This window comes from Sphingobium sp. Ant17, from assembly GCF_000588875.1.
In the GTDB taxonomy this organism is placed as follows: Bacteria; Pseudomonadota; Alphaproteobacteria; order Sphingomonadales; family Sphingomonadaceae; genus Sphingobium.
The window spans coordinates 1-98,061 of the sequence record NZ_JEMV01000011.1; the positions used below are offsets into that span (position 1 = coordinate 1).

A 98,061-nucleotide genomic window follows, 5' to 3' on the forward strand; every position below is an offset into this window, starting at 1 on the left:
CCCGGTCGCGGCCCCCGGCGCGACGGCACCGGCAGGCAGCGGCGTGGCGACGCCCCAATAGCCACGCACGTCGCGCTTTACCGCGCGAAATAACGGCTTATGGTTAAAGTCAAAGAGTCAGTCGGGGAACATCATGCGTCACGTCCTATTCGCGACATCTGCCATGGCGTGGAGCGCGCCGTTGCTGCTGGCGGTCGCACCGCCCGCATTGGCGCAGACGGTGGAAGGCCGGGTCGACCGGCTGGAAAAGGAAATGCGCGCGGTGCAGCGCAAGGTGTTTCCCGCTGGAACCCCGATCGAGGCGCAGATCACCCGGCCGACGACGCCCAGCATCGCGCCGGGATCACCGTCTTCGACGCCGATCGCTGACCTGACTGCGCGCGTGGGGGCGCTGGAATCGCAACTGGCTTCCATCACGGGGCAGGTCGAGGAAAACAGCTTCAAGCTCAAGCAGTTGGAAGAGGCCTTTACCCGATATAAGGCAGATAATGACGCGCGCATGGCACCGGTCGAAGCGCCGGTGGCTGTCCGTCCGCCCGTTGGCGCGCCGGTAGCCGAGGATCCGGCCCCTGTAGCAGAAAGGCCTGCCGCGCCTCGACCGACCGCGCCTGCGCCAGCGAGCGAGGAACGCAAGATGGCGGTGGCAGCGGTCGAGCGGCCTGACACAGGCGACACGGCGATGGATGCCTACACTTACGGTTTTCGCCTTTGGGACGCCAAATTCTACCCCGAAGCGCAGGGCCAGTTGAAGGCGACGGTGGACAAATATGGCACCGCGTCGGTGGCCAGCCGCGCCGCCAACCTGCTCGGCCGCGCTTATCTGGACGATGGCAAGCCCGCGCTCGCCTCCGTCGCCTTCTACGAAAATTACCAGAAGCGCCCGCGCGGCGACCGTGCGGCCGACAGCCTCGCTTATCTCGGCGAAGCGCTGATCCAGCTGAAAAAGCCGGCCGATGCCTGCAAAGTCTATGCGGAGTTGGAGCAGGTCTATGGCGAGGGGCTGTCGTCCAGCCTGCGCGGCATGATGGCGCAGGGCCGCACCAAAGCGAAGTGCAGCTGAACGAGGCTGGGTTGATCGCCGCGACGCAGGCGATCATCGGAGAGACGCAAGGGGTGCGTTTCGGCGTCGCCGTGTCGGGCGGGCCGGACAGCATGGCTTTATTGGCGCTGGCGGCGCGCGCCTTTGCAGGCCAGGTCGCGGCGGTAACGATGGACCATGGGCTGCGCGCGGCGTCCGCCGATGAGGCGGCGATGGTCGCGGACTGGTGCGCGACACAGGCGATCCCTCACGCCATCGTAACACCCGATGCGCCGGTCAGCGGCAATGTGCAGGGTTGGGCACGGGCGCAGCGCTATGCCGCGATCGAGACGTGGCGGGTGGCGCAGGGGATCGATTGGATCATGACCGCGCACCATGCCGACGATCAATTGGAAACGATGCTGATGCGGCTCAACCGGGGATCGGGGGTTGCGGGACTCGCCGGGGTGCGGGCGCGATCAGGGCGGGTGATCCGGCCGCTGCTGGGCGTGCGCAAGGCGGATTTGCTGGCCTATGCGCGGGCGCAGGCGCTGCCGCATGTCGATGATCCGTCCAATAGCGATTTGCGGTTCGACCGCGCGGCCATGCGGGCGGCGCTGGCAGGGGCGGACTGGCTCGATCCGCAGGCGGCGGCGCGCAGCGCGGCGGCGTTGGCCGAGGCGGAGGTGGCGCTCGACTGGAGCGTGCGCACGCTGGCGGAACGGCATGTCCGGGCGCAGGGCGACGGCTGGGCGCTCGATCGCACCGACCTGCCGCGCGAATATCTGCGACGGTTGCTGCTGGTGATGCTGGAGCGGGCGGGTTCTGACACGCAACGCGGCGATACGATCGACCGGGCGATCGGCGCGGCGCAGGCAGGGAGGCGGGCGAGTTTGGGCGACTGGCTGTTGAGCGGGGGGGCTGTCTGGACCTTGCATCCCGCCCCGCCCCGCCGCGCATTTTAGCCTGTGGGGCGGCCCCTTATCTGATCGGCATTTGACCTGGCCGGGCGCGCTTGCGCTTTTGCGTACGCGCCCTATCTTGGCGGGTGAAAGAGAGTGCAGATGAACGACGAGAAAGACCCGCAGACCAATCCCTGGATCAAGAGCGCCATGATATGGGCGGGTGTGATCGTCGCCCTGCTGTTGTTCGTGTCGATGTTCGAACGGCCGACAGGGGCCGGTGGCAGCGAGATCGCCTATTCGGAATTCCGCGCCAAGGTGCAGGAAGGCCAGGTCAAGGACGTCGCCATCGCGCCGGACAAGATCACCGGAACCCTGGCCAATGGCGACCGGTTCGCGACGCTGCCGGTGGCCGATCCGGCGCTGACCGGCTTGCTCGACCAGAATAATGTCAAATATTCAGGCCAGGCCGAAGCGCAGCCGAGCTTCTGGATGATCCTCGTCTATCAATCCCTGCCGTTCCTGCTGATCCTGGGCATCGCTTTCTTCGTGCTGCGCCAGATGCAGAAGGGCGGCGGCGCGGGCGGCGCGATGGGTTTTGGCAAGTCCAAGGCCAAGCTGCTGACCGAGAAGCATGGCAAGGTCACGTTCCAGGACGTCGCGGGCATCGATGAAGCGCGCGAGGAACTGGAGGAAATCGTCGAGTTCCTCAAAGACCCGACCAAGTTTGCGCGTCTGGGCGGCAAGATCCCCAAGGGCGCTTTGCTGGTCGGTTCGCCCGGCACTGGCAAGACGCTGCTGGCCCGCGCGATCGCGGGCGAGGCGGGCGTGCCTTTCTTCACCATCTCCGGCTCCGACTTTGTCGAAATGTTCGTCGGCGTCGGCGCAAGCCGCGTGCGCGACATGTTCGAACAGGCCAAGAAGAATGCCCCTTGCATCGTCTTCATCGATGAAATCGACGCGGTCGGTCGTCATCGTGGCGCGGGCCTGGGCAATGGCAATGACGAACGCGAGCAGACGCTGAACCAGTTGCTGGTCGAGATGGACGGTTTTGAAGCCAATGAAGGCATCATCATCGTCGCGGCGACCAACCGCCCTGACGTGCTGGACCCCGCGCTGCTGCGGCCGGGCCGCTTCGACCGTCAGGTCGTGGTGCCCCGTCCCGATATCGAGGGTCGCGAGAAGATCCTGGCCGTGCATATGAAGAAGGTGCCGTTGGCGCCGGACGTCGAACCGCGCACCATTGCGCGCGGCACGCCCGGCTTCTCCGGCGCGGACCTCGCCAATCTGGTCAACGAAGCGGCGCTGATGGCGGCGCGGCGGGGCAAGCGGCTGGTCGCCATGTCCGAGTTCGAATCGGCCAAGGACAAGGTGATGATGGGGGCGGAACGCCGCTCCATGGTCATGACCGACGAAGAGAAGAAGATGACCGCCTATCATGAGGCCGGCCATGCGATCATCGCCGTGCATGAACCAGCGTCGGACCCGATCCACAAGGCGACGATCATCCCGCGCGGCCGCGCGCTGGGCATGGTGATGCGTTTGCCCGAACGCGACAGCTACAGCTATCATCGCGACAAGATGCACGCGAACATGGCCGTCGCCATGGGTGGCCGCGTCGCCGAGGAAATCATCTTCGGCTATGACAAGGTGTCGAGCGGCGCGTCGGGTGACATCCAATATGCCACCAAGCTGGCGCGCGACATGGTTACCCAATGGGGCATGTCCGACAAGCTGGGGCCGCTGCAATATGAAGAGCAGCAGGGCGAGACCTTCCTTGGCTATTCGCAGAGCCAGCGCGTCCATATGTCGGACGAGACCGCCAAGCTGATCGACGCGGAAATCCGTGGGTTGGTGGAGCAGGGCTATCATCGCGCGCAGGAATTGCTGACCGGCCATGAGGCGCAACTGCATCTGCTGGCTAATGCGCTGCTGGAATATGAGACGCTGAGCGGTGACGAGATCAAGGCGCTGCTCGAAAAGGGCGAGATCACCCGCGACGACGGCACGACGATCAAGCCTTCGGTCATTCCGGCGGCCGGATCGTCCATCCCCAAGACGCGCAAGCGCAAGGGACCGTTCGGCGATCCGTCTCCTGCCGGCGCGTAAGTGGTGAAGGTTTGAAAGGAGGGCGCTGCCGCGAGGTGGCGCCCTTTTTCGTGTCGATGGGGGAGGCGCATCATGGCGGCGTTCGATGACATCCATGCGCGGTTGCGCGCCGTCATGCTGGACAATGCGCCGGGGCAGGTAGTGGGCAAGGATGAGGCGGGCGATCTGGTCGTGCGCACCGCTACCGTTGATCCCAAGACCGGACAGCCGGGCTGGTTCGGCACGGTGACGATCAAGAGAAGCTATGTCGCCTATCATCTGATGCCGCTTTATACGGATGCGGCCTTGTCGGAGAGTGTGTCGCCAGCGTTGGCTAAGCGGCGGCAGGGGAAGACCTGCTTCAACTTCAAGGTGGTGGATGAAGTGTTGTTTGGCGAACTGGCGTTGCTGACGCGCGGGGCTGCGGGTTTGTAGCGGTGTTTCGCGATACTTGCGGCAAAGGGCATCTAACGCGGTGTAAGGACGTCACCCTATTGAGAGCGTGACACCCCTCCGTCAGCGCTACGCCCTGCCACCTCCCCTGCCAGGGGAGGATGACGAAAGGGGACGTCGCCTAAATCGTCACCCCGGACTTGATCCAGGCCTCCCGCTTTTTGCGCGAAGATAAGCGGGATGCCGGGTCAAGCCCGGCATGACGAAGGAGGAATGGTAATGGACGACCATTTTTTGCCGCTTAGGCCAGTAATACGGGTTCCCGATTGCCGCCGTTAAACGATTTGGCCGTTTGGTAATCGATACGGCACATGCAGAGCAGGATCGCGACTTTCGTGCCACTTTACGAGAAAATCCCAAGCTGCCTTCTCATGTGGGTGCGCCAGCCATCCCAGTTCCTCCCTATTTTTTCGATAGGTTTCGAGTAGCCCGGTTAAAGATTGCGGTATGCGGTCAAGCCGGTCTTTGATGAGCCCGACCCATAGGTCAGCTGGAACCGGTAGGCCATGTTCGACTTGAAAATCGCCCAATACATCGTCGTTCGCTGTGTAGTAGCCAACGAAGCCGCCCTGAAAAATACCACTCTTCGATCCCGGCTTGTGTTGGTTCAACCACTGCCGAAGAGCGGGAATATCGATGCCCACGACGCCTAAAAGTCGAAACCCCCAAGTTCTGCGTTGCGCGTCGGGGGCGAAATAGGACACGATCTCGCCAGATGATCGTTGTATCCAAACTTTATTAGCACCTTTGAACAGGCGCTCTTCGACAAAGCCTTCAGATTGAAACGCTTGCGACAATTCCGCCCGAAAACTGCGAATGTCCATCGCCTTTACCTATTCCACCGATGTTAGCCACGGTTAGCTTTACTATGCCAACAACCTAGAATTTCAAATGGATCGTCCGCAATCCTTGGAAATTCCACCAAGGCAGACTGTCTCCAATTCACCCCTCCCCTTCATCCGTAAACCCCCACCACCCTTCACCCCACCACCCCGCAATAAATCCCGCAAAGGGACTGGCCGTATCGGGGCGGAGTGGTTACATGGGCCGCCACAAATCCCCCTGGGACGATAGCCCGTCCCGCAGCAGAAAGTGGCTTGTTCCATGGAAATCCGCCTCGGCCTCACCTTCGACGACGTGCTGTTGCAGCCCGGCGAATCCGATGTGCTGCCAAGCCAGGCGGACACCAGCACGTTCGTCACCAAGGCGATCAAGCTGAACATCCCGATCCTGTCGTCGGCGATGGATACGGTGACGGAAGCGGACATGGCGATCGTCATGGCGCAGCTGGGCGGCATCGGCGTGCTGCACCGCAACTTGTCGGTCGAGGAGCAGGCGGACGCGGTGCGCGCGGTCAAGCGGTTCGAGAGCGGCATGGTCGTCAACCCCATCACCATCCTGCCCAGCGCCACGCTGGCGGACGCGCAAATGCTGATGAAGCGGCACCGGATCAGCGGCATTCCCGTGGTGGAGGCGAGCGGCAAGCTGGTCGGCATATTGACGCACCGCGACACGCGCTTTGCCGAGAATCCCGCCCAGCCGGTCAGCGAATTGATGACCAAGGATAATCTGGCGACGGTCAAGGTCGGCGTGGGGCAGGAAGAGGCGCAGCGCCTGTTGCACCAACGCCGGATCGAGAAATTGCTGGTGGTGGACGAGGCCTATCATTGCGTCGGCCTGATCACGGTCAAGGATATCGAAAAGGCGGTCACCTATCCGCAGTCGACCAAGGACGGCACCGGCCGCCTGCGCGTCGCGGCGGCGACCACGGTGGGTGAAAAGGGGCTGGAGCGCAGCCGCGCGCTGATAGACGCGGAATGCGACCTGATCGTCATCGACACGGCCCATGGCCACAGCCGCCAAGTGTCGGCGGCGGTCGAAGCGGTCAAGCGCCTGTCCAACAATGTGCAGGTGGTTGCGGGCAATGTCGCCACCGCCGAAGCGACCAAGGCGCTGATCGGCGCGGGCGCGGATTGCGTGAAGGTCGGCATCGGGCCGGGGTCGATCTGCACCACGCGCGTCGTCGCGGGCGTGGGCGTGCCGCAATTGACCGCGGTCATGGATTCCGCCGAGGAAGCCGCCAAGCAGGGCGTGCCGGTGATCGCCGATGGTGGGCTGCGCACCAGCGGCGACCTCGCCAAGGCATTGGCGGCGGGCGCGGGTTGCGTCATGGTGGGGTCGCTGCTGGCGGGCACCGCCGAAGCGCCGGGCGAAACCTTCCTCTATCAGGGCCGCGCTTATAAAAGCTATCGCGGCATGGGCAGCGTCGGCGCGATGGCGCGCGGGTCGGCCGATCGCTATTTCCAGGCGGATATCAAGGACCAGATGAAGCTGGTGCCCGAAGGGATTGAAGGCCAGGTGCCGTTCAAGGGTCCGGCCAAGGATGTCATCCACCAGCTGGTCGGCGGCGTGAAGGCCGCGATGGGCTATACCGGCAGCGCGACGATCAAGGATTTGCAGGCGCGCGCGCGCTTCGTGCAGATTACCAATGCCGGGCTGTCGGAAAGCCATGTCCATGACGTGACGATCACGCGGGAAGCGCCCAATTATCCGACGCGGTAAGCGTTTTAATCCCCCTCCYTTTAAGGGAGGGGTTAGGGGTGGGTGCGCCGCGCAGCGGCGCTTCTGCCCGATCGGCGGGGCGTCAGGCTCGTTGCACTCGCCACCCACCCCCGGCCCTCCCTAAAAGGAGGGGAGAAGGTATTGATGACCCCCTCTGCTCGTATCCAGGCCGCGATCGATTTGCTCGACGCCATCATTGCGTCGGCGCGCGATGGTGGGCCGGCGGCGGATACGTTGATCGCGCGCTATTTCAAGGAGCGGCGCTATGCCGGGTCGCGCGATCGGCGGGCGGTGCGCGACCATGTCTATGACGCGATCCGCCGCGCGGGCGAGCGGCCGGAGACGGGCCGGGAGGCGATGATCGGGCTGGCGGACGAGCAGCCGGAGCTGGCCRCCCTGTTCGACGGATCGACCCATGCGCCGCTGCCGATCGAGCCGGGCGAGGTCGGCGCTGCGGCGGGCAGCGTGCCGGGCTGGCTGGTGCCACTGATCGCTGCGCCGGTCGAGCAGGAGGCGCTGCTGGGCCGCGCGCCGGTCGACCTGCGGGTCAATCGGTTGAAGGCCACGCCGGAGGCGGTCGCGCCCTTATTCCCCGACGCCGCGGCGATTGCGGCGCTGCCCGATGCGCTGCGCCTGCCCGAAGGTTATCCGGTCGAAAAGGACGCGGCGTGGAAGGACGGCCTGGTCGAAGTGCAGGATGCGGGCAGCCAGGCAATCGCGCTGGCGTGCGGCGCGCAGCCCGACATGACCGTGGTGGACCTATGCGCCGGGGCGGGCGGCAAGACGCTGGCGCTGGCTGCAGCCATGGCGGGGCAGGGGACATTGATCGCGGCGGATACCATCCGGTCGCGGCTGGCACGGTTGGGGCCGCGCGCGCAGCGGGCCGGGGCGACCTTCATCGAGACATTGCTGCTGGATCAGAGCCATGAGGCGCATGGGCTGGAAAGCCTGAACGGACAGGTCGATGTCGTGTTGGTCGATGCGCCCTGTTCGGGGACGGGCACCTGGCGGCGCAATCCCGAAGCGCGCTGGCGGCTGACGCCCGCGCGGCTCGATCGGCTGGTCGCGGAACAGGCTCGCATCCTCGATTTCGCCGCGCCCTTGCTGGCACCGGGCGGGGCGCTTATCTATGCCACTTGCGCATTGACCGACCAAGAGGGGAAAGCCCAGGTGGACGCGTTCCTGCGCCGACATGCCGGGTGGACGCCGGAAGCGATCGATCTGCCGCTCGGCCGGGCACATGGCGCGGGCTGGTTGCTGACGCCGGGGTATGACGGCACCGACGGCTTTTTCTTTGCCCGGCTGCGGCGGACGGTCGCGTAAATCAGCCCATGGACAAGCGCCCGCAAAATCGCGAGACTTGGCCAAAATCTGTGCCTGAATCAGCGCCTGAAACATGGCTGGAGATAGTTATGCGTTTTACCCCCGCCTCGATCGCCCTCGCTCTTGTCCTGACCACGGTGTCGAGCATGGGCCTGAGCCAGCGGCCCGATAGCCAGATCAGCCCGGCCTCGGTCGAATGGCAGAAGGCGGGCGAGACGGCGCGCAAGGCGGGCAATTTGCAGGGCGCAACCGACGCGCTGGAAAGCGCGCTGGCGATCGACCCGCGCAACCGCGCCGCCTATGTCGAACTCGCCGCCGTCGCGCGGGCGCAGGGTTTGCAGGGCAAGGCGATCCGTTTGTATCGCGAAGCCTTGCTGCTTGATCCCACCGATGTCGTCGCGCTGGCGGGACAGGGCGAGGCGATGGTCGAAAAGGGCGCGGTGGCGAGGGCCAAGGAGGTGCTGGCGCAGGCGCAAGGGCTGTGCAAGGCCGATTGCGCCCCCGTCAGCGAGCTTGCCGCCGCGATCCAGAAGGGGCCGCCTGCCGTCGCCATGACGAGCAAGGATGTGGTGCCCGCGCCTAATACCATCCGTCCGTGATGCTGACTCACGTGGGGGATTCCCAAAGCGGCGAAACTATGAATCTATGTCTTCGGGTTGGAGGGCATTGTCATGGGTGCAGCGATTGGATTGCGAGACGACTTTGATGCAGCGGGCTTGAGGCGACTGGCGCGGACGACAAAGAGCGCGAACCAGGGACGCCGACTGCTAGCTTTGGCGGAAATCTATGATGGCGCGAACCGCAGCGATGCCGCGCGCATCGGCGGAGTGACCCTGCAGATCGTGCGGGATTGGGTGGTGCGGTTCAACGCCCGAGGTCCAGCGGGTCTCCTTGACGGCAAGGCCCCAGGCAAGCCGCCCTTGCTGAATGATACCCAGCGCCAAGCGCTCGCGGAGGTCGTTGAAAGTGGACCGATACCAGCGATCCATGGAGTTGTGCGTTGGCGGCTGATCGACCTGGCGCGGTGGCTTCATGACGAATTTGGGGTKTCTCTGACGGAAACGACCGTAGGGCGAGAGTTGAAAAAGCTGGGCTATGTCAAATTGACGGTACGCCCACGTCACCATGCCCAGAACGAATATGCGATGGAGGCCTTCAAAAAGATCCCATGATGAGAGTTGGATAGCGGTCTGAGGGAGCTCAGAGTCGGTTTGCTACCAACCACTCTGAAAGGATTTGCCATGTCAGCAGACCCCATCTCGCAGCTTGCCGCCATCCGAGTTGATCTTGGCGCAATTTTCGTTTCGCTGGAACTGTCGAAATCGACCTGGCTGGTGACCTCGCTGTCGCCGAGCACCGAGAAGATGTCCCGTCACTCCGTGCCAGGCGGCGATATGCCAGCGCTGCTCGCATGTTTGGATGCCTTGCGCGACAAGGCAGAAGCCCGCGAGGGCCAGCGCTACCCGGTGATCGCTATTCAGGAAGCGGGGCTCGATGGCTTTTGGATTCATCGCGCCCTGGCGTCGGAGGATTGGGTCACCAGCCATGTAGTCGACGCCGCTTCGATTGCGGTCTCGCGCCGGCACCGGCGGGCAAAGACCGACAGGATCGACGGCGAGACGCTGGTTCGTACCCTGATGGCCTGGATGCGCGGTGAGCCGAGGGTGTGCTCGATGGTTCGTGTGCCAACAGTCGAGGAAGAGGACCGTCGGCGGATCGGACGAGAACGCAAGACGCTGGTCAAGGAACGCACGCTTCACACGAACCGGATCAAAGGCCTGCTCTTCAGTGTCGGCATTCGGGGTTATGAGCCGAACCGACGGGATCGGCGTGAACGCCTGGAAGAACTGCGGACGGTCGACGGCAAACCCTTGCCCTTGCATCTCAAGGCGCAGCTCAATCGTGAGCTCGACCGTCTCGAGTTGCTCTGCGAACAGATCAAATGCGTTGAGGCCGAGCGTGACGACATGGCCGAGACTTCGCCACAGGCGATGCTCGCAATGCTCAAGGGCATAGGCCCAGAGTTTGCGAATGTCCTCGCCAGCGAAGGGCTGTTCCGGCATTTCGACAACCGGCTATGGCGCGGCGATCTGGATGAGAAGTTTCCGTCAATCAGGGGTTCTTCCGCATCTTTGGTGCAAGTTGAGGGATTCACACGCGAATCGGGTGAGTGCATAGAGTCGGGATTACGGTCAGCGATGGTATTTGCTCGTGGTCCAGACGTCTTCGGTTTCTCCCGTTCCTGCAGGTTTGACGATTGTCAGTCGCGACGAAACAGCGGACGGGAGGCTCCATTTGGATGTGAGGCCAGTTCAGCGTTCCTCCTCGTGCCCCGGTTGCGGACGGCACTCGAGCAGCGTGCATAGCCATTACCAGCGCCATCTCTCGGATTTGCCCTGGCATGGACGGATTGTGGCGATGCGCCTCACGGCGCGGCGCTTTCGCTGCAGGACGCCTGATTGCAGGGTGCAGATATTCACGGAGCGATTGCCCGGGGTCGCCGCTTCGAGGGCGCAACGCTCCGATCGGCTTGCAGAGAGCCAGCGCGCTATGGCTCTTGTAGCGGGCGGTGAGCCGGGCTCCCGCCTCGCCCATAGGTTGGCGATGCCGGTGAGCGGCGATACATTGCTGCGGATGATCCGGTCGGCGCCTGTGCCGGGTTTCGTTGCCCCTACGATCGTGGGCATCGACGATTGGGCGTGGCGGCGCGGACAGCGCTACGGAACGATCATCTGCGACCTGGAGCGAAATCGCGTTCTTGATCTGCTGCCCGATCGCAACGCGGATAGCGTGGCCGACTGGCTGAAGCGCTGGCCAGGGATCAAGGTTGTCGCGCGTGATCGCGCTGGAGTTTACGCCCAAGGAGCAAGGCGCGGGGCGCCAGGAGCCATCCAAGTGGCCGATCGCTGGCATCTACTCAGTGGCCTGGGTGAGGCACTGCGCCAGGCAGTTGGTCGCCACCGCAGCGCGGTGTCCGCGGCGGCGAAAATCATGGCATCCGCGCAGGGGGCGCAAGCCAACCCTGCACCGACATCCCCCGGTCTCGCCAAATTACGGACCGATCGGAAGGCCGGTCGACGCGAACGCTGGGAGGAAATTTGCCAGCTCGACAAGCTGGGACATCCCACGTCGAGCATCGCCGAACTGGTCGGCGTAACTCAGCGCACGGTCCAGCGCTGGATAGCCGGCGGCGGCGAACCCGAGCATGTGCGTCCCCATATACAGTCCCATCTTCTGGGCCCTTTCGAAGAATGGCTCGAAGCCCGGTGGCGTTCGGGACACCAGGTCGGACAACAGCTTTGGCGGGAACTGAAAGAACTCGGCTACAAGGGGAGCCGGAACACCGTTGCACGATGGGCAGCCAAGCGGCGCACCCGCGACGATGCACAGGCACTAGAACCGCAGAGGCAGCGGTCAGCCTGGAAGGCCCCATCGCGGCGGCGCTGCGCGTGGTACATGGGCCAGGCTCCCGATCAGATCGATGCCGAACATACGCTGTTCCTCGACCACCTATATGCGCAAGCACCGCAACTTCGTGAGGCAATGCGAGAGCCAGAAATGGCAGCACCTGTGATCGGCTGAGCTTCCTGCGGAATATCGCGTCCCCGCTGGAGGACGTTCCATGAGCCTGGAAAACCCGCTTTGCCAAGTCCGGGCCGACAATGCTAACTTCGTCCATAGATGCCTTCTCCTCTACTGTGACGTTCGGAAACATCACAATGGCACATTTGATGCCGTCGGGAGGGGGCATCCACTCCATCACTTCTCAGTGCAACTCAACACACAGTGATGTAAAACTTTGAATAATATTGAAAATATGGAACTTCGATCATATACGTGAGGATATTGGATGTCGGCTTCGGTTGTATCGCCCTCCCGCAACCATCTGAAATTGCGATACCCCACAGGGGGTCGCAACCTTCGAAGAACCCGCCCTAGAGGCGGGTTTTTTGCGTTCTGCAGCAATCGCGAGGATGCCCGCCAGATCGCCGCGCACATCGATCTTCAGGTCGCCGCCTTCAGGCACCAATATGATCGCCTCGATGAGCGAACGAATGACCTCAGCCGCCTCGAAGCGCTTGTTCTCGTCGTCATGCTCCAGGGCCTGATAGAGATTATCAAGCTGAGCCCGATAATGGTGCGCCATATTGGGATGGAGCAGGGGAGGGGGCTCCTGGGCCTGGGCGAGGTCGCGCTCCAGTTCTTTCTTGCGCGCTTCCAACCCTACCATCTTGGCGTTGATCTTGTCCGCGGCGCCGCCGCGCAAGATCAGGTTCACCAGCATGTCGAGATCACGGTCAATTTTGGCAATCTCTGCCCGCGCCGCTGTGATAGCAGCGCCAGCGTCGCCTCTCATGCGGTTCATCTCCCTGGTGAACTCGTCGCAAAATTCTGCGAACAGGGCCGGGTCCATCAGATGATGGCGCAACGCATGAAGCACGCGCCCTTCCAGACGGTCGCGCCGGATATTCAGGCGGTTGTCACAGGTACCCTTGTTCCGGGCTGCCGAGCAGCCCAGCATCATCGCTGAAATCATTGAATATCCGCCGCCGCAGCAACCGCATTGCAACAGGCCGGACAAGAGATATTTCTGGCGGCGGCGATCGCGGAAGTTTGCGGAGCCCACTGAGGGATTTAATGGCTCCACCTGGCAGGATTTTTGCCGCTCCTTGGCATGCTGCCAAAGAGCATCATCGATGATGCGCAGTTCGGGCACGTCCTGAATGATCCATTCTGATTCCGGGTTGGGCCGGGCTTGCCGTTTGCCAGTATCGGGATCCTTGATGAAGCGTTGCCGATTCCAGACCAGCTTGCCGACATAAAGCTCATTGTTAAGGATGCCGGTGCCACGCTTGGGATTGCCATTGATGGTGCTAAAGCCCCAGGTGCCGCCGGTTGGTGCCTCGATACCCTCTTTGTTCAGCTCGGTTGCTATCCGTTTGGCTGATTTGCCAGCGACATAGTCGCGAAAGATGCGCTGGATGACGCTTGCCTGTGCGTCATTAATGGAGCGGTCGCCCCGGATCAGTTCGCCATTGGCATCGAGCCGTTTGACGACGTCATAGCCATAGCTGTTACCACCGCCCGATTTGCCTTGCTCAACGCGGCCGCGCAGGCCACGCCGCGTCTTGTCGGCGAGGTCCTTGAGAAACAGGGCGTTCATCGTACCCTTTAGGCCGATATGCAGATGGGTGATCTCGCCTTCGGACAGGGTGACCATCTTCACGTCACCATAGGCCATGCGCTTGAACAGCCCGGCAATATCCTCCTGGTCGCGCGACAGGCGATCCATGGCCTCAGCCAGCACGAAGTTGAAGCGTCCGCGATTGGCGTCTGCGATCAGCGCCTGAATGCCAGGACGCAACAGCGAAGCGCCTGAAATGGCATGATCGGTATATTCCTCGACAATCTGCCAGCCCTGCTTTTCGGCATGCAGGCGACAGATGCGCAACTGGTCGGCAATGGAGGCGTCACGCTGATTGTCGGAAGAATAACGGGCGTATAAAGCAACCTTCACGGAATGGAACTCCTCGTCTCAGGAGCGGGTCGTGCGGCGCTCCTCCAGCATCTCCAGATACGCCTTCCGCGCGGCACGACGGGCAAGCAGGCGAACCAGCTTGACCAGTATTATCAGGGCGTAATCGATGGCGTTGTCGGCAAGGAAACCCGGACCGCATTGGAGAAATTCCAGGGTGACTTCAATCTGAAGGTGACTGGAACGATCACACCAGAAGTGTTGGATGCGCTGAAGATCGTGGCGCAGTGACATCATAACGCCGCGTCGATCGGCCATCGGCTTGGCCCTGCAGTGCGTTCCAAACAACTTCAATTCGCGCCGCTCGTTCTCTGAGAGGGTATCAAACCGGACCGGCCGCACTTGGGCACCGAAATTCGGCGGCTGAACGTCTTGGAAGGGTCGATTGACCCTCGACCTTTTCATCAGGACTGGCAATATCGCCTTATGGCGTCCGATCGTAAAACCGTTGAATTCCTTGTTGAGCAGATGGCAGGCGGCGGTACCGTTTCAGCCAAGGCGATGTTTGGCGAATTCGGCATTTATTGCGATGGGAAAATGGTCGCATTGGTCTGCGACGACCACCTATTCTTAAAGCCCACGATTGGAGGGCGGGCATTCGCTGCCGGTGCGGAAGAAGCCCCTCCATATCCCGGTGCAAAGCCCTTTCTCCTGATCGACGCGGAAAAGTGGGATGACCGTGAGTGGCTTGCCGAGATCGTTCGTATCACTTCTCAGGAAGTACCTGCTCCCAAGGTCAGGACCAAGCGCAAATCCGGTTGATGCAACGCCTGGCAGAAGCCCGTGTTCGTTAACCTAATGTCCGCTTTTAGAATGTGGAGGTGGCATAGTTGAATGCCCGAGAAGGGTCGACCCTCGTCAGCCAGCCTTCGCAACATCCATCAGTTAGAGCCAGAGCAGCTCAGAAACTGGCGGTCAGATTGAACGAACCATATTTGGTCCAGCGCCCCGCCGGCGCGTTGGGTGCGTCGCGCAAGAAGCGGCCCTTGGCCAACAGCAGTCCGTCAAATTCGAAGCGCAATCGCGCCGGGATGAGCCAGTAACGCAGCCGTGCTTCCAGTTGGTGGCCGGCAAAATCCCCTGACCGACCCGATGCATCGCGCACCCCGGTCCCTGCAAAACTGTCCTCGCTGGCGGCCAGCCACATCGCCCGATACACCGCAAAGGCGTCGAGGCGCTTGCTGGGCGTGACCTCCAGCCTGATGCCAGGCGTCATGATGTTCGTGCGAGCGATCGCATTGTAAAGACCCGCTGGAGCCAGATCCGCCCGGCGCATGCCGAATAGTGTGTCGAAACGCCCATAGCGTCCGCCACGCCGGTCACCGCTGGCGCGGTCGAGTTCCACAGAGAGGCGGGGCTTCCATACAGCTGCAAAACTATAGCCGATATCGGCATGGATGAAGTTGGCGCTGACCGACTGGCGCGATGCAGCAGACGCAAGCGACGCACTGATGGCGCCGGTCTGGAAAAGGGCTTCGATTTCATAATCGAATTTTCCAACGCGCGGCTCTGCGATGATGCGAACCCCGAACGTATCGAGCGATCGGTCGCGCGTCGGCCGCCCGGGCGCATCGCGTTCGCCAAGATGATAATAGCTGATTTCGCCTGTTGCCGATCCCAGGATATTGCTCTTCGTCATCAGSCTCCCCATAGGACGAGATCGAAACTCTCCCTGTCGAGCTTGACCCTGGCGTCGCGAAGATCCTTTGGATCGTCCGGCAGCCGGACCTGCGGCAGGGTGTAGATCAGCGTCGCCTTGATCCCCTTCGGCATGACCAGATCGGCGCGCCCGCCCGTATAGCCATTGGTGGTGTTGCGATAATCATCGGCCGCGACGAGACGCCGCGATCCCAGGTTCAGCATCATCCGCCCTGCCGTCAGGGTCAGTTTCGACCCCTTGCCGAAGGGTGCCAGGATGTCGGCCGCCACATAGGCCTGGACCGGCTCCAGCGCATTCACCTCCCCAACCGTAACAGGCGTGCCGGCATCGTCACCGAACACGCGACTGTCATAGAGTTCGACCCCCAACCGCACATCGCCCGTCCTATATTCGGCGAGAATGTTTGTGCGGACATTGAGCAGGTCGTCGCTAGCGTTGAAGCCCGTGCGCGCCTGTCTTTCGATCGCTTCGTAGCGGACGCGGATCGCCCCGCTCACGGTGAGACCGTCAGGCGCATCATCGGCCATTGCGACGGACGGCAGGCTGAGCGCGAGGCAGCAAGTCAGGGCAGCAGACAATCGGACAGGCGCAAGCGGCATAAGATATATATATTCCTTTAATCCGAATCAGATGATATATATGTTCTATCATGACGACAAGCGAACCCTCCATCTGGCTGGCCCTGCTGCACCAGCTTCCCGTCAAGCCGCCCTATCTGCGCGTGAAAATCTGGCGTCGCCTGCAGGCGATCGGTGCGGTGCCGCTCAAAAATGCGGTGCATGTCCTGCCTCTCCGCGACGAGCATGAAGCGGCGTTTCGCGGTCTGATGGCCGAGATCATCGAAGGCGGCGGCGAGGCGACCCTCATCGAAGCCCGGATGCTGGGCGGCCAGAGCGACGGTGATATCCGCGCGATGTTCGACGCCGCACGCGACTCCGACTATGACGACATAGCCCAGGCCGCGCGGCGGCTGATCGACACCGGCCCTGCCAGCGGCACCGATATCGCCAAGCTCCAGAAGCGGATGGCGGATGTCGTCCAACTCGACTTTTTCGGCGCGCACGGGCGGCAGCAAGCGCAAGCCGCGTTGGCGGATCTCGACAGGCAACGCTATCAGCATCCCGATGTCAGTCGCGATGAACCGGCCGCCGACCTGCCGCGCGATCTGAGGGGCAGGACATGGGTGACGCGCAGCGGCGTCCATGTCGATCGTATCGCCTGCGCCTGGCTGATCCGCCGCTTCATAGACCCGGATGCGACCTTCCGTTTCGTCGATGGCCGTAGCTACGCGCCGCAAAAGGACGAATTGCGTTTCGACATGGCGGATGCCGAATTCACCCATGAGGGCGAGAATTGCAGCTTCGAAACCCTGGTCGCGCGCGGCGGCCTGACCGATGATCCGGCGCTCATCGCCATAGCGGAGATTATTCACGACCTGGATATTGCCGACGGCAAGTTCGCGCGGCCCGAGACGGCGGGCCTTGGTGCGATGCTGTCGGGCGTCTGCGCCTCCACCGACGACGACCTGCAGCGCATCGCGACGGCCAGCGACGCGCTGAACCAGTTCCACGCCTATTTTTCGAACCGAAAGGCAGACCGATGACCGCAACCGGCTCCATGCTCGCCGATCCATCTGGGCCGAAAGCGAGCGATCATGGCATCCCGCTTGGGGAGGCGACCCGCATCTGGGCGCGCATCGCCGCATTGAGTTTTGGCGGACCGGCCGGCCAGATCGCGGTGATGCACCGCATTTTGGTCGAGGAGAAACGCTGGATCGGCGAGGAGCGGTTTCTCCATGCGCTCAACTATTGCATGTTGCTGCCCGGCCCGGAGGCGCAGCAGTTGGCCATCTATATCGGCTGGCTGCTGCACAAGACGCGCGGTGGGCTGATCGCGGGCGCGCTCTTCGTTCTGCCCGGTTTTCTCGCCATATTGGCCTTGAGCTACCTCTATGTGCTGCTGGGTCAGTTGCCGCTGATCGAGGGCATATTCTTCGGGCTGAAGGCCGCTGTGCTGGCCGTGGTGGTCCAGGCGGTCGTGCGCGTGGGATCACGCGCGCTTAGGAATAATGTCATGCGCGGCATCGCGGTTGCAGCCTTTGTCGCGATCTTCTTTCTCGACGCACCCTTTCCCCTGATCATACTGGCGGCCGGTCTCGGCGGCTATATCGGCGGGCGCAGCGGGCTGCCCCAGTTCAAGGGCGGCGGCGGTCATGGCTCAACAGGTGGTGAGGTCGTCCATGACCGGGACACCGCGCTGGGTGAAGCCTTGCCCGACCATGCGCGACCCGATCTGGGGTGGTCGCTGCGGATATGCGCGATCCTGTCATTCCTCTGGCTGGCGCCCGTTGCCGGGCTGTTCCTGATCCTGGGGCCGGACAATGTGTTCACCCACATCGCCACCTTCTTCAGCCAGATGGCGGTCGTGACCTTTGGCGGCGCCTATGCCGTTCTTGCTTATGTGGCGCAGAAAGCGGTCGGCACGTTCGGCTGGCTGCGCCCCGGCGAAATGCTCGATGGCCTGGGCATGGCGGAAACGACGCCTGGCCCGCTCATCATGGTGACGCAATTCGTGGGATTTCTGGCCGCCTTTCGCGATGCGGGCACGATGGCGCCCCTACTGGCGGCGACGCTGGGCGCGATCCTCACGACCTGGGTGACGTTCGTGCCCTGCTTCCTGTGGATCTTCGCCGGCGCGCCCTTCATCGAGCGGCTGCGGGGCAACAAGGCGCTCTCGGCGGCCCTGACCGCCATCACCGCAGCGGTCGTGGGCGTCATCTTCAACCTCGCCATCTGGTTCGCGATCCACACCTTGTTCGGCCAGACGATGGCAGTCCGTTCGCCGACCGGCAGCTTCGACGTTCCCATTCCCGTTTCCATCAATATAGCAGCGGTCGTGCTGGCGGTCGCCGCCGCCGTCGCCATCTTCAGGTTCAAGCTGGGCGTATTGACGGTTCTCGCCGGCTGCGCGACGCTGGGCGCGATCTACACCCTTACCGTCTGACAGGATCTGTAAAAATGGTTGATGTCTCTCGTCGTACCGCCTTTCAAACCCTGGGAGCAGGCGCTCTGGCCATGGCCGCCACCGATACGGCAAGCGGACAAGTCGCCGCGCCGCCCGCCGCCTTGCCGCCAGCCTTTGCCGGCACGCACCAGCCCAAGCCGCTGCGCTTCGATCCGGCGAAGCTGGACGGGCTGTCGGAGCGCCTCATCCGGTCGCATTGGGAGAATAATTATATCGGGTCGGTAAAAACCCTCAACATGGTCGAAACCCGGCTCGCCGCCGCGCTGGCCGATGTGGACATGCCGCCGGTCCTCTATGGCGGCCTCAAGCGCGAGGAATTGCACCGGACCGGATCGGTCATTCTCCATGAGATATATTTCGATGGACTCGGCGGTAATGGCGAGGCCGCTGGCTCCATTCGCGCGGCGCTCGCCAAAGCCTGGGGATCGTTCGAGACATGGGAGAAGGATTTCCGGCGCACGGGCCTGTCGCTGGCCGGCGGATCGGGCTGGGTGATCCTCGCCTATAATCTCCATACCCGTTCGCTGCACAATCATTGGGCCTGGGACCATATGCATGGTGCGGCCGCCGGCATCCCGATCCTCGCCCTCGACATGTACGAGCATAGTTTCCACATGGATTATGGCACGCAGGCCGCCAAATATATCGACGCCTGGTTCCGCAATCTCGACTGGCAGGCGGCCGACCGGCGCTATGCGCAGGCGATAGCGGTCGGGGCCAGCTGAGGTCGGCAGCGCCTATAGATATTTCGAGATCGTGCGGAATTCTTCGACGGCCGAACCCATGCCTTCCGTCGCCTGGGTGTGGCTGAGGCAATGGTCGAGATGATCGTGGATCAGTGCCTTCTTGGCGCTGACGATAGCCTTTTCGACCGCCTGGAGTTGCTGGGCGATGTCTGCGCAGGGGCGTTGGCTTTCGATCATCTCGACGATGCTGCGCAGATGGCCACCCGCACGGTTCAGCCGCTTTACGATCGCGGGATGGCTGTCATGCCGATGCTCGATGGTCACTCGTGAAAATTCCTCAGTGTCACAGCCTTTACCTATCCCCCTGGGGAGGATATTGCAACGATCTGTATATCCCCCCTGGAGGATATGGATTCGCTGGAGTCGCCCTTGCTTTCCGTGCTCGCCAATCGCACCTATCGCCATCTTTTCTGTGCGCAGGTCATCGCATTGGTGGGCACGGGCCTTGCGACCGTGGCGCTCGGTCTGCTGGCCTATGACATAGCCGGCGGCAATGCCGGGGCGGTGTTGGGGACGGCGCTCGCGATCAAGATGATCGCCTATATCGCGTAGCGCCCATTGTCGGCGCTTTTGCCGATCGCCTGCCGCGCCGCGCCTTTCTGGTGGCGATGGATATCGTGCGCGCCGCGGTTGCCCTCTGCTTGCCATTCGTCGATCAGACGTGGCAGATCTATATTCTGATATTCGTCCTGCAATCGGCATCGGCGGCTTTCACCCCGACCTTCCAGGCGACCATTCCCGATGTCCTGCCCGAGGAACGCGACTATACCCGCGCGCTCTCCCTATCGCGGCTCGCCTACGACATGGAAAGCCTGACCAGCCCGATCCTTGCCGCTGCGCTGCTTTCGGTCATCAATTTCCACTGGCTGTTCTCGGGAACGGCGATCGGCTTCCTTGGATCGGCGATGCTTGTCGCCACGACCGTCCTGCCCAGGGTGGCAAGCGCCGGGCCAGGACAGCGCGATATCTACGCCAGGACCACGTGCGGCACACGCATCTATCTCAAGACCCCGCGTTTGCGCGGGTTGCTTGCCCTCACGCTGGCATCGGCGGCGGCCAGTTCCATGGTGATCGTCAACACGATCGTCATCGTGCGTGACAGGCTGGGCCTTGCCCAGAGCGATGTGGCGCTGACCCTCGCCGCCTATGGCGCAGGGTCTATTCTGGCAGCACTGACATTACCCCGACTGCTCGATCGGATCGCGGATCGCACCATCATGCTGAGCGCAGGGACGGCGATGGCGTCGCTGCTCGCATTGCTGGCCGTCGCGACTTTCCGGTACGGCGCTGCGCCGGGCTTCTGGTGGGTCATCCTGGGCGGATGGTTCCTGCTTGGGATCGCCTATGCGATGAGCATCACCCCATCGGGTCGATTGCTCAAGCGATCGGCAACGGCCAGCGACCGCCCTGCATTGTTCGCCGCGCAATTTACCCTGAGCCATTGCTGCTGGCTTTTATGCTATCCATTGGTCGGGCAGCTTGGCGCCAATGTGGGCCAGGGTGTCGCTTTTCTCATGATGGCGGTGATCGCCAGTGTCGGAACGGGATTAGCCGTTTTCCTGTGGCCTGCCGGCGATCCGGACATTGTGGCGCACGATCACCCCGAGCTTGAACGCGATCATCCCCATGTCCGAGAGGCGCATGGCGATGATCGCCACCATATATTCATTATCGACGACCTGCACCAGCATTGGCCCCGCCAATGAAGGGAAAATATCGTCTGACCGCCGCAGCATCTTGTGAACTGCCTGCGCTGCCTATACTCCTTGCCGCATGACGGTCGCGCCAATCCGGCAGCGTGCTTATGCAACGCCCCACAACCCAAGGCGCAGCTTTGCGCTTCTGGGCGTGCTGGCGCTGCTTGGCATGATCATATTGTCGACCTGGCACGATGCCTTGCCGCATGTTCATGCCTCAGCGCAGACGGTGAGCGTCGGTATCGACCATCATGACCATGACGACGTGGATGACCACGCCTCTTCGGATCAGGACGATTTCTCCGACCTTGTCCATGTCGCCGCCCATGTGGTGGCTCAAACCGTTGCCGTGCCTGCGGCGCCTGTCGTCGCGCAGGCCATGATTTCGTCTGCGATGTCCTGGGGCGTGGTCCCGGTCGATGACATCGGGTCGGTCAGGCCGCAATCCTTGCTTCGCCCCCCACGAATCTAATTGCGAGCGCGTTTCGTCGCGCCCGTTTTTACGCATTCGTTCAGGGGAATATTTGATGAAAGCCTTTAGAGGCCGGCTGCCGCATTGCGCGGTATCCGGCGTGGTCGTGGCGACGTGCCTTCTGGCGGTTGCCGGGACGGCGTGCGCGCAAGTCGCGCCGCCCTATGCAACGCTATTGCGGCAGAGCGCTGACGCGCCGCGCCTTGCGCTCAGCGAAGCTGAAATCCGGCGCGCCGAAGGCTTGTCGGAGCAAGCGCGGGCGCGGCCCAATCCCAGCGTCAGTTTGATGACCGAGAATGTCACAGGGTCCTCGCCCTATCGTGGCTTTGATCGGGCCGAAACGACGCTGCAATATAATCACACGCTGGAACTGGGGGGCAAACGTGGCGCCCGGATCGAGCTGGCGAGGCGGGTGTGACCGCGTCGAAGGCGCGCGATCAGGACGCCCGCGCTGCCTATGCCTATGATCTGGCCCTGGCCTACGCGGCGGCCGAAGCCGCAGACAGCCGAAACGCACTGGCCCAGGACGAGGTCGAAGAGGGCGAGGCCGATCTGGGCGCCGCAAGGGCGCTCGTCGATGCCGGCAAGGAAGCCAGGCTTCGGGCGCTCCAGGCAGAAACCTCACTCAACGAAGCCAAGGCCGCGCTGCACCTTGCGAACGCCAATCGCATCGCGGCCTTTGCCCGCCTGTCCGCCCTGACGGGGTCGCAAACCCCTTTTGCGAGCCTGGCCCAATCCGTGCTGGACTTGGGGGCAAAGACACCTGCCGTCGGACCGGTCGATCCTCTTGCCAGCCCTTATTATCTGGCCGCGCAGGCGGAGCGCGAAGCCGCCAATCGACGGCTGAAAGCCGAGCAGCGGCGGGCCGTGCCGGACGTCACCGCCAGTATCGGCGTTCGTCGCCTCGAATATGATAATGCCACGGCGCTGCTGGGCAGCCTGTCCTTGCCGCTCCCGATCTTCGATCGCAATCGCGGCAACATAGCGGCCTCCCGCGCGGAAGCCGACGCCGCGCAGGCGCGGCTTGCCATGGCGCAGAATGATGCGCGGGCGGAAGCGCAGGCGTCGGCTGCCCAATTCCATGCCGCCATGGCGCGCGTGACCGCCGCGCTGGGCGCGCAGGCGACCGCCGACGAGACCTATCGACTGGCCCGCATCGCCTATGAAGCCGGCAAGTCGTCGATCATCGAACTGCTCGCCGCGCGCCATGGTCTTGCGATCACGCGCGGCGGCGTCCTCGACGCGCGCCTAGCCGCTTTCGAAGCGCGCGCGCGCCTTGCCCGTCTGACGGGCAGCACCATTTCCGGAGATCCGATCCAATGACGCCTGACAACAGACTTTATGCCGGCGCCGCGGTCGGTCTTATCCTTGCCGCTCTTGCAGGCTTCGGGCTGGCGCGCATGACCGCGCCCGACGCGCCGGTCGTGCAGACCCAGGCGGCAGCGCCTGAGGCTTCAGCCGATACCGTCGATATCGATGCGGCAGGGATCAGGATGTCGGCCATCACTATCGCGCCCGCAGCGGGTACGGCGCTGTCAGGCATCATAATGTCCAGCGCGAGGGTAGAGGCGACCCCCGATGCGGAAGCCGTGCTGACCGCAAGGGCGCCCGGCACCATCACCCGCATCTTCAAGCGGATCGGCGATAGCGTCCAGGCGGGGGAGACGATTGCCCTGGTCGAAAGCCGGGACGCATCGACCATCGCGGCGGACAGGGGAACCGCCTCCGCCCGGGTGACGCTGGCGTCCCGTCAACTCGCCCGCGAACGAACCCTGCTCAACCAGGGCGTTTCACCGCGTGCGGACTTCGAAACCGCCCAGGCCAATCTTGCCGTTGCCCAAGCCGAGGCGCGCCAGGCAGAGGCCGCAGCGCGTGCGGCGCGCGTTACCGGCGACGGGCGATCCGTCGCCGTGGTCAGCGCCGTGTCCGGCACGATCACATCGGCCCCTGCAAGCCTTGGGGCCTATGTGCAGGCAGAGACGGAATTGTTCAGGGTCGCCGATCCGCGGCGCATCCAGATCGAAGCAAGCGTCCCGCCCAGCGATGCTGGCCGGGTGAAGGCCGGCGATCGGGTTGAATTGGCGACCAATGATGGCCGCACGCTTGAAGGCCGGGTCCGGTCGGCCACCGGGGTCGTCGACGCCCAGACGCGGCAAGCCACCATCATCATCACGCCCGGCAGTGGCGCAAGCATGGTCGCGCCGGGTCAACTGGTGCAGGCGCGCATCTTCGCCACGGGCGACGTCGGCGTCGCTGGCGGCGGGGTCACCGTGCCGCAGGACGCGGTGCAGACGATCGGCGACCATGATGTCGTCTTCGTCCGCACCCGATCCGGGTTCAAGGCGCAGCCGGTCCAGATCGGCAGTCGCAGCGGCGGCATGGTGTCGATCGCCGCGGGCCTCAAGGCGGGGACGCCGATCGCCACAACCAATGCCTTCCTCCTCAAAGCCGAACTTGAGAAGGAAACGGCAGAATGATCGGGCGCATTCTCAGCCTGTCCGTCAGGATGCGATGGCTGGTGGCGTTTCTCACGCTACTGGTCGTGGCCTTTGGCGGATGGCAGATCACTAAGCTGCCGATCGATGCCGTGCCAGACGTCACCAATCGACAGGTGCAGATCAGTACATTCGTGCCCTCGCTGGGGCCGGTCGACGTCGAGAAACAGGTCACTTTCCCCGTCGAAACGGCATTGGCCGGCATTCCCGGCCTTGAAATGACGCGGTCCTTCTCGCGGAACGGCTTCAGCCAAGTCACGGCTGTATTCACCGACAGCACCGACGTCTATTTTGCCCGTCAGCAGGTCACAGAGCGCCTGGCCCAGGCCAAGGACAGCCTGCCCGACGGCGTCCAACCCAACCTCGCGCCGCTCAGCACCGGCCTTGGCGAGATCTTTTTCTACTCGGTCGCCTTCCGCCATCCCGACGGCAAAGGCGTAAAGGCCATAGATGGAAAACCAGGCTGGCAGTCGGACGGCAGCTATCTGACGCCCGAGGGCGAGCGGCTGACGACCGAACTGGCCAAGGCCGCCTATCTGCGCACGGTGCAGGATTGGATCATTCGCCCGCAAATGCGCAATGTTCTGGGCGTTGCCGGCGTCGATTCCAACGGCGGTTATGTGAAACAATATCTGGTCGAGCCCAAGCTGAACGCGCTTGCCACCTATGGTCTGTCGATTACCGAACTGGCAGACGCCTTGGAGCGGGCGAATGTGTCGGCTGGCTCCAACTATGTGCGCCGCGCCGGGGAAAGTTTCCTCGTCCGCGCCGACGCGCGGCTGAAGTCGATCGAGGATATTCAGGACGCGGTCGTGGCCACCCGGGCAGGTGTTCCGGTGCGGGTGCGCGATGTAGGCGACGTCGTGATCGGCGGCGCCGTGCGCACCGGGTCGGCAGTCGCATGGGTTCCGAAGCGGTCATTTCCACCATCTTGATGCTGGTCGCGAAAACAGCCGGGTCGTGGCTACCCGCGTCGCCGACAAATTGGTCGATATCAACAAATCGCTGCCGCCAGATGTTTTTGCCGAGGCGGTCTACAACCGGTCCAAGCTGGTCAACGCCACCATTGCCACCGTCGAAAAGAATCTGATCGAAGGCGCGCTTCTGGTCATCGTCATACTGTTTCTGCTGCTCGGCAATATCCGCGCGGCGCTGATCACGGCTGCAGTGATCCCGATCACCATGTTGATGACGGCATCCGGCATGAACGCCCTTGGCGTATCGGGTAATCTGATGAGCCTGGGCGCGCTCGACTTCGGACTTATCGTCGATGGCGCGGTCATCATCGTGGAAAATGCGCTGCGTCGTCTGGCCGAGCGACAGGAACATGAAGGTCGTCTGCTGACGCTGGACGAGCGGATGAGCGAAACGATCGATGCGGCCAAGGAAATGGTCCGGCCTACCGTCTTTGGCCAGCTCATCATCTTTCTCGTCTTCGTGCCGTTGCTGACCTTCCAGGGGGTGGAGGGCAAGACCTTCGCGCCCATGGCGACAACCTTGATGCTGGCGCTTGCATCGGCGTTCGTCCTGTCGATCACCTTCGTGCCGGCGATGATCGCGATCGTCGTCAGCGGCAAGGTCAGTGAAACCGAAGTCAAGCCGATCCGCTGGTTTAAGGAGAAATATGCGCCGCTCCTCGACAAGGCAGTGGCGCGGCCGGTGCCGTTCGTCGCGGCCGGTGCGGGCATCTTCTTCGCTGCCGTTCTGGCGTTCGGCCTGCTGGGAGAGGAGTTCATGCCCCAGCTCGACGAGAAGGACATCACGGTCACCAACTTCCGGGTGCCATCCGCCTCGATCGACCAATCGACGCAAATGCAGCTTCAGATCGAGAATGCGCTCAAGACGCTGCCCGAGGTGGAACTGGTATTTTCCAAGAACGGCAATGCCGACCTTGGCACCGACCCGATGCCGCCAAACTCGTCGGACACCTATGTCATTCCCAAGCCGGAAAGCGAATGGCCGGCCGAGGTGACGTCGAAGGAAGATATCCTGCGACGTATCGAAGAGCGCATGAAGCCGCTCATCGGCAATCGGACGGAGATCCAGCAACCCATCCAGATGCGTTTCAACGAACTGATCGCCGGCGTGCGCGCCGACGTCGCGGTCAAACTTTATGGTGACGATCTGGAGGCGATGAGCGAGCAGGCTCGTCGCATCGCTGGCGTACTGCGCGGGATTCCGGGCGCAGGCGATGTCAGCGCCGAACAGACCGACGGCGCGCCGACGTTCGATGTCAAGATCGATCGGCAGGCTGCAGCACGTTACGGCCTCTCGGTGGAGGAAGTGGCCAACACTGTCTCTGCCGCGCTGGGTGGCCGGGAAGCGGGGCTGTTGTTCGAGGGCGATCGCCGCTTCGCGGTGGTGGTGCGCTTGCCCGATGCGCAGCGGGACGATGTCGAAACGCTGGGATCGATCCCGGTCATGCTGCCTGCGGCCGATGGTCAGGTGGCAGGCTCCATTCCGCTAAGGGAGGTGGCCCGGTTCAGCTATACGCAGGGGTTGAACCAGATCAGCCGCGAAAATGGCAAACGGATGGTGGTCGTTCAGGTCAACGTCCGTGGTCGCGACCTTGGCGGCTTCGTCGAGGAAGCCCAAAAGGCGATCGGCCAGATGCAACTCCCGTCAGGCATGTATACCGAATGGGGCGGGACGTTCGAAAGCCTGCAGTCGGCGCGTTTGCGGTTGATGCTGGTCGTGCCGATCTGCTTCCTCGCCATCTATGCGTTGCTTTATATGGCGCTGGGCGGCTTCATTCCGGCGGCGATCGTGTTCAGCGCGGTGCCGATGGCGCTGGCGGGCGGGGTGTTCGCACTTCTGCTGCGCGGCATCCCCTTCTCCATCACGGCAGCGGTCGGCTTCATCGCGCTGTCCGGCGTCGCGGTGCTGAATGGTCTGGTCATGATGAGCGCCATCGGCAAGCATCGCGAAGATGGCGCAAGCGAGGATGACGCCATTATCGGGGGGGCAATGGAGCGTGTCCGGCCGGTCCTGATGACGGCGTTGGTCGCCAGTCTTGGCTTCGTGCCGATGGCGCTCGCCACCGGCACGGGGGCGGAGGTTCAGCGGCCCTTGGCGACAGTGGTCATCGGCGGACTTATCACCTCGACCGCGCTCACATTGCTTGTGCTTCCCGCAATAACGGCGCTCGCGGCAAGGTGGCGAAGTTCTCGGAAAAAGGCCCGTTCGCAGCCGCTTGAGCCGTGAAAATGATCTGGAATCGGACGCTTGTAACGCCCGATTCCATGTCTTTTACAAAGCCTGTGAGCGAACGCCGAAAACATTCGATTTGATACGGAATATGCGAGGAATTCGGAGGATTATTCCGCGAAATGGCATTCAAACCACATCCTACGCCTCTCAATGTCGATACGAATTTGGGGAGCCAAGACAATGGCTGCACGCGAGATGGAAACGCAACGTGACCAGCGGCGCAATGGCCCCGGATTGCAAGCCGCGGGACTGTTGATCGCTGCGCTCATGATCAGCGGTTGTGGCGGGATACAGGAGAAAGCTGCTCCCGTCGTTGGATCGACAACGCATGCTCAGAGCGTCTTTGCGGCATGCTGGAAAACGGCTGGTGAAGGCCATGTGCGCGAGCGACGAGGCCCGCAGCATAGCCTTCGCTATTATTACGGCCTGCACCGGGACGCAGTCAGGGGGCAATGTCGTGCCTATGCAGACCGAACAAATGCGAGACTATGGGAGAAGATCAATAAGAAATATCCGGGGCTTTCTACTTCCCAGGCATTTGAAAAATCGTGCGGAAACGCCCTAAAAGTCGCGCATCATTACCAATATGACCTAACGCATTTCAGTGATCACTTGGCCTTGTGCCGCATGATGGCTGAAGAATTGGAAAATTGAATAGGTTGGAGACTCGTATGAGACTGGTTCGAACATTATCCGTCGCACTGGGTGTAAGCACGTTGCTGGCGGCAACCGCGCCGGTCGGTGCGCACGGCATCTGGTTCGCGCAGCGGGCGCGCCAACTGGCGCTGGTCTATGGCGTTGGCGCCGACGATCTGGACGCCGTCAAGCGCTTGCCATTGGTCAAGACGGTCACCGGCTATGACAGCGATTGGGCACCCGTCACCACCTCTCTTCGCGCCGCCGGTGCAATCCCGGTCGTCGACAGCGACGAACCGGTCGCGGCCGTCGCGGCCACCATGGATTATGGCTATTGGAGCAAGACCCCGGACGGAGAGTGGCATAACAAGGGCCGCGACGAAGTCCCCAACGCGACGCTTGCCGAGCATAATTTCAAATATGCGGTCCATCTGACGCAAGTGCCGACCAAGCCGGTGCCGCTGTTCGAGGGCCACACGCTTCAGGTCGTGCCCGCCGACCTTGCCATTCCCCAGAAAATGGGCGAGCCGATGAAGGTGCGCGTCTATTACAAGGGCAAGCCTGTCGCCGGTGCCACCGTGATGCAGGATTATGTCAACGATCCCGACGAAGTCGCCCCGGCCAAGACCGGCGCTGATGGCACCGCCACGATCAAGCTGCGCAACCAGGGCATCAACGTGCTGATGGCGATCTATGTTGGCCAGGCGACCGACAAGAAGGTCGATCATGAGGAATATCGCGCCTCGCTGTCCTTCGTCCTCCCTCACCTGCCCGAATAAGCCTTTCGGCCAATCCATTGGAGACATGCATTATGAAGATCGATCTTTTCCGCACGGGGCTTGCTGCCCTGGCACTTGCCGCGCTGCCCGCTTCCGCCTTCGCGCATGGCAGCATGAAGCCGCAACATGGCGGCCTCGTACATATGTCGGGTGAAACCCTGATCGAACTGGTGACCGGCCCCAAGGGTGTCGACGTCTATCTGAGCGAAGAAGATGAGCCGGTGCCTGCCGCCGGTTACACCGCCAAGCTCACCCAGACGGCAGGGAGCGCCAAGACCGAAGCGGCGCTCAAGCCTGCCGGGGGCAACAAGCTGACTGCTGCCGGCTTCAAGGCGGCCAAGGGCGCGAAACTCGTTGTGGCCCTGATCGACAAGAGCGGCGCGAAAATCTTCGCGACGTTCCAGACCAAGTAAAGGCGCCGACATGCACAGCGCGATCCGGTTTCCGCTCCAACCCCAGATATTGCGGCGGATCGTGCTGCTGCTTTTGGGCTTGGCCATGGCGTTCATGAGCGCGACGCTCTGGGCGCATGGCGTCAACGAGAATGACAAGGCCTTCATCGAAGGTGCGTCAGGCGTCAACATCATCCCCTATATGTATCTGGGGGCCAAGCACATGGTCACCGGCTACGACCATCTGCTGTTCCTGGCCGGGGTCATCTTCTTCCTCTATCGGTTGAAGGACGTCGGCGCCTATGTGACGCTGTTCGCGATCGGCCACAGCACCACGCTGCTGTTGGGCGTGATCTTCGACATTCGCGCCAACCCTTACATCATCGACGCGATCATCGGCCTGTCGGTCGTCTACAAGGCGATCGATAATCTGGACGGGTTCAAGACCTGGTTCGGCGTATCGCCCAATCCCAAGGCGGCGGTGCTGATCTTTGGTTTCTTCCATGGCTTTGGCCTGGCCACCAAGATCCAGGAACTGACGCTGGCCAAGGACGGGCTGATCCCCAACCTCATCAGCTTCAACGTGGGCGTTGAGATGGGCCAGTTCATGGCGCTGACCGTGATCCTCCTGCTGATGAACCTGTGGCGCATGTCGTCCAGTTTCAACCGAACGGCCACCGTCGCCAACGCCGCGCTCATGACCGCCGGCTTCGTCCTCATCGGCTTCCAGTTGGCCGGCTATTTTACCCAGGGTGCCTGACATGACCATGCAAACTGCTTCCGCACTTCCGACCTCGATCAAGCCCTCGCCTTCCACGCTTGCCAAGGCGACCGGCGGCGCGGCCATCGCGGCCGTTGCTATTCTCACCTTGTTCGTGCTGCCGGCCGAATATGGCATCGACCCCACCGGCGTCGGCACGGCGCTTGGCCTCAACGGCATGGTCACCGGCGAAGCGGCCGAAACAGCCCCCGCGCCCGCGCCGGAAGCTGCCGGCCCAACCGACATCGCGATTCCGACCAAGGCGACCATCGCCAAGTCGGCCGCATGGCGACAGGACGAGATGACCATCACTCTGGCACCTCATAGCGGGCAAGAGGTGAAGGCGCACATGGTCAAGGGTGACAGCTTCATCTTCCAGTGGAAGTCGACAGGTGGTCCGGTGAAGGCCGAAATGCACGGCGAAAAAACCGGCGTCACCGACGGCTCCTTCACCGACTATTGGAAGGAACTCGAACTTACCGGCGGTCAGGGCGACTTCACTGCGCCCTTCGATGGCACCCATGGCTGGTATTTCCGCAACAAGGGCGAAACGCCGATCACCGTCACCGTCAAGACGGTCGGCTTCTACAAGGATCTCTTCCTGCCCAAGGGTGAGTGAAGAGCCAGGCGAGGGATAATCAGATGAACAGCATTGCGGGCCAGGCGCCCCTTACAGCCCTAAACCCCGGCATGACATCGCCTGTCGCCGCTGCAAAGGCGCGCACGCGTTTGATCGCCATCGACGCGCTGCGTGGTTTGGTGATGCTGTTCATGCTGGTCGATCATGTCCGCGAAACATGGTTCCTGCATTTGCAGGTCACAGATCCCGTTGACGCGAATATAACCGATCCGGGACTCTTCTTCACGCGCCTGCTCTCCACCTTCTGCGCGCCGACTTTCGTCGCGCTGACCGGCCTTTCGGCATGGCTCTACGGCCAGTCGCATAGTCGGGCTCAGGTGTCTGAGTTCCTGCTGAAGCGCGGGCTTTTTCTGATCTTCCTGGAATTCACGATTGTCTGCTACGCTTGGCCAACACAGGCCAACACATTCCCGCCCCCCACCATCTGGTTCCAGGTGATCTATACGATCGGCATCAGCATGATCGCGCTGGCGGCGCTGCTCCATCTGCCGCGCCCTGCGCAGTTCGCTCTGGGTTTGGCGATCGTCTGCCTTCACAATCTGCTCGATCCGATTCGCTTGAGCCCGGATTCTCCCTTCTTCATTCCATGGGCGATGCTCCATCAGCGCGACAAATTCGAGATCGCCGGGATCCTGTTCAAGACGACGTATCCGGCGCTGCCCTGGATCGGCATCATCCTGTTAGGCTATGCCTGCGGTCCGTGGTTCGCGCGGGGCACCGATCCCAAGCCAAGGATCAAGCGGCTGGCTATGCTTGGCCTGGGCCTGCTTGTCGGCTTCCTGCTCATCCGCACGCTCAATTTCTATGGCGACAAGCCCTGGTTCATCGCGGACACGTCGTTGCGAACCGTCATGAGCTTCCTCGCGCTCACCAAATATCCGCCATCGCTGCTCTTCCTGATGCTGACCGTGGGCACCGGATGCCTGTTGCTGGCGCTGTGCGAGAAGTTCGAGGATAGCAAGATGATGCCGACGCTCGCCATGCTGGGCGGCGCGCCGATGTTCTACTACATCCTCCATCTCTACACGCTCAAGCTGCTCTACAATATCGCGATGCTGCTTTACGGCCCGACGAAGGGCGCCGTGTTCGGTGTCGATAATCTGAGGTGGGTATGGATCTGGGTGTTTATATTGATCCCGGTTCTCTATTTTCCAACGAGATGGTTCGCCCGGCTCAAGCAGCGCCGCAAGGATATCTGGTGGCTGAAATATCTTTGATTGCGAGATTGTAGTGAGATGCCGCTGGTTCAATGTCAGCCAGAAAGCAGCTTCGTTGCAGCATGAATCGGAGCAGCTGCCAGTCCGGCTTTGCAGCAGTTTGCGAGCTTACAAATAGAATTGCGGACGGTCTGCTGTTGCGATGAGAAATTTGGTCGCCAAACGGCTGATTCGGGTCGAGGGCAGAGATCACCTGTTAACACGGATCGCACGCGCCGGTGGCCAACCAGCTGTCAGACAATGTTTGGTGATTTGGGCACGTCGGCAACACCGCACCGTTCAGGCAATACCCGCACCACCGGTGACGCCATGACCTCGCCGGTGATATAACTGCCCTCCTGCGACGCCAGCAGCACATAGATGGGCGCGATCTCGACGGGTTGGCCGGGGCGGCCGAACTGGCTCTGCTCGCCGAATTTCGTGACCTTTTCCTGCGGCTGACCCCCAGTGGATTGCATAACCGTCCAGAAGGGGCCGGGCGCCACGACATTGGCGCGGATGCCTTTCTCGATCAGTTGCTTGGCCAGCGCCTTGGTATAGGCCACTATCCCCGCCTTGGTCGTCGCATAGTCGAGGAGGATGGCCGATGGATCATAGGCCTGGATCGACGCGGTCGTGATGACCGAGGCACCGGCAGGCAGATGCGGCACCGCCGCCTGCACGATCCAGTGCAACGCATAGAGGTTGGTCTTCATCGTGCGGTCGAAATCATCTGAGCTCAGCACCTGCACATCGTCCCGGAACTGCTGACGGCCCGCATTGATGACCAATATGTCCAACCCGCCAAGACCGGCGACGGCATCGTCGACCAACTGGCGGCACCAGGCTTCATCCATCACGTCGCCGGGAAGCGCGACGGCTTTGCGCCCCTCCGCTTCGATCAGAGCTATCACGGCCTGCGCATCGCTCTCTTCGCTGGGCAGATAGGCAATGGCGACATCGGCCCCTTCCCGTGCGTAAGCGATAGCCGCTGCCCGACCAATGCCGGAATCGCCACCCGTGACGAGCGCCTTGCGCCCCTTAAGCTTGCCCGACCCCACATAGCTCTCTTCGCCATGGTCCGGTGTCGGGTCCATCTGCGCCGCTATGCCTGGGGCTGGCTGGGGCTGCTTGGGGAAAGGCGGTTTGGGATATTGGTCGCGTGGATCTTGCAGGGTGAGGCGATCGGCCATGATGGCTCCTTGCTGATGAATGGCGAGCGGACATTTCGCCGTCGCTCCGAAGGCTGAAGGTCGAATTACGAGCCACCCCGGCCGCCAGTTCCTGCGTTAGGCTTGGCCATGCCCCGGTTCACCGAATGACGACGTCTTTGGCCGCAACAGACTAAAGATCGGGCAGGATCTGGTCGGCTCTGCCCCAATGGGCCAGATCCTTGGAAGCGGCGCGCTTCAGCATTTCGCCTGCGTCCCCGATATGCCATTGGTCCGGGCCGTCCAGCGTGCGCAGTTCCTCCCAGCTGAGCGGCACCGCGATCGGTGCGAACGGCCGCGACCGTGCGCTATAGGGCATGACGGCGGTCGCGCCGCGCTGGTTGCGCAGATAGTCGATGAAGATCTTGCCCGTCCGCTTCGCCTTGGCGAGCGCAGCCGTAAATCGGTCGGGGTCGGCCTGTGACAGCGCGGTGGCGAAACGATGCGCGAAATCCTTGACCTGCGGCCACTCGGCGCTGGGGGTCAGCGGCGCGATCACATGCACGCCCTTGCCACCGGTCATCATCGGAAAGGTGACGAGCCCCATCTGCACCAGCATATCCTGCAGATGGAAGGCCGCCGACACCACATCCTTGAACGCCAGCCCCTCGTCGGGATCAAGATCGAACACCAGCCGGTCGGGCTTCTCGACATCCTCGATCCGGGCACCCCAGCCGTGAAATTCGATCGTCCCCATCTGAACGCAGGTCAGCAGCCTGCGGGCGTATCGACGAACAGATAGGGTTCTTCATGGCCGTCCTTTTCCAGGATGCCCACCTGTTTGACGTCGTCGCCGAAACTGCCAGCATCATGTTTTTGGAAGAAGCATTTCTTGTCGCGGCCTTGCGGGCAGCGCACGAGGCTGATCGGCCGACTGCCTGCCCAAGGCAGCATGATATCCGCTACCGCTTCATAATAGTCGGCTAGCTCGCCCTTGGTGAGCTTGCCCTCCGGGAAGATTACCCGGTCGCGATTGCTGATCTTAACGCCGTTGGTCGCGGCGGGCTGCGTCGCCTGTTCGACGGGCGCTTCGACCTCCAGCACCACCGCTTCCGGCTTCTTGTCTTCGCGTAATCCGAGATAGCTTGAATGGCGCAGCACGCCTTCGTCGGTAAATTCCGCAAAGGCGACCTCGGCGACCAGTTTCGGTTTGATCCAGTGTGCGTTGCGTACTGCCGCGCGCGGGGCCTCGACCGTCGGCGTCTTCCGGGCTAGCGGTGCCATCAAGGCCAGCAGCCGCTCCATCTCGTCCGCTGAAAAGCCGGTGCCGACTTTCCCGGCGAACCGAAGCGTGCCTTTGTCATGGACGGCCAGCAGCAGCGAACGGAACCCGCGCTGCTTGTCCGAGGGCAACCAGCCCACAATCACGAACTCCTGACGGCGGGTGCATTTGGTCTTGACCCAGCCGCTCGATCGCGATCCGGAATAGCGGGCATCCCCCCGCTTGGAGATGACGCCTTCAAGTCCCGCGCCGCAAAAGCGCTCGAACAACTGCTCGCCGCGCCCGATGATATGGTCGGAATAGCGGATATGGCCCGCGCCATCGCCGAGCAGCGTGGCGAGCATCGCCTTGCGTTCAAGCAAGGGCCGCCCGGTCAAATCCTCGCCATTCAATGCCAGCAAGTCGAAGGCCATATAGTCGATTTTTCCGGGATCGTCCTTGAGCGCCGCCTGCAAACCCTGAAAGCTGGTGCGGCCATCGGCTAGGATCACCACGGCCTCGCCGTCAATCAGGGCGCTTGATGCATCCAGCTTTGTCGCGTCGGCGATCAACCCGGCACAGCGATCGGACCAGTCGAGGCCGGATCGTGTATAGGCGCGGCCATTGCCGCCGCCGATGGCCAGCAACGTGCGATAGCCATCATATTTTAGCTCATGGAGCCAATGACTGCCTGCAGGCACATGGTCGACAAGTGTCGCCAGTTGCACAGGCTGAAAAGGCGGCGGGACATCGCCCTTGGCATTCCCGCGCGCAGTCGCCTTCGCCTTTGCGACTTTGCGCTGGGAAATGGGTTTGCCAGCGGCGATTTCCTCCATCGTGCGGCCACTGTCGATGCTGGTGAGATGGTGACTGACCAGATCGTCCGACCCGCCGGCAAAAGCGTCGCTGACTTTGCGCAATATCCAGTTTTCGCCGCGCTCCTTTCCGCGTGGCTTGAGCCGGAACAAGACCCACTCTCCCTGCATCCGGCGGCCATGCAGGATGAAATGGAGATGCCCTTCGGCCAGTGTCTTGCACGGGTCTTTACCTGCTATCGGTTCCCATGTGCCATTGTCCCACAGCATGACGGTGCCGCCGCCATATTCCCCTTTGGGGATCAGGCCTTCGAACCGTGCATAATCAAGCGGGTGATCCTCGGTTCGCACCGCCAGGCGTTTGTCGTCGGGATTGGCGCTCGGCCCACGGGTGACGGCCCAGCTAACCAGCACGCCGTCCAGTTCCAACCGGAAGTCATAATGCAACCGCGACGCTGCATGTTTCTGGACGACAAAGCCGTTGCCGGCCGTCGGAAACTCCGCACCAGCAGGCTCGGCCGTGCGTGCGAAGTCACGCTTTGCCCGATAGAGGTCGAGACTGTCTTTAGGGCTTTTGTCCTGCGCCTTTGCCATGTTGGTTCGGTCCGTTGCTTTGCCCCTCAATCCGCAAGCGTGCCAACTCGTTCCGGGGGTATCGCAAACGATCACGCCTCCGCATCGATGGCGCGCGCGAAGCGGTAGCTGGTCTGCTCGAACGTCGAAGCCCGAAAGAAATTATGCGCATTTTTGATGTCGATGTCGCTCATCGCTTCGATCCGCGTGCATCCTGCTTCGCGCAGCGCCGTTGTCGCAGCATCCAGCATGGCAGTCGCGATGCCTCGGCGGCGATGCGCCCCATCCACCAGCAACACAGTAATCCGGCCGATCAGGCATGGTGAAGCGTGGGTATCAGCGTCCAGCCGCAACAACCGACGATCCCCTCCAGAACAGCGACGATCGCGCCGCCTCTAGCCTTCCTGACCCGCTCAAGATTATGCGCGACACCGTGTTCATCGATGGTCGTTTGGGCAAGCTGGCGCAGCAGCACCGCCATGCCTGCCGCATCGGTCCGCTTGGCGGCGCGAATGCGGAGCGGGGCCGGTTCGGGCGTGGGCGCAGGCTTGGCCGCTATTTTCTTCGCGGGCGTTGGCGTCTGCCCGATGGAACGCCTCGCGCGCGGTCGGAGGGCGGGCTCGACGTTTTCATGCGTCGCTGTTGTCGCTTTCCTTGTCGGTGCGGCACATACAGGCATGGCGTGAGCCGATGCCTTCCAGCTGCTTGTCGCGCCCTTGCGCAGAAACGCTTCGATATCCTCCAGCGAGGCGGTCAGCCCATCATCGCCAACCCCGAGCAAAGGCTTCCCGCCCGCATCGGTGAGCCCATATTTGCCATAATCACCCGCACCAACCTTGCGCCTGCGGGACTTTACCAGCTTGAAACCACGATGGGCGGCCATTTCACGCAGCGTCTGATCCCTGGTCGCGTCACTCATGATCCAGGGACGTCCCCGTCACGCCCGCTTTTTGGCGGATGTCTTGCCTGCCGACTTCGCGTCGCTCTTGGCCGCTACCTTGCCCGCTGGCTTCTTCGCCGTCGCCTTGGCCTTGCTGGCCGGGCCGATGGATTTCTTGAGTGCCGCCATCAGATCGACGACGTTATTCCCACGTGGATCAGCACCGCCTTCATCGTCGCTGTCGATGTTAAGCGTCTTGCCCTTCTTCTTATGCTCGATAAGCTCCTTCAGCGCATCGACGTAGCGATCGTGAAAATCACTCGCGTGGAACTTACCGGTCTTCTTGTCGATCAAGGTCGTGGCGAGATCGAGCAATTCGTCATCCGGCTCGCCATCGCCGATCTCGTGGAAATAGCGCGCAGCTTTGTTGACTTCATCGGCATACCGCAACGTCTCCATCACCATGCCGCGCCCGCATGCCTTGATGCTGACGACATATTCCCGGCCGCGCATCGCGAGTTGGCCAAGGCCAACCTTCCGGCTGCGCCGCAACGCTTCGCGTAGGACGATGAAGGCTTCCTCCGCCAGGTCGTCGGCGGGCACGACATAATAGGGCTTTTCGAAATAGATCATGTCGATGTCATGCGCATCGACGAACTGGGTCAGCTCCAGCGTCTTCTTGCTCTCCAGCTTGACGCCTTCGATCTCTTTCTCGTCCAGCAGCACATATTCGCCTTTGGCATATTCAAAGCCTTTGACGATGTCGTCCAGGTCGATCGGCCCGATGCCAGGCACGATCTTCTCATATTTAATACGCTTACCCGAAGGCTCATGGATCTGGTTGAAAGCGATCGTAGCACCGCTTCTGGTGGCGGAATAGATCTCGACAGGGATGGAGACGAGCGCGAGCCGGATCTGGCCTTTCCAATAGGGTCGTGCAACCATGATCATCTCCTGTCGGTCTATGGCAACAACCCTTCGCGCATGGTCCCGTTCCGGTTGAACGCGAAGTGCCCGCTATCGGCTTCGGGGATAATGATCTGTAGCCAGCGCTGGCGTCGGTAGCCCAATACCCTTGTCCGTTTCAAGCTGTCGGCGATCTGCTTGATAAACTGGTGACGGCCAAACGTGAGAAATCTTCCTCTAAGCCGGTTCTGAACGGCGCATAGGACCGAGAGCAGACCGACGCTTGGAGCGAACGAGGCCGTCTAGGGGTCCAGAGTTCTCGCGGACAGCCGCTGATCAACCAAACCGACGACCGATGACGCATAGAATTTCGATTGGATCATGACACATAGGATACCATTCAAGGCGACGCGACCCTGCATCGGCGAATGCGCTAATGACCGGGCACCGGCTTTTTAATAAAGCCAGCGGCAGCTTCGGCTTACGTCCCCTACCACACAGTCGTCTAAAGGCCTGTCTTGCGCGTCCAGAATGGGAAAGCAGACTGACCGCACCTGGGTATGGAAAGTCGGCGACTGAGTGGCCGGAATGGGTCGGTTTTCCTAAGTGCCAAACGCCGTGTAGTGAGACAATCCTGCCATCCAGTGCCTTACTGAACGGCATCGCAGAATCACTACGAAGGGCCAGTTCCGGAACGGCGGCTCCCAAGAAGCCTGCGCCGGGTGCTAGCGTCATCGACTTCTCGGTCGGAATAGCACCGCATGATTGAGCTTTGCCTTGCTTCGACCGTGCCTCTCGTTTCATCTGCCTGAATGGGGGTGCGCGTGCCAAACTATTACGAGATTCTAGGGGTCGATCGGAGCGCCGAGCAGGAGGTCATCGACGCCGCCTACCGGGCGATGATGCGGCGATATCATCCTGACACCTTCACCGGACTGAAAGCCGAGGGTGAGCGCCGCGCAAAGCAACTCAACGAAGCTTATGCCACCTTGCGCGATGCTGAGCGTCGCCGCGCCTACGACGAGACGCTCGGGCCGGCAGCCCCAAAGACCGCGCCGGTTCGAGAGGCCTTGGCAAATCCGAACCCGCCCTCGGCTCGGCACCGGGGCTTGCTCATCGGTGGATTGGCGATAGCAGCCGTCATCACGGTTGTCGCTTATGCGAACCGACAGGCGCCACCGGCTCCCATAGCCACCGCCAGCACGCCAACGGCCTTCCCCAAGCCCGCGCCCTCGCCAGTTGCGAAGACAGCGCCGTCGCCGTCGGCATCGTCTACGACGCTCGCAGCCTGCAAAGGCATGACTTGCCGAGTGCTGACGCCGTTTGGCTGGGGCGGGATCGAGGCCGGTGTAACGACGGACAGCGCGCAGGCGGCATCGGGCCTTAAAATCGGCGACGATGGCCATTACACCGAGGCTGGCGACGGGACGTGCCTTGCCTATGAGGTAATCGGAGGACCCAAGAATCTGCAGATGCTGGTCGAAAGCGGGGTGGTGACGACGGTCGAGGCCTATCTCGATCCTCCCGCACCGACCTTCATGACTGACCGTGGAGTGAAGCTCGGCGATTCTGAGGCGGCGGTGCGCCAGGCCTATGCCGGGCTCAAGCAGCTGCCGGACATCTACTCCGAGCCGCCCGATAAAAAGCTCTTCTATTATGAACCGGGCGGAGAACGCGGCATCAAATTCTCGATAAACGGCGGGAAAGTCAGTGGGATCTCAGTTGGTTCGCCCAGCATCGAATATGTCGAGGGCTGTCTCTAGGCGAACACCATGGCACGACGAACATGCATCATCTGTGCCGAGCCCGCCGGATCGCGCGAGCATCTCTTCCCCGCCGCATTGGGTGGCCGCCGCGTTAACAAGCGCATCTACTGCGCGCACCATAATCACGCGCTCGCTGATGGCGCCGGCGTGCTGGCCGAGCAGCTACGGACAATCAACGCGATCCTCATGGTCGAGAGCGATCGTGATCGCAGCGTCCCGCATAAGTGAACGGCGTATGTTGGTCGACATCCGTCGGAAAAGCGGAACGTCTGCTGCTGGAGATAGAAAATCGGGCGCTGAGCGTCCGGCATGGGTCGACACCGGTAGGCTTCCGTATCGGGTTCTGATTAGATCGCGCGGGTCGGCAGCTACAAAAGGCTAATCAAGCAGATCTGGCGACGAGAAATCTCGCAAAACTGCTCTATCACGCCCTCCGATTTTTGTCTGAGCCGATGTCGATGTTGACATTCTCACCGAAAATTTCTTGGCTTCACCTCGATGCCCTCGGTCGGCTTCCCGGGCATGATGCCTGATCCCAGCCGCAGGTCAGGGATGTATATCTCACGCGCTTTTCGACCGAGCAATTTGCTGTCCGGGTCCCGGGGATCAGGTCCGCCGCCACTCTTCGCGCCATCGCCGCGCGCCGGGCGGAAGACGTTGGAAAGATCGCTCCGTTCGCCCACGCTTGCCAGTAATCCAGACAGATTTTCGAGCCGTTGGGCAATGACGTGAATGACCTCGCCTTCTTTCTGGACCTGACCGCGCACGCCGAGCATGGATGCGCCAAGGACAGTGCCGCGATTGGCCTCGAACACTTTGGTCCACACTACAAGATTTGCGATCCCGGTCTCGTCCTCGATGGTGATGAACATGATACCCTTGGCAGAGCCGGGCCGCTGCCGCACCATGATGATCCCTGCAAGATTGACCCAGCGACCATCGCGGATGTCAGAAAGCGCCGCGCACGGGACCATCTTCCTCGCTGCCAAATCCTCCCTGAGAAAGGTTACCGGATGGGCGCGGAGCGATAGCGCGAAGCTGCGATAGTCTTCCACTACCTCCTGGCCTTCCGCCATCGGCGAGAGCGCGACCTCGGGTTCGACCGCTTCGGCGCGGAGCTTCCCCTCGCGCTCGTCTGCTGCGGCAAAAAGGGGCAGGGGGCTGTCGCGCAACCCTTTCACATCCCACAGGCCAGTGCGACGGCTGTGCCGGAGCGAGCCGAAGCCATCAGCATCGCCGATCCGATCGAGCGCACCAGCACCCACGCCGGCTCTGCGCTGGATTTCTTCCACTGAAGCATAGGGCTCTGCGCCGCGGGCCGAGACGATCGCCGCGCCGTCCGGATTGGCAAGATCGCGGACCATACGCAGCCCAAGGCGCACGGCCTTGTACCGCCGGTTCCCCACTTCAAGCGTGCAGTCCCAGCGACTATGGTTCACATCGACCGGGCGGACCTCAACGCCATGTTCGCGTGCGTCGCGGACGATTTGGGCTGGTGCATAAAAGCCCATGGGCTGGGCGTTCAACAACGCCGCACAGAAGACATCTGGATGATGGCATTTAAGCCAGGAGGAGGCATAGACGATGAGCGCGAAGCTTGCGGCATGGCTTTCGGGGAAGCCATAGGAGCCAAAGCCTTCGATCTGCTTGAAGGTCTGTTCGGCAAAAGCCTGCTCATAGCCGCGTTCGACCATGCCGCCGATGAGCTTGTCGCGAAAATGGCTGACCCCGCCGGTCAGCTTGAACGTCGCCATCGCCCGCCGCAAAAGGTCCGCCTCGCTGGCGGTGAACCCGGCACACTCAATGGCGACCCGCATCGCCTGCTCCTGAAAGAGCGGGACGCCGAGCGTCTTTTCAAGGACCCGGCGCAGCTCCGGCCTGGGATAGCTGACCTTTTCCTTGCCTTCGCGGCGCCTTAGATATGGGTGGACCATGTCGCCCTGGATGGGGCCGGGCCGAACGATGGCGACCTCGACGACCAGGTCATAGAATGTCCTTGGCTTGATACGGGGCAGCATCGCCATCTGCGCCCGGCTTTCGATCTGGAAGACGCCAAGCGTGTCAGCCTTGCGGATCATCGCATAGGTTGCCGGGTCTTCGGCCGGTATCGTGGCTAGGTCGAGGTGGATGTCCTTCTCCTCGCGCAGGAGATCGAAGCCGCGTCGCATGCAGCTGAGCATGCCTAATGCCAGCACATCGACCTTCATAAACCCCATAAGGTCGATATCATCCTTGTCCCATTCGATGATCTGGCGATCATCCATGCGGGCAGGTTCGATCGGCACCAACTCGTCGAGCCGGTCGCGGGTCAGCACGAAGCCGCCGGGATGCTGCGAGGAATGGCGCGGCGTATCCATGAGCAGACGCGACAGCTCCAGCGTGAGGGCAAGGCGGCGATCGGTCATATCAAGATTGAGCTCGGCGACATGGCGGTCTTGCACACCCTCGCGGCTCCAGCCCCAGACCTGTCCTGACAGCGCGTCGGTGACATCGGTCGACAGGCAAAGCGCCTTGCCGACCTCACGGATCGCGCCTTTGGTACGGAAGCGGGAGATCACGGCAGTCAACGCACTATGGTTGCGGCCATAGGTCTCGTAGATCCATTGGATCACCTCCTCGCGCCGCTCATGCTCGAAATCGACATCGATATCGGGCGGCTCGCGTCGCTCGGCGCTCACGAACCGTTCGAACAGCAGTTCGGTGCGCACCGGATCGATCGAGGTGATGCCAAGGCAGTAGCAGACCGCCGAGTTCGCGGCCGATCCCCGGCCCTGGCACAAAATGTCTTTCGAGCGCGCAAAATCGACGATCGCGTGGACCGTCAGAAAATAGGGTGCGTAATCGAGCTGGGCGATGAGACGCAGCTCATGCTCCAGCTGGGCCCTTGTCTTGTCGTCGATGCCGTCTGGATAGCGGGCAGGGGCTTTTGCCCAGGTAAGGCGCTCAAGTTCCTGCTGCGGTGTACGCCCGCTTTTACCGATTTCATCGGGATATTGATAGCGCAACTCTTCAAGGGAAAAGCGGCATTGCTCGGCGATAGCGACACTTCGCCGAACTGGCCCTGTGTCCCCAAGATAGCGCACGAACAGCCGGTCCAGCTCGTCGGCGTCCTTAAGGTGCCGGTCTGCGATCTGCTCGCGTCGCTCGCCCAGATCGTCGATCGTGCATTTCTCGCGGATGCAGGTCACCACATCCTGCAGCATCCGGCGCTCGGGCGTGTGGTAGAGGACATCGCCGGTGGCGACGGTCGCGACGCGCGCCTGCTGTGCCATCTGTGTCAGGCGCCGCAACCGCAACGCATCGCCGGGTTGCCGCTGTAGGGTCAGCGCGAGGTAGCTGCGTTCCTGAAAGATCGATGAGACGCTGACGAGGTCCGCCTGCGTTTTTGCGTCATCGCTATTGGGGATAAGGATGGCGATCAGCCCCTCGCTCCATGTCGCGACATCATCCCAATGGAGTTCGCAGCTTCCTTTGCCGGCGCGCGATTTGCCGAGCGTCAATAGCCGGCAAAGGCGACCATAGGCTGCGCGATCGGTGGGATAGATAAGCAGGCCGGTGCCACAGGAAAGATCCAGCCTGCAGCCGTTGATGACGCGCACGCCCGTCGAACGGCCAGCGTCCCAGGCGCGCACCAATCCCGCCAGACTATTGCGATCCACGATGCCGATGGCAGGCATGCCCAGCATGGCAGCTGCGGTCAGCAGTTCCTCAGGCGAGGATGCACCGCGCAGGAAGCTGAAATGGCTCGTCGCCTGCAACTCGACATAGCGCTGATCGGCAAGGCTCATGCGAAGGCGCCATGGATGAACCAGGCCATGGGTCCGGTCGACGACCATTGGCCGTCGCCCAAGCGGAACAGCCAGTAGCGCCCGCCACCTTCGACCTCGACCTGGAAATAGTCGCGCACGAGATAGGGGCTGTCGGCTTCCAGGCCCTTGGCGCGCCACCATTCGCCCTGGAGGCGTTCGGGACCATCGGCCTGAACTACCTTGCGCCGCTTGCCCCGCCAGACGAACTGGGCAGGCGGATGGTCCGGCATCATCGCGATCACCTGGACCGGCTCAGGCGGGTCGATCATGCGGCCCGGGCGCGGCAGGACAGCGTTCCAGCGCCGATCCGCACCCTCGCGCAGCGCCATTGTTCGCTTGACCGTGCGTTCGGGCATGGCGGACGAGCAGGGCGTCGTGCCGTACAGCCGGTCATAGCCGAAACGGTTCGCCAGCGCGTCGATAAGGGCACCAAGGTCCGGGCCGCGATGCGTATCGCCTGCAAGATCAGCCTGTGCGCTGCGGAGTGGTTCGACGATCGGCGCGATCAGGATCATGGTCTCGATCCCAAGGCCTGGATCTATCCGCTCGATCCTGGGAACCAGGAGCTTTGTCAGATGCCGGGCATCCCTTGTAGGAGATGCCATCCCGATCCTGACGGACTGATATTGGCCATCGACCCGTTCGCAATGGAGGTCGAGGCGCCGCGCGCCGGTACCGTCCCGCATCAACGCAGCGCAAATGTCGTCGGTGAGATCGCCGATGACCTTCGCGATGGCGTCGGCCGTACCGATGGGTTCAAGAAGCCCGCGGCGCGCCTGGGGCAGTGACGGCGGGAAGATCGGGGCCATCGCCTCTGGCGCATGGCCAAGGGCCTGGTCGAGGCGGCGGTAGAGTTCATGTCCGTAGCGGCGCGCAATGGGACCGCGCGGCTCGGCAATGAGTTGCTCGATCCGGGTGAAGCCCATCTTGTGCAGATCGCTTGCCACTTTTGCCGGGATGCGCAGGGCGGCAAGGGGTAGGAGGCCGACCGCCTTCTTCTGGTCTCCAGGAACAATGATAACCGGGCGACCGGCAGGGACATGGCGCGCGACCGCATGCGCGCAGCCTGCCGTGTCAGCAACAGCGATCTGTGCTGTAAGGCCCGAGCCGTTCACCCGGCGGAACAGGTCCTTGACCAGCGCTTCCTCGCCGCCGAACAGTTCGCTGCATCCGCTGATGTCGAGCCATAGGCCATCGGGGTAATCGACCGCGACGAAGGGGGCGTAGCGCTGCCCTGCCCACAAGGCGAGCCGCTCAAGCCCTTGCGCGTCGGCCGCTTCGTCTGCATCGAGCACGTCAAGATCGGGCACCAGGGTCCTTGCCTTGGTGACGCTCATGCTGGGCGTGATGCCAAGGCTGCGGCCAAGCACGTCCACCGCCGCGATCAGCTTGCGACCGTGCGATTCTATGGCCGTGACAAGCGGCGGCCGGGATGGCGCTGCGTTCGCCTCAGACGGCGATACGCCACGCTTCCTGCTGATCCGGTCTGTCGACCAGTATGGCAGGTAGAGCGAGACGACCCTGCGCATCGCAGGCCTCCACTATCCAGCTTTTAGGTTCTGCGCCGCGGACGCGCTCGAGCGCGACCGACCAGCGCGGGCGGGCAAGGGCAGGGATGCCCAGATCTGCGCTCGGTGATGCCGTAACACGCCATCGGGTCTGTGCTGCAGAGCCCTCGATCAGTGCGTCCGCCTTGGCGGCGCGACGCAGGATGAACGCAGTCACCCCGGACCCTTCGGCAGCAAGCTGAAGCCGTTTCGACGCGGTCGTCGAGAGCTTTGAGACCTCGCCCACAACGCCGGCGACGCCAGCCACGCGCAGGCAATCTTCCATCGCGATCAGCGCGCCCTTGTCATCGCCAGGCTCGACGATGGTCAGGCGGTCAGGATGAAGGCCTGCAAGGTCGAGGGCAGGGGTGAACAAATCGCGCCAGCGCAGACACCAGAAAACCGGGCCTTCCATGCGCGCCAATATGCCTGCGATGAATATCGTTGCGGCTGCGTCGTCGCAAATGTCGGGAGAGCCCAGAACCTCATGCAATGCGCCGGTTGCAAGACCATTTCCGGGCAGATGATCGTCGATATCGTCAAGGCCGAAAGGATGGACGCCATGACGGCGCCCATCGCCCGTCACATGGGCGATCGACGAACGCAAATCCTCGAGGATGGCATTGCGGGGCATTCCTTGGTCTCATCGGTCTAACAGTGTGTTCCCTTCCTGTTCTCCATGACTCCCCGGACTGTCAAGTTAGTCGAGCGCATGTTTCGGGGTGAACGAGGTCCTGCTTGGGGCATCCGACGGATCCAACGTCATGGATTCCCTGAATCGTTTCGCGACGCGATCGTGAGTTCACAAAATATCGAGCGCGAGAGAAAATCGAGGGGCGATGCCCGAATCGAAATCGCCAAATCATTCGGTCGCTGTTCGCCGTGTTCGCATTCCGAATCGGGGACCATCAAAGAGAAGCAGATGTCTGTTTACCAGCACTCGAAACAGGAGAGATCAGGCTGGTGACGTTCATCCGGCGTTCCGAAGCTAGGAACCAGGCGGGTTCACCCGGCAGTTTCGAAAATCGATATCGTTATCGAGTACCAAAGCGACCATCTCGCCATCTATGATCAGGGCAGCGCCTGTTGCTTCAAACCGTCGCCCAAGCGATGAGTCCCGTGGCCTGAGCGCGACCGTCCGTCTCCCGATCGTTACGAGCGCGCCATCCCGGCTGATCTTGGCAAGGAAGGTTCGACCGCCGTCGCAATATATGGTCAGCTGCTCGCTGTCCGATGCGCAGGCTGCGGTCGGAACAGCGGCGACAAGCAGGGCAGGGAGGAGAAGGCGTCCCATCGAAACAGATGCTCCATGGGAGGGTCCCACGCGAAGCTTAACCTTCCGGCTCCAGCGGCGTTCCGTGCGACAGCGCATCGACGATCATGGCGGCGAGTGTTTCTTCGGCCCGTCCACGGGCGTTGAGGTCCTTTGACGACAGGTCGTGGCGAAGCCATTGCGGCGCGCGCGCGATGACACGCATGATGAGCTCGGAAGTCTCTTGGTCCATTTGGACCCTATGGGTGGTCGCGTACAGACAAGCAATCATCAAGGTGACACCCAAAAGGCGATCGTGATGAAAGCAGGGGACGCATAAAAAAAGCCCCGCCAGAGCAAGGCTCGCGGCGGGACCGAAGTTCAGGGAGGTGCCGCTCCAAAGGGGGGAAGAAGCGACAGAACATGAAATAGCATGTTGCGATGAATGACGGGTGAAGCTGCTGTTCATGAGCGCTGCAGCTCGGCTTTTTCCAGCAAGGCTTGTGGCTGCCACGGCATCGGAACGCAAAGGCCAGGCCACATTCGTCAGCAGACAGCTCTAGCGGAACCGCGCCATTGTCCATCTGTTCGATCTATCGACCGGCTCTGCGAAAATCGCCGATGCATATGACCCGAAAGAAAGAGGAACCGACTATGGCTGAGACGAGGACGTCCGCGATAATGAAGGCGAGAGCCGCTATGAACTCAAGGTCGATGGTAGCACGGCTATTGCGGCCTATGAACGGCGCGATGGCGCATTGATCTTCACGCACACGCAGGTTCCTGAGGCGCTGGAAGGGCAAGGCATTGCCAGTAAGCTGATCGCCGGCGCGTTGGCGGACGTGCGGGAGAAGAGATTGAAGGTCGTGCCGCTATGCGAATTCGTCGCCGGCTATTTTGATCGCCATCCAGAGGAGCAGGATTTGTTGGCGCTCGACGCGCCAGGCTGATCGCAGGGATGTGTGGATCATCCATGGCTTATAACCATTCCCATGCCTCTCCCGCGCCAGCTAGGTCAACGCAACGATGAAGATCGCCACCTATAATGTGAACGGGATTAACGGGCGCCTGCCTGTCCTGCTAAGATGGCTGGGCGAAGCCGAGCCCGACATCGTCTGTCTGCAGGAACTGAAGGCGCCGCAGGGCAAATTTCCCGAAACAGCGATCCGCGACGCAGGCTATGACGCGATATGGCATGGGCAAAGCCAATGGAACGGCGTTGCGATCCTGAGCCGTGTCGGTGATATCCATGAGACGCGCCGCGGCCTGCCCGGCGATCCGGACGATACGCAAAGCCGCTACATCGAAGCGGCGGTTGCCGGGGTCCTGGTTGCTGGTCTTTATCTACCCAACGGCAATCCACGCCCTGGACCCAAGTTCGACTTCAAATTGCGCTGGTTCGAGCGGCTTCATGATCACCTTGCCTTGCTCGTCGATCTCGATGCGCCGGTTGTGGTCGCCGGGGACTTCAACGTCATGCCAACCGATCTGGATGTTTATGCGCCCGAGCGGTGGCGGGACGATGCGCTCTTCGCGCCGGAGGTGAGGGACGCCTATCGCCATCTGCTGGAGCAGGGATGGAGCGACGCTCTGCGCGAATTGCATCCTGATGAGACCATCTACACCTTCTGGAAATATTGGCGCGGGGCGTTCGAGCGCAACGCGGGCCTTCGGATCGACCATATTCTGCTCAACGCAAAGGCACGCAGCAAGCTTGAATGGGCGCAGGTCGATACAGCGCCGCGCGGATGGGAAAAGACGAGCGACCATGCTCCAGTTTGGATTGAGCTGGCCAACAAGCCGGTGCGCAAGGCGCGTCAGTCGAGGGCTGCAAACCAGTCAGCATAGGGCGTATTGCGCGCCATATGGCGATTATAGTCAGGTGCGCCATCAGTCCACCAGACTGAGCCACGCTCGCCAAGTCCGCGTTTGGCAATGTCCGCCGCCGCATGCGCTTCACGCTCGGCCGATACATCGCCGTTTTTACGGGCGTCGCGCACGGCTCTACGCGCCTGCATCAGATCCGATACCAGGGTGGCGCGAACGTCCTCGTCCAACGCGGGATTGGACAGTCGCCACAGGCGACCGCGCACGACGAAATAACGGCCATCGGGCGTCGCCGGGTGGGTGGCGGGCTCCCGGCTCACGCCGGTCGTGCCGCCTCGCGCGCCCATGCAACGATGGCCTGTTGCGGCATAGCGCCCGATTGCCGCGCAATTTCGCGGCCACCCCGAAACAGGATCATCGTGGGAATGGACCGGATGGCATAGCGACCCGCGATCGCTTGATGCGCCTCGGTATCGAGTTTCCCAAGGCGCATATAGGGTTCAAGTTGTCCGGCCGCGGCGCTGAAGGCGGGGGCCATCTGACGACAGGGGCCGCACCAGTTCGCCCAGAAATCGACAAGCAGGGGAATGTCGGACCGCGCGGCATGCGCGTCGAAATTATCTGCGGTCAGTTTGACGGGCTCCCCAGAGAATAGGGGGCGCTTGCATCGGCCGCAGGTTCCTCCCTTGGCCAGCCTTTCGCGGGGCAACCGGTTCGCCGTTGCGCAAGCCGGACATATGACAATCAGGGCATCATTGGGCGCCGTAGCCATTCTGGTCTCCATCATGCGTCGTCTTGGATGGCATAGATGCCATAGATGGGATCGGGCATCCCGAATGTCAGGCCCCGCAAAGGCAAGCAAGGCCTGGGAGGACGATGAAGCCAATAGACTGCCAAAAAGCGATAGCGTCCTGGCTGGACGTTGGCTTGCGCCCTCGTCTATGCCCGCCGTCCAACGACACAGGATATAGCCCATGAACAATACCGACCTCGCTGAGAAGATCGCCGGCGACAACGGCCTTTCCAAGGCGGATGCCCGCAAGCTGGTCGACGCGGTCTTCGCCGCAATCGCTGATGCTGCAGCAGCGGGCGAAGAAATTGCCCTGAACGGCTTTGGCAAGTTCAAGGTCAAGGACGCGCCAGCGCGCGAAGGTCGCAACCCCTCCACGGGCGCCACTATCCAGATCGCAGCTGCCAAGAAGCTCGGCTTCACGCCCGCCAAGGCGATAAAGGATAAACTGAACGGCTGAAATTTCGCGGGAAACGTCCGTCCACGGCGCTTCCCGGCTATCGCCGGTTGACAATATTGTTCGCTTTATGTTCCAATCATCGGATGTCTTTCGAGTCTCCCTAGGAGCGGTCGATGTCCAGATTGCATACGACCCTGGCGAGTGTCGGCGAAGTCGCCATGCATTTCGGTGCGGCGCTGCCGCAAGGGCCTGTCCATTTTGCTCGTGAAACCACCGAGGGCGCCGACGGGCTCGTCGTATTTGAAAGCCGGGGACGTCGGCTGTTACGGTCGATGGGGTGGGGATTCCCGCGCCCCGCGAGATGCGCGAACATGGCGACGATCCTCAGCGGCTGGGGCTGGTTGCCGATCTCACCAATCCCATGTGGGAGCATATGGTCGTGGACCCGCGCTATCGCTGCCTTATCGTCCTGACCCATTTCGCCAATCCGGACGGCGCGCCCGGGCATAAGACGAGGACTTGGTTCTCGGTCAAACATGCTCCCGTCATGGCCTGGGCCGGCTTCTGCCGGAACCTGCCTGATTACGGCCCTGTCTATGCGGGCATGACAATGGTGGCGAACGCCGCGGTCATGCCGACCAACGACAGGATGCCGGTTCTTTTCGATCCCCACGACTATGACGCATGGCTGCACGGCGGCATCAGGGACGTCATCGGATTCCAGCATCGCGCACCCTTTGCTGCTGAGCGCATGGTCGTCGAGCATACAGAAGATCTCTGGCGCAGCGGAAAATTGCCGGCGAAAGCCCAGCCGCAGCTTGCCTTGCTCTGAACGCCGCGCAACACTTGCAGTCGGGCGGCGCGACTAGGCAGGTGCGACGATGTGTAATCTTTATACCGAGCGACTAAGCGCAGCCGAGGTGGCGGCGCATTTCGGCGTCGAGGCGCCCGACATCGCCGCCATGAACGTGCCGGACGAAGTCTATCCCGGCTATCCCGGCATGGTGGTGCGCGAGGCAGAAGGAAAGCGTGTCCTTCAATCCATGGTCTGGGGGTTTCCGCTGGTCCTGCGCGGCATGAAGCCTGGATCCAAGCCAAAGCCTGTCAATAACATTGCCGACCTGCGCAAACCCATGTGGGTCGGCCTCGCGCGAAAGCCCCAATGGCGTTGCCTCATCCCTTTGACGGCCTTTGCAGAAGCGGAGGGCAAGAAGGGGAGCAAGACCCGTACCTGGTTCCATCTGAAGGATCGACCGGTCTTTGCCTGGGCGGGACTTTGGCGGGAAAGCCAGGAATGGGGCGCGGTCTATTCAGGGGTGATGACCGACTGCAACGAAGCGATCCGCCCGGTGCATGATCGCATGCCTGTGCTCTTGCATGAGGATGAATATGACCGCTGGCTCGGCGGATCGTTCGACGAGGCGATCGCTTTCCAGGATCGCTGCTTCCCCGACGATCTCATCGAGATGACGCGCACCAGCGATCCCTGGAACAAGCCGCGGGCAGCAGCATCTGCGCCGTCGCTGCTGTGAGGGCCGATCTTGAACGTTGGGCTGAAGCGCTGGCGGTCGAGCGGGAGCATGGCGCGAACGCCGGCGACTTCATTGCAGAAAGGGTAAGAATGCTGGCGCTGGCGGGCGATCAGGCAGGCGTGGTGCGATGGCTCGACATTGCGACGCGGCTGGACCAGCTTCTCGATGCGAGCGCCATGGCGCATTGAAGGCTTACCGATATCCGAGCCTATTTTGGTTCACCACTTTCTCACAAAGCGTGCGGAAGGTGATCGACCAGCGGGTCTCGTCCATTTCGGCTATGCTATGTTCCCATTGGTACCGCGCTTCGCCTTCAAGATGATAGACCGAGCGCGGCGCAAGCGGAACGGTGATGCGATCGAACCCGTCGGGCTTGCGCCGCCGAAAACGCAAGGGGGCAGACACGCCCAGCGAAATACCAACAACATGGTCGAAGACGGGCGATCGCGGTGCCAGCCGATGCCTGCGCCAGGATCATATCGAATCAGGAGTGCCTGGGCGAGGTTGGCGGAATCAAGGCCAGCAAAGGCTGCGGCCTTGTCGCGCGCCGTCAGTAGCCAATCAGGCATGGGATCCGTCGGTCCAAAGCGTGCGTCGTCAAAATCATAACGCCAGCCAAAGGAACTGGTCAGGCGTTTGCCAAGCCAGCCCTGGAAGCGAAATGGCTCGAGCGTGGTAGCATTGATCCCGGCTATCAGGCTCAATTCCTCGTCGCGAGAGAGAAGGTCGTCACGATAGGAGAGGCCCGGAATTTTCGGGGGCTCGAACAGATCGGGAAACAGGCTGGCCATCCATGCCTAAATTGGGACGCTGCGCTTAGAAGGCAATCGCATAGGTGATTTATGATTTCCCGCCTTCCCATAACTCAATAATCCGATCAAGCAGACGGTCGACGATGGCAAGGCCTTGGGCCGTCATCGAAATCGCGACGCGTCGCCCATCTGGACGAGGAATGTCCCGCGTCACCAACCCTCGCTTTTCCATCTCGGCGATCTTGCGGTGGGCGGTCGATTGCGGAATGTCGGGGGCGGCGGTATACAGAGAGAAGAGATAGACCTCCCGCTTCTCATATTGCGCCAGGTAAAGATCGAGCAGCATGTCCCAGACAGGGCTGGGGCATAGACGATAGCCAATAGCCTCACCAATCGTCCGCCGCATGGCCACCAGCCTGCGGCACATATCGATACGTCTGTCGGGGGGATATATCTGCGCCATGTCATGCCTCCTTTTTTGGATAGTGACCCTTCGCTCCTCTCTTCGGCCCGTGAACGAGCGGGCCATGTTTGAAAGCCCCATTGATCATTGCGGTTCGCCTGAAGTGGTTGCCGCCTTTCTGGCTACGCCTGCGGCGCGGCGGGCCGTGGGGCTAAAGATACCCCGCCTGGCGGAAACTCACATGCCCGGCATGGGCGATGACCAGATGATCATGGACCGCGACATCCAGGCAACGTGCTGCATCGACAATCTTCCTGGTGAAGGCCCGGTCAGCCCGTGAAGGCTGAGGTTGGCCCGATGGATGGTTATGAATGAGAAAAATTGCGGTCGCACCTATCTCGACGCATCGCTTCATGATTTCACGTGGATAGGCGTGGACATGAGAGATGGTGCCGGTCGCCAGCACTTCATCTGCCAATATCTCATTGACGGCGTTGAGGAAAAGCACCCGCAACTGTTCGACCGGCGCGAATGCCATGGTGGCGCGCAGATAGTCCAGCAGTGCCTGTTCGTTCGAGAGTATCGGTTTACCGGCGAGTTTTCCGCGCAGAATATGGTGGATAGACATTTGCAGGCACTCAAATGTCCGCTCGACACATAGCGCGCCATCCAGAAGGCGCATCCGGTCCTGGCGCCGCGCAGAGAGGGTTGCAGCAAAAGAACCGAACCTGTCGACCAGCTGCTGCGCCAGTTCGGGCGCGCGCGCCGGACAGGTGAGCGCGATCAGCTCTTCCAGGGCCTGTCGACACCGCGCCGCTTTATCCGGCTGCGATGTCGAAAGGTCGCGCCGATGAGCATGGTTTGTGCTACCCAACTCCACACCGCCAGCGCATCGACATAGGCACGCGGTACAATCGCCGGCATCAGGATCCGCATCAGATGCACGGCTACCTCTGCGCCTAGCATCGCCGCGACCCAGAGCGGCCAGAACCGTGTGCTTTGTAGAGAAAGCCATATAAACACACTCAATAAGGCAAAATCGACCAGGAGAATGGCGATCTCGATATGATGGAACCGGTCGCCGAACGGGTCGACAAGCCCTACGGACAGACAGGCAGCGCCCAGCAGGGCTGCAGCGCCGATCCTTTCGGGCGTGCCGCCCCGCCATGCGGCATAGAGGGTGCTGACAATGAGCAGGGTCAGGAACGCGATTTGCCGGGTCATGACCCTGATTGAACCCAGGTGGCCGCATTGCGTCAATCCTCTCTTGCGCGTCAGACGACGCGCAGATGGGCAGGCTGATCATGCGAGACAACTTTGAAAAGGTCGCCATAAGCGGTTTGCCCGAGCCCAACATCATCGCTGGCCCGTTTGAGATGGGCGTGGGTTATGACCATCTGCTCGCGCGTCTGCGCAATCAGCATGACAGCAGCGGCAGATGTCGCGATAGCCTCCTGGCCGATCGCAGCTGCAAAACGGGCATCAAGACGAGCCAGGGGTAGCGAGGCGTTGAGTTCGGCAATCCGGGCTGCAGCAATATCGAGCGCAGCTTCGGCGGCAAATAGCCGCTCGGCAACCGATTTGGCGATGGTCTGTCGTTTAACGCGCATAGAATCTCCTTCCCGCAAAAGCGGGTGAACAGGGAAAACATAAAAATGTTGGTTTTAGTGGCGAGCCAGGGCGTCTAGCGCCGAGAGCAGTGAAGCGGCCGATCCAGCCATCACAAGAGCAAGCGTCGCCATGATCGCAAGAGCGATCAACGTCATGTTCGAAGTCAGGTCATTGTCGGGCCTCCCGCTTGTGCGGAACGGCAGAAAATTGCCCATAAGGGGAAAGCGCACCAAACCATGGTAGCCCTCCTGCTGCGTGGCCAATAAATCGGCATCGGCAATATCTGCGTCCACTTGATCGTCAGTGGAATCAGATTGGCCAGACGCAGCCGGGATTGGCAGGACCAAAGATTGGGCGCCTATTTTTGGGCCCCCGGAGAAATCTCCGTGCGGTCCGCTTCATAGGCAGCCACGAGGCGTGCCGCCTGCTGCCGGCCAATGCCGCCGAGCTTGCCGCGCGCTTCATATATATGCTTGTCGACACGGCCGGAACTATTGCCCAGTCGCGAAGCAATTTCCTTGCTGGAATAGCCCTGCGCCACTAGTACTAGGCATTGCCGTTGCCGACCCGTAAGGCTGGCGAGCCTTGTCCTGAATACCGCAATGTCCGGCGGAACGGGTGGTTTGTTCATCATCGCGCACTGTCTCCAGCCTTGCGACGCATCGGGGCAGATCGGTCGCGCCTGATATCTCCTCTGCGGCCCCGCTCACAATGTCATGAAATTGCAACGCAAACGCAACCATTTGGCCGAGCAATTGAGACGAATCGAAGAAATTTGCATAGCCATGTCGCAACTGGCCTGGTGCGGGATGCCGCCATCCAGATCTCCGGGCATGGAGGGGAGGGGATGGACAGGGGATGATCGGGCAGGTTTCGGCCAGAACGTCCCAACGGATATCCACCATGAACGCACTTATCGTCCGCCTCGCGCGCCATATATTCACCTGCCTGCGTTGCCGCAGGGATGAGGCTCTCATGGGCACTATATTTGCCTGGCTCGACGACCAGGAACAAGCGGATCAGGATGAACTTCTGCCTAAACAGCAGTCGCAGGACCGATCCGCATGGTATTACGATCAATCGGCCTTGTCTTCCGACAAAACCGATATGACCGCACGCTGCGCTGAACATATGCCAACCCTGACCCGGCTCTTTCTCTTGCTGCGCGTACCTTATGCCATGCAGATTGACGACATTGCGCGAACCTTCGAGATCCGCCCCCGCCGGGTTCGTCGCCATTTACGGCGAGCCGTGGCGATCCTTGCGCGCGACAGGCATTGACGCAATGACGGTTCCCATCGACCGGCTTGTCATGGAAGCGCGCGCAAAGCTGCTGGTCAACCGTCTGGGCGGCCGCTGGGCCTCGTCTGGCGGCCTGTGCCTTTGCCCGGCCCATGACGATCATCATCCCAGCCTTTCTGTCCGACTGGGCAAGACAGCTCTGCTCTTCAAATGCTTTGCAGGCTGCCATGCCCGCGATGTGCTGCGCGCAATCGCACGGATCGACCATCAGGCGCTGACAGCTTGTCATGAGCCAGGTCATTCGACGCGCGATTTTCAATCCGGTTTCCGCAGCCAGGCGAGGGACATCTGGCATGCGAGCCGACCGATCGCTGACACGCCGGCACAGGACTATCTGCAGTCTCGTTCCATCACCAATCTGGGAGAATGGCTGCGCTTTCATCCGCGAACGCCCTTGCGAACCGACACGGGGCTTGAGTTTCGCCCTGCCATGATTGCTGCTGTGCGCGACAGAGAAGAAATTGTCGCCATCCACCGGACATTCCTTGATCCTCGCTATTCCCGTCTCGCTGCCGACGTACAACCGGCGCGTCGCTTGCTGGGCCGACCCGGCCATGGCGCCGTCATGCTGGCTCCTGCTACCAATATTCTTGGTCTTGCCGAGGGGATCGAGACGGCCCTGTCGGCCATGTCCTTTCTCGAAATTCCGGTCTGGGCCACGCTCGGTAGCGAGCGCTTGCACAGCATTGCCATTCCCGCGTCGGTTAAGCGGCTAATTATCCTGCCCGACAACGATCGTGCGGGCAAAATCGCCGCAATGCGTGCGCTGGCGGCGTATCGCGGCGCCGGCAGGCCAGTCAGGCATATCCGGCCGCCATCAGGCTATAATGACTGGAACGATGTCCAGCAGGCAAGGGAGGGAGGGGGATTGGATGATGTGGCGCAGGAAGACCCGATGGGCGGGTCTTTGGCGCCTGGAGATCCCAGTCGATGAACCAGCTTCCCATTCTCGTTGCCGCGGCGAACCTCAGCAAGTCGCCATCCAATGTCCGAAAGTCGAGCGATGCTGTCGCCGACGCCCAGCTTGAGGCCAATATCGCGGCCAAGGGCATAAGGCAGAATCTGATCGGCGTGCCGGTTGCGCGCAAGAAAGGCCATTATCGTATCGCCGCGGGCGGACGGCGCCTCGATGCGGTGCATCGTCTCATCGAAAAGGGCGTCTTCGGGCCAGACTATCAGGTGCCGGTGCTGGTCCTGCGCGACGCGAAAGATGCGATCGCCACCAGCCTGGAGGAAAATTTCTTCAAGCTCAGCATGAACCCAGCGGACACCTGCCGGGCTTTCCAGGATATTGTCGAAACCGAAGGCAAGACCCCGGCCGAGATCGCCAAACGTTTTGGCCTGACCGAGCGCTTCGTACTGGGACGGCTGCGCCTTGCGGATCTGGCACCCTGCATTTTTGACGCCCTGCGCGACGGCGAGATCAGCCTTGAGATTGCCACGGCTTATGCCAGCAGTCCCGATGCCGTGCGCCAGGCGCAGATATTCGAAACTCTGGGGCAGAGCTATTACCGCAATAATCTAAACGAGATCCGGCGCCAGCTTGCCCAAGGCAGCTATAGTGGCAATGATCCTAAAGCCCTGCTTGTCGGTCCCCACGCCTATGTGGCCGCCGGTGGCCGGATCGACAGCGACCTGTTCACCGACGATGCGAGCGAGATGTGGATCGATGGCGACCTGCTCGATCAACTGGCGACCGACAGGCTGGCGCAGGCGGCGCAAGCGATCCGGGAACGGGAAGGCTTTGGCGATGTCCGCATCGTGTCCGGCACTCATATTGCCTATAGCGCAACCTGGGATCTCAAGCCCATTGAGGGCGAACAGCCACCGCTGACGCCAGAGCAGGAACAGCGGCTTGCTGATATCGAAGTGGAACTGGAAGCGTTCGAGAACCCGGTTGAAACCGACGAGACCGAGGAGGAGGTCGAAGCGCGCTATGATCGGCTGAATGCTGAATATGAGGCAATCCGGCAACGGGCACCGATTCTGACCGAGGAGCAAAAGGCGTCCGCACTGGCCTATGTGGTGATCGGTTCCGACGGTCAGCCGCGCGTCCACGAACAGCTTTATCATGTTCCGGCTGAACAGGCCGACGATGCGCAGGATTCGACCGGTGATGATGATGAAGTCGATGCGGATGCGGATCGCGCGCCAGCACAGGTGGTGCCGGGCCAGCCAAAGATCAGCCAGCGCCTTGCCGATGAGCTCGCTGAAATGAAGGCTGAACTTCTGCGCGTCCATATCGCCAGCGATCCGCGGTTCGCGCTCGATCTCGCCACTTTCTGCATGGCTGACGCGGCAACGCGCACCTATGGCAGCGCGGAACGGGCCACCGACCTGCGCGCCAATGCCCCCGCATCGCCGCTTCATGGCTATGAGAGCGATACGCCTGCCGCCGACCAGTGGCTCAAGCTGGAAAAAGATCTTGATCGATGCTGGATCAATCATGCCGATGTGCGGACACGCTATGACGCCTTTTGCGCTTTGAGCCAGGAGGCACGGGCTGCCTGGTTCAGCTGGGCAATTGCCCGGACGGTCCAGGCGGTGCCTGCCGGGCGGACCGGCAGCGTGTTTCTCGACCATCTGGGGGTCAAGTGCGGGATCGATGTTACGGCCTGGTGGCGACCGACCGCGCGCAACTATTTCGACCGGGTCAGCAAGGCGATGATCCTCCAGGCGTTCGAAACGGTCGGCGGCCTAGAGCTGAGTTCCCGCTACGCGGCGTCGAAGAAGCATGATCTTGCGCTCTCGGCCGAGCGACTGTTCAGCGGCGATCTCATCGTCGAGGCAGAGGTCAAGGAACGCGCGCTGCAATGGTTGCCGGACGCCATGCGCTTTGTGCCGGTTGGTGAAGCTGAAGCCAGTCTCACCGGAGATGGCGATGCCGATTGTGGCGTCGGGCGGGTCAGTGTCGATGGGGATGCTGCGGCGGAAGCGCTGGCTGAGGCACCTGACGAAGATTCTGGAGAGGACCGCGTCGCGCAGGCGGCCTGAGCCTGGGGTATAATGCTGGGGACCATGATGTGTCGTCATGGTCCCTTTTTCTGTCCGCCGTCCTGGGAGGGAAGGGGAGCGGACGAGGCGTGGACCGATCGGGTCCGAGGCCTGGAGATATTTATGACTCTTCCTTTGTTCGCTACGCAGCAGCCTGATCCCGTCGCAACGCGTTCACGCGCGCAACGCCTATTCGATGTCGCGACAATACTCGCCGACAATCTGACGCAATCGCAAATACCGACCCGACATGCCCTACGAAAGCTGATGACAGCCAGCTTTGGCGCGAGCGATGCACAAGGCGCATGGTCGATGCGCCAGGCCTATGACGCGCTTGAAATCGCCCTGATACTGTTCCTGCGGCGGGGGAATAGTGGCATCGCCAGATCCGGAGATCCGACTGCCTGTTACGCCGCTTTGCGCCGTCTTGAAACCAGCCTGCCCACGCACAGCTATCGCAGCGAACAGCAGATCGCGATGCAGCAGTTCAGCACGCCGCTGACCCTCGCATGGCTGGCGGTCCAGGCAGCACGCCTTGGGCCAGAGGATCATATTCTCGAACCATCGGCAGGCACGGGAATGTTGCTCGGATCCATTCCGCCTGGACGCTGCACCTTCACGCTCAATGAACGCGATCCCGACCGCGCGGCGCTGCTCACGCTTGCCATCGGGCAGGCTGTCACCTGCCATGACGCGGAATATATCCATGATCTGTTGCCCCTGGGCAATGACCCTTCTGTGGTCCTGATCAATCCGCCCTTCGGTCGCAGCGAGGGACGCGGCAATGACCGGCAGGCCGGGGTGCGGCATTTGCGCTCGGCCTTGCTACGACTGCGCCAGCACGGTCGCTGTGTCGCCATCATGCCACCTGGCTTTGCTGCTGATGGCAGCGGCGCAAAAGCCTATGCGACGATCGCGCAATTGATCCCGCCTCGCGTTGAAATCACCATCCTGGGCAGCCCCTTTGCCAAACATGGCACCGGTATCGCTGTACGACTGCTGTTATTCGACAAGGGATGGCATGGTCAGGGACAAAGTCATGTCGCCGATAATCTGGACGCAGCGCTTGATCTCGTCCTGGCATTGCCTGACCGGCTCGATCCACCTGCCTTGTTGCCACCCCCGCCGTTGCCAAAGCCACCAAGTCCTGCCGTCGCGTTCCATCTCCCTCGGCCAAAGGCAAAGGATGAGGCGGCATCGCTGTTTCGCACTTTGTCCGCCACGCCACTCGCCGCGCCGGCGCGTATAGCAGCAAACAATGCCAATGCTGTTCCGCTTTCCTACGCCGTACGCGACACGCCTCTGCCGGTAGGCGACCCTGTTGGCATCTATGCGCCCTGGCGGCTTGCGCGGATTGCGATCGAAGGCGCGACACCTCATCCCGACAATCTGGTGGAATCCCTGGCCATGGGATCAGTATTGCCGCCCGTACCGCGCTGGCAGCCATTATTACAACCAAGGGCGCTCGCTGCCCTGTCCGAGGCGCAACTGGAAACCATCATCCATGCAGGCGAAGCCTTTTCACGCGATCTGCCCGGTATGTTCACGCCCAATGCAGCAGGGGATCAACTCCATGAAGATCCCGCAGGGCGCGCCTATCGGACGGGCTATTTCATTGGCGATGGCACAGGCGTTGGCAAGGGCCGGGAAGGGGCGGGCCTGATCCTTGACCAGTGGAACAGGGGTAATCGCCGTGCCATCTGGATTTCGCGCAGTGCTGCCCTGCTCGAAGACGCCCGAAGGGACTGGAGCGCCCTTGGCGGCCTGCCGATCGATATCCAGCCGCTCGATGCCTTCCCGCTCGGTGAGCCGATCACCATGACGTCTGGCATTCTCTTCCTCACCTATGCAACGCTGCGCTCGGTCCGTCAGGACAATTTCTCACGCCTGCAGCAGATATTGGTCTGGACCGATGCTGAATTTGAGGGCGTCATCCTGTTTGATGAATCCCACGCGATGGGCAACGCTGCAGGCACGCAAGGCGATTTTGGAACGGCGAAGGGGTCAGAGCAAGGCCTGGCGGGCGTTCGCCTCCAAAATGCCCTGGCCCGCGCGCGGATAGCCTATGTGTCCGCGACGGGTGCCACCAAGCCTGAAAACCTCAGCTATGCCTCGCGCTTGGCCTGTGGGGGCCGGGCACAGGCTTCACCGACCGCAATGCTTTCATGGCGGCGATGGACGGGGGCGGGATCGCCGCGATGGAGATCGTGGCGCGCGATCTCAAAGCCACCGGCCTCTACACCGCGCGGGCGCTCAGCTTTGCCGGGGTGGAATATGATCCGCTCGAACATCGATTGAGCCCTGACCAGATCGCCATCTATGATGCCTTCGCGGATGGGTGGGCGGTGATCCATGCCAATCTGCACAAGATATTGGGCGCGTCCGGCGTCGTCGATGCCATGTCAGGACAGACGCTGAACGGCCAGGCTAAAGGCGCGGCGCTCAGTCGATTTGAAAGTGCCAAGCAGCGCTTCTTCTCGCAATTGTTGATTGCGATGAAGGTGCCGAGCCTGATCAAGGCCATAGAGGCAGAGATAGCCGTCGGCCATGTTGCTGTCGTGCAACTCGTCACGACAGCCGAAGCGATATTGGAACGCCGTCTTGCCGACTTATGTGCGGAAGATCGTGCCAGATTAAATCTTGACCTGTCGCCGCTTCAAACCCTGATTGATTATCTCACATCGGCCTTTCCCACCCGGCAGATGCGGGTGTACCGCGCCAGCGACGGCGAACTACGCTCTGAACCGATGATCGATGCCGACGGGCAGCCCGTTCATTGCCAGGAAGCGCTCAATGCGCGCGACACGATGATCGAGGATCTGTGCGCGCTCCCTCCCATCCCTGCTCCCCTGGACGCGCTCATCGCGCATTTTGGTGCGGACAAGGTCGCCGAGGTTACCGGGCGCTCACGCCGGATCGTCGTTGATAGCAGCGGGCGGCAGCAGGTCGAGCGGCGCGGCACACATGCCAATATCAGCGAAACACGGGCGTTTATGGAAGGGGTCAAGCCCATATTGATATTCAGCGACGCTGGATCCACCGGGCGCTCCTACCATGCCGATCTTGCCAGCAAAAGCGCAGACAAACGCCGCATCCATTTCCTGCTCGAACCGGGTTGGCGTGCCGACGTCGCGATCCAGGGGCTTGGGCGCACCCATCGTACCAACCAGGCCTGCCCCCCGGTGTTCCGGCCTGTGACCACCAACTGCAAGGGCGAACGCCGCTTCATCAGCACGATTGCGCGAAGGCTGGACGGCTTGGTGCCCTAACTCGCGGACAACGGCAGACGGGCGGCCAAAATATGTTCGATCCGGCCGACAATCTTGAAAGCGACTATGCGCGTGAAGCGCTTGGGCAATGGTATCGGCTGCTTTTCGCAGGCAAGCTTTCCAGCGTGACGATGGGCGACTTCGTCACACTGACTGGTCTCAAGCTCGTCGATGAGGGCGGTAACCTGCTTGAAACCCTCCCGCCCATCCAGCGCTGGCTCAATCGCATCCTGGCGCTGCGGATCGCGATCCAGAATGCGATCTTTGAGGAATATATGGGTCTTATCCAGGCGAGGGTGGACGCAGCACGCGCGGCGGGCACGCTGGACCTTGGCGTCGAGACTATTCGCGCCGAGCGGATCGAGACCTTGTCTGAGCAGATTTTGCGCACAGATCCGGTAACCGGCGCGCAGACCCGTCTGTTGCGCCTCGAGCTTCACATCCGGCCCCGCGTTAGCACATGGCACATCCTGAACCAACGATATCAGGGCATGGACGACATGGCTTGGTTGCGCAACAACCGCTCCGGGCGCGTCGCTTTGCAATTGCCCTCCTGGTCGATCACCGATGAAGAAGGGCGACCCATTCCCATGTGCCAGCTTGTCCGGCCCACCGGATCGATGCGGATCGATCGGGCATCGCTCGCGCATAGTCACTGGGCCTGCATCGATGCCGAGACATTCAAGGGTGACTGGGACGAGGAGGTAGCCGCCGCGGAAGGACGGCTCGACGTCGAGAACATCTGGGTCGCGACGGGCCTTCTTCTGCCTGTCTGGAACAGGCTACCACAGGACGATGTGCGCGTGTGGCGTATCGATAATGGCGCGGGCACATCCATCTTAGGCCGGATCATTCGTCCGGGCGCGGTTGAAAAACTGCAGGCAGCCTTTGGACTGGAACAGGGCATAAGGCTGGGTGCCAGAGACCTGCTTACTGCCGTAAAAGCTGGGGACGACGTCGCCATACCGGGTCTTGGTAAAGCACGTCTTGCCTATGTTCTCGTCAACAGTGCCCGTCGCCTTGAAATCCGCGACTATGATGCTGATGACCGCGCCTGGCTGAAAGCGCGCGGTGTGTTCAGCGAGATCATCCAGTATCGCTTGCGGCTTTTCGTTCCCGTCGACAGGGCTGTCGAAATACTCGACGCGATCATCGCGGAGCGACGCTGAGACGGCGATGTATAACATGGTAATGCGGAGCCCGCTTATCTGACAAGGGAAACTTATGTTCAATCCGTTTCAGCGTACATGCGCCGACGCCTATTGCGAGGGTGAATTCGCCCATGTCGAAGATATCGAGCAGGTTCGCGCAGTAAGCGATACGCTCTTCACATTTCTGATGATTGAGTTGGGCACCCCCGAGGATTGCGACACGCGCGAAGAAGCACTGCGCAGAATGACGGTGGCAATTGGAAACATCCAGGATGTTGGTGCTGCCATTGAAAAGATCCAGATAACCTGAATATCTGGACTTGCAGGTAGCAGTCCTATGATCAGATATTGGCCGCCGAAGCTTATGGAACCCAAGCACCCCGGCGGCTGTCCTGCTTATCTCAATGTATAATACCAGCTCAGCTTTCCGCCATTTCCGGCGCGGACTGCGCGTCGGGTGTTTTTATACCGAGGGTCTTTCGAGGGGATTTTACGGCCTTTGCAGAGCGAACTTTGGGTACGGGTTGCGCTGCCGTCTTTTTCGCGGTGACGCTCGATTGACGTTTCGCTTTCGCAGGCTTCGAGGCTTTGACGGTGTCAACCGGAGGCGCGATCGCATCACTAGATGTCGCCGATATGCTGACTTTGGACGGCGCTTTTCGCGCAGGCTTGGCTACGGGCTGGTCTCCTGCTGCCTTCACCTTGCGCGATGCCTTGGGCGGTAAAATGTCGGCAGATGTCGCTATGACGGCGTCTTTTGGAGCGTCGGTTGCGGACATCTTCTCATCGGCGGTTGATGCTATGGGCGCAGATACAGCCTTGCTTGTGGGCCTGGCCCGGCTTGTTGCGCCCGTCGTCTTAGGCGTCTTTACCTTCCGCCCCTTGCCCGTCACAGGCTCAGACACTTGTTCGGTAGGGACATCAGAGATGGTCGGCTCGTTCGTGGCCGGCGACGCATTAGCAGCGCTCGCTGCGGCGGCTTTTGCTGCAGTTCCGCGCTGTCCAAGGCCAAGCCTTTGCGCCACTTCCCTGCGCTGCTCGGAATAGCCGGGTGCAACCATGGGATAGGTTGAAGCAAGACCATAGCGCTCACGATATTGCGCTGGTGTAAGGCCGTGCGAGGCCAGATGCCGTTTGAGCGTTTTATAAGGCCGACCATCGATGAGGCTGATGAGATGCTCGCGGGAGGCGAGACTTTTGCGCACACTGACCGCAGGCGTGTATTCCGGTACGGGCTCTGCTTCTACTGCCGATGTTTGCGCCACCAGCGCGGCGCGGGTCGTCTGGATCAACCCTGCCAGACCTGCGCTTGGTACCATGTTATTGGTGACATAGGCGCTGAGCAACTGAACGGTCAGAACCGTATAGTCGGGCTGGTCGGCATCGGTCATGGGAATATCCTGTCCAAGACATGGTGAGAATGTCGGCGCTGCAGTGCCGCGGCTCGATAGCAGGTCTTCTGCCAACCATGATCGGATCTGTCAAAGGGGAAGGGGGGGGGCGAAAGGCAGGCACTCGGCCTGTGAACCGGAGATAAAGGAGTTTCGACATGGGCGATCGTACATCAGCCTCCATAAGCATCGGGGGTCTATTATCCCATGCCCTAACCCCTGATCTGATCCATGCGATCAGGGCGGATGGCGGTCGTGCGGATTGGGAGGGGTCATTTCTTAAATCGGGCGACATCGTAACAGGACAGGTGATTGAGGCGCACGCATTCGATCTCAACGGGGGGCATTTTCGACATCACCGAAGATTTTTGCGTTTCAAACGGCATACCGTTTGTTCGGACGTCAGGAAGTTGCAGTGGCGTCTATGGTCCAGAAAAGGTCGTGCACACGGGAAACGGCGTCCTTCACCATTTCGAGCTGAATGAAAACGGCAGTGTCATATTCTCGTTCTGCGAAATACAATCCTTGGGTACGATTGATGCGATCAGAAAGCGGGCAGAATTCGCTAACTTTCTGCCACCGCCGATCAGTATGGTCGAAAATGCCGCCGCAGACATCGCAGGAGGTCCGGATAATGGCTGACATTTATATTCAGGGTAGTTTTGCGTTCACATGTCATATGGCAGAGGCTGAAACATTGGGCCAAGCCTGGTACGCAGTAATGGCACTGCGTGATGAAGTCGAGCCCGACACCCCCTTCGCGCATCTGATTGCTTTGTTTCCCCCGCGTGAACCGCACGATCCATGGTCGGGTCTGCTCAGCCTCTTCGACGATCCCGATTTCCCCGACTTTGGTGCTGATCTCCAGATCGACGTCGATCGCGACATGCGAATAGTGGTGATTTGCGGGATGACGGATTTTCAGCCTGCGCCGATCGCAAAGCTGATCCAGCGCTGCTGTGCCGAAAGCCTGGCACAGGCACCGATCGGCTTTGAATGGGCGGAAGTCTGTTCCAGACCGCGCGTCGGACATTTTCGCGGCGGGTGGTGCGCCATGTTTCCTGATCGCCTCGAATTTGAAAGCACCCATCATGTTTTGTCGGCGGCCCTGAGCGGTGCCGTGATCTGAACGGTGACAGGCTGTTTGTGGAACACAGGACCATGGCCAGATATGCGGAGGGGAGGGGGGAAGGATTTGCGAGGATCAGTGGCGCTGCCCTGGCTTCATGACCCTATGAGGAGAGCCTCCCATGTCCAGTCTTACAATACCTGTCGACAATGCGCCGGTAACGGGTGCCTATCGCGTCGATATTTCCCGCGGCCATAATGTCAGCCGTGTCTCGTCAGAATGGTTTTCGCGCCCCGAAGACGAGAAATTCCTGTCGCTGACCGACCTTTACGACAATGTCCGCACGCGGGCCGAGCAAGCGACAACACGGATCGTCGAAAGCCGATCGCTCCGGGTTGAAGCGCGTGCCGATAATCCAGAACGCCTGACCTTGTTCGTGCCGGGCGAGGATATGCCTATCGCGCCCACCAACTGGTCCTTTGGCCAGCTCTCCAGCCTGGTCGGTGCACCCGCTTCCTATCTGCGCTCGCTACCCGCAGCGCTTGCCGGCATCAATCTCCAGCATGGTCTGCTGGCGCATCGCGGCGAACAGGTGAAGCTGCTTCAGACGCAGGATGGCCGCGCTGAATTGCGCGCGGTTACGGGTCCTGATTATGGGCGCATCTGGGATCATGAGCTGGTCGCCGCAGTCATGAAGATCGCGGGCGACGGCGTGGGCGATACGCGCTGGAAAGTGCCCGGCGTTCTTGACTGGTCTTCGATGCACTATAACCCCTTTGTCGATGTAACGCGTGATACGACGACGCTCTATGCGTCCGATCGCGATGTCTTCCTCTTCCTTGTGGATGATACCCACCCGATTGAGGCCGGACGCCTTGCCAATGGCGATCCGGACCTGTTCTTCCGCGGCTTTTACTGCTGGAATTCGGAAGTCGGGTCAAAGACGCTGGGCATTGCCACTTTCTACCTGCGCGCCGTCTGCATGAATCGCAATCTGTGGGGTGTGGAGAATTTCGAGGAAATCTCGATCCGCCACTCCAAGTTTGCCGCCAATCGCTTCGCCCATGAAGCCGCGCCTGCACTTGAAAACTTCGCTGATTCCTCCGCCAGCGGCTTCATCCAGGGCATTCGCGCCGCACGCGAGCGCATCGTTGCCCGCACCGACGAAGATCGCCAGACATTCCTGCGAGGTCAGGGTTTTTCCAAAGCCGAAACCGGCAAGATCATCGCCACCGTGCTGGCCGAAGAAGGTCATCCGCCTGCCAGCATTTTCGACTTTGTCCAGGGCATCACCGCCCATGCCCGGTCCAAATCCAACCAGGACAGCCGTCTCGACGTTGAGGCGAAGGGACGCCGCTTACTCGAACGGGCGCATTAACCCCGGCTGAGCCCGGCACCGCGTCGCATTCCCCCATTCCCCATTCCCCCATCAGTGACGGTCGTTGGAAGGCGATCGTCACGCTCGCCCTTGAAAGGACGCCATCATGCGGACCTCGTCCCAGCATTCGCTCCAAAGCTTTCGCGTCGATATCCACTTCTTCAGCGGATCTGACCTTTATGCCTGTGAAACCTACCGGATCGATGCGCCAGACTGGTATCGTGCCGAGCAGCAGGCGCTGCAATTGTCGGGCGAGAGCGCTTACGACAATAGTCGGGTGCCGGATCTTCGGCGCACGGCGACATCATCGCTGGCCTGACCATGTGTCTAGCGCGCCATGTCGCCGCGCAGACACACCTCCTACACCATATATTTGAGGAGTTTTCCTATGCCTTCCTCTGCAAAGCGCGGCCTTGCCTCGCTTCTGGCGGGATCGTCCATGCCCGCACGCACCCATCCTGAATTGCGCAGCCGACCTGCAGAACAGTCGCCCACGCCCGCAATTGGCATGATCGGCAAATATCAGCTGCTTTCCACCGCGCATCTCTCAATGAACACGGCGCTGCTGCTCGATAGCTGGTGCAATGGCCACGCCCATGAAGCGCCAACCACCGTGGCGCGCAACGCCCATGGCTGGTTTTTATCGACCCGCTCTATGTCAGCCGATTGCGAACGCGCCCTGCCTGCCGATCTGATGGCTGCCATCCTCTTTGCGCGGCGGCGCGGCATCGATCTGCTGCATTTCGACTGCGATGGTCCAACGCTGCCGCAATTGCTGGTGCATGACTGGTGAACATGAAGCACGCCGGCGGAAAATCGCTTTCGCGTGGATCGGCCTGGCAGCGGCGCATTTGCGATCGGAGGGGAGGGGGACTTTGAGAAGGGGTGGAAAATGACCGCCTGTCCAAGGAGACACATATAATGGCTTTACCTCTCACGATCACCCCACAGGTGGGCGCGTCCCTCATCACGCGCGTCACGCGTCTGTTCAATGGCACGATCCACGATGTGTTGAACGAACTTCTGCAAAACAGCCGCCGCGCTGGTGCCAGTGCTGTAAATCTGGATCTTGAAGGCTCCGATGGTGCCCCCATCCTTGTCGCGAGTGATGACGGTTCGGGCATCGATGACCCGGTTGCGCTGCTGACTCTTGGCTATTCAGGCTGGAATGATACGGTTGCCCACCGCGAAGATCCGGCCGGCATGGGCATGTTCAGCCTTGCAGGACGTCAAGTCGAAATACGTTCCTGGTCGCGCAGCGCGGGCAGGGGCTGGATGGTCGAGATCCCCGAACAAGGCTGGCAGAGCCCAGAGCCACTCGCGATCCAGCCCTGCGCCATAACCGGCGGTACGCAGTTGCGCATCGCTTTGCCGGACGCATGGGCCAAGAATTTGCTAGCCGCCGCCCGCAACGCCGCCCGCTATTTTCCGCTGCCGGTAACTTTGTCGGGCACGTCTCTGCCACGCGAGGACTTCCTCGCCGAAGCTGCTCGGGTCGAAAACTGGCAGGGCTGCCGCATCGGCATTTTCAGCTGGCGCGGCTACCAGCCGGTCGACATGGCCCGTATTAATTTTCATGGGCTTACCGTGCCTTGCGATTTGCCGTTCGTGTCGGAGGTGGGCAAAATCGACAAATGGTGCGTGAAGGTCGACATTATCGACGCGCCCGATCTGCAACTGGTTCTGCCTGCGCGCAAGGAACTGGTCCGCAATGCGGGGCTCGACGCGCTCAAGATCGCGGCAGAAGCCGCTATTTATCGGATGATCTGCGACAATGGCGACCATCGACTGGGCTTTACGGAATGGGCGCGCGCCAGGGCATTGGGCATCATGCTGCCGCATGCAGCGCCCTGGCTTCCATGCTGGGCACCAATGACCGCCGACAGCATGGGGTGCGATCAGGGCGAACCCATATCGTCTCCTGATATGCTGGTCGTGCCCGCAATGGAGATAGATCTTCAGCAAGGCGCTGCGCCGATACTGAATGCGCCGGAAAAGCTCGGCATGTGCACGGTACGGATCGCGCCGGGATTTTCTGGCTATGACTGGTATGACAGACTGCCCCGCCTGCAGACTCTTGCCTTTGTGATAGAGCAAAATGGCCTCGAACATATGTATGAGGCCGACACCGAACTGGATCCGTCCTGCACATCGGGACGGGCCGACGCAATCACGCTCGAACTGGGGATCGCCGATTGCGCCTTGCCTGGCGCGACGCTTACGAAGCGATGCTTCCCGCTTGAAATGCTGGTGTGTCGCAATGAAGGCTATGATCTCGATGATGCGATCATCCTTATTGGAAGCAACGCCGTCGTTTCACCCGATGATCTGGCCTGGCAAATGGAGCTGAGCCTTTTTAGGGCATCGGATGACAGCGATTGCGACAGTTGGGAAACCCAGCAGGACAATTTTCAACGAAGCGCGCGTAACAACGCTTATGCGTTGCTGCTGAGCGAGGAGGAGGCTCTGCTGCGGCAAATCCGCGACAGGCTTACCGACAAGGTGCAATGGCTGATACCCCCGGACCGCACTCTCAAGGTTACAGCGACCCGTACGGGCGTCGAACTGACATTGGAACCGGCGCCATGACGCCTTCGCACCCTCCAAAAATTCCTGCTCTGGGGAGGCTTGATATGCGACGATCCGCGATGTTTACCCTGTCCACTATGCATATTCCGCTCGCCGAGCGACAGAAGATCGAAATGCTGATCAGCGCCGCGCCGCGCGGCGATGATGGCCGATTGCATGTCGCGCATGATGATCTGGTTATCGAACCCCATCTCTACGGATTCTTCGTTCATTGCGGCATCGCCGCTTGCCAGGCCGCCGATCCGCCGGACATCTCGCCTCAACTCTGGGCGCTTCTTTCGGCAGCCAATGCGGACGGGGCGTCCTGGCTGCTGTTCGACCGGGATGAACCACCATCCTCTTGCTGGCCGACGTTCGATGCAGGTTGAGGGAGCACTTCGCCTCTCGTCACCTGCTTGTCAGCATTCTGTCGAGCCCGGCTCTTGCAGAATTATATCATAAAGTGATATTTGGGTCGGAAAGGAGTTTGACTATGCCATCCAGCTTCACCTTAGGAACCCATTTCGAGGGCTTCATCAAGCAACAGGTGAACACCGGTCGTTATGCATCGGCCAGTGAGGTCATTCGCGACAGCCTGCGTCTGCTAGAGGAGCAGGACGCCATGCGACAGGCGCGGCTTGAGGCGCTACGCGCCGAGATCGATCTGGGTGCGAGCAGCGGGACTGGCATACCTGCGGAGCAAGCCTTCGCAAATGCAAGGGCACGCATTGCTGACATCGCCGCTGCCAACAAGGAGCAGTGATGCATCTTTCGTTTTCGCCGGCAGCCGACGCTGATCTGACAGATATTGCCAGTTTCATTGCGCGGGATAATGTTGATCGGGCGTTGACATTCATCGATGAACTTCAAGCGGCTTGCACAAAGCTTCTCGATTTTCCTGACTCTGGCACGGTGCGTTCCGAGGTTCGCCCCGATCTGCGTTCCAGAGTATATGGCAGTTATGTGATTTTCTACACGCTTGTGCCGGGGAGTGTCCGCATTGAACGCATTCTCCACGGTGCCCGGGATGTGAGCACTATCCTGTCGTAAGACTGATATGGCATCGCCCGGTCGTGGCGGCCGGTGCTCGCGCATTAAGCTGGACCGACTTCCTTCCTGTCAGGAGTCGAACCGTCATGCCGCATTGATGATGCTGGCTGGTTAGTCATCGGCGCAAAAAGCCCTTGATGGAGAAGTCCCAATGTCCAACACCGATCCTGCGGCATCGCTATCGCCGCGTCGCCAGCGACTGTCCTCGTTCGAAAATTCTTACGCCGTCGCCTTGCAACGCCAGCGGCAGACCGGCGTCAGCCAGTTCATCCTTCGGACAGCTAACCCGTTGCAGCCCTTCCGCACGACCAGTAGTGCGCCCAGGTCTCAGGAATATATTGTGGCGCTGGTCGCTTGAACAGAAATGGTCTGCGATCAGCTCCCAGAAACCACGCTTGCGTCCATGCTGTGCCTGGAGCGTTGCTACATAGGTTTCATGGTCGGGATGACTGCCATAATCATCGATCCGTCGGGCAAGATGCGCGCAGCTTTCCAGATGGCGGGCGGCGTGCGGATATCGTTTGACCCGCGCCCGCTCCAGCGCGAAATCGACCATCGCGCGAAGCGCCAATGTGGCCGCCAGCGGATGGCGGCTTTCCAGCGCCTCGGCAGCATGGTTGAGCAGTTCATACGGATCGCCATCCAGCTCGTCAGCGCGCGCCAGCACCATAGCTGCCGCGCCCTCGATATCAGGCCAGGCGAGCAGGAAATGCAGGGCATGGGATAAGGACGGGAAAGCGCGGACATGGGCCAGCGCCTTCTTCTCCGCGTCGAGATCGTCAAAATCGGGCAGGCGTTTGAGATAGGCCCGCAGATATTCAGGCTCGAGCGCCGTGGCGAACCTATCCCATCGTTCGGCCTGCGCCTCGTCGGTGCGGCCCAGGGAATCGAGGATAGCAATCCGCACCCGGTCCCAATCCGGCCAGTGGCCACCTTTCTGCCGTACGGCCTGCGCGTGCTCGATAGCCGCCATCGCCTCGTCCGTCCGGCCCGCGTCGCCCAAGCGCTCGGCGATCGCCGCGGCGATGGCGGGATTGTCGCGCTGTTCGACGGGATATTGGGCTATGAAAGCATCCACATCACCCAGCGCATCGGCAATGTCCAGCAGCGCGGTCTGGACCGTGCGGGCGTGACGCCGGAACTCGATGTCATCCTCGTAGAGGACGCCGCCTGACCCATAGCCGATGATCTGCCGGTCGGCCTGCGCCTGGCGTTTCGGAGGGTTTGTCGCCATCGCCTCGAACCTTGTCTTGAGCAAGCGGAGGCCGCCTTCCGCCAGAACTGGCGCCATCAGGGCGATGAGTCCGTCAAACTGGCCATAGCCATTGTCGCAGACGCTATCGAATACCCTGTCCGCTAGCCGGGCGGTTGGCATTTTCGCTGCCGCGGCCAAGGGCGCAAGATCGGGTAACGCAGTGGCGAATATCGTGCCCATCTGGCCGCTGCTATCATCGCAGCGATCGAACACTGGCCTTGCCAGGGCCACCAGCTTCCAGATCAGATCCAACGCCGTCGCCGGATCATGGGGGGCGACATGATCCATGATCGCTCTCCGTTGCGTCTCTATGTCCGCTGCCAGCAGCTTTACCTTGTGCCAGTCGACAAAGGCTTTCGCCTTGGCGATGGTCGCAAGCCGCTTGCCGATCTCGCCGGCAACATCCCCGCTGCCACGCACGCTGGCCAGCTCCAGCCGCAACCGCCGCTTGGCCTGCGCGTCCCCCGTCACAAGCTCCAGTAGCAACTGCGCCAGGCGCTGGGCGCCAAGCGCTTCGAGGTTGGTCTGATTGAGGGTTTTGGATGTGGCCATGCGCCATTTCTGTCGTCCCGGAACGATGGGCGTCAAGAGTGGAATGATATCGGAACTGGGAAAGGGCGACTGCCCGCGCGGTGCGCGGGCACCGGGCTGGCGGGCTTGCGCCCCAAGCCCCGCTGCGCGGGTCTTGGCCCTGACGGGCGCACATCCCTGCCGCGTGGGGAGGGGGTTTGCCCAAAACGAAGGCGCGGTGGGGCGTGGGGCCTTGGGGGCATAAGGCGGAAAGGCAGCGGGTCGCCGCTACCAGTGGCGCAGGGGGCGAGGGCAGGATCAGAGGAGAGGAGGATCTGAAAAGATTGTCGCCGGAAATGGGTTTCGAGCGATTATCTGGAAAGGTTAAGTCAATGAACATCGGAGAAGTTCGTATCGTCAATGGTCGTCTGGAAGGCCGTGTCGCCACCCGCACCATCGATCTCCCCCGCATCGGCCTGCGCAAGGTCGACAGCCAGAACCCCCGTGCGCCGGTCTATGAAATCCTCGCCCTCAACGTCGCACGGCGCTGGGTGCAGGTCGGTGCGCTGTGGGAAGCGGTGGCCAAAAAGTCGGGCGAAATATTCCTCGCCGGCAATATCGATGATCCCAGCCTGCCCGAACCGCTGCCGGTGGCCTTTTTCCCGACCGACAATGGCGGCTATTCGATCGCCTGGCGGCGCGACACGCTGCGCTCGGACTTTGGCGGCACCGGCTTTGGCGCCGCCAATTATGACCGGATGGGCGGCGGTGACGCTGGCTATGATCGGGCAGAGGATAGCGGCTTTGGCGCTAGCACCGCTGCCATGGACGGGTCGCTAGCCGGTGCCGACGCGGGGTTCGACAGGCAAGCCGACTTTGAACGGCTGAACGGCTGATCATCCGCACTGTGGCCGGGGAAGCATTCGCTTCTCCGGCCATTTTTTTGTCATGCCATCACCCAGGAGACAATCCATGTCCCAGGATAATGCCCGCAGCGTCGACAGCTTTGCTGATCTTAAAACGCTCTATGCCGCCATCACCGCCAGTCCCGATTTTCAGCGGGCCTTTGGCGATCCGATTCCGCTCAGCATCATTGAGCCGGGCGAAAGCGCAGGCGAACATGACATGCCCGAACCGCTTGCCGCGCAGGCCGAATGCGGCGCCGTCATTGCCACCATCTTCGACCTGTTTTCCGGTACCCGGCTCGAACCGCTGGCCGCCGAGATCGCCTGGGGGTTCGTCAACAGCTTCCATTTCGTGGCGTCCAGACTAGAGCGGCGCGAGGACGCGCTGGTCGATGAACTACGCGACATGCTGCGGCGGCCCGATCTTTCCGAAGTCTTCAACAGCGAGCTGGAAGAACGGCAGTTGCTGTGCCAGTCGACCACCGAACAGCGCGAAGCGATCGAATGTATGCGCGACTATGCCGCCCATATGTATAGCGCCCAGTCGGGCTGGCCCTGGTCGCCCTCCAGGGGGACGCGGGCGTCGCCTGCATCCAGCGCCACCCAGATCGCGGTGCAGGATTTCATGCGCGCCCGCGATCTGGCTGCGCGTGAGCGTTATCTGCCCAAAGGCCCGATTGTGGTCGCCTCCGGCCATGCCGACTGGCATGACTGGCAACCGATATGGGACCGGCTCGATCTGGTGCGCAAGCGGGTGCCGCACATGACATTGGTGACAACAGCCCAGCGCAAGGGGTTCGACGCGATCGTCGCGGCCTGGGCCGGTGACCGCGGCGTGCCGCTGGTCGCTTACACTCTGGCGGGGTCCGGTCGCAAAGCCCCGTTCCTGCGCAACCGCAAGATGGTGGAATTGAAGCCCGTCGAAGCGGTGCTGGGCGAAGGATCGGGCATTCAGGCCAATCTCTACCAGGCGCTGCGTAAGGCGGGCATTCCAATCCATGCCTTCCGCAAGGCGGATCAGGCCCCGGCCGAGGCCGTGGGCAGGCCTGGCGCTGTGCGCCGGCGCAGCGCCGCTGCCTGATCGTCCAATCTACTAAACCGGGGACGGCGCATGAGCGACCGTCCTCTTTTTTGGGAGGCCAATATGGCGATACCTGATTCGTACCGGCGGAATTTTCAAACGCTGCTGCGGGCAGCGGAAGACGGCAATCTTGCGCTGATGGAATGTACCGATTCCGTGACGGGCGAACCAAAATATGTTCTGTGCGCGGTTGGACGGGATGGAGAGGCTTATATTATGACGCCTTTCGGGCATCTGTGTGAAGGCGATCCCTACCTCGCCTATGTGCCGCCGGGAAATCCTGAAACATACTGATCGCAGATCTGCGCGCGTGGCGGGCAGGCGTCTACGGCGACCGGCGGACTATTGTTATCAAGTAAGCAATCGCTAGCTAACGGCCCCGAGATAGGAGCGGAGGAGGGGGGATGTGGCGCGATGGCAGGATCATCGCGTAGCTATGAAGGAACCTGCGCATGGAAGAAGGATCAGAACAGGGCGATGCGTCTGTGTCGCCTGTGGTGGTAGACGACATCATGGCCAGATGGGCGCGCCGGGAGGCGCAGGAGGCGCAGCTTCTGCCGGTGAACAAGACCAATATTTTCGCAATATTGGCGGCTGCTGGCATGGCCATGGTGCTGATCCGTTTCGATGGATCGGGCGATAGCGGCCAGATCGAAGAGATGGAGGCGCGCGATGCACAGGGCATCAGCCTTCCGATAACCGATACGCCGGTGAACATGCTGGTCCTGCCTTGGGGCGAGCATATCTCCAAATCCGAAACGGTCCCGCTGGGCCAGGCCCTGGAAAATATCACCTATCATTTACTGGGTTCAGCCCATCCGGGCTGGGAAAATGGAGACGGGGCCTTTGGTGAATTTACCTTCGATGTTGCCGCAGGAACGATCCGGCTCGACCATTATGACCGCTATACCGCCACGGAAGAATTTACCCACCATTTCTAAAGGAGCGGATCATGGGACATTGCTATCATCATGCGCTTTCGAGCGTACGCAAATGGGGCGGCGAGGCCGAAGATTTCCTGCCTCTTCACCAATGGTTCGACGAGCCGTCCAAACTCATCATCGCTGACTATCGGCACCGAAGCCTGCGCCATCATGCCGAAGGCATTTTCATGGCGGAGCATTTTTTCGGACCAACGATCACCCTTTCAACCGGCCGCATTGTTCCCGTGCGCCTGATCGCCGAACAGCATGTCATCGAGGATCTGGGATTTATTCCTTCCTTTGCCGATTGGGTTCGCGCCATCAAGCCCGAACCATGGATGGGACGAGCGCAGCCTATCCATAGCCTGGTCGATCCCTTTGCTATCACCGCGGCGGCGGCCTGAACTTTGGCATATTTAGGCGCGATGCCCCGGCAGTGTTTATGTTCAAACGGGGTTTGCTGATGGCGTAATATCGCCAGGTCATCCCAGGATCCATTCCCGAATCAGGGGCATCGAGCCCCAGATTCGGGAGCCTCCTCTCTTCTCTCAACTCTTTTTAGTGTGGCACGGGGTCAGCACCGGCCTCAAGGACGGCGGGGCCCCACCATTTTTTCCGGCGGGTCTGACCTGTGTCTGTAGATCCAGCCTGAGTGGCCGCCAGAAAAAATCGTGACCCCCACCGCCGCTGCGCGGTCGGGCTACGCCCGATCCTTGACCCCGGTGCTCGGAGCCCTTGCCGAAGAGAAAATCTCAAACTGTAAAGAGGAGGTTTCATGACAAGGATTTTCCGTACCATCCGTTCTTTCCCCGAAATTGCCGACCTGCTGGCGCTCGAAACAGGGCAGGTGTCCGACCGCTTCAGCCAGGCTTTTACCGAGACGATCGACGGTTTCCGCATGGGGCATGTAGAAGAGGAGAGCGATGCCGGGATGCCCGATCCCTGGCAGGTGCAGCAGGCGACCGAACTGATGATCTGTACCCTGTTTGACGTCCTGCGAGACACAAGGCTTGAAAGCATGGCTGGGCGGATCGCCTGGGGGATCGTGCACAGCTTCCACAAGGTTGCAGGACAGCTCGATGGCGAGGCGGACAAGGCAGCGCTCAAGGTCCGGGATCTGATCCGCGATGCCGACGGCAGCGAGGTGCTGATGGCGCAGCTGGAGGAAGCGCAAACTATCTGCCAGTCCCTCGACCAAGCGCGCGATGCGGTGGCTTGCATGCGCGACCATGCCGCAGGAAGTTATCATAACGAAACCGGGCGACCCTGGTCTTCACCGCGGGGATCGCTGGTGTCGAGCAAGCGCACAGCCTCGGTGGTTGCCGCCCAGGACTTCCTGGCCGCTCGCAGGGAGAAAAAGGCCGCAAGCCATTCCCCAAAGGGACCGATCGTCATATTCTCCGGTGGGCAAGCCTGGGAGGATCATGACCAGATCACTACGACCCTTGATGCGATACGCCAGCGCATTCCGACAATGGTGCTGGCGACGAGCGCGCAGGACAAGGGATGCGATGCGATCGCGGCATCCTGGGCGGCACGCAGCGGTACACCACTCATTGCGTTCACCCTCAACCGCAAGCTGGGACAAAGGGCCGGGTTCGCCCGCAATGAGCAACTCCTGTCACTGCAGCCGGTCGAGGCGGTGGTGTGCGAAGGCTCAGGGCTTCAGTCCCATCTGGCACGATTGGTCCGCGCAAAAGGCGTGCCCGCGCACTTCTTCCGGCTTGCAGATCAGCGGAGCGGCTCAGCAGGGCAGCGTCACAGCGCGGCCTGACGGGAAGGGGTGAGGAGGATCGGTTCGGGTTTGTCGGACCGGTCCTCCTGTTTTACCGTCGGGATATGTCGCCCCGCTCAGGGACCCGCAAGGGGTCCGTCGCGGAGCGATGCGGTGTCGCCCTTTGAGCGACCCCGGCCTCCTGCGCGCGGCTCCGCCGTGCTCGTCGCAGGGACGCCCTGCGGGCGCGGGTCGGGTTGTTGGTTATGTGCGATTGTGGCGGGCGGCAGGGCCTTGAGCGTAGCGACAGAAGCTGTGCCACCAGCGCGAATCGCGTGGGTGAGAATGTCGCGCAATTCGCGTTCGGTCAAAAATTCGATCGGCAGTTCGGAGACGATAGCGGCATATTTGCCGCGCAATGCGCGGCGGGTCTGGCCGATCTCCTGCGCAACTTTCCTCTGTCGCGCTTCAAGGTCAGCGAGGCGTTCGCGTTCGGTCATTCTGGGCATGGCATCTTCCTTTCAGATGGCCTGCCCGCCACCTGTTTCTTATCGATGGAGTGCATCATGATCGCAATGGAAATGTTGCAGCTGGGGTGCGTTTGCCTGTGGCGCGATGTGCCGCAGAAAAGAACAAAAACCCCTGCGGGGAGCCCCGCGCCTTCCGGCACGAGGCAGCGCAGTGGCAAGCGCGCTGCGAAGGAAGGACGCACGGCACGAGGCCGTTTTGTAATGCACCGTACGCACGGATGCTGCGAACGCGAAACGCCCTAATTTCCGTAGCTTATGCCCGTCACACCGGTCGGACAGTTTGTCACTGATCGTCATACCGGTATGACGCCCGATCAGTCGATCTATGCTAAGTCTTTGATCGCCCATGTCATCATTTGTCCGACGTGGCAGACACTGAACATTTCTCTATGGCATTGAGATCAAGCGACGAATCTGCTATAAGGCCCGAGCTTCACTACCCGTCGGCGCAGAAACAGGATCTGCGCATGGCCCGAATAACGATCCGTCTCGATGACGCCCTGTTCGACCGACTGGTCGATCAGGCCCATAACAGTGGCAGCACTCCGTCTGCCTATCTTCGTGATATTCTGCACCGCTTTGAGGGGGATGATCCATCGGGCTATCATGCCCGTCTGGATGAGCTGCACGCGACCGCCATTCAGACCCTGGCGATTCTCGCCAAGTCCATTGGCACGCGCACGCCCGACATATTGGCAGCCGGGCTGGCCGATGCCCGACGCCTGCTCAAGGAAAGGGGGCTGCTCGATCCTGAGCAGGATCGGCCATGAGCATTTTCCGGCATGATACATTGGGGTCCTGGACGCGTGGCGGACAGGCGATCGTCCACAATGTCCGCATGACCACGCAGGTCTTCTACCAGACCTTTCTTGCCAGTGTCATTATCTGGGTTGGCGGCATCATCTGGTATGCGCTGGAGAAGTCATCCGACTATGAACGCTTCGTTCTGATGAAGCTCGGCCAGGCAATGGTGATGGGCGATACCATCCCTGGCAACGTCACGCCCATATTGTTCAAGACACCCGCTGGCCGCGAATATTGGACGACGCCCAGAGATATACTGGAATCCGGCATTGCCCATAAGACGCTTGTCGCTTTCGAAACCTATCTCCTGCACGGGGCGGCGCTTTCGGGCCTATTTGCCCTCGCTATGCTGTTCTGGGCCTGGTTCTATTTTACCCGCATGGGCAGGGGGCTCGGGTCGAACCAGTTCCTGCGCGGTGCGCGCTTTGGAACCGTGCGGCAGATACGCCGGGCGTTGCGCTGGCAGAAGCGCGGCAGCCTCGCCATCGGCGGCGTTCCCGTGCCTCACGCATTCGAGCCAGAGCATATCCTCATCTGCGGCGCGCCTGGCACAGGCAAGACCAACCTCATCATCAAGATGCTCGACGGGGTACGCAAGACGAAGCGCCGGGCTATCATATATGACACTGCGGGTACGTTTGTGGAGAAATTCTACCGGCCAGGCACCGACATCCTCCTCAACCCGCTCGATGCCCGCGCTGATGCCTGGGCCCCCTGGGTCGATGTGCCGCGCGACTATCATTATGACCAGATTGCGGAATCGACCATCCCCGACAAGACCGGCGATCCCTTCTGGGCGAAAGCGGCGCGCGGCACGCTGGTCGCCGTCATGCGCAAGTTGGCGCGGCAGGAACGGACCCTGGTTTCGATCCTGCTGGACACCCTGCTTCGGTCCAAGCTCAAGGAACTGGCCGCTTTTGCCGCCGGAACCGATGCGTCGGCCTTTATTTCCATTGAAGGGGAACGAACCTCAGCGGGCATCCAGGCGGAACTCGCTTCGGTCATGCGCAGCTTCTCCTATCTGGATGATACAGATGATGGCCTGTCGATCCGCGATTGGGTCGCCAATGAAAAGGATGATAGCTGGCTATTCATTACCGTAAAGGCTGACCAGTTGCCCTCGCTTCGTCCGCTGATAACGGTCTGGCTGGACATCGCGATCAGCGCCATCATGAGCCTGGAGCCGGACCAGGATCGGCGTCTTTACTGTGTGATCGATGAACTGCCATCACTCCAGAAACTGCCCTCGCTCTCCGACTTTCTGGCCCGCGCCCGCAAATATGGCGGATGTGGTATATTGGGGTTTCAGAGCTATCCGCAGCTTGAAGCCACCTATGGTATTCAGGATGCAGCAGCCATCACCGGCTATTGCTCGACCTGGGTAGCGCTGCGCGCCAACGACACCCCGACCGCAAGGCATGTCAGCGAAAATCTGGGACAGGTTGAACAGGTCGAAGCCAATGAGGGCATGTCCTACGGCGTCAACGATATGCGCGATGGGGTAAATCTGTCGCGCATGCAAGTGACCCGGCCGTTGGTCATGCATACCGAGGTTACCAACCTTCCCAATCTCGTCGGCTATCTGCGTTTTGGTCGCAGTCTTCCGGTTGTGCGCTTTATCGACAGCTATAATAAGTTGCCCTCAATTGCTGTCGCGTTTGCAGAGCGGATTGCCCCGCCTGTCCGCCTGTCACCGCAGTTGGATGGGGAAGGGGCACCGACAAACACTGCATCGAAACGCGGGGCCAGGCTGACCCGTCGCAAGACTTCATCGTCATCCCACGCGACCGCCGAAATTCCGCCTGAACAAGAAGCCGGTTTTGGCGGGGTAGATGCGCCCGCACCAAATGCCGTTATGCCGAGCAGGAATGATGGTGAAAGCCAAGCGCCACCTGTACCACCGCCGTTGGAGCTTTTTGGCAAGCCCGCGGCTTCCGCCTTTCCCAGCATGCGCGTCATGATGGTGCTCGCAACAGGGCGACGCCGGCATGATCCATCCTCGTCGCTTGAAGGGCACACCGACCAATCTCACCCGCTATTATATGGTGGGTGATTATTACACCAAAGGTGCCGACGAACATTCGCAATGGGGTGGCGCCATCGCTGCGGAGCTTGGACTGAACGGTAAGGTCGATCCCTCGACCTTCCAGGCTTTGCTTGATGGGAAGGTCGATGAGCAGAAGCTGGGGCGCCGCCGCGGCGAAAGCAAGATCCAGCATCATCCAGGATGGGACTTTGCAGTGAATGCGCCAAAATCGGTGTCGATCATGGCGCTCGTTGCTGGTGACGAACGGGTCATTGCCGCGCATGAAAAAGCGGTGAGCGTGGCGCTATCCTATCTGGAGGAACATGCGACGCTGCGTCACCGGGTCGATGGCAACATCACTCATGAAACCACCGGGCGTCTGATCTATGCTCGGTTTACCGAACATGCCTCGCGCGAACTGGACCCCCACCTCCATACCCATGTCGTGATCATGAACATGACAAATCGGGGGGACGGAACGCCCATGTCCAGCCTCGAAACCCGGGCGATGTTTTCAGAACAGATGGTTGCAGGGCAGGTTTATCGCAACGATCTGGCCCATCGGCTTAAAGAACTTGGCTATGGAATCGACTATGATCCGCGCAAGGGACTGTTCGAGATTGGTGACGTACCCAAAGAACTCATCAAACATATGTCCCAGCGCGCGGAGCAGATCGAGGCGCATGCGAGAGAAAATGGGCTGGCGGGCCAGGCGGCCCGACGTATGTCCTTTTACCAGACGCGCGGTCCCAAGGAAAAACTTGCCCTGGACGCGCTGCACGGCCGTTGGTCAGCACGCCTGGGTGTCCACCAAGATGCTATCGAAGGCGTACAGGAGGCGGCCCGAGCAGAAGGGGGAGCGCCGCCTTGGTATCGAACCCGCCACCGCTGCGCGCGCCATGCTCTTTGGCCTGCGCCAGGCGGAGGGGCGCGAGGCGGTCAATAATCTGGGCAAGCTGTTGCGTATCAGCCTTGCCTCCCATGTCGGCGAAGTACGGTTGGAAGACATCCGCCCCCTCGCGCAGGGGCATGAAGCCAGAGCCAGGCTGCTTGAAACCCGCCAGCCAACTGGCGACGAAATCCACACGCGCGGGCGCACTTCGCGTCGAACCGCGCGGCTTGAACTGGCGCTCTCGGATCAACTCGCGCTCGCGCTCAATGATGCAAAGCCAATCGCCACCGGCAAGAAACTTCAAAATCTGGCTGGCGAAAATGGCCTCAACGCCGAGCAGGCTGCGGCGTTGGTGATGATCGGCACGACGGTTGACCGCGTGGTCGGTGTCCATGGCGTTGCGGGCGCGGGCAAATCGACGCTGGTCAGGGTATTGAACGCAGCCGCCGGGCCTGAAACGACCCTGATCGCGCTGGCACCCACCTCCTCGGCCGCCGCCAATCTGGGTTACAGCGCGGGAATAGAATCGCGGACCGTGGCCAGCCTGATCGCGGGTGGTGGCCGCAATGTCGATGACAGCCATGTCCTGATTCTTGACGAGGCCGGACAGCTTGGCAACCGCCAGGCGATGCGGGTGCTGGAGATCAGTCGCAAGACCGGCGCGCGCCTGATTCTGCTCGGCGATAATATGCAGACCGGTGCGATCGAGCAGGGTAAGCCTTTCTGGCTCATGCAGCGCTTGGGGCTGCCCAAGGCAGAACTGACCGCATCGGTTCGGCAGGAAACACGCCCTATGAAGGTCGCAGTGACGCAGGCCCGGCTTGAGAATTATGGGGCTTCGCTGGCATCGCTCGACAAAGTGGTAAGTGGCGATACCGCCGAAAATCTGGCGCAAGCGCTTGTAGGAGAGTGGACGCGCCTCGGTGCCAAGAGCCGCACCAAGACCAACATATTGGTGCTGGAAAATGCCACCCGTCTCATCCTCAACGACAAAATTCGCGAAGCGTTGAAGGCCGAAGGAGCGCTCGCCGGACAAGATACCGGGTTTTCCGTTCTGACGCCTTCCGGGATGACGGATCAGGAAAAGCGTTTCCCCCGCTTCTACACGCGCGGGCAGATCGTGCTTTTCTCGCGCGACGATATTGGTCTTGGTGTCGCCCAGGACAGGGAATATCGGGTCGCTGGAATTGCCAAGGACGAGACAGGGCGACAGCGGGTCCGCCTTTCCGATGAAAACGACCGCACAATACTGTGGGATCCACGCTTGGGTCGGACGTCAAAGGTCAATATCTTCAATGAGGAGCATTGTGATCTGGCCAAAGGCGATCGGATCCAGTGGCGTCTCGTCGATCATGCGCTCGGTATCCGAAATGCTGACCGGGGAACCGTAGAAAAGCTGACAGATCGAACCGCGACGATATTATGGGATCGTGACGGCAGACGTCAGGAAATTGACCTCACACGACACAAGAACTGGGACCATGGATATGCGGAAACGGTCTATTCCGCACAGTCAAAAACCTATGATCGTGTCTATGTGCTCGCTCCGGTAGGTTCGTCGCTGGTCACTGGTAAGAATTATTACACGGCCATCACCCGCGCGCGCTTTGGGGTGAAGCTTTGGACGGAGAGTGCGGATCGCCTGATCGAAAAGCTTGAACGCAATTCTGGCACCAAGACCTCTGCGCTCGAAGGGCTTGGTCGGCTCGACAAGGACAGCGTGAAGGGCAGGGCAGTCAGACATGAGCAACGCTGGGACGAGTTGCGGTTGCTACAGCAGGCGAATCGGGAAGCGCGCAAAATGCGGACATTTGATGAGCGAGAGAGGCGATCACAGCCGATGCCTGGCAGTCTGGCGACGAGCCTTGCCGGCCGCGCACAGTCGGTTGCACAGATGGTTGATCGGTGGCTGACGTCATTGCTGACCAAGTCCGACAACCAACATCGGCAGAGTATCGATCAAGCAGCGTCACGACAATCTGATGTTAATACGCCACCCCAATCGCGTGATCATCGAGGTGGTCATGATCGTTGAATGGGCAACCAGCGTTTGCCGTATTGGGGTCACGTTGCTCGCAATGTTGATGCTGACGCAAACTGCGCCCGCACAAGCCAAATCAATACTCTCTGCTTCGCACGAAGCGAAGATCGAACAATGTATTCGGCAGGCAGCGGCGGGACACGAATGGCTCGAAAGGACGCTGTGGGGACTGCGCGACCAGGAAGGTGGGTGGATTGGTGCCGAGATTTTGACCACAGACGGCAGCTATGATTTGGGACCGATGCAGGTCAATAGTTGGTGGGTGGGACGGATTTCCAGAATCCTCCGCCATCGCGGGTCGGATGTGCGCCATTGGTTGATCCACGATGCGTGTTTTAATGTGCGGGCCGCACGTTGGATATTTCTATCTGGGCTCGCTGTGACGGGTGATTACTGGCAGGCTGTTGGCGCCTACCATAGTCCGACAAAGCTGCGTCAGCAGCGCTATCGGGCGAATGTCGCGGAAAAACTGATTAAAAGATTTGGTTCGGATTTATTCGAATGAAAATATACCAAGCTGCAACTAAATCAGAGAACGAGCCTCCGTAATTATTTGAAAAGTGGATAGAAGAAACTAAGACTGGACACTCGATAATTGCAGTTATCACATAAGCGGAATTGACGCCTCTTTATAGGGTGGGCTACGCATCACGGCGATGGATCACCGGGCGCCCCTCGACGATAATGCCCTGATTGCAGGAGAAACTACGCCAGCGCCGCCGGCTCCGGCTGATGATCTCTGCTGGGCGGTGGTGAAGATGCACGCGGTCGAGCGCACTGTTGTCAACGAACCGCTGATCGCCGCGTACCAAGCGGCATCCTCGCCGCACAGCATCCGCGCGCTCAAGTCCGACCTCGAGGCATTCGACCTCTGGTGCCGGCGGCACAGCTGTGTCGCCCTCCCGGCATCGCCTGAAATCGTGGCGGACTATCTTGATGCGCGCGCGGAGAAGGGGAGCAAGCCAGCGTCGCTTGGCCGCTACAAGGCGTCGATCGCCAAGATCCACCTGCTGCTTGACCTCAAGGACCCGACATCGGCACCCCTGGTGAAACTTCGGTTCGCAGCGGTGCGACGGGAGAAGGGCACGGCGCAGAAGCAGGCGCGACCTTTGCGGTTCAAGGGCCCCGTGCGCGACGTCGAGCGCGACAAGGCGCGGGGGCTCAACATCCGCGCGCTGCTCGAGAGTTGTGGGGACGACCTACCAGGGCTGCGCGACCGCGCCTTGCTGTCGGCTGCCTATGACACCGGCCTCCGCGCCTCTGAGCTGGTCGCGGTCACGGTCGAGCATATCGAGGAAGCGATTGACCCCGAGGCGCGCCTGCTCCAGATACTGCGCAGCAAGGGCGATCAGGACGGGGAGGGGGCAACCGCCTATCTGAGCCCACGCACTGTGGCGGCGATCGCGGCCTGGACCGAAGCAGCCGGGATCACGGCGGGGCCGCTGTTCCGGCGGGTGCAGGTGCGGCGCTACAAGAAACGCCCCGCCGTGCGGGGTCGGTCGATCGACAGCATTTCGGGGCGAGAAACCTGGGATCTGCGCAAGACGCTCTCCAAACCGGCGGTGAAGGCGCGCGTCGAATATGACATCGGCAGCGTGGCGCTGCACCCCGGGTCGATCGGGCCGATCTTCCGGTCGATCATCCGGCGCGCGTTCGATCTCGGCGCGCTGCCCGATCTCACGGCCGAGGATCTGGCTCGGCTGCTGAAGGGAATCAGCGCGCACTCGACGCGGATCGGCCTAAACCAGGACCTGTTCGCCAGTGGCGAGGATCTCGCTGGAATCATGGACGCATTGCGCTGGAAAAGTCCGCGCATGCCGCTTGCCTACAATCGCAATTTGGCTGCGGAACACGGGGCTGCTGGACGACTAATGGCGAAGATCGGATAGGATTGGATTGGAATCGTCTGGCACGGTCACCGCGATTGATATGACCATCGGCACGGCCTTAATTTTGAACTCGGAGCGGGCCGATATTTCGTCTCTCCTGACGCGAATTTTGCCCACGACGGGAGAGACGGTGATCGGGAGGGGCGATTCCCTCTGTAATCAATCTACGTTGTTCTGGACGATCGCGCCCGTTGCCGGGTTGAAATAGACCTCAGCGCGTTTGCCGTCCTTGGTGTGAGCATAGATTTCATAGCAGCTTCCGGACACCTGGAAGACCTTGATATCGCGGTAGCCCATCCGGGCGATCTTGGCCTTCATCTGAGGCTGCGTTAGCCATTTTCCGTGCGGCACCTTGGTGCAGACAGGTGCTGCAAACGCCAACGAGCTAGCAGAAAAGGCGAATACGGTGAGAATGAGCTTGGGCAAAGTGGAACGCTTCATGTGCAATCCTTGATCGTTTGTTGCGGGCAACGCGCCCGGTCTGATCGATTTGGCGCTCGCCGCTGACGAAAGGCTGACAGGCGAAAGAAATAGAGTTCGAACGCGCTGGGAGATTTTCGAGACAGCGTCAGGGGTGTGTCAGGAACTTGGGCGAGATTCCGATTGTCGCCGCTCTTGGCGCAACCCGGAGTTTACATCATGAACCGAATGCTGATTTTGGCGACGACCTGTATGGTTGCCTTCCTGTCCACCGGTGCCATGGCCGCACCCTCCTCGCCGAAGCCGCTTTCGCCCCGGACGCGTGCCAATCTCGAGGCGGCGATGCACGGCGAAGCCTATGCAAACCTTAAATACCTTCGTTACGCCGACCAAGCCGCCGCCGCCGGGAAGCCAACGCTCGCCAAGTTGTTCCGCGAATCCGCGAACATCGAAGCCAACGAGCATTTCGATCGTGAAGCCCAGGCGTTGCCGCTGGGTAGTGGGACCGACGTGAACCTCGAAGACGCGATGGCCGGCGAGCATTATGAGAATGTCACTATGTATGTCGACTTCGCCAATCAGGCAGAGGCCGACGGCGACGTAAAGGTTGCAGCGATGTTTCGTCAGATCGCGGTCGATGAAGGCACGCACTACGAAGCTTACAGGCTTGCGCTGGCCAAAATCACCAATAAGTGACCCCAGCGCACGGTGTCGGCCAGCCGCCCCCGCTGGCCGACACCGATCGTTTCGATTGGGCAACCGATCAGGGGGTGGGGATCGGGGCGACCGCGCGCGACGTCGATGCCCTCAGGGCGTTAAACGGCCGTCCCGACAAGCATGCCGATCCCGGCGGTGAGCGCCATAGCGAGCGCCCCCCAAAACGTAACGCGCACCGTTGCCTTCCAGATCGGAGCACCACCTGCATTGGCACCGACCGAGCCCAGCAAGGCAAGAAACAGCAACGAGGCCGCAGCTTCGATCACCACGAGCCGACTTCCCGGAGCGAAGATCACAATCGCCAGCGGCAGTGCGGCGCCGGCCGTGAAGGTTGCAGCGGAGGTCAGCGCGGCCTGAATCGGACGGGCCGTGGTCATTTCCGAAATGCCAAGCTCATCATGGGCATGGGCGGCAAGCGCGTCCTTCGCCATCAGCTGCCGGGCGACAGACTCTGCAGTTGCTGGATCGACACCTCGCTTCACGTAAATCCCTGCGAGTTCGTCCACCTCCGCCTCAGCATTTCCCGCCAATTCTTTGCGTTCGCGATCAAGGTCAGCATGCTCGGTATCCGACTGCGAACTGACCGAGACATATTCGCCCGCTGCCATCGACATGGCACCAGCAACGAGGCCCGCTGCGCCTGCGACAAGTATGTCCGCCGGCTTTGCGGCGGCCGCGGCGACGCCGATTATGAGGCTCGCGGTTGAAACAATCCCGTCATTTGCGCCAAGCACGGCGGCGCGTAACCAGCCGATGCGAGACACCAAGTGTCGTTCGGAATGCCGGTGAAACCGTGTCATGATCATGTTAGCCTTTCGCAGCGTTGCTGGTCGTTCAGGCAGACATGCAAGCCTAAAACATGAGCCAACTCTGCCTCTATTTTCTGACCAAATCCTGACACGGCCCCGTGCGGGGTTGCATTGTCACGATGGAGATTGAAGCCTTATCCGAAAGAGAGTTCCTCCACCGGGTGGATCTTCAACATCGATCTTTCCCCCATGGGCCTCGACGAGCCGTTTGACGATGCCCAGGCCAAGGCCTGCGCCGTCGCTCGCGCGGCGATCGCCGCGCCAAAATCGTTCGAATATGTGCTCGCGGTCCGCCTCCGAGATGCCCTTGCCATAATCGCGCACCGAAAACTGGGGACCGGGACCGGCAACGATCTCGATGGGACTGCCGCCACTCGTGTGCGCCAGGGCATTGTCGATGAGGTTTCGAATGACCCGAAAGATCGCCTCGTCATGGCCGAGGGCTACCGTATCGCCCGTCTGTTCGAAGCGCAGCTCACGATCCTGTTCGAAAGCTTTGGGTGCGAGCGCGGTGACAACCGCTCGCGCGGTATCGGCAAGGTCTACCGTGTGCGCCTCATCGATCATGAGGGCGTCGGCCTGGGCTAGGTCGAGCATCTGGCCTACCAGCCGGGTCATATAGAGATTGTCGCGCGAGAGTTCTTCGCGATCGCGGCTCTCCGGCAAGCGATCGATACCAAGCTGCATGATTGCGAGCGGGGTCCGCAGTTCATGCGCCGCGTTCGCGGTAAAGGTGCGCAAGATGGCGATGGCACCCTCCAATCGCCCAAGCGCCCGATTGACGGCGCAGACAAGCGTGTGAACCTCGCGGGGGGCTATCGGCTCATAGAGCCGGGCTGCCATATTGTCGGGATCGAGACCGTCGACCTCCTTCTCGGCCTGGCGCAATGGGTCGAGGACACGACGAACGGCAAAAATGTTGAACGTGAGCATAAGCAGGGAGAGGGGAACGAGCGGCAGCACCGCATGCTGCAGGATTTCGGCCCAGATGACCGGCACGTAGGGCCTGAGACCTTCCCCTTCGAATTGCATGAAAAGCCAGCGTTGCTGGCCATTCTGCACGATCGTGCGAACCCCGGAGATGCGATGGCCGGTGCTCGTCCGCTCCCGTTGCGTCCAGTCCACCAGAGCAGCCCGGGCGTGGGTCATTGCATGGTCGGGATCGTGCACCATTGGCTGATTCAGATAACGGACCTGCCAATGGGTCGATCCTGGAGGCCCCTCATGAACATCGGCGGTGTCCGGACTGGCCGCAAGGCGGCTCGCCTCCAGACTGAGGAGCTCCTGCGCCAGTGATTCAGGCTGTCGACTGTAGGTGATGACGACAATGGCGATGTTCAGTACCGCAAAAACGACAGTCAATATCGCCAGCCGAACGGCGATCTGGCGGAACAGGCTCGGTCCCGTTCCTATCGGCGCGGATGTGGCAGCATTATCCATTAGCGAGGCGCGGAGCGAACAAAGCGTAACCTACGCCGTGAACAGTTTTAATCTGAACATCTGCCTCGGCCGCTAAAAGGCGCTTCCGCAGGCGCGATACCGTGGCCTCCAGCGCATTGGGCGTAACCTCCGCATCCATGGAGTATAATGCGCTCTCGAGTCCCGTCTTAGCGACGACATGACCTGATCGACGCAGGAGCTGTTCCAATAAAGCAACCTCGCGTGGGGTTGCATCGATTACCGTTCCGGCGACGCACACCGATCGTTCCGAAGGATCCAGGGTAATGTTGCCGGCGGTTAGCACCGTATCGATTGAGCTGCCGGGCCGCCGCAAGAGCGCTCGGCACCGAGCGGCAAGTTCTGGAATTTGGAACGGTTTCACCAAGTAATCATCCGCGCCGGCATCCAGACCTGCAACGCGATCGTCGAGACCACCCCGCGCCGTCAAGACCATGATAGGTGTCGAATTGCGACGACGGCGCATGGCTCGGATTAGGTCGAGACCGTCGCCATCGGGAAGGCCGAGATCGACGAGCAGCAGATCGTAATGGGAGACCTGTTGGGCATGTTCAGCGCCATCGACCGAATCATACCAGTCTACGGCGAACCCTAACCTGTCCAACCCGTCACGGACAAGTTCCGCTAGCCGCGCATTATCCTCAACTAATAATATGCGCATGATCGACGTCCGTTCCGCTTGCCGCTCTTTTCTTGCCCGTTACCATCGACCATGGCAGATTTTCGCGGTGACGAAAGCTTTCCACGATGGCCGCAGCAACGTGGAGGAAGGCCGCCGCAATTATGAGGTTGGCAATGGTCTCATGTGCTTCCTCAACCCAGGCAACGCCCCAGAAACGGTCGGTGCCCATCATCCAGCCAGTCAGTCCCATCATGGCGATCAGCGCCATCAGCGCCAGCATCATGACGGCCCCTGCCGGGTTGTGGCCTATATGACGCTGCTCCCGGCGCTGGATCAGCGCCTTGAGATATCCGATCAGACGCCGTGGTCCGGGGACAAAATCGATGAAGCGGGCGTGCTTGCTTCCAACGAAGCCCCAGGCGAGCCGGACCACAACGGCCACGACCATCGTGTATCCAAGATAGATGTGAAGATTCTCGACATGCCGCAGGACCGTCAGATTTGCGATGACCCCAAACGCCACGGTCCAGTGAAAAATGCGGACCAATGGGTCCCAGACCCTTATCATCTTGGGGAATTGTGCCTGTGCGCTTGTAGGGGAGGGTGCGATCATGGTCATCACCCGATGTCATTCTGGACGATCGCACCCGTCACTGGGTTGAAATAGACCTCGGCGCGGCGACCATCGCGGGTGCGGGCATACACTTCGTAACAGCTTCCGGACACCTGGAAGAGTTTTACCTTCTGGTATCCCATCCGCGTAATCCGCTCGCGCATCTGGGCTTGCGACATCCAGCGCGCCTGCGGCTGCGTCGTACAAACAGGGGCCGCCGATGCCACCGTCGTGGCCATGAGCGCTGCGCTCGCGCCGAGGATCTTCAACAGGTTCGAGCCGCCGCTCATGGCATTTCTCCTACATCTGGATGCTGTCGATCAGCCCCTATTTGAACGATGCACCGGAGCGCTGACCAAAAGCTGACAGGATCCGCATATTCTGGGATTGGCCATCGGGGCAGCTGGCCAAGCTGTCCGAAGTTACCGGACGGTTCATAGGCACTGTTCAGCTATCGCCAGGCGTGACCCAAATGCTGTGCGAATCGATTTGCAATTTCGTGATGGCCCGCACCGCTTCGCCGCGCGCCTCGATCTCGGCGCGCTGTGCATCATGCGCCTGCCGACGCGCGTACAGCATGTCAGAAAGATCGACGGCTCCGAGCAATTGACCCCGCTGTGTTCTGGCGGCTGCCGCTAGGCTGCTGTCTGCGGCGTCGGCCATGCCACGCCACACGTCCATGCGTGTGCGAGCGTTCGAAAGGTCGGCATCGGCTGTCGCTTCGACCATGCGTTGGACGTTGGACAGATCGAACCGCGCGGCATTGGCTTCTGCGCTTGCCTGCTCGGCAGCTGCCCTGCGATATCCGCCGCCCAGAGGTATGGAGGCAACAAGACCTGCGCCGCGTTCCATGCCGCTGCGCTCGCTAAACAGCCGAACGCCGAAAGTGGGGTCGGCGATGCGATCTGCACGGACGCGTTGCGACACAATGCCAAGCCGCTGCGCCTCGCGGTCCGCGGCACGAATCTCATGACTGCGTTCGATAACCAACGCTCGCATAGTCGCCAGCGGTTGGGCTGGGAGTTCGGGCGCGCCCAGGACGGGTGGTTCGACAGGCAGGGGCAGGTCGGGGAAGGTCGCGGCCAACATGGCCCGTGCCTGCTCCCGATTAGCGAGCGATCCCGCGGCTTGTCCGCGCGCCTGCGCCAGGGCAGCGTTCGCCTGGTCGATGTCGAGATCGGCCGCATCGCGCAGCTGGCGCCGGCGGTGCACCGCCTGAACCGACGTTTCCAGCACGCTCACCGTTCCCATGTCGTTGCGATGTAGAGCGGCCGCAGTCAGCCAGTCATACCATAGCGCGGACAGCGTCAGCGCGGCCTGGTGACGGACATCCTCAGCGCGGTTTTCGGCGACTTCAATGCCCAGCGCGCCTGCCTTTCGATCGAGCGCGGCCTTACCCGGCAGGCGGAATGCGCGCCCGATCGTAGTATCGAACTCATCATAACCACCTTCGCGATCCACCGTCCGGCGGATGTAGCTGCCGGTCACCGTCACCTCATGCGGGCCACGACGGAGCATATCATCCTGCGCCTTGGCCGCGCCAACGCGCTCACCAGCGGCCGAAACTGTCGGGTGATTGTCGAGGATTGCGATCACCTGCGCCTCCGGCGGCAGGTCTGCGCGCTGCGCGAACACGGCGACAGGGGTCAGGCAGGTAAAGGCGGCCAGAGCTAGGGTGATGGCTTTCATACTATTCTTCCTCGCGCCATGACGGGTGTCTGATACCAGCGCACCGGAGATCGGCGTTTCGCCTTGCCAATGGCCTCCAAAATGGCATCGATTGCGGTAGCAAGCTCGACGAGCTCGATTGCTGATCGCTTCAACGTGGCGGTGACCTGTTCAGAGGTTTTTGCATCGCCGAAATCGCGGCCGTGAACAGTCTCGGCACGAACGTGAAGGGGCACGCGGGTGGTGGCGCGGATCGCCTCGATCAGCGTTTCCGTATCGCCGGCAGCGCAGTGGATGGTGAGCAGGACTTCAGTCATTTGCGGCCTCCTCGCGGCCTTCGCCGAAGCGCTCGAACAGGATTGGCAGCAGGACCAACGTCAACAGTGTCGAGGTGATCAGTCCGCCGATCACCACAATCGCGAGCGGCTTCTGGATCTCGGAGCCAGGGCCGCTCGCGAATAGCAGGGGGACCAGGCCGAAGGCGGTGATGCTCGCCGTCATCAGAACGGGTCGGAGCCGCCGTTCCGCGCCAAGCCGCACCGCATCGGCAAGGGTTGCGCCCTCCTCCCGCAATTGCCGGAAATACGCGACGAGCACGAGGCCGTTGAGGACGGCAATACCAAGCAGCGCGATGAAGCCGACCGAAGCAGGCACCGAGAGATACTCGCCTGATGCCCAGAGCGACACGAGGCCGCCGACCATAGCGAAAGGAATGTTGAGCAGGATGATCACGGAGGCGCGCAGCGACCGCAGCGTCGCCAGAAGGACGAAGAAAATCAGCAGCAGGGCGATGGGAATGACCAGCATCAGCCGGGCGGATGCACGCTGCTGGTTCTCGAACTGGCCGCCCCACACGACATGATAGCCGGCGGGCAGCGTGACCTTCGCCGCCACGGCCGCCTTGGCCTCATCGACATAACCGACCAGATCGCGGCCTGAGACGAAGGCCTGAACCAGAGCAAAGCGCGAGCCATTCTCATGATCCAGCTTCACTGGTCCCTGGGTGCGCTCGACCCGTGCCATATCGCTGACCCGCGCCAGCGTGCCGCCGGGGGTGCGCAGTTGCAGGTCGGCAAAACGGGCGGGATCGGCGCGGAGGCTTTCATCGCCGCGGATCAGGATCGGAATGCGCTTCTGGCCTTCCGCAACGATGCCGGCATGAACGCCTTCGACCTGCGCGCGCAGCATGTCCTGCATCTCTGCTACCGGCATACCGAACCGGCCAGCGGCGGCGCGATCGATGTTGAGTTGCAGATAGTCGACCCGGTCGTTCGCCACGGTCATGACTTCCGACGCGCCGCGCACGCCAGACAGGGTCCGCTGCACCCGGCCAGCGAGATCGGAAAGCGTGGCGCTGTCCGGTCCGAAGATCTTGACCGCGAGATCACCGCGTGCGCCGGTCAGCATTTCCGAGACCCGCATCTCGATCGGCTGGGTGAAGCTTGGCTGGATGCCGGGCATGCCGGCCAGCGCCTTGCGCATTTGGGCAAGAACGAACTCCTTGTCGCCGCGCCAGTCCGAGCGTGGCTTCAGTCGCACGAAGCTGTCGGTTTCGTTGGGGCCCATGGGATCGAGACCGATCTCGTCAGAGCCGACCCGAGCGATTACGTCCTGTACCTCTGGCACCGTGAGCAACGCCCGCTGCACCGCCTTGTCGTTCTCGACCGACTGCGCGAGATTGATCGAGGGAAGCTTGGTCAACTGGACGATCACCGACCCCTCATCCATTGTCGGCATGAAGGCTTTGCCGACCGCACCATAGGCGATGGCGGCGATCACAAGGCCTGCAGCGGAGAGCGCATAGACCAGTCGTTTGCGGTCGAACGCTGCGGTCAGCAGCGCGTGATAGCGGGGCGCGAGCTTCCGCATGATCCAGGGCTCGCCATGATGGCCGCTCTTAAGGCCGAACGAGGCGAGAACGGGCACGAGCGTCAGGGCGAGCAACAGCGAGCCCGCCAGCGCGAACACGATCGTCAGGGCGACGGGCGCGAACAATTTGCCTTCCAGGCCTTGCAGCGCCAGCAGCGGCAGGAAGACGAGGGCAATGATGATGATGCCCGCCGACACCGGGACGACGACATCGCTGGTGGCACGAAAGATGAGGTTGAGGCGTGGATGGCCTTGCTCCTGCTCGTGACCCAGCCGCTCGACGACATTCTCGACGACCACGACGGCGCCATCGACGAGCATCCCGATCGCGATAGCCAGCCCCCCCAGGCTCATCAGATTGGCCGACAAGCCCATGCCCTGCATGAAGAGGAAGGTGATGAGCGCAGCCATTGGCAGCGTTACCGCGACGATGGCGGCCGCCCGCCAGTCTCCCAGGAACAGGATCAGCAGGACGACGACGAGGATCGTGGCCTCCAGAAGGGCTTCCTCCACCGTACCGACTGCATGGCTGATGAGGTCCGACCGATCGTAAAACACGTCGATATGAGTCCCGGCAGGCAGGCCTTTTTCGACCTCGGTAAGGCGGGCGTGCACGCCGTCGACGACTTGCCGGGCATCGGCGCCGCGCAGGGCGATGACCAACCCTTCGACCGCTTCATCCCGCCCATTCTTGCTGACCGCGCCATAGCGGGTGAGACTGCCGCTGCTTATCGTCGCCACGTCGGAAAGGCGAACGATGCGACCGTCACGGCTAGCGATCACCAGAGACTGCAAATCCTCGACCGACTGGATCGCGCCTACGGCACGGACAATGAGCGATTCCTCACCTGACGTCAGGCGACCGGCTCCGTCGTTGCGGTTGCCGCTCTCGATGGCGGTGCGCAGGTCGGTAATCGACAATTTCGCGCTGGCGAGGGCTATCGGGTCGGGACGCACTTCAAAGGTGCGGACAAAGCCGCCCAGCGCGTTGACGTCAGCGACGCCGGGTACGGTGCGCAAGGCAGGACGGATCGTCCAGTCAAGCAGTTCGCGCTTCTGCTGGAGCGTTTGCGGCCCCTCGATCGTGAACATATAGACGTCGGACAGCGGCGTTGAGATGGGTGCCAGGCCACCGCTAACCGAGGCTGGCATGTCACCCAGAACGCCGGTCAGTCGCTCCGACACTTGCTGGCGTGCCCAGTAGATGTCTGTGCCATCGACGAAATCGATCGTGATGTCGGCAATCGCATATTTGGCGGTCGAGCGCAGGATCGCCTGTTTGGGGATGCCGAGCATCTCCATCTCGATCGGCGCGATGACGCGGCTCTCGACTTCTTCAGGCGTCATGCCGGGCGCCTTGAGGATCAGCTTGACCTGGGTCTGCGCGATATTGGGATAGGCATCGACCGGCAGCGTGACAAAGGCCCATGCGCCGAGACCGGCCACGACGATGGACAGGGCGATGACCAGCAGGCGATAGGAAAGTGCCTGCGCGACGAGGGACCGCAGCATCAGCGTGCCTGCGCCAGCGCCTTGAGCGCGCTCGTGCCGACGGTGACGACGCGCTCTCCGGGGCGGATGCCGGATAGTAGAAGGGTCATGCCGCCATTGGAACCACCGGAAGCGACTTTGCGTGGTGCAAAGCCGTTGGCAGTAGAGACAAATACTATGTCGTTGCCATCGAGGTTGGTGACGGCGGATGACGGAACGCTGACCGCCCCGGCCGGGGCGGGGCCGAAGACCGAGATGCTGGTCGCGCGACCGGCGATGACGGCTGACCCGGCCGGCAAGGTCGCCTTTAGCATAGCAGACCGGGTTGCCGGATCGACTGTCGTTCCAACGGCAGTCACCGTGCCGCGCAAGGTGCCAAGGCGAATCGACATGCCGGGGTGGACCGTCCCCACAAGGCGTTCGGGAAGTTGTGCCTCCACTTCATAGCGATCGACGGCATCGATGACATAGGGCGCGGTGGTGCCATCGACGGGACTGCCAGCCTGGATGGTCGCGCCGGTTACCCGGCCTGCGATCGGGGCAACCAGCGTGTAGGTGCCGCTGCCACCATGTCCGTTGACCAACCGCAGGATGCGCGATTTTTCGGCGACATCCGCACGCGCTTCCATGGCCAGGGCGCGCGCCTCGTCGGCACGGGCGCAGCGATGATTCCCTCGCGGTCAAGCTGGGAGAGGCGACCGGCGTTAGACTGGGCCACACCCAGTCGCGCGCCCGCACGCGTCAGATCGCCGCTCAGGCTCAAGACATCGCGGCTCGAGATTACCGCCAATGCCTGACCCCGGCGCACGCTGTCGCCTTCTACGACCATCGTTCGCATTACGACGCCGGGGAGGGATGCCGCGACTGCGACCCGTGCGCCTGGCGGTGGCGCAATCATCGCGGGGAGATCGGCAAGGGGTGCCTCGGTAGCCGATAGAGCGGCCTGAACCAGGATACCCAATTGCCGTGCCTGTGCTGCCGGGACGGCCAGGATAGCCTGACCCTTTTGCGTCGAAGCGGCGCGGGGTGGCGGGGCATCAGGTGGCGCAGGCGTATGATTCAGCCAGAAAAGCCCGCTCACAAGAGCAACTGCTAAAGCGCCGCCAACGGCATATGTCTGTCGTCTATCCATGACTCCCGGCTAGCCGGGAGTTCTGACGAAGACCTGACAGCCGATCCCGCCAACGCTCCTCCCGAAGTTTACGGTATCAGGCCTGACGGCTTGGTGAACGATCGATCAGGCGCCGATAGACGTGCACGACCTTTTGCGATTCTGCGTCCCAGGAATAGGTCAGGCTCTTACGTCGGGCGCTCTTGCCCATGGCGCGACGCAGCGACCCATCCTCCGTCAAATTTGTAATGGCGTTCACATAGGCATTGATGTCGGTCGGTGGGCAGATGATGCCGTCTTCCCCACAGCTAATGATGCTTCTCGCATTCTGGGCGTCGGCGCTCACGACCGGCACGCCGCAGGCCATTGCTTCAAGGATGACATTCCCGAAAGTCTCCGTGGTGCTCGGGCTGAGCATGATGTCCGCGCTCGCGATGGCGCTCGACAGCGCGGAACCGGAAAGATGTCCGGTAAAGACTGCTCCGGGAAGAGCCTCAAATGCATCGGCTGCGGGTCCCGCACCGACGATCAGCGGACGGATCAAGCGATTTCGTTTCTGAAGCTCTCGTGTGGCCGCCACGAAAGTTGCCAGTCCCTTTTCAACGACCAGACGGCCCAGAAACAAGATGGCGACCTCGTTGTCGGCTATCCCCTTGTCGCGCCGCCACGCCATATCGCGCCGATCGGGATGAAAATGGTCCGAATCGACACCGCGGCTCCAGACATCTGCATGACGATCGCCGCGCATGGCCGCCAGATCATCGACCAGTGCCCTGGTGGGGGCAAGAACATGATCGCTACGCCGGTAGAACCGCCGCAAATGGGCCTCCAGCGCCGGGCGGGCCCAGTCCAGGCCGTAATAGGATAGATAGGTTTCGAAGCGGGTATGCATACTCGCAACGATCGGAACGCCCAGACGCTTGGCGAAACTCTGCGCCCGCACCCCGAGAATATCCGGTGTTGACACATGGACAAGGTCGGGCCGAAACTTAGTGATGTCGGCACGGATGGACTGCGGGATGCCGAGCGCCAGGCGAAATTCCTTGCGGACGGGCAGCGCAACCGAGGGCACCGGGACAAGCGTACCTGCCGGTTCGAAAGCTGGTGTGTCAGTTACCGGGGAATAGACTTGCACCGAGCATCCGGCATTCTTCTCAAGATAGCGAACGAGAATGTTGAGTGCCTGGTTCGCACCTTCCTTCAGATAATTATAATTGCCTGAAAACAACGCAATCCGCACGGTCTAAACCTGCCGAAAATTGAAGACGGCGTTGAGGATGAACACCATCAAGCCTGCGAACAGGGAAACAATTATCCGGGCAACGAGGTAGTTAACGTCACTCCATTTTAGAAGGAGCCCGTAGAGACCTGTCGTGAGGAGCAAACCGACGCCGGAATTGACGAGAAACAGGATATAGCCTGTTCGCAGATCCCGATCGGTCCCTTTGAAAATCCAGGAACGGCCGAGAATATAGTGCAAGGAGTTGGCGATTACGAATCCAACGCCGGCCGCAAATATCTTATTTACCCCCGCAAACTTAACTAAAATCCAGAGGACGAGAAGGCCCACTGCGAAGACAGAGCAACTGACAATTGTGTTACGTACCAGCATTCCTCCGACGCGCCGAGAGATCAGTCGGGCCAGAACGCTGCCATCTGAACGGGGTGCATTGGGGGAAGGCGATCCTTGTGCCGGCTGCCCGCTGGTCATGAAACCGGCATGAGCCGCGCGGTTGCATCAGGACTCTTTTGGTCCGCCGCGTCGGCCCATTGCGTACATCGGACTGCCCAAGGGTTGAGAAATAAAAATGGTAGCTTGATGAACAGAAGTTCGGCGTGGATGAAGCTGTCGATTGCACGCTCCCACCACCGGACATCGCGTTTGGCATGCGCCTCAAGCCATTCGTCATAAGGGGACCAGTGACTCGGCTCGTCGCGATGGATGACCTTGAAAATCCTTGTCAGGACAGGGTCGGACAAGATTAGGCGATTTGCGAGCAATATCTCTACATGCCTGAAGCCGCGTTTTTCGGTCAACGAGATCACGCGGCATAGGCGTTCGAACATCGCAGTGCTGCTCACGACCTGTTGCGTATGAAGCCGTGCGATCGGCCTTTGAAACATGATTTCGACGAATCGATCAATATGGCCAAACGACCGATCAACCCGCAGGGGCATCACGCCCCTGCGCTCGAACCATCGACGAAACATCAGATAATGCTTTCTCTCGTCGGCGCGGTGACGTTCGATCCGCGCAATCAGTTTGAAGTCGTCGGGGGATCGATCGCGAACCGCCTCGATCACTCGATCAATGGCTGTGTAGCCGCGATGTTCGTTATAGATATATATGCTGCCGACCACGTCGAGATATCGGCGGCTGAACCATTCGAGCATTAAATTCTCCATGCTGCCAGACGCGGGCATGGCCGTGTGTCAACGGCGGTCGGATTCCAGGCCAGCGTGGCGGAGTAAAAGCAGGCCATTGATGGGGCGCTGTGAAGATATGCAAAGGGCCCCGATCGGGGCCCTTTGCATATCTTGGCCGTGATCGGGGATCAGGGGGCTGTAATTTCGCCGGTGTCCGGGTCGACGACAGGGGTGGCCTGTTTTTGCTCCGCCCCGGCAGCACGGCGGCGGGCGGACTGCTTGAGACGGTAGCTGTCGCCGTTCATGGCCAGGATGCTGACGTGGTGCGTGAGCCGATCGAGCAGCGCGCCGGTGAGCCGCTCGGATCCCAGGACCTGCGTCCAGTCCTCGAACGGCAGGTTGGATGTGACGATCGTCGATCCACGCTCATAGCGCTGCGAGAATGTCTCGAACAGCAGTTCGGCGCCCGTGGGGGAGAGCGGCACATAGCCCAGTTCATCGACGATGAGCAGCTTCACCGCCGCCAGCTCGCGCTGCATTTTGAGCAGCCGCTTTTCGTCTCTTGCCTCCATCAACTGGTTGACCAGAGCGGCAGCGGTCGTGAACGCGACGGTGAAGCCTTTCTGGCAGGCCGCCAGTCCCAGGGCGAGCGCCACATGGGTTTTGCCCGTGCCACTGTTACCCAGCGCAATGATATTTTCCCGCCGCAGGATATATTCGGGGTCAGTACATAGAACGGACCCAGATATACGCTAAGCGCCGACAGCCCCGCTCAGGTGTCGGCAAACACCTGTTTGTCGTGCATTCGGTGGATCGTACGCATCCGGTGTGGACCGCAGGCGCGCAGCATTTTTGAGGTAAGACCTCATAGGAGTATCGCTACCGATATTCCTGTGAGATCGGGTTTACGCTGCTGGCAAATCAGGCCGCCTGAGCGGTATCGATCTTTTCGCGCAGGTGTTTCCAGGTCCATGGCAGCAACTCATGGAGGCGGTTCTGGGATATGTCAGCGATCCGCGTGAGCACGTCGGTTAGCCAGACGAGGGGATCGACATCGTTGAGTTTGCAAGTGGCGATGAGGGTGTACATCATTGCGGCGCGCTCACCGCCACGGTCAGAACCGACGAACAACCAAGCTTTTCTTCCTCTTGCAATGGCTCTCAGGGCGCGTTCGGCGGCGTTGTTCGTGAGACATATCCGGCCATCTTCGAGGAATGCGGTAAAAGCGGGCCATGCGTTTGAGCATGTAATCCATCTTTTTTGCCGACTGCGTCCTTAGAGGAGAGCAGCCCCGCGCTGTTCACGCATCC

General features: G+C 61.2%; 94 protein-coding genes and 10 pseudogenes. 63 read left to right on the top strand and 41 right to left on the bottom strand.

All coding sequences use genetic code 11. The annotated features are described in order from the left end of the window. Positions 1-133: 133 nt before the first annotated feature. From BF95_RS06890 to BF95_RS06905, 4 genes are all read left to right on the top strand, one after another. Positions 134-1,060, top strand: a complete 927-nt coding sequence (locus BF95_RS06890; RefSeq protein ID WP_043150341.1) for a hypothetical protein — start codon at positions 134-136, stop codon at positions 1,058-1,060. Continuing rightward, positions 1,051-1,983, top strand: coding sequence for a tRNA lysidine(34) synthetase TilS (tilS, locus tag BF95_RS06895; RefSeq protein WP_043150343.1), 933 nt, complete (start codon positions 1,051-1,053; stop codon positions 1,981-1,983). Before BF95_RS06890 ends, tilS begins: the two co-directional genes overlap by 10 nt. Before the next feature lie 99 nt (positions 1,984-2,082). Continuing rightward, on the top strand, positions 2,083-4,029 hold the full coding sequence (gene ftsH, locus BF95_RS06900; protein WP_043150345.1) for an ATP-dependent zinc metalloprotease FtsH: 1,947 nt from the start codon (positions 2,083-2,085) through the stop codon (positions 4,027-4,029). Positions 4,030-4,101: 72 nt separating this feature from the next. Continuing rightward, positions 4,102-4,443, top strand: coding sequence for a hypothetical protein (locus BF95_RS06905; protein WP_043150347.1), 342 nt, complete (start codon positions 4,102-4,104; stop codon positions 4,441-4,443). 293 nt (positions 4,444-4,736) lie between these two features. On the opposite strand, the gene BF95_RS27245 is transcribed toward BF95_RS06905, so the two are convergent. Beyond that, a complete protein-coding gene (locus BF95_RS27245) occupies positions 4,737-5,285 on the bottom strand; it encodes a hypothetical protein (RefSeq protein ID WP_152542595.1) in 549 nt (182 codons plus the stop codon). A gap of 280 nt (positions 5,286-5,565) precedes the next feature. On the opposite strand from BF95_RS27245, the gene guaB reads away from it, so the two are divergent. From guaB to BF95_RS06935, 6 genes and pseudogenes are all read left to right on the top strand, one after another. After that, complete coding sequence (gene guaB / locus BF95_RS06910; RefSeq protein WP_043150349.1) at positions 5,566-7,023, top strand: IMP dehydrogenase; 1,458 nt, start codon at positions 5,566-5,568, stop codon at positions 7,021-7,023. Positions 7,024-7,167: 144 nt separating this feature from the next. Continuing rightward, positions 7,168-8,346, top strand: coding sequence for an RsmB/NOP family class I SAM-dependent RNA methyltransferase (locus tag BF95_RS06915; protein ID WP_043150351.1), 1,179 nt, complete (start codon positions 7,168-7,170; stop codon positions 8,344-8,346). Positions 8,347-8,435: 89 nt separating this feature from the next. Then, entirely contained in the window at positions 8,436-8,945 is a 510-nt protein-coding gene (locus tag BF95_RS06920) for a tetratricopeptide repeat protein (protein ID WP_043150353.1), read from the top strand. Positions 8,946-9,017: 72 nt separating this feature from the next. Next, positions 9,018-9,518, top strand: a complete 501-nt coding sequence (locus tag BF95_RS06925; RefSeq protein WP_051519883.1) for a helix-turn-helix domain-containing protein — start codon at positions 9,018-9,020, stop codon at positions 9,516-9,518. A 69-nt stretch (positions 9,519-9,587) separates the two neighbouring features. Further along, positions 9,588-10,421, top strand: a pseudogene (locus BF95_RS28835) (IS110 family transposase); the annotation flags it as partial. 136 nt (positions 10,422-10,557) lie between these two features. Continuing rightward, a pseudogene (locus BF95_RS06935) lies at positions 10,558-11,925 on the top strand (ISL3 family transposase); the annotation flags it as partial. A gap of 250 nt (positions 11,926-12,175) precedes the next feature. Here the strand turns inward: BF95_RS06935 and BF95_RS06940 are convergent. Then, the gene (locus BF95_RS06940) at positions 12,176-13,864 is read right to left on the bottom strand and encodes a recombinase family protein (protein WP_051519884.1); all 1,689 of its coding nucleotides are present in this window, start codon (positions 13,862-13,864) and stop codon (positions 12,176-12,178) included. A gap of 3 nt (positions 13,865-13,867) precedes the next feature. Between BF95_RS06940 and BF95_RS06945 the strand changes: the two genes are divergently transcribed. Continuing rightward, entirely contained in the window at positions 13,868-14,113 is a 246-nt protein-coding gene (locus BF95_RS06945) for a peptidoglycan-binding protein (protein ID WP_043150355.1), read from the top strand. Positions 14,114-14,224: 111 nt separating this feature from the next. Continuing rightward, on the top strand, positions 14,225-14,644 hold the full coding sequence (locus BF95_RS06950) for a TfoX/Sxy family protein (RefSeq protein ID WP_235209612.1): 420 nt from the start codon (positions 14,225-14,227) through the stop codon (positions 14,642-14,644). 139 nt (positions 14,645-14,783) lie between these two features. Here BF95_RS06950 and BF95_RS28845 read toward each other — a convergent pair whose 3' ends face one another. Together BF95_RS28845 and BF95_RS28850 are read right to left on the bottom strand one after the other, a co-directional pair. Next, complete coding sequence (locus BF95_RS28845) at positions 14,784-15,521, bottom strand: alginate export family protein (protein WP_235209613.1); 738 nt, start codon at positions 15,519-15,521, stop codon at positions 14,784-14,786. Next, positions 15,521-16,141: an alginate export family protein gene (locus tag BF95_RS28850; RefSeq protein WP_235209614.1), complete on the bottom strand. Its 621-nt coding sequence runs from the start codon at positions 16,139-16,141 to the stop codon at positions 15,521-15,523. The genes BF95_RS28845 and BF95_RS28850 overlap by 1 nt, the downstream gene beginning before the upstream one ends. A gap of 50 nt (positions 16,142-16,191) precedes the next feature. Here BF95_RS28850 and BF95_RS06960 point away from each other — a divergent pair, with 50 nt between their 5' ends. From BF95_RS06960 to BF95_RS06970, 3 genes are all read left to right on the top strand, one after another. Next, entirely contained in the window at positions 16,192-17,145 is a 954-nt protein-coding gene (locus tag BF95_RS06960) for a chromate resistance protein ChrB domain-containing protein (protein ID WP_081764061.1), read from the top strand. Continuing rightward, a complete protein-coding gene (gene chrA, locus BF95_RS06965; protein ID WP_235209615.1) occupies positions 17,142-18,545 on the top strand; it encodes a chromate efflux transporter in 1,404 nt (467 codons plus the stop codon). Before BF95_RS06960 ends, chrA begins: the two co-directional genes overlap by 4 nt. A gap of 71 nt (positions 18,546-18,616) precedes the next feature. Then, positions 18,617-19,291, top strand: a complete 675-nt coding sequence (locus tag BF95_RS06970) for a superoxide dismutase (protein ID WP_043150357.1) — start codon at positions 18,617-18,619, stop codon at positions 19,289-19,291. Positions 19,292-19,303: 12 nt separating this feature from the next. Here BF95_RS06970 and BF95_RS27250 read toward each other — a convergent pair whose 3' ends face one another. Then, on the bottom strand, positions 19,304-19,576 hold the full coding sequence (locus BF95_RS27250; protein ID WP_130752821.1) for a metal-sensing transcriptional repressor: 273 nt from the start codon (positions 19,574-19,576) through the stop codon (positions 19,304-19,306). Positions 19,577-19,660: 84 nt separating this feature from the next. On the opposite strand from BF95_RS27250, the gene BF95_RS30950 reads away from it, so the two are divergent. The 13 genes and pseudogenes from BF95_RS30950 (at position 19,661) to BF95_RS07025 (ending at position 31,610) form a co-directional block, all read left to right on the top strand. Beyond that, the gene (locus tag BF95_RS30950) at positions 19,661-19,864 is read left to right on the top strand and encodes a hypothetical protein (RefSeq protein ID WP_162472453.1); all 204 of its coding nucleotides are present in this window, start codon (positions 19,661-19,663) and stop codon (positions 19,862-19,864) included. 56 nt (positions 19,865-19,920) lie between these two features. After that, a complete protein-coding gene (locus tag BF95_RS06980; RefSeq protein ID WP_443018342.1) occupies positions 19,921-21,018 on the top strand; it encodes an MFS transporter in 1,098 nt (365 codons plus the stop codon). Positions 21,019-21,085: 67 nt separating this feature from the next. Continuing rightward, positions 21,086-21,481, top strand: coding sequence for a hypothetical protein (locus BF95_RS06985; protein ID WP_043150358.1), 396 nt, complete (start codon positions 21,086-21,088; stop codon positions 21,479-21,481). Positions 21,482-21,536: 55 nt separating this feature from the next. Continuing rightward, the gene (locus BF95_RS28855; RefSeq protein ID WP_235209616.1) at positions 21,537-21,899 is read left to right on the top strand and encodes a hypothetical protein; all 363 of its coding nucleotides are present in this window, start codon (positions 21,537-21,539) and stop codon (positions 21,897-21,899) included. Next, entirely contained in the window at positions 21,896-22,804 is a 909-nt protein-coding gene (locus tag BF95_RS06990) for a TolC family protein (protein ID WP_235209617.1), read from the top strand. Before BF95_RS28855 ends, BF95_RS06990 begins: the two co-directional genes overlap by 4 nt. Next, the gene (locus BF95_RS06995) at positions 22,801-23,958 is read left to right on the top strand and encodes an efflux RND transporter periplasmic adaptor subunit (RefSeq protein WP_043150359.1); all 1,158 of its coding nucleotides are present in this window, start codon (positions 22,801-22,803) and stop codon (positions 23,956-23,958) included. Before BF95_RS06990 ends, BF95_RS06995 begins: the two co-directional genes overlap by 4 nt. Further along, a pseudogene (locus BF95_RS07000) lies at positions 23,955-27,180 on the top strand (efflux RND transporter permease subunit). The gene BF95_RS06995 and the pseudogene BF95_RS07000 overlap by 4 nt, the downstream one beginning before the upstream one ends. A 186-nt stretch (positions 27,181-27,366) precedes the next feature. Then, positions 27,367-27,840, top strand: coding sequence for a hypothetical protein (locus tag BF95_RS27260; protein WP_130752820.1), 474 nt, complete (start codon positions 27,367-27,369; stop codon positions 27,838-27,840). A gap of 17 nt (positions 27,841-27,857) precedes the next feature. Further along, complete coding sequence (locus BF95_RS07005; protein ID WP_043150360.1) at positions 27,858-28,601, top strand: DUF4198 domain-containing protein; 744 nt, start codon at positions 27,858-27,860, stop codon at positions 28,599-28,601. A 32-nt stretch (positions 28,602-28,633) separates the two neighbouring features. Further along, a complete protein-coding gene (locus tag BF95_RS07010; protein ID WP_043150362.1) occupies positions 28,634-29,014 on the top strand; it encodes a hypothetical protein in 381 nt (126 codons plus the stop codon). 10 nt (positions 29,015-29,024) lie between these two features. Further along, complete coding sequence (locus BF95_RS07015; RefSeq protein ID WP_043150364.1) at positions 29,025-29,753, top strand: HupE/UreJ family protein; 729 nt, start codon at positions 29,025-29,027, stop codon at positions 29,751-29,753. A 1-nt stretch (position 29,754) separates the two neighbouring features. Continuing rightward, positions 29,755-30,372 carry a hypothetical protein gene (locus BF95_RS07020; protein WP_043150366.1) on the top strand — a complete coding sequence of 206 codons (618 nt, stop codon included), beginning with the start codon at positions 29,755-29,757 and terminating at the stop codon, positions 30,370-30,372. Positions 30,373-30,395: 23 nt separating this feature from the next. After that, the gene (locus BF95_RS07025; protein ID WP_043150450.1) at positions 30,396-31,610 is read left to right on the top strand and encodes a DUF1624 domain-containing protein; all 1,215 of its coding nucleotides are present in this window, start codon (positions 30,396-30,398) and stop codon (positions 31,608-31,610) included. A 279-nt stretch (positions 31,611-31,889) separates the two neighbouring features. Here the strand turns inward: BF95_RS07025 and BF95_RS07030 are convergent. From BF95_RS07030 to ku, 5 genes and pseudogenes are all read right to left on the bottom strand, one after another. Next, positions 31,890-32,782: pseudogene (locus tag BF95_RS07030) on the bottom strand (SDR family oxidoreductase). A 151-nt stretch (positions 32,783-32,933) separates the two neighbouring features. Then, positions 32,934-35,410, bottom strand: a pseudogene (gene ligD, locus BF95_RS07035) (DNA ligase D). Between the two features lie 71 nt (positions 35,411-35,481). Then, positions 35,482-35,745 (bottom strand): GNAT family N-acetyltransferase, encoded by a 264-nt coding sequence (locus BF95_RS07040; protein WP_081764062.1) that lies wholly within the window; start codon positions 35,743-35,745, stop codon positions 35,482-35,484. Beyond that, entirely contained in the window at positions 35,703-36,308 is a 606-nt protein-coding gene (locus tag BF95_RS07045; protein ID WP_043150370.1) for a hypothetical protein, read from the bottom strand. The genes BF95_RS07040 and BF95_RS07045 overlap by 43 nt, the downstream gene beginning before the upstream one ends. Before the next feature lie 18 nt (positions 36,309-36,326). Continuing rightward, the gene (gene ku / locus BF95_RS07050) at positions 36,327-37,214 is read right to left on the bottom strand and encodes a non-homologous end joining protein Ku (RefSeq protein ID WP_043150451.1); all 888 of its coding nucleotides are present in this window, start codon (positions 37,212-37,214) and stop codon (positions 36,327-36,329) included. Between the two features lie 785 nt (positions 37,215-37,999). Between ku and BF95_RS25520 the strand changes: the two genes are divergently transcribed. Together BF95_RS25520 and BF95_RS07060 are read left to right on the top strand one after the other, a co-directional pair. Further along, a complete protein-coding gene (locus BF95_RS25520) occupies positions 38,000-38,938 on the top strand; it encodes a DnaJ domain-containing protein (protein WP_161774242.1) in 939 nt (312 codons plus the stop codon). A gap of 9 nt (positions 38,939-38,947) precedes the next feature. Further along, complete coding sequence (locus BF95_RS07060; RefSeq protein ID WP_043150372.1) at positions 38,948-39,169, top strand: hypothetical protein; 222 nt, start codon at positions 38,948-38,950, stop codon at positions 39,167-39,169. A 242-nt stretch (positions 39,170-39,411) separates the two neighbouring features. On the opposite strand, the gene BF95_RS07065 is transcribed toward BF95_RS07060, so the two are convergent. The 4 genes from BF95_RS07065 to BF95_RS28065 all read right to left on the bottom strand — a co-directional run bounded on the left by BF95_RS07065 (position 39,412) and on the right by BF95_RS28065 (position 46,018). Beyond that, on the bottom strand, positions 39,412-42,729 hold the full coding sequence (locus BF95_RS07065) for an error-prone DNA polymerase (protein WP_043150453.1): 3,318 nt from the start codon (positions 42,727-42,729) through the stop codon (positions 39,412-39,414). Further along, positions 42,726-44,279, bottom strand: a complete 1,554-nt coding sequence (locus tag BF95_RS07070; protein WP_081764063.1) for a Y-family DNA polymerase — start codon at positions 44,277-44,279, stop codon at positions 42,726-42,728. The genes BF95_RS07065 and BF95_RS07070 overlap by 4 nt, the downstream gene beginning before the upstream one ends. Next, complete coding sequence (locus BF95_RS07075) at positions 44,200-44,931, bottom strand: ImuA family protein (RefSeq protein ID WP_043150375.1); 732 nt, start codon at positions 44,929-44,931, stop codon at positions 44,200-44,202. The genes BF95_RS07070 and BF95_RS07075 overlap by 80 nt, the downstream gene beginning before the upstream one ends. Before the next feature lie 697 nt (positions 44,932-45,628). Further along, entirely contained in the window at positions 45,629-46,018 is a 390-nt protein-coding gene (locus BF95_RS28065; RefSeq protein ID WP_130754749.1) for a DUF6771 family protein, read from the bottom strand. Positions 46,019-46,256: 238 nt separating this feature from the next. On the opposite strand from BF95_RS28065, the pseudogene BF95_RS07085 reads away from it, so the two are divergent. Further along, positions 46,257-46,499, top strand: a pseudogene (locus BF95_RS07085) (GNAT family N-acetyltransferase); the annotation flags it as partial. Between the two features lie 76 nt (positions 46,500-46,575). After that, positions 46,576-47,397, top strand: coding sequence for an exodeoxyribonuclease III (xth, locus tag BF95_RS07090; protein ID WP_043150380.1), 822 nt, complete (start codon positions 46,576-46,578; stop codon positions 47,395-47,397). Here the strand turns inward: xth and BF95_RS07095 are convergent. Then, positions 47,367-47,696, bottom strand: a complete 330-nt coding sequence (locus BF95_RS07095; protein WP_043150456.1) for a hypothetical protein — start codon at positions 47,694-47,696, stop codon at positions 47,367-47,369. The genes xth and BF95_RS07095 overlap by 31 nt on opposite strands. After that, positions 47,693-48,148 (bottom strand): thioredoxin TrxC, encoded by a 456-nt coding sequence (gene trxC, locus BF95_RS07100; RefSeq protein WP_043150382.1) that lies wholly within the window; start codon positions 48,146-48,148, stop codon positions 47,693-47,695. The genes BF95_RS07095 and trxC overlap by 4 nt, the downstream gene beginning before the upstream one ends. A gap of 202 nt (positions 48,149-48,350) precedes the next feature. Here trxC and BF95_RS07105 point away from each other — a divergent pair, with 202 nt between their 5' ends. From BF95_RS07105 to BF95_RS07120, 4 genes are all read left to right on the top strand, one after another. After that, a complete protein-coding gene (locus BF95_RS07105; RefSeq protein WP_043150384.1) occupies positions 48,351-48,626 on the top strand; it encodes an HU family DNA-binding protein in 276 nt (91 codons plus the stop codon). Between the two features lie 301 nt (positions 48,627-48,927). Next, entirely contained in the window at positions 48,928-49,398 is a 471-nt protein-coding gene (locus BF95_RS07110) for an SOS response-associated peptidase family protein (RefSeq protein ID WP_235209618.1), read from the top strand. 49 nt (positions 49,399-49,447) lie between these two features. Beyond that, entirely contained in the window at positions 49,448-50,098 is a 651-nt protein-coding gene (locus tag BF95_RS07115; protein ID WP_081764065.1) for an SOS response-associated peptidase, read from the top strand. Further along, positions 50,095-50,286, top strand: coding sequence for a DUF6961 family protein (locus BF95_RS07120; protein ID WP_043150386.1), 192 nt, complete (start codon positions 50,095-50,097; stop codon positions 50,284-50,286). Before BF95_RS07115 ends, BF95_RS07120 begins: the two co-directional genes overlap by 4 nt. Positions 50,287-50,290: 4 nt before the next feature. Here the strand turns inward: BF95_RS07120 and BF95_RS30620 are convergent, their stop codons facing one another. The 7 genes from BF95_RS30620 to BF95_RS07155 all read right to left on the bottom strand — a co-directional run bounded on the left by BF95_RS30620 (position 50,291) and on the right by BF95_RS07155 (position 53,498). Continuing rightward, positions 50,291-50,503, bottom strand: a complete 213-nt coding sequence (locus tag BF95_RS30620) for a hypothetical protein (RefSeq protein ID WP_327195423.1) — start codon at positions 50,501-50,503, stop codon at positions 50,291-50,293. A gap of 435 nt (positions 50,504-50,938) precedes the next feature. After that, positions 50,939-51,256, bottom strand: coding sequence for a MarR family transcriptional regulator (locus BF95_RS07130; RefSeq protein WP_161774244.1), 318 nt, complete (start codon positions 51,254-51,256; stop codon positions 50,939-50,941). 208 nt (positions 51,257-51,464) lie between these two features. Then, on the bottom strand, positions 51,465-52,133 hold the full coding sequence (locus tag BF95_RS26160) for a JAB domain-containing protein (protein WP_081764066.1): 669 nt from the start codon (positions 52,131-52,133) through the stop codon (positions 51,465-51,467). Beyond that, positions 52,037-52,513, bottom strand: coding sequence for a hypothetical protein (locus BF95_RS07140; RefSeq protein ID WP_235209619.1), 477 nt, complete (start codon positions 52,511-52,513; stop codon positions 52,037-52,039). Before BF95_RS07140 ends, BF95_RS26160 begins: the two co-directional genes overlap by 97 nt. A gap of 14 nt (positions 52,514-52,527) precedes the next feature. Then, positions 52,528-52,863 carry a hypothetical protein gene (locus BF95_RS07145; RefSeq protein ID WP_043150391.1) on the bottom strand — a complete coding sequence of 112 codons (336 nt, stop codon included), beginning with the start codon at positions 52,861-52,863 and terminating at the stop codon, positions 52,528-52,530. A gap of 54 nt (positions 52,864-52,917) precedes the next feature. Further along, positions 52,918-53,157, bottom strand: coding sequence for a hypothetical protein (locus BF95_RS07150; RefSeq protein ID WP_152542602.1), 240 nt, complete (start codon positions 53,155-53,157; stop codon positions 52,918-52,920). Positions 53,158-53,222: 65 nt separating this feature from the next. Next, the gene (locus BF95_RS07155) at positions 53,223-53,498 is read right to left on the bottom strand and encodes a helix-turn-helix domain-containing protein (protein WP_081764067.1); all 276 of its coding nucleotides are present in this window, start codon (positions 53,496-53,498) and stop codon (positions 53,223-53,225) included. Between the two features lie 269 nt (positions 53,499-53,767). Between BF95_RS07155 and BF95_RS07160 the strand changes: the two genes are divergently transcribed. The 5 genes and pseudogenes from BF95_RS07160 to BF95_RS07180 all read left to right on the top strand — a co-directional run bounded on the left by BF95_RS07160 (position 53,768) and on the right by BF95_RS07180 (position 61,890). Further along, positions 53,768-54,145: a sigma factor-like helix-turn-helix DNA-binding protein gene (locus tag BF95_RS07160; RefSeq protein ID WP_043150395.1), complete on the top strand. Its 378-nt coding sequence runs from the start codon at positions 53,768-53,770 to the stop codon at positions 54,143-54,145. Between the two features lie 4 nt (positions 54,146-54,149). Further along, entirely contained in the window at positions 54,150-55,100 is a 951-nt protein-coding gene (locus BF95_RS07165; RefSeq protein WP_043150397.1) for a DUF7146 domain-containing protein, read from the top strand. Further along, complete coding sequence (locus BF95_RS07170; RefSeq protein ID WP_043150398.1) at positions 55,097-57,160, top strand: ParB/RepB/Spo0J family partition protein; 2,064 nt, start codon at positions 55,097-55,099, stop codon at positions 57,158-57,160. The genes BF95_RS07165 and BF95_RS07170 overlap by 4 nt, the downstream gene beginning before the upstream one ends. Before the next feature lie 1,407 nt (positions 57,161-58,567). After that, positions 58,568-61,598, top strand: a pseudogene (locus tag BF95_RS07175) (strawberry notch family protein). A 55-nt stretch (positions 61,599-61,653) separates the two neighbouring features. Further along, positions 61,654-61,890, top strand: coding sequence for a hypothetical protein (locus tag BF95_RS07180; protein ID WP_043150399.1), 237 nt, complete (start codon positions 61,654-61,656; stop codon positions 61,888-61,890). Between the two features lie 109 nt (positions 61,891-61,999). Here the strand turns inward: BF95_RS07180 and BF95_RS26165 are convergent, their stop codons facing one another. Further along, on the bottom strand, positions 62,000-62,971 hold the full coding sequence (locus BF95_RS26165; protein WP_043150400.1) for a MucR family transcriptional regulator: 972 nt from the start codon (positions 62,969-62,971) through the stop codon (positions 62,000-62,002). A gap of 312 nt (positions 62,972-63,283) precedes the next feature. On the opposite strand from BF95_RS26165, the gene BF95_RS07190 reads away from it, so the two are divergent. From BF95_RS07190 to BF95_RS07230, 9 genes are all read left to right on the top strand, one after another. Then, positions 63,284-63,613 carry a hypothetical protein gene (locus BF95_RS07190; RefSeq protein WP_043150401.1) on the top strand — a complete coding sequence of 110 codons (330 nt, stop codon included), beginning with the start codon at positions 63,284-63,286 and terminating at the stop codon, positions 63,611-63,613. Next, on the top strand, positions 63,606-64,100 hold the full coding sequence (locus BF95_RS07195) for a hypothetical protein (protein ID WP_043150402.1): 495 nt from the start codon (positions 63,606-63,608) through the stop codon (positions 64,098-64,100). Before BF95_RS07190 ends, BF95_RS07195 begins: the two co-directional genes overlap by 8 nt. 121 nt (positions 64,101-64,221) lie before the next feature. Continuing rightward, complete coding sequence (locus BF95_RS07200) at positions 64,222-65,418, top strand: hypothetical protein (RefSeq protein ID WP_043150403.1); 1,197 nt, start codon at positions 64,222-64,224, stop codon at positions 65,416-65,418. Positions 65,419-65,524: 106 nt separating this feature from the next. Then, a complete protein-coding gene (locus BF95_RS07205) occupies positions 65,525-65,737 on the top strand; it encodes a hypothetical protein (RefSeq protein WP_043150405.1) in 213 nt (70 codons plus the stop codon). 69 nt (positions 65,738-65,806) lie between these two features. Further along, entirely contained in the window at positions 65,807-66,211 is a 405-nt protein-coding gene (locus BF95_RS07210; protein WP_152542604.1) for a DUF5983 family protein, read from the top strand. Between the two features lie 128 nt (positions 66,212-66,339). After that, positions 66,340-68,007 carry an ATP-binding protein gene (locus BF95_RS07215; RefSeq protein ID WP_043150465.1) on the top strand — a complete coding sequence of 556 codons (1,668 nt, stop codon included), beginning with the start codon at positions 66,340-66,342 and terminating at the stop codon, positions 68,005-68,007. A 44-nt stretch (positions 68,008-68,051) separates the two neighbouring features. Then, complete coding sequence (locus tag BF95_RS07220; protein WP_152542606.1) at positions 68,052-68,375, top strand: DUF5983 family protein; 324 nt, start codon at positions 68,052-68,054, stop codon at positions 68,373-68,375. A 104-nt stretch (positions 68,376-68,479) separates the two neighbouring features. Further along, complete coding sequence (locus tag BF95_RS07225; protein WP_043150469.1) at positions 68,480-68,749, top strand: type II toxin-antitoxin system ParD family antitoxin; 270 nt, start codon at positions 68,480-68,482, stop codon at positions 68,747-68,749. After that, positions 68,749-69,036 carry a type II toxin-antitoxin system RelE/ParE family toxin gene (locus BF95_RS07230; RefSeq protein ID WP_043150408.1) on the top strand — a complete coding sequence of 96 codons (288 nt, stop codon included), beginning with the start codon at positions 68,749-68,751 and terminating at the stop codon, positions 69,034-69,036. Before BF95_RS07225 ends, BF95_RS07230 begins: the two co-directional genes overlap by 1 nt. A 178-nt stretch (positions 69,037-69,214) precedes the next feature. Here the strand turns inward: BF95_RS07230 and BF95_RS07235 are convergent, their stop codons facing one another. After that, complete coding sequence (locus BF95_RS07235) at positions 69,215-70,843, bottom strand: DUF6880 family protein (protein WP_200866892.1); 1,629 nt, start codon at positions 70,841-70,843, stop codon at positions 69,215-69,217. Between the two features lie 350 nt (positions 70,844-71,193). On the opposite strand from BF95_RS07235, the gene BF95_RS07240 reads away from it, so the two are divergent. From BF95_RS07240 to BF95_RS07265, 6 genes are all read left to right on the top strand, one after another. Next, complete coding sequence (locus BF95_RS07240; protein ID WP_043150409.1) at positions 71,194-71,697, top strand: DUF736 domain-containing protein; 504 nt, start codon at positions 71,194-71,196, stop codon at positions 71,695-71,697. A gap of 76 nt (positions 71,698-71,773) precedes the next feature. Next, positions 71,774-72,787 carry a DUF2493 domain-containing protein gene (locus BF95_RS07245; RefSeq protein ID WP_043150410.1) on the top strand — a complete coding sequence of 338 codons (1,014 nt, stop codon included), beginning with the start codon at positions 71,774-71,776 and terminating at the stop codon, positions 72,785-72,787. Positions 72,788-72,817: 30 nt separating this feature from the next. Next, on the top strand, positions 72,818-73,081 hold the full coding sequence (locus BF95_RS07250; RefSeq protein WP_327195424.1) for a DUF6117 family protein: 264 nt from the start codon (positions 72,818-72,820) through the stop codon (positions 73,079-73,081). A gap of 158 nt (positions 73,082-73,239) precedes the next feature. After that, on the top strand, positions 73,240-73,728 hold the full coding sequence (locus tag BF95_RS07255; RefSeq protein ID WP_043150413.1) for a DUF6878 family protein: 489 nt from the start codon (positions 73,240-73,242) through the stop codon (positions 73,726-73,728). A gap of 11 nt (positions 73,729-73,739) precedes the next feature. Then, positions 73,740-74,114 carry a DUF6915 family protein gene (locus BF95_RS07260; protein ID WP_043150414.1) on the top strand — a complete coding sequence of 125 codons (375 nt, stop codon included), beginning with the start codon at positions 73,740-73,742 and terminating at the stop codon, positions 74,112-74,114. A gap of 371 nt (positions 74,115-74,485) precedes the next feature. After that, positions 74,486-75,484 (top strand): DUF2493 domain-containing protein, encoded by a 999-nt coding sequence (locus tag BF95_RS07265; RefSeq protein ID WP_043150416.1) that lies wholly within the window; start codon positions 74,486-74,488, stop codon positions 75,482-75,484. Positions 75,485-75,561: 77 nt separating this feature from the next. Here the strand turns inward: BF95_RS07265 and BF95_RS28860 are convergent, their stop codons facing one another. Continuing rightward, a complete protein-coding gene (locus tag BF95_RS28860; RefSeq protein WP_235209620.1) occupies positions 75,562-75,933 on the bottom strand; it encodes a hypothetical protein in 372 nt (123 codons plus the stop codon). Positions 75,934-76,421: 488 nt separating this feature from the next. Here BF95_RS28860 and BF95_RS07275 point away from each other — a divergent pair, with 488 nt between their 5' ends. The 6 genes from BF95_RS07275 to BF95_RS07295 all read left to right on the top strand — a co-directional run bounded on the left by BF95_RS07275 (position 76,422) and on the right by BF95_RS07295 (position 83,606). Beyond that, positions 76,422-76,724 carry a hypothetical protein gene (locus BF95_RS07275; protein ID WP_043150418.1) on the top strand — a complete coding sequence of 101 codons (303 nt, stop codon included), beginning with the start codon at positions 76,422-76,424 and terminating at the stop codon, positions 76,722-76,724. Continuing rightward, positions 76,721-78,811 carry a type IV secretion system DNA-binding domain-containing protein gene (locus BF95_RS07280; protein ID WP_200866893.1) on the top strand — a complete coding sequence of 697 codons (2,091 nt, stop codon included), beginning with the start codon at positions 76,721-76,723 and terminating at the stop codon, positions 78,809-78,811. Before BF95_RS07275 ends, BF95_RS07280 begins: the two co-directional genes overlap by 4 nt. Next, positions 78,747-79,730: a MobF family relaxase gene (gene mobF, locus BF95_RS30625; protein WP_327195425.1), complete on the top strand. Its 984-nt coding sequence runs from the start codon at positions 78,747-78,749 to the stop codon at positions 79,728-79,730. Before BF95_RS07280 ends, mobF begins: the two co-directional genes overlap by 65 nt. Before the next feature lie 301 nt (positions 79,731-80,031). Beyond that, positions 80,032-81,711 (top strand): ATP-dependent DNA helicase, encoded by a 1,680-nt coding sequence (locus BF95_RS30630; protein WP_327195427.1) that lies wholly within the window; start codon positions 80,032-80,034, stop codon positions 81,709-81,711. Further along, a complete protein-coding gene (locus tag BF95_RS07290; RefSeq protein ID WP_043150474.1) occupies positions 81,701-82,222 on the top strand; it encodes a lytic transglycosylase domain-containing protein in 522 nt (173 codons plus the stop codon). The genes BF95_RS30630 and BF95_RS07290 overlap by 11 nt, the downstream gene beginning before the upstream one ends. Before the next feature lie 151 nt (positions 82,223-82,373). Further along, on the top strand, positions 82,374-83,606 hold the full coding sequence (locus tag BF95_RS07295) for an integrase (protein ID WP_043150420.1): 1,233 nt from the start codon (positions 82,374-82,376) through the stop codon (positions 83,604-83,606). A 159-nt stretch (positions 83,607-83,765) separates the two neighbouring features. Here BF95_RS07295 and BF95_RS07300 read toward each other — a convergent pair whose 3' ends face one another. Next, positions 83,766-84,047: a PepSY domain-containing protein gene (locus BF95_RS07300; protein WP_051519892.1), complete on the bottom strand. Its 282-nt coding sequence runs from the start codon at positions 84,045-84,047 to the stop codon at positions 83,766-83,768. 198 nt (positions 84,048-84,245) lie between these two features. Between BF95_RS07300 and BF95_RS07305 the strand changes: the two genes are divergently transcribed. Continuing rightward, complete coding sequence (locus BF95_RS07305) at positions 84,246-84,722, top strand: rubrerythrin family protein (RefSeq protein WP_235209621.1); 477 nt, start codon at positions 84,246-84,248, stop codon at positions 84,720-84,722. A 119-nt stretch (positions 84,723-84,841) separates the two neighbouring features. Here BF95_RS07305 and BF95_RS07310 read toward each other — a convergent pair whose 3' ends face one another. From BF95_RS07310 to BF95_RS26175, 14 genes and pseudogenes are all read right to left on the bottom strand, one after another. Continuing rightward, positions 84,842-85,543 carry a VIT1/CCC1 transporter family protein gene (locus BF95_RS07310; RefSeq protein WP_043150424.1) on the bottom strand — a complete coding sequence of 234 codons (702 nt, stop codon included), beginning with the start codon at positions 85,541-85,543 and terminating at the stop codon, positions 84,842-84,844. Between the two features lie 123 nt (positions 85,544-85,666). Next, positions 85,667-86,992: a sensor histidine kinase gene (locus BF95_RS07315; protein ID WP_043150426.1), complete on the bottom strand. Its 1,326-nt coding sequence runs from the start codon at positions 86,990-86,992 to the stop codon at positions 85,667-85,669. Next, positions 86,985-87,671 (bottom strand): response regulator, encoded by a 687-nt coding sequence (locus BF95_RS07320; RefSeq protein ID WP_043150427.1) that lies wholly within the window; start codon positions 87,669-87,671, stop codon positions 86,985-86,987. The genes BF95_RS07315 and BF95_RS07320 overlap by 8 nt, the downstream gene beginning before the upstream one ends. Continuing rightward, positions 87,652-88,251 (bottom strand): cytochrome b/b6 domain-containing protein, encoded by a 600-nt coding sequence (locus BF95_RS07325; protein WP_043150428.1) that lies wholly within the window; start codon positions 88,249-88,251, stop codon positions 87,652-87,654. Before BF95_RS07325 ends, BF95_RS07320 begins: the two co-directional genes overlap by 20 nt. Beyond that, positions 88,251-88,535: a PepSY domain-containing protein gene (locus BF95_RS07330; RefSeq protein ID WP_043150429.1), complete on the bottom strand. Its 285-nt coding sequence runs from the start codon at positions 88,533-88,535 to the stop codon at positions 88,251-88,253. The genes BF95_RS07325 and BF95_RS07330 overlap by 1 nt, the downstream gene beginning before the upstream one ends. A 157-nt stretch (positions 88,536-88,692) precedes the next feature. Beyond that, positions 88,693-89,934, bottom strand: coding sequence for a TolC family protein (locus BF95_RS07335; protein ID WP_043150430.1), 1,242 nt, complete (start codon positions 89,932-89,934; stop codon positions 88,693-88,695). After that, the gene (locus BF95_RS07340; RefSeq protein ID WP_043150431.1) at positions 89,931-90,230 is read right to left on the bottom strand and encodes a DUF3240 family protein; all 300 of its coding nucleotides are present in this window, start codon (positions 90,228-90,230) and stop codon (positions 89,931-89,933) included. The genes BF95_RS07335 and BF95_RS07340 overlap by 4 nt, the downstream gene beginning before the upstream one ends. Further along, complete coding sequence (locus BF95_RS07345) at positions 90,223-93,294, bottom strand: efflux RND transporter permease subunit (protein WP_043150433.1); 3,072 nt, start codon at positions 93,292-93,294, stop codon at positions 90,223-90,225. Before BF95_RS07345 ends, BF95_RS07340 begins: the two co-directional genes overlap by 8 nt. Then, a pseudogene (locus BF95_RS07350) lies at positions 93,294-94,405 on the bottom strand (efflux RND transporter periplasmic adaptor subunit). The gene BF95_RS07345 and the pseudogene BF95_RS07350 overlap by 1 nt, the downstream one beginning before the upstream one ends. A 76-nt stretch (positions 94,406-94,481) precedes the next feature. After that, a complete protein-coding gene (locus BF95_RS07355) occupies positions 94,482-95,624 on the bottom strand; it encodes a glycosyltransferase family 4 protein (RefSeq protein ID WP_051519893.1) in 1,143 nt (380 codons plus the stop codon). A gap of 3 nt (positions 95,625-95,627) precedes the next feature. Beyond that, positions 95,628-96,095 (bottom strand): GtrA family protein, encoded by a 468-nt coding sequence (locus tag BF95_RS07360; RefSeq protein WP_081764069.1) that lies wholly within the window; start codon positions 96,093-96,095, stop codon positions 95,628-95,630. After that, the gene (locus BF95_RS07365) at positions 96,092-96,778 is read right to left on the bottom strand and encodes a hypothetical protein (protein WP_051519895.1); all 687 of its coding nucleotides are present in this window, start codon (positions 96,776-96,778) and stop codon (positions 96,092-96,094) included. Before BF95_RS07365 ends, BF95_RS07360 begins: the two co-directional genes overlap by 4 nt. A 161-nt stretch (positions 96,779-96,939) precedes the next feature. Beyond that, a pseudogene (gene istB / locus BF95_RS07370) lies at positions 96,940-97,470 on the bottom strand (IS21-like element helper ATPase IstB); the annotation flags it as partial. A 202-nt stretch (positions 97,471-97,672) separates the two neighbouring features. Further along, positions 97,673-98,015, bottom strand: a pseudogene (locus tag BF95_RS26175) (IS66 family transposase); the annotation flags it as partial. Between the last annotated feature and the right edge of the window lie 46 nt (positions 98,016-98,061).

What these genes read in the sequence shown, in the direction of transcription:
- BF95_RS06890 (WP_043150341.1), top strand. Translation starts at nt 134, where the DNA reads ATGCGTCACGTCCTATTCGCGACATCTGCCATGGCGTGGAGCGCGCCG.
- ftsH (WP_043150345.1), top strand. Translation starts at nt 2,083, where the DNA reads ATGAACGACGAGAAAGACCCGCAGACCAATCCCTGGATCAAGAGCGCC.
- BF95_RS06905 (WP_043150347.1), top strand. Translation starts at nt 4,102, where the DNA reads ATGGCGGCGTTCGATGACATCCATGCGCGGTTGCGCGCCGTCATGCTG.
- BF95_RS27245 (WP_152542595.1), bottom strand. Translation starts at nt 5,285, where the DNA reads ATGGACATTCGCAGTTTTCGGGCGGAATTGTCGCAAGCGTTTCAATCT.
- guaB (WP_043150349.1), top strand. Translation starts at nt 5,566, where the DNA reads ATGGAAATCCGCCTCGGCCTCACCTTCGACGACGTGCTGTTGCAGCCC.
- BF95_RS06920 (WP_043150353.1), top strand. Translation starts at nt 8,436, where the DNA reads ATGCGTTTTACCCCCGCCTCGATCGCCCTCGCTCTTGTCCTGACCACG.
- BF95_RS06945 (WP_043150355.1), top strand. Translation starts at nt 13,868, where the DNA reads ATGGAACTCCTCGTCTCAGGAGCGGGTCGTGCGGCGCTCCTCCAGCAT.
- BF95_RS28845 (WP_235209613.1), bottom strand. Translation starts at nt 15,521, where the DNA reads ATGACGAAGAGCAATATCCTGGGATCGGCAACAGGCGAAATCAGCTAT.
- BF95_RS06960 (WP_081764061.1), top strand. Translation starts at nt 16,192, where the DNA reads ATGACGACAAGCGAACCCTCCATCTGGCTGGCCCTGCTGCACCAGCTT.
- chrA (WP_235209615.1), top strand. Translation starts at nt 17,142, where the DNA reads ATGACCGCAACCGGCTCCATGCTCGCCGATCCATCTGGGCCGAAAGCG.
- BF95_RS06970 (WP_043150357.1), top strand. Translation starts at nt 18,617, where the DNA reads ATGGCCGCCACCGATACGGCAAGCGGACAAGTCGCCGCGCCGCCCGCC.
- BF95_RS30950 (WP_162472453.1), top strand. Translation starts at nt 19,661, where the DNA reads ATGGATTCGCTGGAGTCGCCCTTGCTTTCCGTGCTCGCCAATCGCACC.
- BF95_RS06980 (WP_443018342.1), top strand. Translation starts at nt 19,921, where the DNA reads ATGGATATCGTGCGCGCCGCGGTTGCCCTCTGCTTGCCATTCGTCGAT.
- BF95_RS06985 (WP_043150358.1), top strand. Translation starts at nt 21,086, where the DNA reads ATGACGGTCGCGCCAATCCGGCAGCGTGCTTATGCAACGCCCCACAAC.
- BF95_RS28855 (WP_235209616.1), top strand. Translation starts at nt 21,537, where the DNA reads ATGAAAGCCTTTAGAGGCCGGCTGCCGCATTGCGCGGTATCCGGCGTG.
- BF95_RS06995 (WP_043150359.1), top strand. Translation starts at nt 22,801, where the DNA reads ATGACGCCTGACAACAGACTTTATGCCGGCGCCGCGGTCGGTCTTATC.
- BF95_RS27260 (WP_130752820.1), top strand. Translation starts at nt 27,367, where the DNA reads ATGGCTGCACGCGAGATGGAAACGCAACGTGACCAGCGGCGCAATGGC.
- BF95_RS07005 (WP_043150360.1), top strand. Translation starts at nt 27,858, where the DNA reads ATGAGACTGGTTCGAACATTATCCGTCGCACTGGGTGTAAGCACGTTG.
- BF95_RS07010 (WP_043150362.1), top strand. Translation starts at nt 28,634, where the DNA reads ATGAAGATCGATCTTTTCCGCACGGGGCTTGCTGCCCTGGCACTTGCC.
- BF95_RS07015 (WP_043150364.1), top strand. Translation starts at nt 29,025, where the DNA reads ATGCACAGCGCGATCCGGTTTCCGCTCCAACCCCAGATATTGCGGCGG.
- BF95_RS07020 (WP_043150366.1), top strand. Translation starts at nt 29,755, where the DNA reads ATGACCATGCAAACTGCTTCCGCACTTCCGACCTCGATCAAGCCCTCG.
- BF95_RS07025 (WP_043150450.1), top strand. Translation starts at nt 30,396, where the DNA reads ATGAACAGCATTGCGGGCCAGGCGCCCCTTACAGCCCTAAACCCCGGC.
- BF95_RS07045 (WP_043150370.1), bottom strand. Translation starts at nt 36,308, where the DNA reads ATGAGTGACGCGACCAGGGATCAGACGCTGCGTGAAATGGCCGCCCAT.
- ku (WP_043150451.1), bottom strand. Translation starts at nt 37,214, where the DNA reads ATGGTTGCACGACCCTATTGGAAAGGCCAGATCCGGCTCGCGCTCGTC.
- BF95_RS07060 (WP_043150372.1), top strand. Translation starts at nt 38,948, where the DNA reads ATGGCACGACGAACATGCATCATCTGTGCCGAGCCCGCCGGATCGCGC.
- BF95_RS07065 (WP_043150453.1), bottom strand. Translation starts at nt 42,729, where the DNA reads ATGAGCCTTGCCGATCAGCGCTATGTCGAGTTGCAGGCGACGAGCCAT.
- BF95_RS07070 (WP_081764063.1), bottom strand. Translation starts at nt 44,279, where the DNA reads ATGCGCAGGGTCGTCTCGCTCTACCTGCCATACTGGTCGACAGACCGG.
- BF95_RS07075 (WP_043150375.1), bottom strand. Translation starts at nt 44,931, where the DNA reads ATGCCCCGCAATGCCATCCTCGAGGATTTGCGTTCGTCGATCGCCCAT.
- BF95_RS28065 (WP_130754749.1), bottom strand. Translation starts at nt 46,018, where the DNA reads ATGAACAGCAGCTTCACCCGTCATTCATCGCAACATGCTATTTCATGT.
- xth (WP_043150380.1), top strand. Translation starts at nt 46,576, where the DNA reads ATGAAGATCGCCACCTATAATGTGAACGGGATTAACGGGCGCCTGCCT.
- trxC (WP_043150382.1), bottom strand. Translation starts at nt 48,148, where the DNA reads ATGGCTACGGCGCCCAATGATGCCCTGATTGTCATATGTCCGGCTTGC.
- BF95_RS07105 (WP_043150384.1), top strand. Translation starts at nt 48,351, where the DNA reads ATGAACAATACCGACCTCGCTGAGAAGATCGCCGGCGACAACGGCCTT.
- BF95_RS07110 (WP_235209618.1), top strand. Translation starts at nt 48,928, where the DNA reads ATGCGCGAACATGGCGACGATCCTCAGCGGCTGGGGCTGGTTGCCGAT.
- BF95_RS07115 (WP_081764065.1), top strand. Translation starts at nt 49,448, where the DNA reads ATGTGTAATCTTTATACCGAGCGACTAAGCGCAGCCGAGGTGGCGGCG.
- BF95_RS07130 (WP_161774244.1), bottom strand. Translation starts at nt 51,256, where the DNA reads ATGCGGCGGACGATTGGTGAGGCTATTGGCTATCGTCTATGCCCCAGC.
- BF95_RS07145 (WP_043150391.1), bottom strand. Translation starts at nt 52,863, where the DNA reads ATGCGCGTTAAACGACAGACCATCGCCAAATCGGTTGCCGAGCGGCTA.
- BF95_RS07155 (WP_081764067.1), bottom strand. Translation starts at nt 53,498, where the DNA reads ATGATGAACAAACCACCCGTTCCGCCGGACATTGCGGTATTCAGGACA.
- BF95_RS07160 (WP_043150395.1), top strand. Translation starts at nt 53,768, where the DNA reads ATGAACGCACTTATCGTCCGCCTCGCGCGCCATATATTCACCTGCCTG.
- BF95_RS07165 (WP_043150397.1), top strand. Translation starts at nt 54,150, where the DNA reads ATGACGGTTCCCATCGACCGGCTTGTCATGGAAGCGCGCGCAAAGCTG.
- BF95_RS07170 (WP_043150398.1), top strand. Translation starts at nt 55,097, where the DNA reads ATGAACCAGCTTCCCATTCTCGTTGCCGCGGCGAACCTCAGCAAGTCG.
- BF95_RS07180 (WP_043150399.1), top strand. Translation starts at nt 61,654, where the DNA reads ATGTTCAATCCGTTTCAGCGTACATGCGCCGACGCCTATTGCGAGGGT.
- BF95_RS26165 (WP_043150400.1), bottom strand. Translation starts at nt 62,971, where the DNA reads ATGACCGATGCCGACCAGCCCGACTATACGGTTCTGACCGTTCAGTTG.
- BF95_RS07195 (WP_043150402.1), top strand. Translation starts at nt 63,606, where the DNA reads ATGGCTGACATTTATATTCAGGGTAGTTTTGCGTTCACATGTCATATG.
- BF95_RS07200 (WP_043150403.1), top strand. Translation starts at nt 64,222, where the DNA reads ATGTCCAGTCTTACAATACCTGTCGACAATGCGCCGGTAACGGGTGCC.
- BF95_RS07205 (WP_043150405.1), top strand. Translation starts at nt 65,525, where the DNA reads ATGCGGACCTCGTCCCAGCATTCGCTCCAAAGCTTTCGCGTCGATATC.
- BF95_RS07210 (WP_152542604.1), top strand. Translation starts at nt 65,807, where the DNA reads ATGCCTTCCTCTGCAAAGCGCGGCCTTGCCTCGCTTCTGGCGGGATCG.
- BF95_RS07215 (WP_043150465.1), top strand. Translation starts at nt 66,340, where the DNA reads ATGGCTTTACCTCTCACGATCACCCCACAGGTGGGCGCGTCCCTCATC.
- BF95_RS07220 (WP_152542606.1), top strand. Translation starts at nt 68,052, where the DNA reads ATGCGACGATCCGCGATGTTTACCCTGTCCACTATGCATATTCCGCTC.
- BF95_RS07225 (WP_043150469.1), top strand. Translation starts at nt 68,480, where the DNA reads ATGCCATCCAGCTTCACCTTAGGAACCCATTTCGAGGGCTTCATCAAG.
- BF95_RS07230 (WP_043150408.1), top strand. Translation starts at nt 68,749, where the DNA reads ATGCATCTTTCGTTTTCGCCGGCAGCCGACGCTGATCTGACAGATATT.
- BF95_RS07235 (WP_200866892.1), bottom strand. Translation starts at nt 70,843, where the DNA reads ATGGCCACATCCAAAACCCTCAATCAGACCAACCTCGAAGCGCTTGGC.
- BF95_RS07240 (WP_043150409.1), top strand. Translation starts at nt 71,194, where the DNA reads ATGAACATCGGAGAAGTTCGTATCGTCAATGGTCGTCTGGAAGGCCGT.
- BF95_RS07245 (WP_043150410.1), top strand. Translation starts at nt 71,774, where the DNA reads ATGTCCCAGGATAATGCCCGCAGCGTCGACAGCTTTGCTGATCTTAAA.
- BF95_RS07250 (WP_327195424.1), top strand. Translation starts at nt 72,818, where the DNA reads ATGAGCGACCGTCCTCTTTTTTGGGAGGCCAATATGGCGATACCTGAT.
- BF95_RS07255 (WP_043150413.1), top strand. Translation starts at nt 73,240, where the DNA reads ATGGAAGAAGGATCAGAACAGGGCGATGCGTCTGTGTCGCCTGTGGTG.
- BF95_RS07260 (WP_043150414.1), top strand. Translation starts at nt 73,740, where the DNA reads ATGGGACATTGCTATCATCATGCGCTTTCGAGCGTACGCAAATGGGGC.
- BF95_RS07265 (WP_043150416.1), top strand. Translation starts at nt 74,486, where the DNA reads ATGACAAGGATTTTCCGTACCATCCGTTCTTTCCCCGAAATTGCCGAC.
- BF95_RS28860 (WP_235209620.1), bottom strand. Translation starts at nt 75,933, where the DNA reads ATGCCCAGAATGACCGAACGCGAACGCCTCGCTGACCTTGAAGCGCGA.
- BF95_RS07275 (WP_043150418.1), top strand. Translation starts at nt 76,422, where the DNA reads ATGGCCCGAATAACGATCCGTCTCGATGACGCCCTGTTCGACCGACTG.
- BF95_RS07280 (WP_200866893.1), top strand. Translation starts at nt 76,721, where the DNA reads ATGAGCATTTTCCGGCATGATACATTGGGGTCCTGGACGCGTGGCGGA.
- mobF (WP_327195425.1), top strand. Translation starts at nt 78,747, where the DNA reads ATGATCCATCCTCGTCGCTTGAAGGGCACACCGACCAATCTCACCCGC.
- BF95_RS30630 (WP_327195427.1), top strand. Translation starts at nt 80,032, where the DNA reads ATGATCGGCACGACGGTTGACCGCGTGGTCGGTGTCCATGGCGTTGCG.
- BF95_RS07290 (WP_043150474.1), top strand. Translation starts at nt 81,701, where the DNA reads ATGATCGTTGAATGGGCAACCAGCGTTTGCCGTATTGGGGTCACGTTG.
- BF95_RS07295 (WP_043150420.1), top strand. Translation starts at nt 82,374, where the DNA reads ATGGATCACCGGGCGCCCCTCGACGATAATGCCCTGATTGCAGGAGAA.
- BF95_RS07300 (WP_051519892.1), bottom strand. Translation starts at nt 84,047, where the DNA reads ATGAAGCGTTCCACTTTGCCCAAGCTCATTCTCACCGTATTCGCCTTT.
- BF95_RS07305 (WP_235209621.1), top strand. Translation starts at nt 84,246, where the DNA reads ATGAACCGAATGCTGATTTTGGCGACGACCTGTATGGTTGCCTTCCTG.
- BF95_RS07310 (WP_043150424.1), bottom strand. Translation starts at nt 85,543, where the DNA reads ATGACACGGTTTCACCGGCATTCCGAACGACACTTGGTGTCTCGCATC.
- BF95_RS07315 (WP_043150426.1), bottom strand. Translation starts at nt 86,992, where the DNA reads ATGGATAATGCTGCCACATCCGCGCCGATAGGAACGGGACCGAGCCTG.
- BF95_RS07320 (WP_043150427.1), bottom strand. Translation starts at nt 87,671, where the DNA reads ATGCGCATATTATTAGTTGAGGATAATGCGCGGCTAGCGGAACTTGTC.
- BF95_RS07325 (WP_043150428.1), bottom strand. Translation starts at nt 88,251, where the DNA reads ATGACCATGATCGCACCCTCCCCTACAAGCGCACAGGCACAATTCCCC.
- BF95_RS07330 (WP_043150429.1), bottom strand. Translation starts at nt 88,535, where the DNA reads ATGAGCGGCGGCTCGAACCTGTTGAAGATCCTCGGCGCGAGCGCAGCG.
- BF95_RS07335 (WP_043150430.1), bottom strand. Translation starts at nt 89,934, where the DNA reads ATGAAAGCCATCACCCTAGCTCTGGCCGCCTTTACCTGCCTGACCCCT.
- BF95_RS07340 (WP_043150431.1), bottom strand. Translation starts at nt 90,230, where the DNA reads ATGACTGAAGTCCTGCTCACCATCCACTGCGCTGCCGGCGATACGGAA.
- BF95_RS07345 (WP_043150433.1), bottom strand. Translation starts at nt 93,294, where the DNA reads ATGCTGCGGTCCCTCGTCGCGCAGGCACTTTCCTATCGCCTGCTGGTC.
- BF95_RS07360 (WP_081764069.1), bottom strand. Translation starts at nt 96,095, where the DNA reads ATGACCAGCGGGCAGCCGGCACAAGGATCGCCTTCCCCCAATGCACCC.
- BF95_RS07365 (WP_051519895.1), bottom strand. Translation starts at nt 96,778, where the DNA reads ATGCTCGAATGGTTCAGCCGCCGATATCTCGACGTGGTCGGCAGCATA.